The following is a 106,583-nucleotide window of genomic DNA, read 5'->3' as shown; positions in this document are numbered from 1 at the left end:
GCTGCGGCCTATACGCCGGCATCGAGTGCACGGGTCTATCGAGAGTTGACGACGCAGGCCGGCCGCGTGCTCTCACAAGGCTTCACGGTGATCGTCGACGCCGTGTTTGCACGTTCGGATGAACGACAGGCGATCCATGATCTCGCGAACCGGCTGAAGTTGCCCTTTGCCGGTCTCTTCCTCGTCGCAGATTTGCGCAGCCGGCAGGAGCGGATCCACCATCGAGTCGACGATGCATCCGATGCAACGGTTGGAATTGCCGAAGATCAGGAACGCTACGACATCGGCGCCCTGGATTGGCTCCGGGTGGATGCGTCGGGCACGGCCGAGACGACACTGGAACGAAGCCGATCATTGCTCCGGATCGGCACCTGAGTCCGGTGGAATAACGCTGCCTGACCGCCACAAGCGGCGACTACGTGTGCACGTAGTCGCCCGGCGCGTCTCCGAGATCATTTGAACGATCTGCCCCGAGTTGCGGCGGCGCGCCCGGTGCACCCGACTGCTGTCCAAGCCATGCCGTCCACGCCGGCCACCATGACCCCTCCAGTTTTGGCGAGGTGCTCTGCCACTCGTCCGGCCCGAGATATGGCGCGTCGGCTGCCTTGGTCCGCATCTGATGGGAGCGCCCCTGCTCGCCCGGCGGCGCCACGATGCCGGCATTGTGGCCGCCGCTCGCGAGCACGAAAGTGACGTCGGCATCAACTTCGTAGTGGACCTTGTAAGTCGACTTCCAGGGCGCAACGTGATCACGCAGGGTCCCGACCACGAACATCGGCGTGTGGATGTCCGAGAGCGAAACGGGTTTCCCCTCGACCCGATATCGCCCCTCGGCGAGATCGTTGTTCAGGAACAGCTTGCGCAGATACTCGGAGTGCATCCGATACGGCAGCCGCGTCGCATCTGCGTTCCATGCCATCAAGTCGCTCGGATTCGCGCGCTCACCGAGAAGATAGTCGCGCGAGACACGCGACCAGATCAGATCGTTGGAGCGCAGCAATTGAAATGCGCCCGCCATCTGCGTGGTGTCGAGATATCCACGCTCCCACATCATGTCTTCGAGAAAGGCGACCTGGCTTTCATTGATGAAGAGCGTCAGCTCTCCCGCTTCGGTGAAATCGGTCTGGGCCGCAAACAGCGTGATCGTCTTCAGACGCTGGTCACCGTCCCGTGCCATGGCCGCCGCCGTGATCGAAAGAAGCGTTCCGCCGAGACAATAGCCTGCGGCATGAACCGGCGTATTCGGAATGATCGTTCCGATCATCTCCAGGGCCGCCATGACGCCCAGCGAGCGGTAGTCGTCAAACGCAAGATCCCGGTCTTCCGCGCCGGGGTTTCGCCAGGAGATCATGAAAACCGTAAAGCCTTGGTCGGTCAGGTATCGGACCAGCGAATTGTGCGGCGATAGATCCAGGATGTAATATTTCATGATCCAAGCCGGTACGATCAGGACCGGCTCTGGTCGCACCTTCTCGGTCGTCGGCAGGTATTGAATCAGCTCAATCAACTGATTGCGAAGCACAACCTTGCCCGGTGCGGTCGCGACGGTCTTGCCGGCGACGAACTCACCATTGCTCGATATCTTTCCGGGCTGCATTACCTGCATGATATCGGCGAGCCAGTTCTGCCAGCCGAAGATCAGGTTCTCTCCACCGCTTTGAAACGTCTTTTCCAAGACTTCCGGGTTGGTCGCGGCAAAGTTCGATGGTGCGAAGATGTCGAGCAGTTGACGAATTGAAAAGTCGACGACGGCTTCGTTGGCGGGGTCGACACCACGAATGCCGGTCGTCGCCTTGTGCCACCAATCTTCCCCGAGCAGGAACGCCTGGGCGAACAAGTTGAACGGGTACGTCGCCCATTGCGGCGTGGAAAAGCGATGATCGTTCGCCTGCGGTTTGATCAGGTCCCAAGGACCACGATTCGGGTCTGCAAAATGCAGGGACCGTTCAGCGACCTGCTTTGCGCCGTACCAGGCATCTCGAACGATTTCGATCTGGCGCTGAGGTGCTGCGGCCAGATGACAAGCCCAATCCAGATACGCCATTGATAGAGCGGCCGGGGAAATTCCGCCGGTGAGCCGAGCCAGCATCGCGCTGAAGGCCTTGTCCAGCTCGTGATCCTCGCGTCGAAGCTCGCCGGAACTCGCGTCGGCTTCGCGGGAGAGCAACTTTGCGTCGGATGCGGCGAGCGCAGCAGCCGGCTTCAAAGAGGTCCCTGCAGAGACAACGGCACTGCTTCGGTCGTTGTCGGTCGTTCCTTCGCGTTCCCGTTCGGGACGCGACACACCCGCACTCTTCAGTTTCGCCACCGTTGCCCCATAAGATTCACGCTGGCATCAATCAGGCGCTGCCCGTGTTTGAAAAGTCGATCGCAATCACGCCTGACGAAATCAATCTGATGCCGTCCACATTCCTGAACCATCGCCTGGATTCCCGTCACGGAATGCACGCCGGCCAGCTTCGACACGAACTCGGCCAGCAGATGCGTCTCCGTACGCGCGCGATCCAACACTTCGTTGCTGGCAAACAGAATCTCCTCCATGATGATCTGCTGGGAGCCAACGAGCAGCTCAAGTGCGTGCTTGTTGGAGAGAGCGACACGTTCGGACAGTTCGGCCGTTTCGTCGGCCAGGATCTTGGTCCCGGAGAACTCGGACATGGGCACCTCTCCTCTCGCTAGATCAGAAGGCCGTATAGCTGCAATTCAAAGCCAAGACCTTGAGCTGCGTCAATGACGGCGGCGGCACCTGCTTTGACCTGCGTCAATTCAAGACCGTGGCAGCGGGTTACTTTTTCTTAGCTTTTGACATTGGAGTTCGCCATGCGCGCCCATCAGATCATGACCCGCCCCGTCATCACCGTCACCCCTGACACTTCCATCGTGGATGCGGCAAATATCATGCTTCAACGGCACGTCAGCGGCCTTCCAGTGGTCGATCCCGGCGGAAAGCTGGTGGGCGTCGTCTCGGAAGGCGATTTCATCCGCCGAACGGAGATCGGCACCGGGCGAAAGCGCGGCCGCTGGCTGCGATTCATTCTCGGGCCCGGAAAGTCGGCGGCCGACTTCGTCCACGAGCATGGTCGCAAAGTGTCAGAGGTGATGACCAAGTCTCCCTTGACGATCACCGAGGACGCCGCGCTGGCTGAGATCGTGGAACTGATGGAAAAGAACCACGTGAAGCGGTTGCCCGTGGTCAAGGGAGACCGAGTGATCGGCATCGTGTCACGGGCGAACCTGCTGCAAGCGGTCGCCGCGCTCGGGCGGCAGGTTCCGGATCCAACGGCCGACGACGATCACATCCGCAACCGCGTGATCGACGCCCTCGAGAAGAACGACTGGTGCCCGTTCGGATTGTCCGTCATCGTTAAGGACGGCATCGTTCATCTGAGCGGCGTCATTACCGAGGAGCGGTCGCGGCAGGCGGCAATCGTTGCCACCGAGAACATCTCTGGCGTCAAGAAGGTGCATGATCATCTGTGCTGGGTCGACACCATGTCGGGCATGTATCTGAACTCACCGGAAGACGATGAAATGGCCAAAGCCGGCTGATGGCTGCTGAGGACGCTGCCGCTCCTCCGTGTCCGGCAACAGTGACGATGCCCTCAGGCTCCCGGATTATTGCGTCCGAACGTCCCTACCCGACGCAGGGCTTCGATCTCCTGCTCGGTGTACCCAAGCCTGTGGCGCAGGATTGCGGCCGTATGCTCACCGAGCCGCGGCGCCGCCGTCGGCTCGACGGTTGGTGTGAGCTTCATGGTGATTGCAGGCTCGACGTTGGGTATCGAGCCTGCTGTCGGGTGCGGAATACGACAGGTGCGGTCGCGCATCCGGACCTCGGCCGCGTTGAACGCCTGCTCGACCGTTCGAACGCGTCCAACCGGAACTCCAGCCTGGTTCATCCGGGATATCCAGACATCCATCCGTTCCGTGGCAAGGATGTCGGCGATGAGGCCGCGCAGTTGCGCACGGTTGACCCATCTCGCCCTTCGCGTGGCAAAGCGAGGATCGCTCAGGAGATCCGGACGACCAAGCACCTCAGTCGACAGCCGGCGGTAGAGCCGATCGTTGGCACATGCGATGTAGAGCGGGCCATCTGACGCTTCAAAGACGCCGACCGTCGGAGAGTCGTTCGGCGAATTTCCCGTTCGCGTGGGGTTCACGCCATTCATCAAATACGCCATTCCGGAGAAGCCTGTCATCGCCAACGCGATGTCAAACAGCGCCACCTCGACGTGCTGCCCGCGACCGAGCCGCTGCCGGGCGGCAAGTGCCAACAGGATGGCATTGCAGGCGGACATGCCGGTGGCCAGATCAACGATCGGAGGACCGGTCCGCACCGGCGGACCGTCGGCGAAACCGTTGAGGGACATGAACCCGCTTTCGGCCTGGGTGATCGGATCGAACCCTGATCGCCACGCGAATGGACCGGAGCGTCCGTAAGCCGAGATCGAGCAATAGATCAGCCCGGGATTGGTGCTGGACAATGCCTGATAGTCCAGCCCGAACTTCTCCATGACGGACGACGAGAAATTCTCCACGACGATGTCGGCCTTGGCGATCAGCGCACGCGCGACGTCTCTGGCCTGCGGGATCGTGAGATCCAACACCATGCCGCGCTTGTTCCGATTGAGGCTGAGGAACGCAGCGCTCTCTCCGCCGAGCTCGGCGTGCTCGTATGCCCGGGTATCGTCCCCCGTGAGCGGCTGCTCGATCTTGATCACCTCGGCGCCGAAATCGGCCAGCGTCTGTGTGCACGCGGGCCCTGCGACGACACGTGTGAAGTCGATCACCAGCAGACCAGCCAGCGCGGTCGGCGCGTCAGGCGACCGTGGCGCACGCTCTGGCAGGGTGACCTCGGCCGGCATCCCAGAGTCCTTCCCGCGGCTTTGATCGTCTGAAGCGATCTTCCATTCACTGCCGGGCGCGGCTTGCCTCCAACGTCCGACAACGCATGGTTAGCTCAACGGCGGCCGCAAAAAAAGCCTGGGTCGGAGCTGTCGAGCCAGCCTAGTTCTGCTGCAGCGCAATGCAATCTGCATAAGTCGTCGGTCGACAGCTCACCGCCGGATCATCTTGCGCCAATAAAGCGAGTTCCCCCAGGCCCAGGGCCGGCCCGGTTGGAACAACACATATCCGCACCGAATGAAATTGTTCGCGGAAACGATGTTGCAGGTCGTGTCCGAAACGATGCAATCCAGTCCCGAGCGGCGCGCGCGCAGCTCGATCGCACGCATCAGCCGCCGCTGCAGGCCGTAACCACACCGCTCTTGGAGAACACCAACCCTCGAAAGGTAGGCGATGCCTTTGCCGAGGGATGACGGCGTCATTCCGGCGAAGGCAACGGGCCGTCCGAGCTCGGTCGATATCCACCATTGTCCGCTCTCGAAATCAGGCAGAGGCGCGCAATCGAGGAATGTGCGCGCATGGAGCTCCTTCAAGGTGTCGAGAACGTCAGGCTCGCAAGCGTCGACCTCCCTGATGCGGAAGCGGCGGTCTCGCCGTAAGGTCCTGGCTGGCACGGCATTACCTTCCGAGCACGACTTTGATGCCGAGCCAGATCGCGCCGATCAGACCTGTCGCGATGACCGTGATGACGGCCTTGAACGTGTAGCTCTGAGCCTGCTCCACGCTCTTGCGCCAGCGCCGCAGGTGCTGGAAATCGGCTCTCAGCTCGTTGCCGACCCACTGCGCGATCCAGATCGTGAAGGCGTCGGCCGTGGCGCCGGCGCCCCCGATATCCACGAAGGCGCGCAACGGCAGCAGCGGATCCGCCGCCACCCTGCCGATCCGCCCGTCGCGCTTCGCTTGCGCCAGCAGATCGGCGAAATAGGCTCCTTCGAACGCGCGCACGTAGTCGCCCTCCCAAATGTGCTCGTAGCGATCCGGATAGAGCGCAAGGTCGAGCCGCCGCTCTTCCTCCAGCACCGCCGGAAGCCACGGGTTGTCGCGCCAATTCGCCTTGACCACGACCGCCCCATCCGGCTTGCGGCTGCGCAGGAAGTCGTCGACGGCATCCGACTTGCGGCGCGGATTCCAGCTCGCCCACAGCTCCGAGCGCGGCGCGCGGATCGTCGGCCGCAGCAGCGACAGCGAGCGCGCGCTCAGGGTCTGTGCCTCGTCGATCCAGGCGATGCGGAATCCCTCCAGCGACTTGATCGACTCCGCCGTGTGATCCTGCATCCCGCGAAAGATGATGAGCCCATCGCCCGGCGTCGCGATGCGATCGCTGAACGGCCGGAAGCCCTGGCCGAGGCCCAGCGTTGCGATCTTGCCCTCGATCAGCCGCTTCGAGGATTGCGCCAGCGTCCGCTGCGCCTCGCGGATGCAGACCGCGAGCGTACCCCGCTCGGCCTGGCAGGTCTCGACCAGCAGTTCGCCGAAGAAGTGCGACTTGCCTGAGCCGCGCCCGCCGAACGCGCCCTTGTAGCGGGCCGGCGCGAGCAGCGGCTCGAACACTTTCGCGGTGGGAATCTTGAGGGTGGACAATGGAAGGCCTCGCAGCAGTCGGTCTGCAGTTCGGCGCGGTGGATCATCGCGCTCGCGACAGTGCAGGGATCAGATCAAGTTGTCGCCAAGACCCACGCCGCTCAGACAGCATGTTCGGTAAAGGCGCTCCCTAGACAGCCGCGCTCATGTGGCGATGACCATTTTCTTGAGAAGCTCTTTGGGCGATAAGATGCTCGGTGCCCGCGCTCTGTTCCGCAGCAATTGCCATCACTCATCCACCTGCTCCTCATCGTGCTCATCCGGATGCACGATGACCCGCTCGATGCGGTGGATCAGCTCCAGTGCACCGTCCTCGCCGTTCTGTAGCGCTTGAGGCGCTTTGCCCCAGCCGCGATCGAGGATGGCATTGGCGGCCGACACGCGGGCCGCATGGGTCGCCTTGGGCGAGCGCATCACACCGACCAGCGTGTTGATCGCCGTCTTGGTGTGGCTGCGCGCCATCGAGCGGATTTCAGTGATCGTCTTCGACATGGTCGCTTCCGGAATCTTGCAAAGTGGATTTGGAACGTGGTCACGACAGCGCATCGCCGGCGGCGATCGCGACGAGCCCTACCAGGGCGAGCGAAATCAGATAGACGGTCATCGTCCTGTCCCGATCGGTTGAAAACAGAAAGGCGCGGCGGATCGCGGCCAACGCGATCGCTTCGGGCGCGAACCTTATCCCTCACGTGAGGGACCGCTGCGGGCACGACGACGATCATCGTGCCCGCGACCACCCCGTTCGCGCGGGACGGTCAACATCCGGATGACTATGAGAGCACACGCTGCCGAACGGCAAAATGAGGTGATCCGGAAGCAGTCGCGCCAGCATCCCCGAACAGGAGCCCACCGCTGTTGGCGGGCTGCGGCCACCGCAATTTCGGAAATTTCGATGCTGACATTTTGTCAGTGATTTGCCCGACGTGTCAAATTTGATCGAAATGCGGCGATCGGGTTTTCCGATTTCGATAACCACCGCGCGAATTCCTTTCCTGAAACATAAAAAGCCCGCTGCCGACTGATCGGCGCGGGCTCTATGATTTTTTCGACGTTGGCAAAATGCGCCTGATTTGCCCGACGTGTCAAGCGCCCAAATGCGCGCCGATCATCAGTTCATTTCGCAGCTCGTCGGGCTGAGCCGGAAGGAGGTTTCTTGATGTATGTCGTCGCAGTCGTTCTGGCCGCCTTGTCCGCGCTGTTCTACGCGGCCGCGCAGCATCAGCTCGGATCGGTCGGTGCCGACGTCTGCAGCTACGGCAGCCTGTTCTGCGATAAGCCGCACTACATGATGACGGGTGCGCTGCTCGCGGGCCTCTGGGGCAAGTTCGTCAGCATGCGATAGCAGCGTCGACGATCAGTTCTTGATCGCGTAGAGCGGCGTTCGCACGGTCAGCTGATAGACCGGCTTCGGCGCCCATGCGATCTGCGCCGTGATGCCGAACAGGCGATTGTCGTCGTCATCCATGCGATCGAGATCGAGCCTGACCAGTGGCTGCGTGTAGGCCGCGATCGGCGCGAGGGCGAGCAGCTGCGCACCGCCGAACGACTGCAGCCCGACCCGCGCGGAGACCTTCCAGTTGTTGTCCCACTGATAGAAGCCGCCGACATAGCCGGCGGTGGTGTCGCCGATCCGCGCCAGAACGGTGTCGATCTCCGTGTGAGCATATTGGATGCCCGCCAGCCAGCCGCGCATCTCGTCGGGGTCGAGCGCGTATTTCGCCTCGACCACCGTATTGAACGACGTTGTCGCCAACGGCGAGTCCGGCACCGACCGCGTCAGCGTCGACTGCAGCGTCAAGGTCGGAAATGCGCCACCGTTCTGCTGATAGACATCGGCCTGGAAGCCGAGGAACCAACTCGTCACCGCGACGTCAGACCAACCGGACAGGCCGTTGTAGGACGCGCTGCCGGTGAAGCCGCCATAGAGCGAGAGCGCGTCGCCGAGATCCGCCGTGAGCGGAACGTCGACGCCGACGCCCTGGTTGGTCGGAACCGAGAGCTGCGGGCGTCCCGGCAAGGTTGGCCGGTCGAGCAGCTTGCGCAAGGTTGCGAGCTGGGACAGCGTTCCGAACAGCGAGGTGTCGCCGAGGCCCGTCGACAACGCAGCGCCGGGCAGATAGGCGTAGTTCGTGCGGAAATCGATATAGACGTTGGCAAGACCCGCCGGCTCATCCGCCTCATCGTCCTTGGCAAGGGCACTGCCGCTCATGACCAGTGCCGCGCCCGCGACAAGAGCAGATATCCGCCGCTGCGTCCGACCGCCGCGCAGCCGCCATTCCTCGTGTGCCATGAGACTTCCCCCAGCACCGAAAATACGCCGGTCAAGCACGATCCTTCAAGTGCTGATCGCGCGAAGCCGACCGGGGTCAGGGGAAAGCTGCCGCGCGTCTCATGCCGACGGCGCCGGCTTCGCGCCTGCCGCTCGCGTGGCCATGACACGGCGCAGCACGCGCGACAGCTCGTCGACCGAGTAAGGCTTCTGGATCAGGCTGAAACCGTGGCGGTCACCGTCAGCGAGGACATGACTGTAACCGCTGTTGAGCACGATCGGGATCATCGGCAACCGCCGGCGGATTTCCTGGCCGAGCGTCACCCCGTCCATGCCGGGCATCACGACGTCGCTGAGCACGAGATCGAAGCTCTCGGGATTCTCGTCGATCATCCGCAGTGCATCCGTTCCGCTGCGCGCAAGCACCGTCCGGTAGCCGAGGTCCTCGAGCAATTGCGTGGAAAATTCGCCGATCTCCGGGTTGTCCTCGACGACCAGCACGCTCCAGCGCGCAGCGAGCTGTTCGGCATCCTGCTCGCTCCGCTCGCGCGGTCCCAGTGGTTTGTCCGTCAGCGGAAGCAACAATGTCAGCGTCGTGCCCTTGCCGAGCTCGCTGTCGACCAGCACCCGTCCGCCGGACTGATGAACGAAGCCGTACACCTGGGACAGACCGAGGCCGGTACCGCGCCCAACGCCCTTGGTGGTGAAAAACGGCTCGAAGATCCGGTCGATCTGATCTGGAGGAATGCCGGATCCGGTGTCGCTGACCGCAATGGAGACGAACGACGACTGCCCGGACTGACCGCCCTCCCGGACGATCTCGCCGCGAATGCTCAGGACGCCCCGCCCCTCCATCGCATCGCGCGCATTGGCGACGAGGTTCACGAGCGCCGTCTCGAACTGATTGATGTCGACGTCGACCGGAAGCGGGCGCAAAGCGAGATCGAGCTCGATCACAGCCGGTGCGCCGAGCACGGTCTGCAGCATCTCCTCGATCCGCTCGATATGAACAGCGGCATCGAAGACGCGGCGCTCCATCGGCGTCCGCCGCGCGAAGGCGAGCAACTGTCCGGTGAGCTTGGCGGCGCGATCCGCCGTGTCCGAGATCGCATCCACGTAGCGCCGCATGCGCTCCGGGGACAGCTGGCGCCGGCGCAACAGGTCGGCCGACGACCGGATCACGGTCAGCAGATTGTTGAAGTCGTGCGCGACGCCGCCGGTGAGCTGGCCGATCGCCTCCATCTTCTGGGCCTGGCGGAACGCCTCCTCCGCCTTGCGCCGTTCGGTCAGCTCGACCGCCTCGGGCACGATGGCGGCCACCTGTCCGGTCTCATCCCGCACCGGCCGCATCTGGAAGTCGAACCAGCGTGAGCCGCCGACCGGCAGTTCGAGCTGCAACTCCTGGCGGGCCCCGTCGCCGCGAGCGACGGCGTCAACCAGGGATCTGATCACCTCGGGCATGCCGGGCGTACCCGCAAACCACGGCGTCTCCCAGAATGGCAGCCCTGCGACCTCGTGCAGCGGCGCAGCGATCGCTTCGAGCGAGGTCGCATTGGCGTCCAGAAGCGTCCCATCGGACGAGAGCAGCGCTTGGAACGTGTAGCTCGCCTCGAAGATCGTCCGCAGCCGCGCCTCCTTGGCCTGCAGCTCCGCGGTACGCTCGGAGACCTGCGTCTCCAGACGCTCGTTCAGCTCACGCAGCGTAATCTCGGCCTCGTGCCGCACCCGCGACAGATCGATGTTGGCGCGCACCCGCGCCAGCAGCTCGCGCGCGCTGAACGGCTTGGTGAGATAGTCGCTCGCCCCGGCATCAAGTCCCTCCACCTTGGCCTCCTCGCCGGCGCGCGCCGACAGCATGACCACAGGAATGTCGCGAAGCTGCGCATCGCCACGCAGCACTCTCAGCAGGCCGAAGCCGTCGAGCCCCGGCATCATAACGTCGGTCAGCACCAGATCGGGGCGGCGCCGTCGGACGGCCTCGAGGGCCGCGATGCCATCGCTGACCGCCTCCACGTCATAATCCTCGCCGAGCAAACGGCGGACGTAGTCGCGCATATCAGGATTGTCGTCCGCGAGCACCACGCGATCACGGGCCGATGCCGTCGCGGAGCGAACTCCGAGGTCATCGGATGACGACGGGTGAGGAAGCTCGAACCGCCCACCGCCGTTCAGCCATCCGAGCGCCTCCTCGATGTAGGCTTCGGCACGCACGTTGGTAACGGCCAGGACACGGGAAGGTCCGATCTGGCCCGCCGGCAGATGCGCCGAGCCTAGCGGAATTCGCACGGTGAAAACCGAGCCGCGGCCGAGTTCGCTGTCTACGGCGATCTCCCCGCCATGAAGCCTCACCAGTTCCTGAACGAGAGCGAGACCGATGCCGCTGCCCTCGAAGGATCGGCCGCGCGCACCTTCGATGCGACGAAACCGTTCGAACAAATGCGGCAGCTCACTGGGCGGGATGCCGGTGCCGGTGTCGCGAACCTCGAGCTCGGCATGATTGCCGTCAGTGGACAAGCCGATCGACACCGCGATTTCACCTTCGAGGGTGAACTTGAACGCATTCGACACCAGATTGAGAACGATCTTCTCCCACAAGTCGCGGTCGACATACACCGGCTCGGACAGGGGCGTGCGGTCGATGGTGAGACGCAGGCCGGCAGGATCCGTCGCCGAGCGGAAGTTGGACACGAGCTCGGCAGTGAAACCCGCAAGATCGATCGGCTCGAAATGCGCGGTCATGCGGCCGGCCTCGATGCGCGAAAAGTCGAGCAGCGTGTTCACGAGCTTCAGCAGACGAATGCCGTTGCGGTGGATCAGGCTGAGGGCGGATCGCGCCTCGGGGGTGAGTTGGGCCTCGGCGCGGCCGAGCAGCTCTTCCAGCGGGCTCAACATCAGCGTCAGTGGCGTACGAAACTCGTGGCTGATGTTGGAAAAGAACGTCGTCTTGGCGCGGTCGATTTCGGCCAGCGCTTCCGCCCGGCGCCGCTCTGCCTGATAGGCCCCGCCGTTGCTGACGGCCGCTGCAATCTGCCCCGCGACGAGGTTCAGGAAGCGGGCATAGCTCTCGTCGTAGAGGCGGAACGGATTGAGACCTGCGACGAGGAAGCCGCCCCGTCCGGCTTCCCCCGACGCGGGCAGCGGAAGCACGACGGCGTGCTGTGGCGGCTGACGCCATCCGCCGGTCGGAAAGCTGAGACCGAACCGCCGCGGAAGGTCACGAACCAGCACCGCATCCTGCAGCTTCAGCGCTTCGGCCAGAGGCCACATTCCTTCCGGCTGAATTCTCAGCCTCGGCTGAGCAGCGGGATGATCGCGGTCGATGCCGGTCAAGGCCTGCAGTCGCGCCGCCTCGCCGTCCGGGTCGGTCATGTAGATCATCGCGAACGGAAGGTCGCGCGCCTCCCGCGCCAACGCGTCCGCGCAGCTTGCGCAGGCCTGATCGATGCTGCGGGCCCCGGCCCCGGCATTTGCGAGTTCGCGCAGCAACGAGAGCTGGCGCTCGCTGATCACGCGCTGAGTGTCATCGGTGTTGGCGCAGAAGATTCCTCCAGGTGATCCATCGTCGTCCGGAATGGGACTGTAGGAGAACGTGTAGTAGGTCTCCTCGGGAAAGCCGTTGCGCTCCATGATCAGGAGTTGCGCCTCGACATAGGTGCCCTGGTCACCGCCGCCGGCCTTGGCCAGCAACGGACCGATGTCCTCCCAGATCTCGTGCCAGACTGCAGAGATCGGTCGGCCAAGTGCCCACGGATGTTTGCCGCCGATGATGGTCTTGTAAGCATCGTTGTAGAGATAGATCAGCTCCCTTCCCCAACCGATCCAGATCGGCTGTTGGGATGTCAGCATGATCCTGACGGCCGTCTTCAGGCTCTGCGGCCAATGCTCCGGCGGTCCGATTGAGGTGCTCTCCCAATCGAACCGCAACATCAGTCCGGCCAGCTCACTGCCTCCGGAAAAAAGCCTCTCGCGCTCGGCCATGCCGAGCTCCTGATCATGCCCTGTTTGCCGCTCGTCCGGCACGCGCTCCCCCTGGTCGAAATCCGACGTGATCTGGAACGCAGGTACTCTCCTCCGGTTCCGGAGCCGGGAACAAAAAGGGGGCGTGCGACTTCGAGACATACACCGCCGGGGGAGCGCTGCCATGGCCACGACCGTTGCATCTGAACCGAACACACCGAGACGGTCGTCCTGGAGCGTATTCCGGCTGTTGGGTCCAGGTCTCGTGACCGGTGCCGCTGACGACGACCCGTCGGGAATAGCAACGTACTCCCAGGCCGGCGCGCAGTTCGGTTATGGGCTGTTGTGGACGGTCTTTCTGACAGCGCCTTTCATGATCGCGATCCAGCTGGTGAGCGCGCGCATCGGCCGTGTCACCGGCAAAGGGCTGGCGGCCAACATCACCGCGCTTGCGCCACGCGGGATCGTCTTCGGCCTCGTCGCGCTGCTGGTCGGCGCCAACACCTTCAACATCGCAGCCGACATCGCGGCGATGGCGGAGTCGCTGTCGCTGGTGATCGGCGGTCTCAATCATGAGCACGCGCTCATCTTCGCCGCCGGGTCGACGCTGCTCCAGGTATTCCTGCCCTACCGCCGCTACGCACCTTTCATCAAGGTGCTGACCCTCAGCCTTTTCGCCTACGTCGCGACCGCCTTGATGGTCAAAGTGCCCTGGAGCACGGCGCTGCTCGCGGCGGTTTGGCCCAGCCTCTCGACGGAGGCCGACTATCTGCTGACGGTGGTGGCTGTGCTCGGCACCACCATCAGCCCCTACCTGTTCTTCTGGCAGGCCTCGCAGGAGGTCGAGGAGATGAACCAGGGCAAGGTCGACCGTCCCTTGCGCGAGCTGTCGAAGAAGGACCACCCCGACCTCCGCCGGATCAGGATCGACACCACGATCGGCATGATCTTCTCCAACGCGATCGCGTTCTTCATCATCGTGACGACCGCCACGGTGCTGCACGCGCATGGCATCACCAAAATCGACTCGGCGACGCAGGCGGCCGAAGCCCTGCGCCCGCTCGCGGGCGACTTCACCTTCCTGTTGTTCGCGCTCGGCATCATCGGGACCGGCATGCTGGCGATCCCGGTGCTGGCGGGCTCGGCCGCATACGCCGTCGCCGAGATCTTCGGCTGGCACGCGACCCTGGAGGCCAAGCCGGACGAGGCGGTCGGCTTCTACAGCATCATTGCTGCCGCCACGATCATCGGCTTCGGGCTCGGCTTCACCGGCATCGACCCGATCCACATGCTGGTGTGGAGCGCCGTGCTCAACGGCATCGCCGCCGTGCCGATCATGGCGATGATGATGGTGATCGTGTCCAATGCCGGGCTGATGGGCCGCTTCCGCGGACGGTCCTGGCTGATCGCCCTGGGATGGATGGGGACAGGCATCATGGCCATCGCCGTGCTGGCGCTGCTGTGGTCATTCGTCACGGGCCGCGCCTAGCGGCCATCGCATGTCCCTCTGCGTCGGCTGCAACGCAGTTGCACAACGTCATTGGTGCAACGCGGAACGTAAACTGTGTTAACAGTCCGTTCCCGCCATCCCGCCGCGATTGATGCCGATCAACGCCGGGCGCGCGCCGGTATGGCGGTGCTCGAACAAAGGACCTCGGAGACCGCCTTGACCCAGCCGCAACGCATGAGCGCATCGACGCTCCCCCCCTATTCTCCGCGCGGACTCGCGCTGCTGCGCGATCCGCTGCTCAACAAGGGCACCGGCTTCACCGAGCAGGAGCGCGATGCGCTCGGCCTGCGCGGCTTCCTGCCCGCCGGGGTCATGTCGATGCCGGCCCAGGCCGAGCGGATCCTGGTCAATCTTCGCAGCCTGTCCAGCGACCTCGAGAAGTATGTGGCACTGAACGCGCTGCATGACCGCAACGAAGCGCTGTTCTTCCGGGTGGTCTGCGACAATATCGACGAGATCCAGCCGCTGATCTACACGCCGACCGTCGGCCTCGCCTGCCAGAAATACGGTCTGATCTTCCAGCGTCCGCGCGGCCTGTTCATCTCGGCCAACGACCGCGGCCGGATCGCGGAGATCCTCGCCAACTGGCCGTATCGCGCCAGGCTGATCGTCGTCACCGACGGCGAGCGCATCCTGGGTCTCGGCGATCTCGGCGCCAACGGCATGGGCATTCCGGTCGGCAAGCTGTCGCTGTACTCGGCCTGCGCCGGCATCCATCCGGAAGAGTGCCTGCCCGTCATGCTCGATGTCGGCACCAACAACGAAGAGCTTCTGGCCGACCCCTACTACATCGGGCTGCGCCAGAAGCGCCTCACGGGCGAAGCCTATGACGCCTTCGTCGACGAGTTCATGACCGCGGCCCGCGCCGCCTTCCCGGGCGTGCTGATCCAGTTCGAGGATTTCGCCAACCACGCCGCGTTCAAGCTGCTGCACAAATATCGCGACGACGCCTGCGTCTTCAACGACGACATCCAGGGCACCGCGGCGGTGGCGCTCGCCGGCTTGTTTTCGGCGCTGCGCATCACCGGCGGCAAGCTCCGCGATCAGACGGTGCTGTTCCTCGGCGCCGGCGAGGCGGCCACCGGCATCGCGGATCTCGTCGTCTCCGCCATGATGGCCGAGGGCCTGTCCGAAGCAGAGTCGCTGCGGCGCAACTGGCTGACGGACTCGCGCGGCCTCGTCATCAAGGGGCGGGAGAACCTGCACGGCCACAAGCTGCGCTATGCGCACGACCAGGCGCCGATCGCGGACTTCCTGACCGCGATCAGGACGCTGAAGCCGACCGCGATCATCGGCGTGGCGGCCGTCGGCGGCGCCTTCACGCCGGAAGTGCTGCAGGCCATGGCCGAGCTGAACGAGCGCCCCATCATCTTTGCGCTCTCCAACCCGACCTCGAAGGCGGAATGCTCGGCGGAGTCGGCCTATTGCTATACCCAGGGCCGCGCGCTGTTCGCCTGCGGCAGCCCCTACGATCCGGTCAAGCTCGACGGCAAGACCTTCGTGCCGCGTCAGGGCAACAACTCCTACATCTTCCCCGGCGTCGGCCTCGGCGCCATCGCCAGCGGCGCGCGGCTGGTGACCGACGAGATGTTCATGGCCGCCGCGCATACCCTGGCGAACTGCGTCACCGGCGCCGATCTCGAGCAGGGCAGCCTCTACCCGGCGCTGCCGCGCATCCGCGAGGTGTCTGCCCATATCGGCGCCGCGGTGGCCGGCGTTGCCTATCAGAACGGGCTCGCCACGGGCCCCGCGCCGAACGATTTGCTCGGCTTCGTCGAGTCGAAGATGTACGACGCCCGCTACTGAGCCCGAGATCGCGGATGCCTCGGGCTCACCGAGGTCGAGCGAGGAGGCATCCGCTCTATTGATCCGGAACGATCGCATTGGTCGGCGTCGGCCGGTCCGTGATCTGCTGACCGAACAGGCTCGCGATCAGTTCGACCGCGACGCGCGCAGTCTTGCCGCGCTCGTCGAGGAACGGGTTGAGCTCGACGATGTCTACCGAACGGACCAGGCCGGAATCGTGCAGCATCTCCATGATGAGATGCGCCTCGCGATAGGTCGCGCCGCCAGGTACGGTCGTGCCGACGCCGGGGGCCACCTCGGGATCGAGGAAGTCGACATCGAAGCTCACATGCAGGACGCCGTTCCGCGCACGAACCTTGTCGAGGATCCGGCGCATCAGCACGCCGACGCCGAATTCGTCGATGGCGCGCATGTCGGCGATGCTGATACGCCGGAGACGCAGCAGCTCCTTTTCGGCCCTGTCGATCGAGCGGATGCCGAACAGCTCCAGCTGATCCGGGGGGATGGACGCGCGTGCCTCGTCGCCGAGCAGGCCGTCGAGACCCGGCTCGCCGCACAAGAACGCGGCGGACATGCCGTGCATGTTCGCCGTGATCGTGGTGTCCGGCGTGTTGTAGTCGGCATGTGCGTCGAGCCACAGCACGAACAGCTCCCGCCCGATCTCGCGGCAATGGCGCGCGACCCCGTTCACCGACCCCATCGATAGCGAATGGTCGCCGCCGAGAAACACCGGAATGGCGCCGGTCCGGGCCAGGTCATGGCTGCGGCGCGCCAGGACCCGCGACCAGCGCTGGATCTGGCGATAGTGCTTGGCCCTCGCCGGCGGCTCGTCTGCAGACTCCGTCATGTCGACGATGCCGACATCGCCGTAGTCGGTAACGTCGAGCCCTAGGCTTTCAAGCACGTTGATGAGACCTGCGGTGCGCAGCGCAGCCGGCCCCATCAGCGTGCCGCGGACCGACGCGCCGAGATCGATCGGCGCACCAAGGACGGCAATGCGATGTGGCGCTGTAAGGTCTGGAGAAGCCAAGACGGAATCCTTTCATCGACGGCCGGCCGCCCAGCGTAGCGCGATTTTGCACCGCGTGCTTCGCCGGTGATGCGTCTCGGTCCACGGGAACCAATCGCATCAGACGGCATTTTCAGGAACGTCACATCCGCCCTCGGCCGAATCGCGTCGGCACGGGGGGGGCCAATCCGACGAGCCGCGGCAGGAAGGCGACCAAAGTGAGCAGCGAAACGTTCGAAACTCCTCCACAGCCGGGCGTCGCCGAACGCGCGCTCGACACCGCGACCGACATGTCGCGCACACTCGGGGAGATGGTCGGCACCTTGAGTGCGGCCGTCGACCGGCTCAGCGAAGCGGCAAGGGACGCGCGGCGGCCGGGGACCGCTCTGTCGACCGTCAGCGCGATCACCCGCGAGGCGCCGCTCGCGAGCCTGTTCGTCGCCTTCCTGTTCGGGGTCGCGGTCGCGCGCCGGCGCTGAAGGGTGGCGCTCAGAACAGCCGCGGTCCACGCCGGTCGAGCTGCGACTCCCAGGTCAGGAGCGTGGCGACCATGATCATGATCGCGATCCCCGCGACACTGATCAAAATTTGCATCGCGAACCCGCTCGCCACATCGGTCAGCACGACCTGGCCGAGAAAGGCCAGCAGCACACCCACGCAATAGATCGAGAGCGAGCTCTCACCGCACCTGATCATGGCCGTCGTCAGCGGACGGATCGGCCCCTTCCATTGCGGCGGCGCCAGCCGTGACACCACGAAGGCAAGCGCCAGGAAGTGCAACAGCCGCACCGGCGCAAGGTGGCTCTTGTAGATCGGATAGATCAGGCCGCTGATGCCGGACGGGATCAGGCTCTCGAGACTCTTGAACTCCCAGCTGAGCGCCATCAGCAGACTGAAGACGAGATAGCCGATCGCCACGACCAGCAGCATCGGCGAGTCGAGGAGCCGGCGCAGCCGCGTGGTGCCGGCATAGCTGTACCAGGCGCCGATCACGAACAGGAACTGCCAGGCGAACGGATTGAAATACAGCTCGCCGCTCGGCCACGCCGGCACCTGCCAGCTGAACAGCTGAACCATCATGTAGAGCAGGAATGAAAGCACCAGCGTCAGCGTCGCGCTGGTCATCATCAGCCACAGGATGACGGGAAAGCAGAAGTGCAGGATTGCGAACGTCAGCAGGATGTCGGTGTTGACCGGCGCGAATTGCAGCAGCGCCACATGCACCAGCGTGGGCCCGGGCTCGCGGAAGAAGAAGCCGGTGTTGGTCTCGTCGACGAAGCGCGTGCCGCCGCCGATCACCCAGACCAGCGCCGCATAGGCGAGCAGCAGGACCAGGAACGCCGCATAGATCTCCCAGGCACGCCGCAACGCCCGCACCACCGTGGTCGCCCAGCCCTGGTCCCGCAGCGCTCCGCCATAGGCCAGCATGCAGGTGTAGCCGGAGATGAAGACGAACACCTCGGAGGTGTCGCTGAAACCGTAATTGCGCAGCGTCAGCCACGCCAGCGAGTTGTCTGGAACATGATCGATGAAGATGAACCAGAGGGCGAGACCCCGGCACGCGTCGACCCGGAGGTCACGCCGTCCGTTGCCGTTCCCGTTGCCGGCTGCCACGCTATCTGTCTTCGCCAGCTCTTGATCATCGGCAAACAAGATGGACCTCGTCTCGGGATGGCGGACCAACATCGACTCCGGCATGTCGTGCCTTAATATCTCCTGCCGGTCATCGATCGGAACTCGAATCCGAAACACGCGTCGTCCGCCCTTCTGGCAGATTTCGGGCCCTCGAACGCGCCGCCCGTCTGCGTCTTCAGGTTGCCCCGCGCGATTTGCCGATTGTGCACAGCCGATATCCGCACTGGAAAAGTGTGCACGGAAGCCGGGTACCTGCGGAACATTGTCGGCATGGTGGTGTTAACCATCTCACCAACCGCGGAGCTGGCAATTGTTCCAGTCCCGTATTTGCCCGGATTGATTGTAGATTGGTTAGACGTTGACTTTGAGTGGAAGTGTTGACAGGGGGGTTCCGTGATCCACCGAGGTGTCCAATATACGGTCGTGGCGACTGCTGAACCGGACATTTGGGAATGGCGGTACGAGTTTGGCGATCAGATCAAGACCGGACGCACCCAGACCAGACTCGCCGCGCTCGCGGCGCGGCGCGTGAAGTCGAAGATCGATGCGGCCCTCCGTGCGGCCCAGACGGGTTCCGTGTCCACGGTGAACGTCGCCGAACGGATCGACAGGGCGAAGGCTGTATCGCATAGCCTGACCTGACATTCTGTTCCCTGGCAGTCCGGCGAGCGCCGGTCGGCTCATCGTCTGTTGAGACAGATCAAGGCATCGATGCCGGCATTTGTCATATTCAGGCTATGGAAACTCTCGTTTTTCGCTGCTCCCAGACGGGATCGAACGTTCAGATCGGCTTGGCCACACCGGCTCTTGCCGACCAGTTCGACGCCTATGAGGCGGCCGCATGCCCCGCATGTGGCGGTACGCACCTCGTCAACAGGCTGAGCGGAAAGATGCTGAGCGACAGGGAGGGCTCGACATGTCCTACGTTGCGGAAGAGTTGACGATCACCGCCTCGACCGACGTGTCTCGCCCGACCGATATGTCTTGGCTGCGCCGTGCGACCGCGCTCCTGAAGGCGATCGTCAGCCGGATCGACCTGTCCCACTTTCCCAAATCGTGCTGTAATTGACGTCGAGATTCATCGACGCGCCGCGTGCCTGCGCGGCGGAACGGCCAAGATCGCCCTTCTCCAGGGGCGAAACATTCCTTCATGAGCCGCTCGCCGCCACTTGGGCGAGGTGCGCCACCACCCAACAGACAAAGATCAGGAGTTTCTTGATGCACGCCTCGGTGATGAGAGTTATCGCGATCGCGATCGCGGCTGCGGCTTCGACACCGGCCTGGGCCGCCGATCCGGATCACGGCGGAGATCTGGCCCGTCGCTGGTGCGCCTCATGCCATCTCATCGAAGGGACGCAGAAGCAGGCCAGCGCGGACGTTCCCTCCTTCGCCCAGATTGCTAAGAAGACGGATTTCACGCCAGAGAAGATCGCGTTTTTCCTGCTCGACCCGCATCCGAAGATGCCAAGCTTTCCGCTCAACCGGCTGGAGGCAGCCGACATCGCCGCCTATATCGGCAGCCTGCGAAAATAGGGCTGGGCTCCTTCGCCCGTCTGGTCCGCCCGCGCCCATTCGGCGGCAGCGCTGCCGCCGAGCTCCGTCCATGCAGACCGTCGCTCCTGCGACGGCAAGGCTCGCGGTTCAGCTCTTGGGCTCGGTCACCTTGCTCGCGGCGGACATGATGCTCGCCGTGATCGTCTTCATGTGTTCACCGGCGTTGGTGAACTGGCTGCGCAGGAACTCGGACTGGATCCGCATCGCCTCCTCGAGCTCGGTGGCGTGAACGAGCTTTCGCGCGTGCTCGAAAGCCGTCTTGATGTTCTGCTCGGTGAGAGTGAGCGCCTGCTTGGACATGTCCGCGGCAGGGCCCGGAACCGTGCCGATCGATTTGCCGGCTGCGTCGAAGAACATCTCGAACGCCTTTTCCGCCTGCGAGATGGTCTTTTCGGCCAGGTCCCGCAGTTCAGCGGGCACTTCGAGTTTGGTTTGGGTCATCGGTGCGTCCTCCACGACAGATCCAACTACCACATCCGACTCCCTGCGTCGCCGTGCAAATGGATGCGGGAAGAAGCCGGCAAGCGCTGGTCAGAGCGCGGCCAGACGTCGGCGCGCGATCTGCAGCGCGTGCTCGATCGAAGCGAGATGATGATCATAGGTCAGCCGCGCGCGTTCGTCCGAAACGAAACCAGAGAGTTCTCGCGCATGCTGCAGGGCAAGATCGAGGAGGAGGACAGTTCTTCTCACATCTTCCCTGACGCCGAATGCACCGGCTCGCACGTTGTCCGTGTGGACGGCACCGGCCACCACAACCGCGGCCTTCGCTTGCGCCCTTGCAAAGGCGGCGTGAGGCAAGAGTACTCTCGTGCGAAAGGGAACGATGTTGGTCATTGGCCTTTCCCCACTGCTCTGCAGGGGCGGATCTGCATCGAATTTTCAGCGTTTTACCCGTGGCATTTTACGGAAGCCTTAGAGCGATCGCACACTTCATGGCCGCTCTGGCCGCAACGCGAGCGACGGGATTAACTTGAAGGCAAAGGGAGCGGCCTCGACTCCGGCGAAAAGTGTCAGCCGCGGTCGCGGCAAGCGCCGATCAGCCCGAAAAGCGACGCCGATACTCCGACGGCGACACACCGAGATGCCGCAGGAACGCCCGCCGCATGCGCTCGTCGTCGCCAAAGCCAGCCCGTTTGGCGATTTCGACCACGTTTTCGACCTGGCGGCTTTCGAGTAGGAGGCGCGCCGTCTCGACCCTGAGCGCCTCGACTCCCTGTGCCGGTGTCATCCCGGTACGGCTGACATAGGTGCGGGCAAAGGTACGCGGCGTCATGCCGGCTCGCGCGGCCAGCGCCTCGACCCGCAGATCGCTGGCGATGTTCTCGATGATCCAGGCATGCAGCGCACTGAACCGACCCTCGACGTCGGACGCTTGCGCCGCCAGCACGGTCGAAAACTGACTCTGGCCGCCAGGACGTTTCAGAAAGACGACGAGCCGGCGCGCCACGTCGAGTGCGATCGTATGACCGAAATCCTCCTCGATCATCGCCAGCGCGAGATCGATGCCGGCGCTCACGCCTGCGGATGACCAGACCCGGCCGTCCTGCACAAAGATGGCGTCGGGCTCGACCTTCACGTTTGGAAAGCTGTCCTGCAGGCGCGGACAATAGCGCCAATGTGTCGCGGCCCGCCTGCCCTCCAGCGCTCCGACCCAGGCCAGCGCAAAGGCGCCGAGGCAGACGGACGCGATGCGGCGGGCGCCGGGAAGCACCTGGCCGATCCACTGCATCACCGTCTCGTCCTGCCGCAGCTTCCAGATGCCGGGCCCCCCCGGAATCAGCAGCGTATCGACCTCCTCAGGCTTCAGGGATGAGAGTGGCGCAGTGTCGATCATCAGGCCGACATCGGTCGGCACAAGCCCGCCTTCCTTGGACACGTAGCTCAGCACATAGCCCGGCGCCGGCAGCTCGATTTCGCTGAGCTCGGCAAACACCTGTGCCGGGCCGGAGACGTCGAGCAGTGTCACTCCAGGAAAGGCGAAGATCGCCAGCCGCCTTTCGGCACCATCTCGACGCACCGCAGCACGCCGGGGAGAGTTGGCAGAATTCGAGGGCATATTGTCCTTTAAGCCATCGGAGCCCCGCCTGTATAGCTCGACCTTGCAGTGCTGGAGTTCACGCGATGTCGCGCAACCTGGACGGCCGATACAAGACGGTCGCCTCGCCCTGGGACGACTACACCGTCTACAGCTTCTCCGATGCGTCGGAGATCCAGCAGCCTGATCGGCAGCCGATCATGGATGCGATGAATTCGATCATTGCCATTAACTGGAAAGCAATCGAACCCCACTGGACCGCGACCTCGTCGCCATTCGACAGCAAATACAGCCTCGTTCTGGTCTACGATCACATCGGACTGGTCGCGTTCTCGGTCTATCGCGTGATGACGATCGCGCAGCGGCTGGCCATCTACCGCAGTGGGACCGAAGTACTACCCGCACATCAGGGCCGTGGCCTGTATGGGTTCTTTACGTCGCAGATCCTCAAGCATCCTGGGTCGGCCACGCCCGGCGAGGAAATTCTGTACGGATGGCGAACGCGCAACCCGATCGTGTGGGCGGCCAACGCCAAGATTTGCGAGAGAGTCGCGCCGTCGCTGCTCGACGAGTCCGCGGATGCCGAGCTGCAGGCCGCCTGCGTCGAGATGTGTGCGACCATCTATCCGGGCAAGCAGCTCGAGGTGCCCCACATGATCATGCGTGGCGCCTATGGACACATCCAGCACATCAGGCAGGACTATCACGGCAGGGCCTCGCTGGTTGAGACCGCGATGTCGCGGATCATCCCGGATTCCGCCGACGCCCTGTTCTCCGTCGGCTACGCGAGGGTGTGATGGCGGCGCTTGGACAACAGGCGGTCGCGTCCTCTCCGCTCCGGTTCTTCGATCGCGCCTATGTCGCGTGGGGAACGGTCGCGTTCGCCTACGCCATCGCCTTCCTGCAGCGGATGTCGCCGCAGACCGTGGGCCTCGACTTCATGCGGGACTTCGGCACCGACGCCTCCGGCGTCGCGATGCTCGCCTCCAGCTACTTCTGGGGCTACACATTGATGCAAATCCCCGCGGGCGTGCTGGTCGACCGCTACGGTGTGAAGCGCGTCGTGCTGTGCAGCATGACGGCATCCGTGCTCGGCAGCGCCGCCTTCGCCCTGTCGCCCACCCTGCTCGACGTCTTCATCGCGCGGGTGGTCGTGGCCTGCGGCGACGCGCTGGTGTTCACGGCACTGCTGAAGCTCGTCGCGCAGAGCTTTTCCGACCAGCGTTTCGGCCTGATGTCAGGCATCTCCCAGGTGTCGGGCTATGTCGGCGGCGTCCTCGCCACGACTCCGCTCGCTGCTGCGGTCAGCGGCTTCGGCTGGCGTGCCTGTTTTCTCTTCATTGCCTGCGTCGGCGTCGTGAACTTCGCCTGCGCGTCGGCGACCCTGAAATCCGCACCGGCGAACTACACCAGCAGGACGCTGAAGAGCGTCCTGGTCACGAGCTGGCATGCGCTCGGATCGGCCGCGACATGGGGCTGCGCCATGAGCTTCGCCGCGCATTTCGCGGTCGTGACCACGCTCGCCGGCGTATGGGGCATCCCGATGGTCGCGCATTATTTCGGCATCTCGCCCTCGGCGGCCGGCGGCCCCCTGCTCGCCTTCATGGTCGGCAACGCCATCGGATCAATCTTTCTCGGCCATGCCGCGGACCGGATGCAGTCGCTCAATGCAGCTCTGATCTCCATCACCTTCCTGCGCATGCTGCTCGTCGTGATGCTGTTGCCGGCACTGGCGCACAGCTTCGGCTTCTTCTATGTCGGCGCGGTGTTCGCCCTGCTCGGCCTGGTGGCCGGGGGCACCGTGCCGCTGATCCTGAAAAGCACCAAGCATCTCTACACGGCGGAGCGCATCGGCGTCGGCGCATCGATCAATACGACGGCCGCCGGCATTTTTGCCGGACTGGCTCAGCCGGTGATCGCCTTTGCCATGGTGAGTGCGAGCGGCCTCAACCCCGACATCGGATCAAGCCTGCGCAGTGCTGCCAGCGATGCCGGCTACGCAGCCCTGATCGAGATTCTTCTCCTGATGTCGCTTCCTGGACTGCTTGGGCCGCTGATGATGAGGCGCAAATTGATACTTCGTACTTAAGCATAAAAAACAGAGAGGGTCAGTATGTCGCGTTTGTATTTGAGAAGGGACGAAGTCCGATCCGGCCATCAGGCCGGAAGCTGGCAGAGCGTCCTGTTTTCGGAATTCGAGGCTCAGATGAGCAGCGAAGCAAGACCCTTTCCGTGCGTATACGGCGTCGCGGGCTATCGTCACGATCAGCTTCGCTATCTGTTTCTCGACCCCATCGACATCGATGTGCTCGGCCAGCAGCTCGCCTTGTTCGTCTCCGAGAGCCGCTCGCACGGGCCCAACACCTCGCTGGTCCTGTTCACCCGCCCGCGCCCGGTTCAGACCATCGACTCCTACTACAAGAAGTTCTGGAAGATCCTCGATCAGTTGGCCCGCGTCGACAGCCAGCCGTGGCCGGCCGAAATTCCCGAGACCGTCGATCATCCGATGTGGGAGTTCTCGTTTGCCGGAGAGCCGATCTTCGTGGTCTGCAGCACACCCGCGCATGTGATGCGGCAAAGCCGTCGCTCGAGCGCATTCATGCTGACCTTCCAACCGCGCTGGGTGTTCGAACGGATGCTCGGCACCGATGAGGCCGCCGCCAAGGCCTTCGGCGAGGTGCGCAAACGGCTGGTCCCGTTCGACACGACGGCGCCGTCGCCCCAGCTCGGACGCTACGGCAATCCGGAGGGCCGGGAGTTCAAGCAGTATTTCCTCTACGACGACAACCAGCCGCCGCCGGCCTGTCCCTTCCACAAGCTGGCGCAGACCAAGCCATCGTCCATCGCAGACAAGGAGCAGGCCGCATGACCCAGATCATCGCTGGAACGAAGACCAGCTTTGCGATCGATCCCGACATCCTGGCGCTGTTGCCGACGCAGGGCTGCATCGAGCTGCAGCACGATGCGGCCGGCAAGGTTCACGCCTTTCATACCCACCCGGTCGACGAAATCCTCGTCGTGATCCGGGGACGGCTCACGTTTCGTTGGGAAGGCGGCGAGCGCATCTGCACGGCCGGCGACAAGATTCTGCTGCCGGCCGGGACGCTGCACGAATCGGAAGCGCTGGATGATGCAATCTACGCGATCGCGACGCGACCGCCCGCAACCATTGCATGCAATCGGGAGGGATGAGCTCAGGACAGAGGGCGATCGGTCTCCGAAAGGGACTCCGCGGTCAACCGCTCAACCATCTCGATCACCTCGATGCGCTGGCCCGGAGCCAGCTTCAGGAATGCCTTCAGCAGACGAAGGCTTTCCACGGCTTCGCTCGATGGGGCTCCGAGCTTCGTGTGCAGCTCCGCGATGAATGTTGAATTCTTCATCTCGCACCTTTGGCAGGAAACAGTAATGCCAGTCCTTAGCAAACGTGAAGGCCTTGCACGCAAGGTAGATACTGCAGCAATCGAGGCTGAAAGTCTTGGTCTGACGACTGCGACCCTGATCCTCAGGATGGCCCGCCTGGAAATCGACCGTGCGGAACCCGAAGAGGTTGAAAGTATGCCAGCGAACAACTCTTGCAGCAAGCCGAACTGACCGGTTGGTTGATTTCGGCGTCACAATTTGAGCCTTCTGGCAGTTTCTGGCTGACGATACCAGTGGAAACGGTCGTTTACCGAACGAGGCGGGGGGATTACGGAAGCGGTAAGCTTGTCCTCCACATTAGAGGTCTTCTATAGTTTGCTTGGGGGAAGAATGGGTTGCGGATCCTGTCCGGGATCCGTGCCCACTCCCGCGACACAGCGGCTGCAGGAAGACCATGCGCACTTATTATTTCGATATGAAGGATGGCATTCCGACCAGAGACCGGACCGGCCTGGAATTTGCGACGAGTGCAGGGGCGATCGAGCACAGCCGGGATTTGGCCCGGCGCCTCCGGCACGACCCGCGCATCACCGACCGCAGGCTGTCCATCGTCGTCGTCGACGAATCTGGCGCGGAGGTTCACCGCGAGCCGGTTTATCCGGCCGCAGTGAAAGCTAGCCTGTCCTGATTTTTTCATAGGCGTGCCAGCAGTGACTGCGCGCCGACTGCTTTTTCTACTTTTCGTAGAGGATACGAAAAGCCGAACAACTCTTGAGTGTGCACATCGGGCGCGCGATCGGGCCGCTTCGGCATCAAGAGCCCCCTGAGTGCCAGACGCCCCGCCGATCGACTCGACCGGCTCTCCCTTTCCTCGGCCTCCAACGCACGCCGCCGCTGCACCACCGAGGGCCTATTGCTGCTTCTCCCAGAACGAGAGCAGGCCCTGGGAGGCCGAACCGCCGATCACGCACGGGATGCCGACGGCGACCTGCCCCAGCGCGGCCGCCGAGACACAACCGAGCGCAAGGGCGCCGACGCCGAGCTGTCCCCAGAAATCCATGTTGCGCCGGGCATCCGAGCCCTTGGTCTTCAGCTCCTCGACGGCGGCGACGGCATCCTTGCGGACGGCGCCGAGCTGCACCGTATCGGCGGCCTCGACCACCTCCCTGAGCGGCTCCTTGACCGGTCCCGACTGCCGCGCCAGTTCCTCCCGGAGATAGTCGCGCAGGCTGGCATCGCGCACCGAGTAGCTGGCAAGCGTATAGCGCGCCATGCTGCCGATCGTCAGCTTGTCGACCGTGTCTCGGCTCTTCGACCAAGGCAGCATCTGGACGATACGCTGGATCGGTACGCGCGAGCCGGTTGCGAAGTAATAGCCCCAGAGGATGTCGAGCAGATCCTGGTGGGTCGCGTAGCTGAGCCGCGTGTCGAGCTTGCGTTCCTCCTTCTTGAACGGATTCTGCGTCAATGCGCCACGCAGCTTGTCCATCACGCCAGGCTTCGTTTCCTCCAATGGGATGTCCATCAAGGTCGGCTGTGCGCCGCTGAGATAGCCGTCGATCATCACGCGGCGGCCCGGCATCTTCGGCGCCACCCTGCGCATGAGATTGCGCCAGTCAGGCAGACCTGAATAAGCGATGGCTCGCACGACCACCCACTCCTCCTCGGGAGGCACGGGAAAGAAGCTGTTGACGAGTTGTTCGGCCTTGGCGGGATTGGAGCCGATCGCCCCCGCGATGAAGCCGAGATAGATGCCCGCGTTCTCCGGCTCCTTGAACGTCTGTGAATGGAATAGCACCCGGACCGCCGCCGGCACATGGGCGTAGTCGGGTTTGGTGCGATAGTTGTAGATCCAGTTCTGGACGACACCGAGCGACGCGCGTGGGTCGATCTCCGGGACGACCGCAGCAGCAAGAGCTGATTGAACGAAAGTGCAAGCGATGAGGGCCAAGGCGATCGCGCGCATGGTCTGCTCCCGACAAACGTTCGCCGCATCAGCATCTGCTGGCGCGTACGGATGAGGACGATGCTGCACGCCGTTTGAATCGACTCTGCGTCGAATCTGCGGCCGTGCTCGGTTCCCTGCCGGCCACCCTTCGCAGGCGTGATCGCAGGCCGCCAAGTCTCCACGGCCTCGACATGATTTGGCCGTCCACCGGCTCTTGCATCTGGGCATGACGAGCAGGCAGATGCGTGCATGTTGACCGCCCGGAACAGCCGTCACCGCGGAGACAGCAGATCGCGACACGTCGCATTGATCGTTGCGACACTGTCGGTGCTGACGTCTGCGCCGCCGGCCGTAGCGGGCGAAGCCCTTGCAGTACAGGGCAATCGGCGCGTCGATGCCGACACCGTGCGATCCTATTTTCACGCTGACGTCAACGGGCGATACGACGCCGCCGCGCTCGACGCCGGCTTGAAGGCGCTGGTTGGGAGCGGACTGTTCGACGACGTGAAGATCAGCCATGCCGATGGACGGACCGTGGTCCGCGTCTCGGAAGCAAAAGTGCTCGATCGCGTCGCCTTCGAAGGTAACAAGAAGGTGAAGGATGCGGAGCTCACGGGCGCGGTGCTATCAAAGCCGCGAGCCGGCCTCCAGCGCGCAACTGTCCAGGGCGACGTCGCCCGCATCATCCAGGCGTATCATCGTGCGGGACGCGACGACGTCCGCGTGGTCCCGGAGATCATCGATCGCGGCAACGACCGCGTCGATCTCGTCTTCACCATCACCGAAGGCAGGAAGACGCCGGTCAGGGCGATCAGCTTCACCGGCAACCGGGCCTACGGCGCACGGCAATTGCACGCGGTGATCAAGACCTCGGCCACCAACGTGCTGAGCTTCGTGACCGGCGGCAATGTCTACGACGCCGATCGCGTCAACGAGGACCGCGAACTGCTGCGGCAATACTATCGTAACCACGGCTACGCCGATGCCGAGGTCACGAACGTGAGCGTCGACTATGACGCGGCAAATGGCGGCTACAACCTCACCTTTGCGATCGAGGAAGGCGTCCTCTATAGGCTTGCGGTGGTCGACATCTCCTGTAACGTGCAGGGGCTGACGTGCGAGCGCCTGCGTCCGCTGGTGCTGGCGCAGCAGGGCGACACGTTCGACCAGAGCAAGATCGACAAGACCTCCGAGGTCCTGACGGCCGAGCTTGGCAAGCTCGGCCTTCCGTTTGCGCAGGTCGAGCCCAGGATCAATCGCCATGCGCAGGATCGGCTGGCCGACGTCACCTTCCAGATCGAGCAGGGACGCCGCACCTATGTCGAGCGCATCGAGATCCACGGCAACACGCGCACGCATGACGACGTGATACGACGCGAGTTCGACGTCAGCGAGGGCGACGCCTACAACAGGACGTTGATCGACCGCGCCGAACGTCGCCTGCGCAACCTCAACTACTTCAAGACCGTCAAGATCTCGACGCGGCCTGGCTCGGCCAGCGATCGCGTGGTGCTGGACGTCGAGGCCATCGATCAGGCGACCGGCGACTTCAACGTCTCGGGCGGCTATTCGTCCACGGACGGATTGCTCGCCGAGGTCAAGATCGGTGACCGCAACGTGCTCGGCACCGGCAACACTGCGCAGGCCACTTTCACCTACGGCCAGTTCGCGCGAGGCGCCAGCCTGTCGTTCACCTCGCCCTACGCCCTCAGTCGAACGACACCTGGCATGGAGCTGTTCGCGCGACAGAGCATGGTCAGCACGTTCCAATCGTTCGGCAGCAACACCTATGGCGGCGCCCTCACCCTGGGCATGCCGGTCAGCGAGCAGACGGCCATGCTGTGGCGCTATTCGCTCTATGACCAGAGGGTGGTGCTCGCACCGGGGATCTCGCCGGCGGCGGTGTCCCTGCCGGTTCGCCAAGCGGTCGCAGCCGGGCGGCAGACGGTGTCCTCGCTCGGCAATACAGTCACCTACAGCACCCTCGACAACAACAAGGTGCCGACCAGCGGCATTCGCTCACAGTTGACGCAGGATCTCGCCGGCCTCGGCGGCGACGTTCGCTTCTTACGGACCACAGGCGACGTCCGCTATTATCGATCGATCAACAGCGACCTGACCGGCATGGTGCGCGCGCAAGGCGGCTATATCACCGGATGGGGCGGCCAGCAGGCGCCGCTGCTCAACAGCTTCTTCGGCGGTCCTACCATGGTGCGCGGCTTCGCGCCGGGCGGCTTCGGACCGCGTGATCTGACGCCGGGATCGACGATGGACAATGTGGGCGGCAGCCTGTTCTGGGCGACCACGGCGGAGCTGCAGGGCAACATTCCCGGATTGCCGCAAGAATACGGCCTGCGTGCATCGGCCTTCGTCGACGCCGGGACCGTGTTCGGCTATCGCGGCCCGACCCAGAATGTCCAGGTGGTGAACAGGAACGTGCTGCGGTCCTCGGTCGGCGTCGGCATGACCTGGGCATCGCCGTTCGGACCGCTTACCGTCGACTACGCGGTCCCGATCAGCAAGGCGGCGTATGACGTCGTGCAGCCGCTCCGTTTCAGCGCCGGTGGCTTCTGAGCCAACGCCGCAACGTCGACGGAGCGCCGCGTCACCTCAGTACGGATAATAGTAACCGCGCGGGCCGTAATACGGGTGACCGTAATACGGGCGAACATAGTAGGGCCGCGGTGCGTAGTACACCCGCGGCGGCCCGTAATAGCCGGGGCCGGGATAATAGCCGGGCCCATAGTAATAATAGTCGTCGTTCTGATGCGCGGCGATTGCGCCGAAGGTGCCGATCATTGCACCCATGATGGCCAAGCCGGCGGCTGGATTGCCCCTGTAGACGCGGCGGTAGCGCCGGCGAGCGCTGAGATCGGTCAAATCGCCGGCTGTCGCCGTCGCGACCGCCGGCTTGTTGGCCGGACCCGCCACCCGCGCATGGGCCGGCGCCGGCGCGCTTGCCACCACGGCGATGGCCGCGACGGCCGCAATCGCGATTTTTCCACCGGCCGAAGGAGATCGATATTTCCCGCTGAACATGGCATCACCCTTCACTTCACTCATTCCCGAATACAACATGGCCGGGCGTGCAGCTTGACCTGTGTCAACTCAGGACGAACCAGCCGTCCGGCGGCACGTACGCATCCCGCAATCGTGCTTAGACGCGACGTCACGCCTCCTGGTTCAGCCCACCGCCGCATCGATTTCTGCGAACCGATGGCCGCCCGTCGGGAACCAATGGCTGCACACCGACGCCGTCCATCATGCCGTCGGCAACAGGAGTCCTCATGCCTTCCAGACTGACACGCCCATTCTTCAGCGCCGTCGCCACGCTGGCGCTCACCGCTTCGATGGCGAGCGCCGGCGACAGCGCGACCTCGCTGTTCAAGGTGGTGACCGTCAAGGATGAGATCGTCATCGGTCTCAATAGCGAAGAGCTGGCTACGATCGGCGGGAACGATGCCAGCGCCGTTGCGCGCGCATTGGCGCAGAAAGGCGACCTCGCAGCCTGGCAGTACAACGTTCATCGCGGCCCGAACGGCGAGCTGCAGATGGCACCTTCGGCCAAGATTGCTCTGCTGTCGCATGCCTCGCTGCGCGTCGAGCCCTACAGCACCACTTATGTCGTGGCGCCCCATCCCTGAACCAAACGATTGTCCGACCGGCGCTCGTACCGTCGACGACGGAACGAGGCCGGTCGGACCAGCCGTTAGCTCTCGCCCCGATGGCCCGATCGCACGGCCCCATCGCATGTCCTGGGGACCCTGTCGGTGGAAAACCCGTAGACCACGGCCAGCCGGTCCAGGCACTCCTTGAAGCGGCGGGCGAAATAGTCGTTCCAGCGCTGGCTGGCGAGCCCCCGCTTGTGTCCGACCTGCTCCATGGTCAGGCCGTGCACCAGGATGTCATGGGTAATCGCCGCGCCGTCGGCGCCGAGCTCGCGCTCGGCGCGGTTGAGCCGCAGCACCGCCCGCCTCTGGCCTTCGGTGACCGGCTCGCGCCCGCGGGCGCCGTCAACGTGCTCGCGCGAGGGATCGATCGCCTGCGGGCCTCGCTCGGCCCGCTCCCAATCGTTCTGGAACGCCCGTCCGGCCCGGTATTGGGCGTCATCGAGCTGCTTGTGCGCGTGCAGCCGGCCGAGCGGGTCGCTGCGGACCGATCGCAACGCGACGATCTTTTCGCCGGGCTCAAGCGCCAGCGGGTCGTCGATCTCTACGGGAATCACGTCTGCATTTCGCGGCAGGTCGTGAGCTCTGCGGTCGTGGGTCTTGGACATGCGATGGGGCTTGCTGCGTCGGGGGCGCGCCATGTCTCGTCTCCGGAAAATGAATGGGGTCGGTTCGGGTCGGGCTTGCCGCGCTCTACGCGGCCGCGACCAGCCGCAGGATCAAACGGCCGGCGGGACGCGAAGCGGTTTCCTCGGGCGGAAGCCGCGTGAGATGGTAATGCGGCGTGCAGTAGCAGGAGCCGGGCTGGCGCGGATGACCGCAAAAAGTGATGGGATCGTCGTCCCGGTCGCCGCCATAGGGGTAGCGGCAATCGTTGCGCTCGAGCTGGTCGAGGGACAGCAGGCGCGGGCTGATGCCGACGCAACGCAGCTTGACGGCCGCCGCGGGTTTCGCCGCGGATGGCATCGGCCGGGCCGCCGCGTCCGGGCTCCGCCGTCCGGTTCGGGACGCCGCGGACATCGGCCGGGGCGTGGATCGCGCGGCTTTCGGCCCGCCCGGCGCGGCCAGCCCGATCCGCTTGCCGCGGCCAAGCGTCGCGTTCCGGGTATAGGCGGTTCCGAACTGCGCATTGAGCGCGCGCGCGATCTCGGCATAGGACCGCCCCTGGGCATGAAGCTCGCACAGCATCTTGGAATGCTGGTCTGGCCAATCTGTGGATTGCATTCTCGCCTCTTCCTTCTGGGTCGGGGCCGCCGGACCCGCCGGCTCACCCGACGGCCAAATCTTCCGATATTCCGAAGAAAAAGTCAAGCTTGAGTTCTGATTATTCGAAACATATAATGTCTTCCGAGATTCGCAAAAGAGGTCAAAGCCATGTTGGACGTTGCCATGATCGAGCGTGCACTCGAGAAGCCAGGAAAGACGAAAGGAGGGTTGGCCCGCGCCATGGGCGTGCGGCCGGGCGCGGTCTCCGAGATCCTCGGCGGCCAGCGCCTGATCAAGGCGGCCGAGATTCCGCTCATTACGGAGTATCTCGAGCTCAATTCCGTCCCCATCATGGGCCGGGTCGGCGCCGGCTCGGTGATCGAGCCCGATTACGAGCAGGTGCCTGTCGAGGGCCTCGGCGAGGTCGCCCTGCCCTTCCCGATCTCCGAGGAGACCATCGCCTTCGAGGTAACGGGCGATTCGATGCTGCCGAAATACGAGAACGGCGATGTGATCGTGGTCTACCGCGAGCAGCGCCACCCGCTGTCGAGCTTCTACGGCGAGGAGGCGGTGGTGCGCCTCAAGTCCGGCGAGCGTTACCTGAAGACGATCGAACGGGGCAAATCGCCGTCCGTGGTCAATCTGAAGAGCTTCAACGCCAAGCCGATCGTCGGGGTCAAGCTGGACTGGATCGGCGAGATCTTCGTCACCCTGCCGCGCGGCCAGATCTCGCGGATCCGCGCCAAGGCGGCCGCCAAGTCGCGCGCCCGCGCGGCAAACAAGTAAGCCTCGAGGCCGGATGCGGGGGACGCCGAGGCGCTCCCCCTGCATCCCCTCCCTCCAGGGGAGGGTGGGCACCGCGCCTGTGGCGCCGTCGTGATCAACAATTCTGAGCGACATATGGGGATGTGCGTCCATAGCCTCGCGGCGCCCCAGGCGTCCGAGTGATGCATCGATTTCACCCTCTTCAAACGAGAGGGTGCAGGGAAGGCCGGACCTCGACTGAGGCCCGTGGCCCGCCTGCTCAAAAAATGCAGGCGGCAGGTACCACAGGTCCAGCCGGAACGATCCGGCCCTCCCTGCGCGATGGTTTTCACGGCTGCTTCGCGTTCTCCCCGGTGCGCCGGGCTGTCTGGTCACCGTCACCCGCGCCGCGCCATTGGCGCCAGCGCAGGCTTGATACTGGCATCGGAGTATCAGGACCACGCGACTTGACCGTGCGGGCCGATGTTGTTCGTCCGCGCGAATGACCACGCTGCAAACCGGCCCGCCCATCACTCCCCGCCTCCACGTGTCGTGACGACCGCGATACGCCCTCTCCATGAGGCGGGATGCGCCTAGACAATCACGAATTCTGAAAAAGAGAAAGAAGAATTTTTTGGCCCGGCGGGCCGGACCGGGGCAATGCGTTGAAGCCTCGCCCAAAACAAGCGTTTCCGCACACGTCGTCTGCAGGCGATCGAAGGCCATGAAACGGACCATCGTGCGGGCGCATCGCCCCTGATTCGCCCGACGGGCGTGACGCCTTGCCACCAGCCGCGCCTGGCGCCCGGATCAGTCCTCGACCCGCAGCTCCTCGCCATCTCTCGCGGAAGGCAGCCCAATTCGAAAGCGCCTGAACGCTGCAATCCTGGATACGACGCAGAGCGACTGGTGGGACAGGCTGGTCTTGCGCTATCTCGGCTCCAAGCGGTGGCCCGCCCCGACGATACACGCGCCCGACAGCGAGCCGGACCTGCTGCGCCGTCGCGTCATCGCCGATATCCGGCCGAGGTCGACGACGTCGCGCAAGCGGATTGATCCCGATCAAGGACCAGACGCCGCGCCAGAGCAAACTCACCATCAACCTGTGGCTGCACAGGCAGGACATGGGGAAACGCCATCATGGGAAACGCCATGCGGAGATATCTTCTTGCCTTTAGCTTGGTGATCGCCGCACTCGGCTTCACGTCGTCGGCGCGTGCGGGATGCTGGCCGAACGAAAACTTCCACCTCGTGTGCTGGCTGGATACATATGGAACGGCGTGCGAAGCGCATCACGCGCTGACCAGCGTCAGAGCCGTGCTGTATCCGGAGCCGCGCTACTCGTACTATGAATTCGAGGTTTCGCACTGGTGGACGGCCCACAAGACCGTGGCCTGTCCGCCGAATCAAAAGACGACGTTCAGCGGTGTCTGGGACCGGGAAACCGGAAAGGCGGAGGAAACGGCGACCACCGGCATTTCGTCGGTGACGAGGCGAGTCTACTGCAGCAACAATCCCTGGACGGGCCAGGGGCCGCCAACGGTGCCGATCTGCTCATATCCGGCCGATGATCCGAACGTGGGACTGCCCGTCACCTCGGCGATGCTCACGCAAAGCCAGCGAGACGATCTGCTTCGCGTTCAGGAGCCGTTGCATACCCGTTGCCAGCAGATCAAGCCGCTCGAGGACGAGGTGTCGTGGCTGAACGGCCGCCCCATCGTCGAGGTGGTTGCGTCCCACCATGAATATCAGAAGCTCGAATGGCATCTGTGGTTCATGGACTTCGGCGAGTTCGGACCATGGCATGAGGTCGCGGCACCGAAGCCGAAGGGCCCCTTGATCTGGAAGGGCACGACCTATACCGAGCGCCGCATTGCGACATCGAGGCACAGATATTGGCTGAACAAGCCCGGCCGCTGGAAGGTGGTTGCGAAGCCGAAGCCGACCGCGGCGGCGGCGCAGGCGATCCCGATCAGCGTGACCACCGAATGTCCCGGCGCGACGTTCAACGTGCAGTAACGGGCGATGACGCGGTCTTCATGGCGGGCGGGAACATGCTTCCGCACGCCACGCTACATCGCCTGGACTATTTCCGCGGCTGATGCCGGTTTGGTGATCGCCGCGCAGGCTAGGATGGAGTCGGTGAGGCGAGGGTGGACCGAATCAGTCTTGACAAAATTCTGATTTAAAGAAATAATGGAGCATCACAGTCAGCCGAAGGCGAACCGGCGCTCCATGCAGTATTTCGTCGTGATGATCGACTACGGCCGGCGCGGACGCGAGGCCGTGGTCGATCCTGAGATGACCCGGCGCGACGTCGTGGCGCGCATCGCGTCGGGGGAATATTCGAACGTCAGCTTCATCCACGAGATCGTCGACCGATCGGTTGCCGACGTCACCACCGACATCATGTCCGAAGCCGCCCTGCCCGAGATCGATGGGCGGGACGCCGACCTGCAGGCCGTCCGGTTCGATCACCTCCGCGACCTGCGCAAGCACGAGCAGGTTTGACCCGGCTGCGTCAGATCAGACCAGAAAGACGGTCGAGCCGGTCGTCTTGCGTGCCGCGAGATCGGCGTGAGCCCGGGCCGCCTCCTTGAGCGGATAGGTCTGGTTGACCTCGATCTTCACCGCGCCCGATTTGACCACGTCGAACAGCTCGTTGGCCATCGCGACCAGGCTCTCGCGCCTGGCGGCGTAGGTGAACAGCGTCGGCCGGGTCACGAACAGCGATCCCTTCTGGGCGAGCAGCCCGAGATTGAGCGGATCGACCGTGCCGGAGGACTGGCCGAACAGCACGGCGTAGCCGAGCGGCGCGAGGCAATCGAGCGACTTGAGGAACGTGTCCTTGCCGACGGAATCATAGACCACCGGCACCTTCTTGCCGCCGGTGATCTCGCCGACGCGTGCGACGAAGTCCTCCCGCGTATAGATGATGGTGTGCTCGCAGCCGTGGGCCTTGGCGAGTTGCGCCTTGTCGTCGCTGGATACGGTGCCGATGACGTGAACGCCGAGATGCTTGGCCCATTGGCTGAGGATGAGGCCCACGCCGCCGGCCGCGGCATGCAGCAGGATGGTTTCGCCCGCCTTCACGCGGTAGGTCTGCCGGATCAGGTACTGGGCGGTCAGGCCCTTGAGCATCATCGCGGCGGCGGTCTTGTCGTCGATCTCGTCGGGCAGCTTCAACAGCAGCGCGGCCGGCATCAGCCGCGCCTCGGAATAGGCGCCGAGCGGGGACGAGCCGTAGGCGACGCGGTCACCCACCTTCAGGTCCGTCACCCCTTCGCCCAGTTCCTCGATCACACCGGCGCCCTCGCTGCCCAGCCCGCTCGGAAGCTGGACCGGATAGAGCCCGGAGCGATTGTAGATGTCGATGAAGTTGAGCCCGACCGCCGTGTGGCGAATGCGCGCCTCGCCGGGGCCGGGCTTGCCGACCTCGATCTGCTCCCAGGCGAGAACCTCGGGACCGCCGGTCTTGTGGAAACGAATGGCGTTCGTCATGGGTTGTCATCCTCCCTGTTCGGATTGCGCGACGCCGCGCCGCCCGGTCGCGCGCCGGCCCCTTGCGGGCCGTTCGAGCCTGTGCTTCTCCGCGACCGAACCTCGGTCTTCCGTAGCCGCAGTCGGCTGGGTTTGGCAATCGGCTTTGCCAGCCGGCACAGGAACAACGATCACCGTTCCAGCGTTCATCGGCCATAGCGTGGAGTCCGAGCCCATGCCGCCCAAGCGACGCAGCGCAGTAGTCAATCCGGCCATCCTGATCGAGCTGGCCTGCCACACCTTGATGGGCATCGCCATGGGGCTCGGCTTCGCCTTCGGGCTGACCCAACTGGATGCGTTCGGCATCTCGACCCTGATCGCCCACAGTGTCGATCCGCACGTGACGTTCGTGATCTTCGTCGGTGTGTTGACGCTGTCATTTGCCGTCGGCGCGACGATGACGGGCTTCGTGTTCACGATGATGGAGGAGAGATAGAAAGCCGCGCGCCGATGGCTGCATGGGCGCCCGCAATGTCATCAGCGCGTCGCGCAAACCATGCAGATGGAGATCAGGTTCGACCGGCGCGGAGACGACCAGATGGCCGGACTGATCGGTGCAAGCGATCCGCGGCTTCGCGAAGCAGGCTTCAGAGCCGCGGGCGTTGTCGCGCGCCTGGGCGCACGGCCGTCATGAACGGCTGGCTTGCTCTGTTTGCGGCTGGAATGCTCGAGATCATCTGGGCGCTCGGCCTGAAGCATTCCGACGGCCTGACACGCTTCTGGCCCAGCGTCGCGACCGTGACCGCGATCCTGCTCAGCTTCGCGATGATGTCGCTTGCGCTGCGCTCACTGCCGTTTGGCACCGCCTATGCGGTATGGACCGGCATCGGCGCGGCCGGGAGCATCCTCGCCGGCATGGTCCTCTACAGCGAGCCGGCGGATCCGACGCGACTGTTCTGCCTCACGCTGATCATCACCGGCATGATCGGGCTGAAGCTGAACTCGCCGGTCTGACACCGTCGACGGCCTCCGGCAGGATCGTGACAGCTCGACGCTGCCGAATACGATGAGGGCGATCACGAACGGCAGCAGGTGATAGAGCGCACGGAAGATCAGCAGCGCCGCGAGCAGCCGCTCCTGATCAACGCCGCCCAGACCCAGCAGGATCGTTGCATCGAACAGGCCGATGCCGGCCGGGGCATGGCTGGCGAATCCAAGCAAGGTCGCGGCGATGAAGACCGCCATCAGCCGCGCGAGGTCGATGCCGAGCTCGGCCGGCATGAGCACATACATTGCCAGCGCCGCGGTGCTGAGCTCGAACAGCCCGACCGCGATCTGCAGCAGCACGGCAGGCCCGGACGGCAGCCGCACCGGCCATCGTCTGCTTCGCCGCCCCGGCCAGCTCCACACCACGAAGGCGGTGACGGCGCAGAGCAGCGCGGCCGCAACGACCCGGTTGAGCGCCGGCGGCCAATACTCCACCCAGCCGAAGGCGTCCGGATCGATCATCAAGCTCAGGCCGAGGGCGGTGAGATTGCCGAGCCAGAAGGTCAGCCCGGTCAGGAAGCTGATATTGGCGATGTCGATCGCCCTGAGCCGGTACGGCGCGTAGATCCGGTATCGAACCAGCGGCGAGATCAACGCGACCGCGCCGATGCCGTGCGCGATCGGATAGCTCGTGAAGCTGCCAAGCGCGGCCGCACGATAGGGAATGTCGCGGCGGCCGATCGTCCGCAATGCGAACAGGTCGTAGAGCGTGAGGCTGGCGTAGGAGAGGAGGACGAATGCCAGCGCCGCCGCGATCAGATGACGGTCGGTGGCCTCGACGATCGACAGGACATGGGCAAAGTCGAGCTTCTTGACGGCGCGTGTGAGAACGTACACCGCCACAGCCGCGATCGACAGGCTCAAGGCCAGTCCGCCCAGGCTGCGCCACCAGATTCTGCGGTTCGACGGCAGCGGCGGAACGTCGATCAGGTCAGCCATTCAACGTGTTTTCGCTTCAAGCCTGCGCCGGCCGATTCGAGCAGGACGATGGCGCCGTGTGACACACCGATGTGACAGCGGCGTTACCATTGTGCGCTGCCCCCATGCCTTAATTATTTGTTAACGACGGACGATCGTTCACCGCTACCAACACGGCGAGCTGCAATGCAGCACCACATTTGCGATCATTCAAATTTGAATTAATCGCGGACGGGTTCGAGCGTAATGACGTGGACCGTATCAGTACGGATGCATGAAGGTCGCATCTTCGTCACGCGGACTTTCTAAGACGGGTGCGGGACGCCAACATTCGAGGCAGCATGAACGCGGAATTCGAACACGAACTCACGCCGGACCAATGGGAGACGCTGAAGGCGCTTCGCATTCCCGCGCGTGAACGCCGCAGGCTGAACGGCATGATTGTCGACGAGCTCACCGCATTTGGACTCGTCTCTATGGACAATGGCGCGGCGACACTCACGATGGCCGGCCGCAAGGTGCTCGTCAGGGGATCCTCACGCCTGCTCGATGTCGCAGCCTGATGTTTCGGAGCGCGGCCCGCCCTTCGAAGCGCCGCGCGCCGAACTCACCACATGGATTTCCGCGCACGCTCGGGCCACTCGCGATCGTACGCCGCGCCGTCGATGTCGTTGGCCGTCATCGCCGCGAGAATCTGCCCCGGCGTCGGCAGTTGCTGCGGATCGACACGCCTATCCGGGTTCCAGAGATCGGCACGAACGATCGCGCGGGCACATTGGAAGTAGATCTCTTCCACCGTCATGATGAGGACGGAGCGCGGCAGCTTGCCTTCCATCCGGAACGACTCCAACAGATCGGGGGCCGTCGACAGATGACCATGCCCGTTCACACGTAGCGTGTTGCCTGATCCCGGAATCAGGAACAGCAGAGCGATCCGCGGGTCGCGCACGATGTTGCGCAAGGAATCCACGCGATTGTTGCCGCGGCGGTCCGGCATCATCAGCGTCTTGTCGTCGTGGATGCGGATGAAGCCGGGGAGATCGCCGCGCGGCGAGCAATCGAGACCTTCGGGACCACATGTCGCGAGCGCCACGAACGGCGACTGCTCGATCATGATCCGGTAGTGCGGCGTCACGCGATCGGCCACCTTCGCCGTCGAGGCCAGCCCCGTCTCGCCATAGATCGCCTCGAGCTGTTCAATCGTGGTGACGATCGACATGGCCGCTGCCTCCGTTTGATCCGATCGGTTCTGCGTCAATCGGCCGCTTGATGATGTCCGCAAGCCGGTGACCGTGCGGCTCGGGGTCTCCGACATTGACGATCGTGACATCCGCTACGGCGTCTTCGGTCACCGCGCGGTGGAGACGCTCGCCGATGTCGCCGTCACTCGGACGGTGCCGCTTGCCGAGCCGTTCGGCGAGAACATCCGCGGGCGCGGTGATGGCGACGACGATGACGTTGGCATAATCCCGGCGCGCGGCGGGAATGATCGTTCGCGAGACGTTCACGACGACGGTGCGGCCGGCCAGGATGTCATCCTTGATCGCGCGCGGCACGCCGTAGTCATGACCATGGGCCTCCCAATGCAGCGCGAACTCTCCAGCACTGAGCGCCTGACGAAAGGCGGACACGCTCATCTCGAGATTGTCCTCGAAGGCCGAGGCTTCGCGCGTGACGATCCGCCGCGGAAAGACGACCCGGTCATCGCCGGCGCATTCGCGACGCGCCACGTTGAGCAAGGTGTCCTTGCCCGCGCCGCTCGGCCCGACCACCAGGATCAGGCGTCCCGGACCAAGCTTCCCGGATGTCGTCGCTGAGGCAGGCTCGATTCCGCTCATGCCACCCGCAATCCTTCCCGCCAGACGCTGCGCACGACCGACAACTGGCCCGCGACATGAACCCGGATCAGGTCCGCACGCTTGCCCACGGCGATCTCGCCGCGATCATGCAGGCCGACGGCGTCGGCAGGCGCCTTGGTGACGGTGCGGACGGCGGCGGCAAGATCAATGGACGGCACCCGCTGCGGCAATTGCAGCGCGCCCATCAGCAGACTCGACGGCACATAGTCCGACGACAGAATGTCGAGCAGGCCCTCGCGCGCGAGGTCCACGGCTGCGATATTGCCGGAGTGAGACCCGCCACGCACGACGTTCGGCGCGCCCATCAGGATGCTGATGCCCGCCTGGTGAAGGCCCCGCGCGGCCTCCATCGTGGTCGGAAACTCCGCGACCGCGATGCCGTCCTTGATTGCGTCGGCGACGTTCTCCTCCGTCGTGTCATCGTGGCTGGCCAGCGGCACGTCATGGGTCTTTGCCAGCGCAATGATGTCGCGCATGTTCGGCGCCGCGTAGGCCTGCTGATAGGCGAAGCGGCGCGCGAACATCACGTCGAGCTCGGCATCGGTCTTGCCGCCGCTCTTGCCGCGATAGTAGTCGCGCAGCTTGCCTTCGTCGCGAAACTGGCGCTGCCCGGGCGTATGATCCATCAGCGACATCAGCCGCACATCCGGACGCCCCGCCAGTTGCCGCGCCTCCTCGACCACGGTCGGCATCGGCACTTCGCAGCGCAGATGCAGGAAGTGATCGGACCGCAGCAGGCCGCCGTCGCGCGCCGTCGCGATCGCCTCCGCGAGCACATTGGCTTGACCGTCGACGCCCTCGGCGCCTTCCTCGCTCCACACGCGCAGCGAATCCAGCACCGTCGTGATGCCCGCGGTCGCAAGCTGCCCGTCATAGGAAATGACCGCAGCGACGGGGTCCCAATAGACCTTCGGGCGCGGCACGAAATGCGCTTCGAGGTGATCGGTATGCAGTTCGACCAGTCCGGGCATCAGCAGGTCGCCGCCGGCATCCAGGCTGCCGGCCGGCGCAGCCCCTTCGCCCAATTCCGCGATCCGGCCTCCGGCGATCGCCACCCAGCCCTGCTCGACGACGCGGTCGGCGAGGACCAGCCTGGCATTGCCTATCACGATATCGGACATGTTCGCGCTCATCTGCAATGTCTACCTCTATGCCGCCGCGGCGAATGTCGTGACGTCGACCGTGCGATCCGCAATCTGCGCGCGGATCTCGTCATCATGGACGATCGCGAGCATGGCCACTCCATCCTTCTTCTTTGCCGCGATCAGGTCGACCACGACCGCACGGTTGGCCGCGTCGAGCGACGCGGTCGGCTCGTCCAGCAGCAGCACCGGAAGGTCGGAGATGAAGCCGCGGGCGATATTGACCCGCTGCTGCTCGCCGCCCGAGAAGGTCGATGGCGGGAGCGACCACAGCCGCTCGGGAATGTTCAATCGCCGCAGCAGCGCGCCTGCCCGCACCCGAGCGTCCTCGCGCGGCAGGCCGGCCGCGATCAGCGGCTCGGCGACGACATCGAGCGCAGGGACCCGCGGCACCGCCCGCAGGAACTGGCTGACATAGCCGATGGTCTGCCGCCTCGCATTGAGGACCAGGCGCGGCTCGGCGCCGGCGAGATCGGTCATCGCGCCCACGTGCCGGACGCCGATGCGCCCGCCATCGCAGCGGTAATTGCCGAAGATCATCTTCAGGATCGACGACTTGCCCGCGCCGGACGGTCCCGACAACACGATGCATTCGCCGCACCTGACCTGGAACGACACGCCGCGCACCACGGGCAGCGAGATGCCGCCCTGCAGATGCATGGTGAAGGTCTTCTCTGCACTTTCGACATCGATCATCACGGTCATCGCGTTGGACTCTTGCATCATGGCGGCAGGATCGAGGACACCAGGAGCTGTGTGTACGGCTCGCGCGGATCGTCGAGCACCTGGTCGGTGAGGCCGGTCTCGATCACCCGCCCCTCCTTCATGACCATCACGCGGTGCGACAGCAGCCGCGCCACGGCCAGATCGTGGGTCACGACGATGGCGGCGAGGCCGAGTTCGTTGACGAGGCTGCGCATCAGGTCGAGCAGACGCGCCTGCACCGAGACATCGAGGCCCCCGGTCGGCTCATCCATGAACACGAGCCTGGGCTCGGTCACCAGATTGCGTGCGATCTGCAGCCGCTGCCGCATGCCGCCGGAATAGGTCCGCGGCGCATCGTCGATGCGGGCGACATCGATCTCCACGCGATCGAGCCAGGACGAAGCCGTCTGCCTGATCCGGCCATAGTTGTTCCAGCCGACCGCCATCAGCCGCTCACCGACATTGGCGCCGGCGGAGACCGCCATGCGCAGGCCCTGCGCCGGGTCCTGATGGACATAGCCCCAATCGGTTCGGAACAGAAAGCGGCGCTCCGCCTCGCCAAGCCCGGCGAGATCGCGCAGCACGCCGTCGCGCATGCGGTAGGACACGCGGCCCAACGTCGGCGCCATTTGCGCCGACAGCATCTGCAAGAGTGTCGATTTGCCCGAGCCGGACTCGCCGACGATGGCGAGCACCTCGCCGGGATAGAGCACGAAGGAGACATCGCGGCAGGCTGCCAGGCGGCCGTAGCTCTTCGCAAGCCCTTCCGCGACGAGCAGCGGCTGATCGGATGCGCTGATCATCTCAGCCATGGGCGCTCTCCTTGTGCGGGGGGACGCTCTGCGCGCCACGATGTCCGGATGCCTGGCGGCCCTCGCAGTAATCAGTGTCGGAGCAGACGAACATGCGGCTGCCCTTGTCGTCGGTCACGATCTCGTCCAGATAGGACTCCTCCGCGCCGCACAGCGCGCAGGGCGCGTCGAACTTGTAACGCGTGAACGGATGGTCCTCGAAATCCAGCGAGACGACCGACGTATAGGGCGGAATGGCATAGATTCGCTTCTCGCGTCCCGCGCCGAACAATTGCAGCGCCGGGCAATTGTCCATCTTGGGATTGTCGAACTTCGGCGTCGGCGACGGGTCCATCACGTAGCGCGCATTGACCTTGACCGGATAGGCGTAGGAGGTCGCGATGTGACCGAAGCGTGCGATGTCCTCATAGAGCTTGACGTGCATCAGGCCATATTCGGCGAGCGCATGCATGCGGCGGGTCTCGGTCTCGCGCGGCTCGAGAAAGCGCAGCGGCTCGGGGATCGGCACCTGATAGACCAGCACCTGTCCCTCGTGAAGCGGCGCCTCGGGAATGCGATGCCGGGTCTGGATGACGCTCGCCGCTTCCGTCGAGGTCGTGGTCGCGACGCCCGCGGTCTTGGCGAAGAACTTGCGGATCGAGATCGCATTGGTCGTATCGTCCGAGCCCTGGTCGATGACCTTGAGCACGTCGTCGGGACCGAGAATGGCCGCAGTGACCTGCACGCCGCCGGTGCCCCAGCCATAGGGCATCGGCATCTCGCGGCTCGCGAACGGCACCTGATAGCCGGGAATCGCGATCGCCTTCAGGATGGCGCGGCGGATCATCCGCTTGGTCTGCTCGTCGAGATAGGCGAAGTTGTAGGCCGGCGCGTTCATTCCGCAGCTTCCTTCAATTCGGGAGCGGCATTGGCCTCGGCGAACTCCCGGCGCAGCTTGCGCAGCAGGCCGAGCTCGGACTGGAAGTCGACATAATGCGGCAGCTTCAGATGCTCGACGAACCCGGTCGCCTGCACATTGTCGGAGTGCGACATCACGAACTCCTCGTCCTGCGCCGGTGCAACCATGTCCTCGCCGAGCTCGCGCGCGCGCAGGGCACGGTCGACCAGGGCCATCGACATCGTCTTGCGCTCGCTCTGCCCGAAGGCGAGGCCATAACCGCGGGTGAAGCACGGCGGCTCGGTCGCCGACCCCTTGAACTGGTTCACCATCTGACATTCGGTCAGCTCGACCGATCCGAGCGGCACCGCGAAGCCGACCTCCTCGGCCAAGAACTCGACCTCGACTTCGCCGAAGCGGATCTCGCCGGCAAAGGGATGGTTGCGGCCATAGCCGCGCTGGGTCGAGTAGCCGAGCGCGAGCAGGAAACCCTCATCACCGCGTGCGAGATTCTGCAGCCGCAGATCGCGATCGGCGGGAAAGCTCAGGGGATCACGGGTGAGATCGCCGACCGGCGCGCCAACCTCGGCTTGCGGCGACGGCTCGATCAGCCCGTCCTGTCCGAGAATGTCGGTGACGCGCGGCGTCGGCGCATTCGGCGCCTCGGCACGGGCCGGCAACTCCGGCTCGACGCCGGCCGCCAACTGCGGATCGAGCAGCCGATGCGTATAGTCGAAGGTCGGCCCGAGCACCTGGCCGCCGGGAATGTCCTTGAAGGTCGACGAGACGCGCCGCTGCACCCGCATCGCGCCGGTATCGACCGGCTCGCTCGCGCCGAAGCGCGGCAGCGTTGCGCGGAAGGCGCGCACCAGGAAGATCGCCTCGATCAGATCACCGCGCGCCTGCTTGATCGCCAGCGCCGCGAGCTCGCGATCGTACAGCGAGCCTTCGCTCATCACGCGATCGACGGCGAGCCCCAACTGCTCGGAGACCTGCGCCAGCGACAGCTCCGGCACATCGCGATCACCCCGGCGCTCATGCGCCAGCAGCCGGTGCGCGTTCTCGATGGCGCGCTCGCCACCCTTGACGGCAACATACATGCCTCACTCTCCTGCGGAAACGAGCCGGGTCGTTCGCGGGATGGCGACGATGGACGAGCCATCGACCAGCACGACGTCGACACCACGCGGAAACAGCCTCTCATTGATCGACAGCCGCTCGAACAGGTCAGTCGGCGCGACCGTCGCACGGAACGATGTCGTCCCGTCGATGCCCGGACCACGCAGCTCGAACGCCGGACCTCTGGACAAGCTCGGCACCTGCAGGACCAGCGTCGTCGAGCGATCGGGATATTCGGCACTGCCGAGCGCGAATGAAGTCAGATCGGGAAGCGTTTCCGGGTCCGCCGCGACCGCAAAGCAGGCGAGCGCCGCGTCGGCGACGATCGGCGCCCCCGTATGAAACTTGAGCCAGGCGCCGACCTCGGACGTGCCGGCGAGCGGCGCATCAAGCCAGATCGGCGTATCGTGATCGAACAGGGTCAACGCGATCGCGGCGGCACCTGGCATCAACGACGACGGCCGGCCGACATTGCCCTCGACCTGTCGCAGACTTCCCGGACGCGCCATGGCCTCCATGACGATACGGAAGGTGGATTGCGCGGACAGCACATTGTCGGCGAAGCCGGGCTGCAGATCGGAAGCGGCGGCACCCATCAGCCTTCTCCTCGCACCATCGTATAGAAATCGACACGCGTGGCCGCAGCCTGCTCCGCGCGGTGGGCCCGCGATGCACGCATCTGCGCCTGCAGCGGTGCGACCACCTGCGTCTCGATCGATCGCACATGGCTTGATGACTGGATCATCGCGTCACACAGCGCGATCAGGCGCGCCTTGCCGGCGTCGCGTCCCAGCACATAGCCGAACCCGACCTCGCCGCTCTCGAGCCGCACCGCGGCGCGCGACACCGTCGCCTCGCCGACATTGAACGGCGCACCGTCGCCGCCGATCCGTCCCCGCAGCATCACCAGGCCATTCTCCGCCGGACGAAGATCGCGATACTCAGGCACCGCGAGGTCATTCAGCCTGGCGCGGATGTCCGCATGCGAGGCATGCGCCAATACCCGCATCGCCGCCCTGCGCCGGTCCTGAATCGTGGTCTCGCCGTCCATCGTCATCCCGATCTTGCCGTCTCGAAGTTGTCTATGTTAATAGACAACTTCGTAGCGAAGCGCCATGACTGTTTGATGACATGGGCGTGATTTCAGGCCGGACAGCGGAGAGCCGTGGATGAGCATGCAAGGCGCCGACTCGGGCGTGGCGCTGTGGCGGCGGGTGGCCGACGGCATCGAGCGCGACATCGCCGACGGCCGCTTCGCGGCCGGAACGCGCCTGCCCGGCGAGACCGAAATCGCCGAAACCTATCGCGTCAACCGTCATACGGTGCGTCGCGCGCTCGCTACCTTGGCGGAGCGCGGCCTCGTGCGCGCCGAGCGCGGCAGCGGCACCTATGTCGAAGCGCCTCGTCTGTCATATCCTCTGAGATCGCGCACCAGGTTCTCCGAGATCGTGGGGGCCGGCGGGCGCGAGCCGCGTGGACAGCTGATCGCAGCGTCCGAAGAGCCCGCGACGCGCGAGCTCGCGCGCGAGCTGCGATTGAAGACGGGCGCACCATTGGTGCGGATCGAGGCGCTGCGTCTCGCCGACAAGACGCCGATCTGCGTGAGCACATCCTGGCTGTCGGCCGAGCGTTTCCCCGAGGCCGGCCACATCTTCGCGTCGGTGCGCTCGATGACCGCCTTGCTCGCCCATTACGGCATTCGCGACTATCGCCGCGGCGCGACCAGGATCACGGCGGCGATCGCCGACGCGAGCGACGCCGCGCGGCTCGACCTCGCACTGGGCCGTCCGGTGCTGGTGGTCGACAGCACCGATGTCGATGCCGACGGGACGCCGCTCGTCAGCAAGCGCTCGCGTTTCGCCGCGGAGCGCGTGACGTTCGAGGTCGAGAGCTAGACCAGACGTCCGCTACTCCCCCGTGCGCGCTCAGTCGATGAGCGTGCCGTCCTGATTGAAGAACGGATGCGGCCCGTCGAAATCGCCGATCGGCACCTGATGGGTGACGACCGTTCCGAAGCCCGCCCCCGGAAACCAGGCGTGGAGGTGAAAGGCCGGTGGCTCGATCCGGAAGGATGGCGGGCGCAGCTCGGCCAGATCGAGCGCGACGGCATGGTTCGGCGCTGGACAGATCGTGCAGGGAATGCCTGCAAACCGGGTCAGCGTCGCGCGATGAACGTGACCGCATCCGATCAGTTGCACCCGCGGATGGCGCGCGAGGATCGCCGCGAGATCGTCGGCATTGCGCAGGTTCTGCCGGTCCATGTGCCAGATGCCGGTGGTGAATGGCGGGTGGTGCAGGAACAGCAGGGCCGGCCTTTCGCTGGAGGTGGACAGCCTGGCATCGAGCCATTGCAGACTCGCCTCGTCCAATTCGCCATGCGGATGGCCGGGCACGCTGGAATCGAGCAGAAGCAGATCGAGACCGGCCAGTTCCACATGCTGGTTCAGTGGCGCCGACTGCTCATGAGCAGCGCCGGGAAACGCCGCGCGCATCAGTTCGCGGGAATCGTGATTGCCTGGTACGGCGGCGAATGGAATCTCGAGGCCGGCAAGAAGATCTTTCAGATGATCGTACTCGGCCGGCGACGGCGTATCGGCGAGATCGCCCGAGATCACCACCAGATCGAGCTTCGGCGCGAACCGGTTGAGCTCCATGATGCAACGGGCCAGCGCACGCGCCGTATCGACGCGGCGGTAGGCGAGCCGGCCGGGCGCCTTGATGTGCAGGTCGGAGATCTGGGCAATGGTGACGGGGCTCTTGGTCATCGGCTGATCAACCCTTCTCCGGCAGCAGACGAATGGACTCGGGCGCAATCCGCAGGCCGATCCGCTCGCCCGCAGCGACCCTGATCGTATTCGGCGCGTCCACGGTCAGTGCGATCGCGGCGGCATCGCGGACAACGATCCGCTGCCGGTCGCCGGCAAAGCGGACGCTGTCGACGACGCCGGTCAGACTCGATGCCGCGGCGTCGACGATCGCGATCGTTTCCGGCCGAACCATCGCCACCGCCAGGTTGCGTGGACCGGGATCGGCGATCGGCTGCCGGCCTCCCGGCAGAACGAGCTGGCCGCCGTCGAGCGGCGCCTCGATGATGTTGGCCGCGCCGACGAACTCCGCGACGAAACGATCGGCCGGCGCAAAATAGACCTCTTGCGGCGTCCCGATCTGGGCGATCGCGCCCTTGCGCATCACGACGATGCGGTCGCCGAGCTCCATGGCTTCAGCCTGATCATGCGTGACGTAGATCGCCGTGATGCCGAGCGTGCGCAACAGGCCGTTGAGCTCGCCGCGCAGGCGCTCCCGCAAGGCGGCATCGAGTGCGGTGAGCGGCTCGTCGAGCAGCAGCACGCTCGGGCGGATGGCGACTGCGCGCGCCAGCGCGACGCGCTGACGCTGACCGCCCGAGAGCTGATCGATGCGCCGGTCTTCAAGACCGCCCAGATTGGTCAGCGCGACCAGCTCGGCGACGCGCGCGGCGCGCTCCGGCTTGGCCACGCCGCGGATCTTGAGCCCGTAGCCGATATTGTCCGCAACCGTCATGTTGGGGAACAGCGCGTAGGACTGGAACACCATGCCGACATTGCGCTTCTCGATCGGCTGTCGCGTCAGATCCTTGCCGTCGAACAGCACGCGCCCCCCCGCATCGGGCGTTTCGAGCCCGGCCACGATCCGCAGCAGCGTGGTCTTGCCGCAGCCGGACGGCCCCAGCAGCACCAGCGTCTCGCTCTGTGCGATGTCGAGCGTGGCCGGCGCGAGTGCGCACGTCCCGTCGGCAAAGGTCTTGCCGCAATTCTCCACCTTGAGGGCGGCTCCATGCCGGGTCATCGTGCTCACCGCAGGCTTCCTCTCTCGCCGACCCATTGCATGGCCACCAGCAGCGGGATGATCATGACGAAGAAGATCAGCGTGTAGGCGGACGCGACCTCGAGACGCATCGACGCATAGCTGTCGGCGAGGCCGACCGGCAATGTCTTGGTCAGCGGCGTGTGCAACATCCAGGTCAGGTTGAACTCTCCGAGAGATAGCGTCACCACCATCAGGCTGCCCGCCAGGATGCCGGGCGCGGCATTGGGAACGATGACGTCGATGAAGCGTCGCCAGGGCGCGGCACCGACCGATGCGGCGCCCTCGTCGAGCGATGTCACGTCGATCGTCGAGAACACCGCCATGACGGACCGCACCATGAACGGCATCGTGAAGATCACGTGGCCGACGAGGATGAACAGCCACGAGCGACGGAAGCTTCCGGCCCCGCCATAGGTGAGCAACAGCGCCAGCGCGATGGCGAGCCCGGGAATCGCGAGCGGCAAGGTGATGATCTCCTCGACCAGCCGCGCCAGCCGTCCGCCGCGAACGTACAGCGCGTAGGCCGCGGGAACACCGACCACGAGCGTGACCGCCAGCGTGCCCAGCGCGATCAGGATCGACGCCATGATCGTGCCCGCGTAGAGCTCCCAGACCTGGGCCACCCACTGCAAGGTCACGCCGGACTGAATGCCGCGGAAGTAGTTGACGGTCACGCCCGCCACGATCGAAAGGCCGGCCGGCACGGCCAGGAAGGCAGCGACCAGCAATGTGAACAGCAGTTGAAGGATGAAGATGGCTCGGTCGCGCACGTGCCTACCCTGCCGCTGCCACGGAGCTGCCGGCGAAGGAGCGCGCCAGTGCCAGCATCAGCCAGGTCATCAGGCCAAGCCCGACCGAGAGCGCCGCCGAGGTGGCAAGGTTTCCGGCCAGCGTGAACTCCGTGTAGATCAGCATCGGCAACACGTCGATGTTCGTGGCCAAGGTGAATGCCGTTCCGAACGCGCCCATCGCCGTCGCGAACGCGATCGCGCCGGACGCGATCAGCGCCGGCGTCAAGGCCGGCAGGATCACGTCGCGCAGCACGGCCCAGGGGCCGGCGCCGAGCGAGCGCGCGGCCTCCTCCAGGCCCGGATCCAATTTCTGCGCGGCAGCCATGATCGTGAGGATCACCCGCGGAATCGAGAAATAGAGATAGCCGAGGAACAGCCCGTAGATCGAATAGGCGAATACGAGCTTGTCGCCGGTGAGCCGGGACGAGATCTCGCCGATCAGCCCCTGGCGGCCAGCCAAAAGGATGATCATGAAGCCGACCACGACGCCCGGGAACGCGAGCGGAAACGTCAGGATCGCGACCAGGAGCGCGCGGCCCGGAAACCGGTGACGCTGCAGGAACAGGCCGGCGATCGTCGCGATGACCAGGGTCGCGATCGTGGTGGCCGCCGCCAGCGCCAGCGTGTTGAGAAGTGTCGTGCGGTAGCGTGCCTCGATGATGATCGCGAGATATTCGGCCAGACCGTGCGGTCCCTCGGCGCCGGTGACGAGCAGCCTCGCCATCGGAAGCAGGAAGAAGGCCGCGGTGACGGCTGCCAATGGCAGCAGGCAGAGCCGGACGAATGAACTGTGCGACATGTGATCAAGTGCGCCTCCGCCGGATCCTCTCCGGCGGAGGCGCGGTGCTCCTTCAGCGGACTTCGGACAGATAGCGATCGACGAAGCCCTTTTGCGCGGCTTCCATATCGCCCCAGTTCACGCTCTTGGCGCGGGCGTAGTCGCTGTCCGGCAGGAACTTGTTCTTCACCGCGTCCGGCAGCTCGATCGGGCGCGCCGGGCGCAGATAGGCATTGGTCCAGATCGCCTGGCCCTTGTCGGAGAGCAGATAGTCGATCACCTTCTTCGCCTTGTCCTTGTCGGGTGCGTTCTTCACCAGGCCGACGACGTAGGGGAAGACCACCGAGCCTTCGCAGGGAATCACGAACTCGAAATTGCCCTTCTCGGTATATTTCGCGCGGTAGGCGTTGAAATCGTAGTCGAACAGGATCGGGATCTCGCCCGAGACGACACGCGCGTAGGACGTCTGCTTTGGCACGATCGGATCGTTCTTGCGCAGGTCCTTGAAGAACGTGACGGCAGGTTCGAAATTCGCTTGCGAACCGCCGAGCGCGAGATTGACGGCGACGGCGCCGACATAGCCGACGGCAGCCGAGCTCGGGTCGAGATAGCCGACCATGCCCTTGTAGTCCGGCTTGAGCAGATCCTTCCAGCAGGCCGGGACCGGCTTGCCGCCAAGCGCATCCTTGTTCACGAACAGGCCGAGCGTGCCGGAGTGGATCGTGGTCCAGTAGCCATCCGCATCCTTCAAGCCGGCGGGGACCTGATCCCAGTTCGCCGGCTTGTAGGCCTCGAGCGCGTCCTGCGTCTTCGCCTTCATTCCGAAGGTGACTCCGAAATAGCCGATGTCGCCGACTGGGTTGCTCTTCTCGGCAAGGATCTGCGCCAGCGCCTGGCCGGAGTTCTTGTTGTCGTGCGGAATGTCGTAGCCGAGATCGGTCTTGATCGCCTTGAGCATCGAGGCCCAGTCGGCCCATTCCGGCGGGCAGTTGTAGCAGATGACGTCCGCAGCCTTGGCCGGCTGCCACGATGCGGCGACGCACAGCGCGAGCAGCGCGAGAACGAGGCGGGTGAGCTTCATGAGGATAGACTCCGTATTCCTGGCATCACGGCCAGTTCCGGAGCTTCCCCTAAAGGCGGCACATGAAGGATTTGCGACACCGGGTGCAGCACACACAGCGGACGCCGCACCCTGATCGTTCGTAGGCAAACGATCGCAACCTTCGGATGCCACGCCGTTCAAGCGATGGCGCGGCGGCCGATGATCGCAAAGCGCAGCTTGCCCGAGATCCAGTCGATCGCGGCCACCGCCACCAGGATCATCAGGATCAGGAACGACACCTTCTGCCATTCCAGCACGCGGATCTGTTCGGCGAGTTGCAGTCCGATGCCACCGGCGCCGACGATGCCGATGATCGTCGCCGAGCGCGTGTTGGATTCGATGAAGTAGAGCACTTGGCCGGCAATCACGGGAAGAACCTGCGGCAGGAGGCCGAAGCGGATCTCATGCAGCGCGCTGCCGCCGGCTGCACGAACGCCCTCGACCTGGCGCCGGTCGGCCCCCTCGATCGCCTCCGAGAACAGCTTGCCCAACGCGCCGAAGTCGGACACGGCAATCGCGAGCACACCGGCGAATGGACCGAGTCCAACGACGTTGATCCAGACCAGCGCCCAGATCAGCGTATCGACGCCGCGGATGCTGTCGAACAACCGCCGTACCGGAAAGCGGAAGATTGCGGACGGGACGATATTGCGCGCCGCGAGCAGGCTGACGGGCAGCGCGAGCACGGCCGCGAGCATCGTGCCGAGCATGGCAATCGACAGTGTCTCTCCCATCGATTTCAGATAGGTCGGAAGCGATGCACCGGGATCCGGCGGCAGCATCATCAGGGTGATCCAACCGAGTTGACTGATGCCCGCCAACAACCTCGTCGGCGAGAAGCCGAGATCGACGAGCCCGAACACGAAGATCCCCATCGCGGCAACGGCCGCCAGCGGCGTCGCCAGACGGGCGGACGCCGGCCGCTCGAACACGCCTGGGTATCGCGATCGCAGCGCGGCGGTATCGATCTCGTCCAGCTTTCGCATCATGCCCGGCCTTCGCTGCCGAAGAGACGGCTGCGCAGCAGCCCCGTGCCAATGTCGATGACAAACACCGTCAGGATGATCAGAACGAGGATCGCGCTGACGTCGGAATAGTAGAACTTGCGGATCGCGACGACGAGCTCCTGGCCGATGCCACCCGCACCGACGAAGCCCATCACCGACGCCTCGCGGACGTTGATCTCGAACCGCAGCAACGTGTAGCTCGTGTAGCCTGCGACGACCTGTGGCAGGACGGCAAAGCGCATGCAGGACAGCCAGCCGGCACCGGTCGCGCGGACTCCCTCGACCGGCTTCATGTCGACGTTTTCGACGACCTCCGAAAACAGCTTGCCGAGCGCACCGCAGGAGTGGATCGCGATGGCGAATACGCCGGCCATTGGCCCCAATCCGAAGGCCATGACAAAAATCAGAGCGAACACGATGCCCGGCACCGTGCGGGCAAACTCGAGCAGGCGCCGGACCGCGAAGCGCAGCCAGGATGCAGGAGAGGTGTTCTCGGCCGCGAGGAAATTCAATGCAAACGCCAGGACGGCGCCGAGCATGGTTCCGACATAGCTGATCAGGATCGTCTCACCGAGAAGCCGCGTCCATTTGCGCAGGCCCCAGAGCCATTCCGGCAGGTTGGTCCACACGCGGTGTCCGTCGTCGAGCGTGAAGAGCCGGTCGAAATAGCTGAGGAAGTTGCCGAGATAGGTGACGAGCGTTCGGAGGTTGACCTCCGAACCGATGGCTGAAACGAACAGCACGAGGCCGCACGCAACCAGCACGACCACGGCACGCAGACGCTTGCGCGCCACCGCTTTGCGGTAGGCGCGCTGCAAAGGTTCGAGCTGCTGTTCAGGCAGGATGGCGACGGCTGACGACATGTTTGCCGGTGCAAAGCGCAAATAGGCCGGCGGGGCTTCGATGACGCGGTCCCCGCCGGCCCGGTGCAACGCTTACGAGCCCTTCTTGCGCAGAGAGTCGACGAATTTGATCAGCTCGACAGTCTTGTTGTAGTCCTCCGTCGAGATCACCTCCCACGGCTTGTTCTTGCCGTCGGACAGCTTGGCGAAGGCTTCCGGATCCTTCTTCGCCGCGTCGAGGAAGGCCTGCTTGATTGCGGCCTTCATGTCGGTGGGCAGGTCGCTGAGATAGGCGTAGGGCGAGTTGATGATCATGTCCGACTTGCCGATGATGCGGAAATCTTCCTTCTTCAGCGGCGTGCCGTCGGCCGACTTCACCATGTTCTTGGTGAGCATGCGGGTCAGGTTGGAGTCATCTCCGTTGTTCCACCAGTTTGCGGCGACGTCGACGGTTCCCTGCGCCAGGGCAAGCACGGCGTTCTCGTGGCTGCCCGTAAAGATGACCTGGGAGAAATAGGTGTCGGGGTCGATGCCCATCTGGCTCATCTTGAAGCGCGGCATGTTGTTGCCAGAGGTCGAGTTCGGGTCCACCAGGCCGAGATTCTTGCCCTTCAGATCCTCGAGCTTCTGGTACGGGCTCTTGGCGAGCACGTAGAACACTGAATAATAGCCCTTCGAGCCGTCCGAGTTGACGTCGATCACGAAAGCGTCCGTCTTTACGCCCGTCACGCGCGCGCGGGCGAAGGAGGCCGGACCATAATAGCCGATGTGAATGTTGCCGGCGCGCTGGCCCTCGATGACCGCGGCGTAGTCATTGGCGACGCGCAGCGTCACCTTGACGCCGAGCTCCTTGGAAAGATAGTTCACGAACGGCGTGTAACGCTCGACGACACCCGAGCCGTTTTCGGCCGGGATCGCGGCAAAGGTGATCTCCGGATATTTGGTTCGCCAGTCCTCGGCCGAGGCGGACGAAGCGAACGACAGAGTGGCCAAACCGGCCAGAATGAGACGACGATTGATCATGGAACGTCCTTCAAGTTTCAGGGGACGATGTCAGGATTGACACGACAGATGCGCCCGCAGCACGCAGGCAATCAGGCGACGGCAACTTTGCCGACAGCCGGAACGGATTCGGGAGCTTTGGGCATTGCCGGCGGCATCACCTCGTCGGCCTCCAGATCGTACAGCTCGCGCGCGATCTGGCCGGTGAGCGCCGCCGGCAGATCGTCGAACACGACCCGACCATTCGCCATTCCGATCAATCGGTCGCAATAGCTGCGCGCCAGATCGAGCGAGTGCAGATTGCAGATCACGGTGATGCCGAAATGCTTGTTGATGCGCAGCAGCGCGTCCATGACGATCTTGGTGTTGCGCGGATCGAGCGAGGCGATCGGCTCATCGGCCAAGATGATTTCCGGATTCTGGACCAGCGCGCGCGCGATCGCGACGCGCTGCTGCTGCCCGCCCGAAAGCTGATCGGCGCGCTGCGCGGCGAGGGAGGCCATGTCGAACTGCTCGAGCGCGGACAGCGCCATGGCAACATCCGCCGCCGGCCAGAGCTGCGCCAGAGAGCGCCACGACGGGATTTCGGCGAGTCGCCCCATCAGGACGTTCGTGAGCACGTCCAATCGGCCGACCAGATTGAACTGCTGGAAGATCATCGCCGAGCGCGCGCGCCACTGCCGCAGGTCGCGGCCGCGCAGCGCCGTCACATCGAGATCCCTGAAGAAAATGCGGCCGCCGCTCACAGGACTCAGGCGATTGATGGACCGCAGCAGGGTCGACTTGCCCGCGCCGGAACGCCCGATCACGCCGACGAAGCTGCCGGGTGCAACAGAGAAGGACGCATTGTCGACCGCGGCTTTCATGCCAAAACGGCACGTCAGGCCATCCACCACCAGCATTGAATTCTCCAGACGCCTCGCTTTGGCCTATCGCTAACGTCTGGATTCTACAGCTATGTGACAGCAACACTGCGGCGCCACATCCGTCCACATGCCGGTCGGCGGTCATGTAGATGTCACGCCTCTGTCATAGGGGAGACCCAACACCTTCACAGGCGTAGAGACAGGACGCGAGATGGCCGGCAAGCTGCTTTCGATTGAACCTACCGTTGACCCTTCGGCCAAGCTCCAGGACGTGACGCTCGGCGCCTATTGCGAGATCGGCGCCCGCACCATCCTGCAGGAGGTGACGATGGGCGACTACTCCTACGTGGTCAACGATTCCCAGATCACCTACACGACGGTCGGCAAGTTCTGCTCGATCGCGGCGATGACCCGGATCAACCCGGGCAACCACCCGATGCAGCGGGCGACGCAGGCCCATTTCACCTATCGCGCCAGCGCCTATTTTCCAGGCGAGCCCGACGATGCCGAGTTCTTCGCCTGGCGGCGAGAGCATCATGTCCGGATCGGACACGACGTCTGGATCGGCCATGGCGCGATCGTGCTGCCGGGCCGCAACATCGGCACCGGCGCGGTCGTGGCGGCTGGCGCCATCGTCACCAAGGACGTTCCGGCCTATACGATCGTCGCCGGCAATCCGGCGCGCCCGGTCAAGCGCCGGTTTCCGCGCGAGGTCGAGCAGCGGCTGCTCGATCTGGCGTGGTGGGATTGGAAGCACGAGGCGCTGCGCGCGGCGCTGCCCGATTTCCGCAAGCTCGAGATCACCGCGTTCCTGGATAAATACGAGGCCGCTCTCGACGCCCGCGTCCCGGTACGGCAGAGTGCCGCCCCATGACCGATATCTCAATCTCGCGGGGCCGCTGCCTCGTCGACACAGAGCTCGTGGACACCTCCTTGATCATATCCGGCGACGTCATCGCCGGCATCGGGACACCGGGGTGCCGGTCAGGTCTCGAACTCGATGCGGAGGGGCTCACCGTGCTCCCCGGCATCGTCGACATCCACGGCGATGCGTTCGAGCGCCAGATGATGCCGCGCGCCGGGGTCGATTTCCCGACCGACGTCGCGCTGATCGACAGCGACCGCCAGGCCGTCAGCAATGGCATCACCACGGTCTTCCACGCAACGACCTGGTCATGGGAGCCGGGCCTGCGCAGCGCCGACAATGCGCGGCGGCTGCTCGAATCGATCGAAGCGCTGCGCCCGCAGCTCGCGGCCGACACGCGCTTTCATCTGCGCCACGAGACCTTCAATCTCGACGACGAGGAGGAAATCGGCCAGTGGCTCGCCGATCGGCGCGTCGACCTGTTCGCCTTCAACGATCACATGGACTCGACGGTCGCGAGCCTGGACACGCCGCACAAGCGCCAGCGCATGGTCGACCGCACCGGCCTGCCCGGCGCGGAGTTCGACCGGCTGGTCGCGCGCATCGCCTCTCGCGCGGATGCCGTTCCAGCCTCGATCGCGCGGCTGGCCGACATCGCACGCAAGGCTGGCGTCCGCATGCTGTCGCACGACGACGACAGCCCGGCCATGCGCAAGGCGTTTCGCAGCCAGGGCGTGACCATCGCGGAATTTCCGGTCAACGAGGAGACTGCGCGCGAGGCCGCTCAGGGCGGAGACGCGATCGTCTTCGGCGCGCCCAACGTCGTTCGGGGCGGCAGCCATACCGGGTGGACGCGAGCCAGCGACATGATCGCCAAGGGCCTCTGCTCGGTGCTGGCCTCCGACTACTACTATCCAGCGCCGCTGCTGGCGGCGTATCGGCTCGCGGCCGACGGCGTTCTGCCGCTGGCACGCGCCTGGGATCTGATCTCGGGCGGCCCCGCACGCGCGGCCGGACTGGCGGACCGCGGGACGCTGGCCGAAGGCCGCCGCGCCGACGTCATTCTGGTCGATGACCGCGTGCCGTTGCGCCCCCGCGTCGTCGCCGTCATCGCGTCCGGCCGGCTGGTCTATCTGGCCGAGACCCATCGGCTGAACGCAGTGCCCGTGCGCACCATCGCGGCGGAGTAGCAGATCATGGTCGATGCGCCCCGCTACGCGATCTACTACGCCCCGGCGGCGACGACGGGCTTGGCCGGATTCGGCGCGAGCCTGCTGGGTTACGACGCCTGGAGCGGCGACGAGCCGAGCTTTCCGGAAGAAGTCGTTCGCGCGGTTCCCGATTGGGCCGAGCTGAGCGCGGACCCGCGCAAATATGGCTTCCACGCCACTTTGAAGGCGCCGTTCGAACTGGCCGATGCGCAGAGCGAAGCCTCGCTCCGCGACGCCTGTGCGACGTTCGCGGCAAGGCCGCGCGCCATTCCGATCATTCGTCCCATCGTGGACTCGATCAGCGGCTTCGTCGCGATGATCCCTGGCGAGCCCTCGCCGGCGCTGCAACAGCTCGCAGCCGATTGTGTCCGGACGTTCGAGCCGTTTCGCGCGCCGATGACCGCCGAGGACCGTGCACGGCGCAAGCCGGACCTGCTGACACCACGACAGCGCGATCATCTCGATCGCTGGGGCTATCCCTATGTCATGGAGGATTTCCGCTTCCACATGACGCTGACCTGCCGGCTGTCCGACGAACGACGCCGGCCGATCCTGACGATGCTGCAGCAGAGATTTGCGGCGCTGTCGCTGACAGAGCTCCGGATCGACCGGATCGTGTTGTTCCGCCAGCCCAACGCCCGCCAGCGGTTCGGCATCATCGGAGACTGGCCGCTCACGGCCGTCCAGCGCATCTAGGGACGTCAGTTCGGCATGGCCGCATGGTGCGGCCGCGCCTGCCGGTCGAACAGCGCGACCGGCAATCTCGTCGGACCTACACCGCCTTCGTCAGGGCGCCATCGATGATCAGATTGGTTCCCGAAATGCGGCTTGCGAGCGGGCTTGCGAGCATCACGACGCCGTAGGCCACCTCCTGGGCTGTTCCCATGCGCCCCGTCGGATTCAAGCCCATTGCGGTCTTGAACAGGTCAGGCGATCCATTCTCGATGTTCTGCCAGATGCCGCCCTCGAAATAGGTGTTGCCCGGCGACACCGCGTTGACGCGAATGCCTTTGCCGACCAGTTGATGCGCGAGGCCCTTGGCGTAATGGATCAGCGCACCCTTGATCGCGCCATAGGATCCGGCGGCGAAATCGACTTCAAAGCCCGACACGCTGGAGATGATGACGATCGAGGCCGACTTCGACTGCTCCAGGTAAGGAATTGCTGCCGCGATCGCGTTGACCGTATGCATCATGTCGGTGCGAAAGGACTTCTCCCAGGTCTCCGGAGAGTCGCCCACGGCGAGCGCGCTGACGTTGCAGACCACGCAATCGATTCCGCCCAGCTCCCTTGCCGCGCCGTCGACCCAGCCCTTCAGCGCCACGGGATCGGCGACGTCGACGCCCTGCCCCCACGCCTTCACGCCTTTCGACGCAAGTGTCGTCACGACCTTGCCGACTGCGTCGCCGTCGCGCGCACAGATCGCGACACCGGCGCCTTCCTCGGCGAACAATTCCGCGATCGCAAGGCCAATACCCTTGCTGCCGCCCGTCACCAGCACGCTCTTGCCGGCCAATCCCAGATCCATGATCGTCTCCTTTCAATCAGTTTCGGTTTTCAACCGTGATAGCCGGCGAGCAGAGCCTTGTTGACCTTGCAGATGTAGGTGTATTTCGGATTGACGACCTGGGTGCAGCGCGCCTCGGCGACCTGGCCGAGGAGCATGTAGGCCTCCGGCGCCGGAATCCTCCAATCGTCCTCCAGCCAGTTGATCATCTCCTCGAACGCGATCCGCATCGCGTCCTCGAGCGGGCGCGCGCAGCCCAGCGTGCAGATGTGCGTCGGCGTCTCGATTCGCGGATGGTTCAGCCGCGCCGGAGCCTTGTCCAACGACACCTTCACGGTGAGGTTCGCGGCGATCTCGATCGCGCCCATGCCATTGGCTTCGCCGTCGCCCTGGATGGCGTGGCAATCGCCGAGGAAAAGATGCGCGCCGTCCTTGTTGACGCGGAAGAACAGCGAGTTGCCGGAGGTGATCTCCTGAACGTCGAGATTGCCACCATGCGGCCCGTTGTCCACCGTCAGCACCGCGCCATGCACCGGCGCGACCCCGGCAACGCCGATCATCGGCCGGACCGGAAGCTTCACATGCTCGTTCCACAGCACGTGGCCGTCCTCGACCGCGACGACGCGGGTCTGGATGCCGAACTCCTTGCGCCGGACCCAGTCCGGAAACATGCCGATGCCCGGCCACAGCGCGGTGAAGCCGAGCCGGTCGAGCTCCATGTCAATGATGTCGAGCCGCAACATATCGCCAGGCTTGGCGCCGCGCACCTCGATCGGGCCAGTCGCACCGTTGACGTAGGGCAGCGTCACGTCGCTCTCGACCAGTTGCTGGCCGAGCGCGCGGATGGTGCCGTCGTTGACATTGATCGCGCATTCGACGACGAAGATCTCACCGGGATCGACGGTCGCGATGAACTCATTGTCGCCCGACAGCGCGTATTTGATGTTGCCGGCCTTGCCGATGCGCTTTGACATGATCACTCCTGCTATCTCCAACGTCGTTGCATCATCGCGGCTGCCGCCGCCACGGCATCAACAGCCGCTCGATCTTGCCGACCGCAAAAGTCAGCACCAGCGCCAGCGCGATCGTCGCAACCAGCGCGGCGAACACCTTCGGAATGATGTAGAGCGACCCGGCCTTGAAGATGGCGTGCCCCAGCCCTTCGGAGGAGGACATGAACTCGCCGACGATCGCGCCGATCAGGGCAAAGCCGACGGTGAGCTTCAGCCCCGCGAAGATGTCCGTCAGCGACGCCGGCACCACCAGCTTGCGGAAGATCTGGAACTTGGACGCGCCGAGAGTGCGGAACAAATTGATCTGGTCGGGATCGACGCCGGTGGCACCCTTGTACGAGGTCACCAGGGCGACAATCACGACCGACAAAGTCGACATCGCAACCTTCGAGATCAGCCCGGTGCCGAACCAGATGATGATGATCGGCGCCAGCGCGATGATCGGAATCGAGCCGAGCGCGATCACGAACGGCTCGACCACGCGCGAGACGAAGCGCGAATACCACAGCGACAGCCCGATCAATGTGCCGATGCAGTTGCCGACGAAGAAGCCGAGCAGCGTCTCCAGCCCGGTGACGGAGGTGTCGCGCCACAGGCTGCCGTCATAGGCCATCTGCGAGAGAAACTTGAGGATGGCGGACGGCGAGCCGAACATGAAGGCGGCGGCCTTGTTCTGCCCGGTCGCATATTCCCAGAAGCCGAGGAAGGCCGCCAGGACGAGAAGCTGGGTGACGAGCACGGCAAGCGTGGTGCGCAGATGCAGCCATCGCCGCCCACGTGTCGGCGCCCGAACCGCCCGTGCCTCGGAGACCGGTGTCGGTGCCGAGCGGACCGGCGGCGCGTCGATGTCGGCGGTCATTGCAGCACCACGTCCAGATCGGCCCAAATGCTGCGGACGTAGTCACTGAAGCCTGGCGTCTGCCGCACCGAGATCACGTCGCGGCGCTCGCTGCCGAGCCCAATGTCGTAGACCGCCTTGATCTGCGTCGGCCGCTTCGACAGCACGATCACCCGGTCGGCGAGTGACACCGCCTCCTCGATGTCGTGGGTGATCAGCAGCAGCGAACGGCGCCCCTGCCGGACCAGGCCCACCGTGTCGTTCTCGATCAGGAGCTTGCTTTGGAAATCCAGCGCGGCGAACGGCTCGTCGAGCAGCAGCACGTCGGGCTCATTGACCAGCGTGCGCGCGAGCGCCACCCGCTGGCGCATGCCACCGGACAGGGTCGCGGGATAGTGGTCGGCAAAGCCGTGCAGCCCGAGCTGGTCGAGCAAGGCCCGGCAGCGGTCCTCCGCTTCGGCGGCCGGAACGCCATGTATCTCGAGTCCCAGCATGGTGTTGCTGAGCGCGGTCCGCCACGGCAGCAGCAGATCCTTCTGCAACATGTAGCCGACATTCTGCGGTTGGCCGGCGACCTCGCGGCCGTGCCAGCGGATGCGGCCGGCATCCGGCGCCAACAATCCGCACAGCGTGTTCAGGAGCGTCGTCTTCCCGCAACCGGACGGGCCGACGATGCTGACGATCTCCCCCTCTCGCAATGTCAGGCTGAGATCGCCGATCACCGGCACCACGCGGCCGCCGTCAAGCTCGTAGCTCTTGGCAACATGCTCGACGACGAGCGGCGGCGCAGGCGCTGCGATGGCGCCCGGCGCGGCCTGCATCATGCCGGTCACCTCGGTCATTTGAGGCTGGCGATCGCCTTCTCTGCGAAGGAGTTGTCGATGATCTGATCGAACGGCACCGAGCCCTTGGCGTTGCCGAGATAGACCTGCATTTCCATCAGGTTCGCCCACTGGTCCGTCTTGGTGATCACCGACTGCGCCGGAATGAGATATTTCAGCTCGGCGTCGATCGCCTTGTCGACGACCTCGCCGGGCAGGTCCGGGAACTCCTTGCGTGCGACTTCCTTGGAGAAAGCGGGGTCGGCGTAGGTCTTGCGCGAGGCTTCCTCGAACGAGGTCACCAGCGCCTGCACCATCTCGGGATCCTTCTGGATCGTGGTCGGCAGCACCATGATCCCCGTATTGCAGAACGGACCGATGTAGTTCGAGAAGTCGAACACCACCTTGGCGCCCTGCGCCTCCGCCGCGGCGACGCTGGGCTGATAGGCGATCGCGATGTCGGCCTGGCCCGCCAGCATCGCGGCGATTTCGGTGCCGGGGTTGACGGGGACGATGGTCGCATCGACGCCGACCTTCAGTCCCGCTTTCTCCAGAAGGCGCTTCGCCACGCTGTAGTTGGTGTTCGGCTCGGGCGAGGTCACGATCTTGAGGCCCTTGAACGCTTTGGGATCGGTGATCGGCTCGAGTGTCTTGGAGACGCCGAAATAGTGCGCCCTCTGCACCACCGTCCCGACCACCACGCCAGGACCGCCGTTCTCACGCGAGATCTGTGCCATGGTCGCGTCGCCGATGGCAAAATCAGCCGAGCCGCCGAGCACTGCGGCGAAGGTCTGGGTGTCGCCGCCGGCGGCGCTCACCTGCATGTCCAGACCGTTCTTCTTGAAGATCCCGGCGTGCATGCCGACGTAGAGATTGATGTAGCCGAGATTGTGCACGGCCTCGCTGAAGCGCACCGTCTTCAGGCCCGCCGCCGTCGCGCTCCTGGCTCCGAGCAGCGAGGATGCTCCCCATCCTGCCGCGAGCGCGGCTGAGGTCGCCAGAAATCGTCGTCGGTCGATCGACAGGCTCGCGCTTGCATTTGATGCCGAGACAGTTTCGCTCATGGTGATGAACTCCTCCCAGGCCAATGAAAATCTGCGAGGAGACTATGGTCGGGTCGTCGTGCAGCAAGGCGAAATAACAGACGCGATTTGCTGAAAAGCTGACAACACTGTGCGCTGTGCGACACCTTGCGCCGTGCCGCGCCGTGATCTGCCGACGGCTTGTCGCCTTGCTGCCGCTTCAGGAGTCGCCGTGGTCAAACGTGCATCGCAACAAAGGCGATAATGTCAATTTTGCCACTTGGGCCGCACAAAGAAATTGCACGTCGGCCGCCGGCTCGACCGTCAATACGAGGTCGCGCGGCGCCCAGACCAGGCGGGACGTCAACCTCCTGTTGCCGAGACAACGATGCGTGCCCTCCGGCTGCCGCCGCTCAATGTCGGACCACCATGTCGCGAAGCCGACGTTCGAAACCGCCCAAGCGGGCGGCATCTGCAAGCTCCCCGCCGCCATGTCCTCGCATTTGCAGCATGGCGCCGCCGAGTGTCGGTTTTTCGACAATCCCCTGATACTAAAAACGAATGGCATATCGCTTGCAATGCACAATGCGCCTCGCTATTGCAGCGCAATAATTTTCTTGGAGTGCAAAATGCTCGGAATTGGAAGCAAGCTGCCATCGTTTGAAATCGTCGGCGTGAAACCCGGCTTTCATCTGCAGGAGGAGAAGGGCGAGAGCGCCTTCGAGACCCTGACCGAGACCAGCTTCCCTGGAAAGTGGAAGATCATCTTCTTCTATCCGAAGGATTTCACTTTCGTCTGTCCGACCGAGATTGCCGAGTTCGCGCGCCTGGCGAAGGACTTCGCGGACCGCGATGCCGTGGTGCTCGGCGGCTCGACCGACAACGAGTTCTGCAAGCTCGCCTGGCGCCGCGACCACAAGGATCTGCACAAACTGCCGATCTGGCAGTTCGCCGACACCAAGGGCGCATTGGTCGACGGCCTCGGCGTTCGTTCGCCGGATGGCGTCGCCTACCGCTACACCTTCATCGTCGATCCCGACAACACCATCCAGCACGTCTATGCGACCAACCTCAATGTCGGCCGCGCTCCGAAGGATACGCTGCGCGTGCTCGACGCGCTGCAGACCGACGAGCTCTGCCCGTGCAATCGCGAAGTCGGCGGCGAGACCCTGAAGGTCGCCTGATCATGTCGATCGAGCAGTTGAAGGACCAGATCCCGGACTTCGCCAAGGATGTCAGGCTCAATCTGTCATCCATGGCGTCCGACGAGACGCTGTCGCCGCAGGCCAAATATGGCCTGTTCGTCGCCTGCGCGATTGCGACTCGCAATCCGAGCGTCGTTGCGGCCTTCGAATCGGTTGCGGCCACACAGCTGTCGCCCGCCGCTTTGGCGGCGGCGAAATCGGCCGCCGCGATCATGGCCATGAACAACGTCTACTACCGCTTCGTGCACCTTGCCTCGAACAAGGAGTACGCGACGATGCCGGCCCGGCTGCGGATGAACGTCATCGCCAACCCAGGCATCGACAAGGCCGATTTCGAGCTGTGGTCGCTCGCGGTGTCCGCCATCAACGGCTGCGGCACCTGCATCGATTCGCATGAGAAGGTCCTGCAGGATGCGGGCGTGCCCGCGGCCACGATCCAGACCGCCGTCCGCTTTGCCGCCATCATCCAGTCGGTTGCCGTTGCGATCGAAGCCGCTTGTGTGTCCGTCGCGCTGGCGGCGGAGTAAAAATCGATCGGATATGTGAATGCGGCCGGCATTGTCCGGCCGCATTTGTTTTTCCCCACCTCTCGCCTAAGTTGCAGAATTTCCTGGCGCGCCTGCAACTCCTCGGCCCGCTAAGCCCCTGACCTCGCGGCAAAGTCGAGAGGATTGCGGCATCCAGATACTCCACCCGATCTTTCTGCAAAGCGCAGAACTCGCCCCCGGTCTCGCGCATCGCGAGCAATCACCGATGCGGCGCGCCGGGAAATTTCCATCAAATAGCCTTACCTGCTCACCCTTCCCGACAAGAACATTGATCAGCTTAGGGACCAAGCAACATCGATTGTGACCAGGGCGCGCGAAAACAATGGCGTGCATGTCGGAAGGAAACCGGACCTGTCGGTCTCGACGGAAGCGTTGATGCAATGTCCCCGATGTCGCATCATGTGCGCTTCGGTTGGACCGCGCGCGCCCGACGTCCTGAAGCTATCTCCCACGACCCGTTCGTCGGAGACAGGAGGCTAGTGATGAGTGCTCCAGATCAGAACGATCCGGCGAAGCCAGCGCCGCCCTGGGCGAGCGAAGAGCTCCGCAGATATGCGCCGCGCCGCCGCCAGACGGAGGCCGGCCCGACGACGTTCGATCCGCCTGCCGACGGCGTGCCCCTGCCGCATCATCTGGTGTCCCGGCCAAGCTCCCTGCCGGCGCGGCCGGCGGCCCTTGACCTCGACGATGAGGAGGTGCATCGCGCCTGGAGCGCGAAGCTCGATCCCGTCGTGATGCCGCTGCCGCCGGAGGATCCGGACAAATCGTTCCGGCTGGGCAGCATCATCAAGATCGGTGCCGCCGTCGGCATCGCGGCCTCCATCGCCATGATGGTGGTCAACATGGTCTCCTTCGAGAATGGCGGGCCGACACCGGGCAGCAAGAGCCCGATCATGCCGACCGCCGTGCTGGAAAGCCTGGCCCAGATCGATCCCGCGGAAGCCAAGGTTGCCCAGGAAGATCCCCCGCAGACGGTCGCCGCGCTCGCGGCTCCCAGCAGTACAGAACTGGCGATGCGGCCATGGCCCTCGACGCCGACGTCGCCAGCGCCGGCCGCCGCAGCGCCGGCGGTCTCCCCTCCCTCCCCTGCGCTGCCGATGGCCTCGCCCCGCCCGACCGTTCCGCTGCCGCGAGACGAGGTCGACGGGCTGATGAAGCGCGGACGCGACCTGCTCGCCGCGGGCGACGTCGCCAGCGCGCGGCTGATTCTGACGCGGCTTTCCGACGCCGGCATTGCGGACGCTTCCCTCCTGCTCGCGCGCACCTACGACCCGGCCGAACTGACGAAATCACGGTTGCTCGGTGCCGTTCCCGACGCAGCCAAGGCGCGGGCCTGGTATCTCAGGGCTGCGGAGCAAGGATCGCCGGAAGCCAGCCGACGCATCTCGGCTGCACGCTAACGCATCAATCTCGGAGCGCTCGAGACGCGACCCGGACCGCTCCCGGCGAGACGGGCGGCCGCGATCTGCTGCGCTCGAGAACCACATATCGATGGGAGGACTGGTGATGCAGGGCATCCATGCTGCAGCTCGCGCCTGCTTGGCCGCTAGATGGAGCCGACGTCGCAAACCACGGGATGCAACGAACAGCCGCTCTCGAACAGCCGCATGCCTCGTCCTGGCTCTGTCCGCAACATTGGCGCTGGCCGGGCATCGAGCGGTCGCCGCCGACAACGAGATTCGCATCGGCAACACCATGCCCTATAGCGGCCCGGCTCTCGCCTATGGTGTCATCGGCAAGACGATCGCGGCCTACTTCAACAAGATCAATTCCGAGGGCGGCATCAACGGCCGGCGCATCAACTTCATTTCCTACGACGACGGCTATGCGCCGCAGAGGACGGTGGAGATGACGCGCAAGCTCGTCGAGGAGGACAACGTCCTGCTGATGTTTGCGAGCCTGGGCACGGCCCCCAACCTGGCGGTGCGCCCATATCTCAACGCCAACAAAGTCCCGCAATTGTTCGTGGCATCCGGCTCCTCGCAATGGGACCAGCCGCACGACTTTCCGTGGACCATGGGCTTTCAGCCAAGCTACCAGGCCGAGGCGCACGTCTATGCCCAGTACCTGCTGGAGACCCACAGCCGCGGCAAGATCGCGATTCTCTATCAGGACGACGATTTCGGAAGGGACTACGTCAAGGGATTGAAGGACGGCCTGGGCGGCAAGCTTCCGATCGTCGCGGAAGCCGGCTACAAGGTGACGGACGCCAACGTCAATCAGCAGATCGCCACGCTGAAGGCCTCCGGCGCCGACATCTTCTTCGACGTGACCACACCCAAATTTGCCGTGATGGCGATCCGCCGCGCGGCCGAGCTCGGCTGGCATCCGGACCACATCATCTCGACAGTCTCGGAATCGGTCTCCGCCGTGATGCAGCCGGCCGGCCTGCAGAATGCCGAAGGCATCCTGTCCGCGGGCTACTACTACGAGGGCGAGGAGGCCGCGGCGGCGGGCGATCCATCCTACCGCGAATGGTCCGCCTTCATGGACCGCTATCTGCCGGACGTACCGAGAAGCAATGGTCTTGCGACCTTCGGCTACCTCGCGGCAAACGCGATGGTCGCGGTGTTGCGGAGTTGCGGCGACGACCTGTCGCGCGACAACATCATGAAGCAGGCGGCATCCCTGAAGAGCCTCAAATTGCCGATGCTGACGCCCGGCATCACCGTCAACACCAGCCCCCATGATCACGCGCCGCTGGAGCAGATGCAGATGATGCAGTTCACCGGCGGGAAGTGGCAGCGCTTCGGTCCGGTGCGGAGCGGTATCGATCCCGGCAGTGTCAGCGATTCCTTCAAGACCATTTTCCGTTACGGTACGGCGAAGCGCGATCTGGCCAACCAGCTGAATGCCAATACCGTCACGCTGATGACCGGCTCGTTCGGCAGCACCTATGCCAACATGGGTGCGGACCTCGCATCGGCGCTCGACAAGGGGACGGAGCTGCGCATCCTTCCCGTGATCGGCCGCGGCTCGGTGCAATCGGTCGCCGACATCCTGCTGCTGCGCGGCGTCGACGCCGGCATCATCCGCAAGGACACCCTGGCCTTTCTCGAGCGCAAGGACTTCGCCAACAACATCCGCGAGCAACTGGTCTATGTCACCAAGCTGTTCAACGAGGAGATGCACGTGCTGGCGCCGAGATCTATCACCAGCCTGAGCGAGCTTGACGGCAAGACCATCGCCGTCGACCTGCCCGACGGCGGCACCTTCGTCACCTCGATCAACGTGTTCGAGCGCCTCGGGATCAGGCCGCATCTGCTCTATATCGAACCGCGGCTGGCGCTGGATATGCTGCGCAAGGGCGACATCGACGCGATCATCACGGTCGAGGGCAAGCCGGTGCAATGGCTGAGCCAGGTCAACGATCCCAATCTGCACCTGGTGCCCGTCGACTACGACAAGGCTCTGCACGACGACTACCTGCCGGCGCAATTGTCCGCCGAGGACTATCCGAACCTCGTCGGCGCCTCGGCGCCGGTGAACACGATCGCGGCCGAGGCCGTGCTGGCGTCGTTCAACTGGCCGGCCGGCAGCGACCGTCACCGCCGGCTGTCTCTGCTGGTCGAAGCCTTCTTCAGCAACATGCAGGCGCTGCAACGGCCGCCATACCACCCGAAATGGCAGGAGGTGGCGCCGCTGGCGCCGATCGCGGGCTGGACAAGATTCAAGACGGCACAGGACTGGCTCGATCGCAATACGCCGCCTCCCCAGATGCTGGGGGCGAATGCACAGGTCAACGATATGCAGGCGAGCGGCGTTTCAGCCGATCCCCGGTTGTTCCGTGAATTCATGGAATGGCGAGCCAACCGCCAGAAGCGCGCTGCGCCGCGGCACCCACAGTAGCCAGGTCGTGCGGTCAAGCCGCGGCTGAGGTAGGGCTGATCCGCACCTGCACGTCGCAGGGACGTGCGAGGTAGGGCGCCGAGGTGACCAGCACGTCCGCGCCCGCCGCAGCATAGGCGGCGGCGTTCTGCGCATTCACGCCCCCCGCGGCCGCAATGATCGGCCGACGCTGTAGCGCCGCGCTGATGGCGATCCGCTCCGCCAGCGTAGCGATCTGGGCAGGCAGAAATTTCTCGGCCTGGATCACGTCGAAGCCGGCCACGGCGGCGGCGACCGCCTGCTCGACCGTGGTGACCTCGATCACGATCCGCTTCTCCGGCGCGCTCCGCCGCAACCGCTCCGCGACGTCGGCAAGCGACGCATCGCCGAGAAACGCCCGGTGCTCCGGAAAGACCAGCACGGTCTCCGACAGGCCGAGCCGATGCATCACCGCGCCGCCAGCCTTCACCGCGGCGACGGCGAACGGCTTGGTGCCGGGGACGTTCTTACGCGTGCAGGCGACCGCAATGCCCGGCCTGATCGCCCGCGCCGCGCCGACGATCGCAGCCGCCCCGGTCGCGACGCCGGACCAGATCTCGATGAGCGTCTGCGCCACCTTCCAGCTCCGCAACAGGCCTGCCGCCGCGCCGTCTGCACGGAGGATCGGAGCCCCCTCCTCCAGCACCGTTCCGCTGCCGGCGAACAGTTCGACATGGCAGCCCGTGAGCTCGATCAACGCCGCCGCATCCTCGGCCAATGCCAGCACCATGCGGCCGCGCGCAGCGAAGTGCATCAGGCCCGGCTCGGCGCCGATCCCGAGCGTCTCCGTCGTCAGGTCGCCATAGGGGACATCGTCGCGGAGCAGCGCTTCGAGATCATTGTGCTTAGCGATGGTCGGCGCGCGCGACATCTGCTCTTTCTCCACAGGCTGCATCCTCTATATAAACCCTGGTCGCTGCCCGTCTCCGATCGCCAGGCCCCGCATGATCCCGCACGATCTTCCTGCCCCCGTTGAGCTCAATCAGCCCCGTCTCGCCGCGATTCTCTATGGACCGGGCGACGATGCCGATGCCTTGCTGGACGCCTTTGCCCAGGAGCTGCTGCGACGGGGCGTCCGGGTCGGCGGCATCGTTCAGCGCAATACGAGAGACGAGGTCGGCAAGAAAAGCGGAATGGACGTGATCGATCTCGGCAATGGCGACACGATCTCGATCTGCCAGGACCTCGGCGCCGGATCGACGGCCTGCAAGCTCGACACCGCGGGCCTTGCCGAAGCCGGCATGGCCGTTCACCGCGCGATCGCAGCCCATGCCGACCTCATCGTGATCAACAAGTTCTCCAAGCAGGAGGCTGCGGGAAGCGGGTTGCGCGGCGAGCTGGCCGACGCGATCACCTCGGGCATTCCGGTACTGACGGCCGTGCCGCAGAAATGCATCGACGACTGGCGGAGCTTTGCGGGCGACTTCGGCACGCTGCTGCAGCCGTCACGTTCGGCGATGGAAACCTGGTGGCTCGGCCTGCGCGCGCGCCACGCATCGACCGGCTGATCGGCGCAACAATTCGGCGCCATGTTCCTATTTGCCGATCATCACATCCGACGACTTGATGACGGCGGAGACGCTGTCGCCGACGGCAAGCGCGAGCTCCTCCACCGCCTCGTTGGTGATTGCCGAGAAGACCGTGAGTCCCGGGGCGAGCTCCACCTTGACGTGGGCGGTGGTCGCTCCCTTTTCAACCGAGATGATCCGTCCCGGCAAGACGTTTCGTGCGCTCAGCTTCACGTGCTGTTCCTCATCGATTGCAGCTTCGTTGCTGCCCCAGCATGTAAGCAGAACGTGGGCCCGAACTCAATGACCTATATCAAGAACGATATAGGATTGATGATCCGGCACCGGTTTGCGGCGCCTCGTCGACCTGCGCGATCCGACGGGCATCAGCCGAACTTGAACAGCACGCCGTAGCCGCCGCGCGGATAGCTCCACTCGATGTCGCCGCTGGCCTCGCCGATGACCCGGCAGGTGCCGCATTCGATGCAGCCGTCGACCGTGATCTCGACCTGGCCCTTGTCGTTGAGCTCGTAGCAGCGTGCCGGGCAGGCCTTGAGAAGCGCCTTCAACTGCGGCGTCGGCGTCGTATGCGGACGGACCTTGATATGAGCCCGGCCGGGATCGACCTGATAGCGATTGTAGAACAGCTTGTCTTCGACCCTGACTGCGACGTCCGTGCTCATGTCTGATCTCCCTCGCTTAAGCTGTCTCGTTTATTCACCAATCATCGCCACGCCCGGGCAAACCTGAAGGCGTCGCCGAACAGGCCGGTCCATGACCTTGCATTCACGAAGGAGCGCACGGTGCTGCTCTCTTTCTCCTTCTTCGGCGTCCCGTCGACGCGCACGAAGTTCTGCATCGCCTTGGAGACGAGCTGCGGATAGGTCAGGAAGAAGTTCTGCGACTGGTTGTGCAGCAGCGCCGGCATGTCCTTGTATTTCTTCAGATCCTTGATGACGAAGGAGTCCTCCAGCATCTTCTTGTAGAGCGCGAGGTTCTCCTTGGTCATCGGATCACGGCGCGACTTCACCTGGAAGATCGCCTCGGCCGCGATGCGCCCCGAGGTCATCGCGAGATTGGAGCCCTCGCGGTGAACGGCGTTGTTGAGCTGGGCGGCATCGCCGACCACGACCCAGCCATCGCCGCAGAGCTGCGGGATCGCGTTGTAGCCGCCTTCGGGAATGAGATGCGCCGAGTACTCCTTGACTTCCGAGCCCTCGATCAGCGGCGCCACCGACGGATGCTGCTTGAACCGCTCGAGCAGGCCGTAGGGCGTCTCGCCGGTCTTCTGGAAGTCGGAGACGAGGCAGCCGATGCCGAGCGAAATGCACTCCTTGTTGGAGTAGATGAAGCCCATGCCGGTCATGCCGCGGGAAATCGTACCGACGGCCTCGATGACGGCGCCCTCGTCGCCCTTCAGGTTGAAGCGCGCCTCGATCGTTTCGCGCGGCAGGAAGTGCATCTCCTTGACCGCGAGCGCGACGTTCTCCGGCTTCGGTCGCTCGCGCAGGCCGGCGCGGCTCCCGAGCAGGCCGTTGACGCCCTCCGCCAGCACGACGACGTCGGCATGGATCTCACCATCGCGTCGATCGGTCCTGACGCCGATCACCTTGCCATAGGCGTCCTGCGCCAGCTCGGTGACGGTGGTCTCGCACAGCACGGTGGCGCCGGCTTCCTTGACCTTGGACGAGAACCACTTGTCGAACTGGGCACGGATGATGGTGTAGCGGTTCGGCTTCTCCTCGTTGAAGTCGTCCGACTTGTAGTGCAGGCCGACATGCGACTTGTCGTCGAGCATCCAGAAGCGCTGCTCGACCAGATGGCGTTCGAGCGGCGCTTCCTCGCGGAAGTCCGGAATCAGCTTCTCCAGCATGTCGGCGTAGAGGATCGCGCCCTGCACGTTCTTCGAGCCGGAATACTCGCCGCGCTCGAGCTGCAGCACTTTCATGCCGCGCTGAGCCATGGTCAGCGCAGCCGCATTGCCGGCCATGCCGGCACCCACGACGATCGCGTCGAAACGTTCCTCGATCATTGCCCTGCTCCCTCTCTGGTGCCTAGCTTGCGATGCGATCGCGCGAATGCGGCGACAGACGCGCACGGAATGCCTCCGTCAGCGCAGGCAGCAGCCGGATCGCGTCGGTGACGATGCCGACATGCGCGAAGTCGAAGATCGGCGCGTTCTTGTCGGTGTTGATGGCGACGATCAGATCGGCGCCCTCGACACCGACCCGATGCTGAATCGCGCCGGAAATGCCTGCGGCAATATACAGCTTGGGCCGGATGGTCTTGCCGGTCTGGCCGATCTGCCGATCCGAGGACACCCAGCCCTTCTGCACCAGCGGCCGGGAGCAGCCGAATTCGGCGCCGAGCACCGACGCGAGTCCCTTGACGAGCTGGAAATTCTCCGGCGAGCCGAGCCCGAGCCCGCCGGCCACGACGATGTCGGCATAGGCGAGATTGGACTTGGCGGAATCGCGATCCGGAATGAAGGACAGCACCTTGGTGACGATATCTTCCTCGACGAGACCGAGCTTGTGCTCGATGACGCGGCTCGCGGGCCTCTCGACGCGGTCCGGCATCGGCATCACCCGCGGGCGGACGGTCGCCATCTGCGGCCGGTAGTTCAGCGTGTAGATCGTGCAGAGCAGCGAGCCGCCGAAGGTCGGCCGCGTCGCGGCCAGGGAGCCGTCGGCATCGACGTCGAGCTCGGTGCAGTCGGCGGTCAGACCGGTGAGCAGGGTCGTCGCGACGGAGCCCGCGAGGTCGCGGCCGAGCGTGGTGGCGCCGAGCAGCAGGATCTCCGGCTTGAAGGTGTTGACGACGTCGGTCAGTGCCTTGGTATAGGCTTCGTTGCGATAGTCGGTAAGAACGCCGTCCGCGACGATGTAGGCGAGATCGGCGCCATAGCAGAACGACTCCGCGGCAGCGTGCCGCACGGCTTCTCCGGGAGGACCGATCACCACGGCCGCCAGATCGACCTTCAGCTTGTCGGCGAGCTTGCGGCCGGCGCCCATCAGCTCCCAGGACACCGGGTGAACCTGGCCGCGCTCCTGCTCGATGAACACCCAGACGTGCTTGTAGGCCTTGAAATGCTCGGGCAGCTCCTTCTTGGTCGCGGCGCGACCGGCTGCGGCGGGCGGTGCTTTGGTGGGTTCGCTCATGATCGTCGTCCCTTGGTCCGTCAAAAGCCGTCTGGATCAGAAGCCGTGTGCTGACGTCGTCAGCTCGGCTTCGAGCTTCGGCTGCCGCTTGAACAATTCCTCGATCAGCGCGTCGGCCGGCGCGCGGTTCGAGAAGTCGACCATGGTCGCCTTCTCCGCCCGGGCCGACGGCGCGAAGACCCGCTTCACGATGGTCGGCGAGCCCTTCAGGCCGCACTTCGAGATGTCCTCGACGCCGGCGTCCTTGGCGCTCCAGGTCACGATCTGAGCGCGCGCCGCACGGAGCGCATCGGCCATGGCGCCGCGGCGGATCTCGTTGGTCGCCTCCAGCATCGTCACCAGGCACGGCAGCCTGGTCCTCAGCACCTGAACGCCGCCCTCGGAGCGACGCTCGGCTTCGATCGTGCGCGCGACGGGATCGACCTCGTTGATCTTCGCCACATAGGTCAGTTGCAGCAGGCCCAGACGCTTGGCGATGCCCGGGCCGACCTGCGCGGTGTCGCCGTCGATCGTCTGCTTGCCGGTGAACACGATGTCCGGCGCTCCGAAGGTCTCGCTGATCTTGCGAATGGCTGTCGCCAGCGCATAGGTGGTCGCCAGCGTATCGGCGCCGGCAAAGAAGCGATCGGTCAGCAGCACGGCGCGGTCGGCGCCGTAGGTCAGTGCCCGGCGCAGCGAGTCTTCGGCGGACGGCGGCCCCATCGTCAGCACCGTCACCTCGCCGCCGAACTTGTCGCGCAGTTGCAGCGCCGCCTCGAGCGCGAACAGGTCGTAGGGGTTGATGATGGTCGGCACACCCTGGCGCATGATGGTGTTGGTCACCGGATGAACGCGGATCTGCGCGGAGTCCGGAACCTGCTTGATGCAGACGACGATATGCATGCGATCACTCCGGGTGTGTAGGCCTGCGATCAGGACAGCAATTGTCGTACCAGTTTCGGCCGTGATGATTATCGGCACGGATTCAACACCTTGGCGCATGAACCTGAACTGCTTCTGAGAACTCGCCGCCGAGGTCCGACACGTCGCAAGCAACACGCGTCGGGAATGCGACAGGACTTTGAGAGCGCACCGCTCGCCTGAAAGCAGAAGCGCCGCCAGTGGTGCTGGCGGCGCTTCTGGGAGCGATCGTCAGTTCATGCGTTACTTGAGCGTCGTCAGCGACACGAACGGCTTTGGAGCCGGCTTCGGCGGCGCCACCGCCTCCTGGAGCACCTTGAACACCCGCTGATCGAGCGGCGTCGAGACGAGGAAGTCCTGATAGGCCTGCTCGAGGTACGACTTGCAGCGGGCTGCGACATCCTCGCTGGATACGCCGGAGAAGTCCTCGCTGACGAGGTACTGCCCCATCCGGCGGAGAATATGCAGCCGGCAGACATTGAGGATCTTGGGATCGTAGTCGACACCGAGCAGCTTGAAGAATTCCTCGGCAGCAGAGGTCTGCTTCAGTTCGTCCAGAACGTTCGGCGTTGCCACAGTCATTGCTTTGCTCCTTGACTCGAAATCGGATCAACCTCGCACAACGAGGTCGGCGCCGGAGGCGGCGGTCCCTGGCGCACCTTCTGTCTGATGTGAGCGAGCTGCGCTTCGAGAAACTCGATCCGGTCCAGCATCACGGAAAGGGCCTCACCGACCGGATCAGGCATCAGATGATGATCCAGATCGATGCGTCCGACGGTCCGCCGATGGGTGAACTCAGGCCGCACCACCTTGGCAGGGATGCCGACCACGGTGACGTCGGGCGGCGTGCTCTGGATGACGACGGAGTTGGCACCGACGCGGGTCCGCGGGCCGATCGTGATCGGGCCGAGAATCTTGGCGCCGGCGCCGACGACGACACCGCTGTCCAGCGTCGGATGCCGCTTGCCTGGCGACCACGACGTGCCGCCCAGGGTGACGCCGTGATAGAGCGTGACATCATCGCCGATCTCGGCAGTTTCGCCGATCACGACGCAGGCCCCATGATCGATGAAGAAGCGGCGGCCGATCTCGGCGCCCGGATGAATGTCGACATTCGACAGGAAGCGTCCGAGCCACGACAACAAGCGTGCCGGAAAACGCCAGCCGCGAATCCACAGCCGATGCGCCAGGCGGTGCCAGATCAGCGCGTGAATGCCGGGATAGGTCAGCAGGGTCTCGATTTCGCTGCGCGCCGCCGGATCGCGCGAGCGGACACAGCCAATGTCCTCGCGGATCAGGCGGAGCAGCGAGGGCCGGCTCGCCTCGACGACGATCGGCTTTGCAATGGGGGTATCGACGATGTCGCTCATGATCAGGCAAAGCTCGCCAGCGGGTGATCGCAGACTTCGCGCCAGATGGCCGCAACGGCCTCTTTCGGCACCGGCCCCTTGTGAACGACGGCATGCCTGCGCACGCGCGCCAGGATGTGCCGAGCCTGGTCGGCGCTCGCCGGCAGGCGCAGATCCGACAGCAGCGAGGTGATCGCCGACAGCCCGGAATGCTTCCCGATCACGATCCGGTTGGAGCGGCCGAACAGCACCGGATCGAGCGCCTGATAGGTGCGCTGATCCTTCAGCAGGCCATCGACGTGAATGCCGGATTCGTGGGTAAAGACGTGCTCGCCGACGATGGCCTTGTTGAGTGGAATGGCGCGTGCCGCGGCGGCCGCCACGACATTGGCGACGTGATCGAGTTCGGCCAGCACGATGCCGGTCTCGCGCCGGTAGAGCTGCCGCAGCGCGACCGCGACCTCCTCCAGCGGAGCATTGCCGGCGCGCTCGCCGAGGCCGATCACGGTGACCGATGCATGGGTCGCGCCCGCCTTGACCGCCGCCAGCGTGTTGGCGGTGGCAAGACCGAGATCGTCATGGCCGTGAAACTCGATCTCCAGGTCCGTGGTCGCGCGCAAGGCGCCGACCAGAGCTGACGTCGCGTCCGGATCGAGCACGCTCAGCGTATCGGCGACGCGGAAGCGCCGGGCGCCGACCGACTTTGCGGTCGCGATCACCTCGGCGAGAAAGCCGACATCGGCGCGCGAGGAATCCTCACCGCCGACGGCAACGGCCAGTCCGCGGCTCCGCGCATAGCCGACCACGCGCTTGAGCAGTTCCAGCGCGGCACTGCGGCTGCCGCCGAGCTTGGCGGCGATCTGCACGTCGGATGTCGGGATGGAGACATTCACCATCGAGACGCCGGCCGCGATCGCCGCATCGACATCCGCCTCGCGCATCCGGCACCAGCCGATGATGGTCGCGGGCAGACTCGCCTCGACGATCGCCCTGATGGCAGCGATCTCGTCGGCCCCCATTGCCGGCGTGCCGGCCTCGATCTCGGGAACGCCGGCTCGCGCCAGCGCACGGGCGATCGCGACCTTCTCTCCGAGAGCGAAGGCGACGCCCGGCGCCTGCTCGCCGTCGCGGAGCGTGGTATCGTTGAGGATGACCCGGGGCATCGGGCTCCCCGAGACCGCGCTCCCGTTGGCAGAGCCGGCATCTCGGGCATTCCTGGACCCGCGCTGTCCGGAGACGTCTGGCATTCACTCGCTCCGTCGCAACCTGTGTGTGGCCGCCAGAAGCACGACGCTCCGTTGCGGCCTGCCATTCACTCAGCAACGGCCATGCCACCGCCGGACACCACGCCAACCAATTGAATATCCGATTGTTTTTCCAACGTCTCGGATTGTCGGATTCGTGACAGCGTCGGACATCGAACGTCGACGCGGAGAGACATGCCCCGCGCCGCGCCTGGACCGCGCGGCGACCAAGGCTGCCGTCAGGCGTGGCGCCTGCGGCGCAGGTGGATGACGATGTCGATCCGCTCCATGCCGTAGCCCGGCAGCGGCTCGGGCAACTGCTCGAACGCGACCTGTTCGGGCACGTCGACGAGCTCGCCTTCGTCCTCATAGAAGAAGTGCGGATGCACGGTCGTATTGGTGTCGAAGAATGATTTCGAGCCGTCCACGCCGATCTGCCGCAGCAGTCCGAGCTCCACGAACTGGTTGAGGGTGTTGTAGATGGTGGCCTGCGAGATCTTCATGCCCGAAGCAACGGCAGCGGCATAGAGCGCGTCGGCGGTGATGTGGCGGTCGCCGCCGCCGAACAGAATCCGGCTCAGTTGCTGACGCTGCTGGGTAGGACGCAACCCGGCCCGACGCAGCGCGTCCTCGCATCGACGCATCAGGATCTCGCCAGCTTCGCAAGTCTCCGCCTGGGGACAACGTCCGCTGTCGGAGTTGCACGGGAATCCAAGCTGGCTGTCCAACAACATCGTCACGGTCCTCGAACTCACATCGCGGCGCCCGCCGCCTCCTGCAGCGCCACCTCGCGTCGCCGTTCGGCCATCCGGCTCTCGCCGCTCTCCTCGCCAAAACAAACCTCGAAGTCGTTGCACTGGGTACAGACCGGCGTCGTGCACATCACGAAGCCATCGTCCTCGCACAGCATGCGGTAGAAGAAGCGCTTCCAGCGCATGTTTCTGGCGTTGCGGCTCGCCAGCGGCGCGAAGTGGCGCATCAGCAGCCGCGACAGCTCGGACCGCTCGCGCAGGCCCAGGTCTTCCCAGAGATGGTTGGGCTCCATCGCGCGACGCGCCACCATGGCCGCGAGCCAGCGGCCGACCTCGCCGTCCGTGGAGCGCTGCGCGGCGAGCAGATCGCGCACCATCGTGATCTCGTCGTCGTCCGGCGCGGCCACGGCCCCGGTGAACGGCAGCCATGAGGAGTCGATCGAGGCTGCCGGAAACAACTGCGCCAGCAGCGCGATCAGCTCGACTGTCGAAAGCCCGGCGCGCTCCGCCAATACGCCGTGCTCCATCGCCGAGACGGAGAGAATCGACGCGACCACATGACGGTCGAAACCGATGTCGCTGTCGATCAGCGCGTCCTCGGGATCGACGCCGGTCAGCAGGCGGTAGATCTCGCGGCCGTGATGCCGCTTGTCCTCTTCGAACGAGCCGCTGCGCGGCGACTTTTGCAGGCCGGCAGCAACGGATTCCGAGACGCCCACGATTGCGATGGTCATAGCGCGATCCCCTGCCGCCATGTCGACGGGACATGCGATGAGGTACCGGCCTTCCGACGGGAGGAAGGCCGGTACCAAGACTGCTTAAGCCGTTGCGGCGAGATCGGCGGCAGTCTTTCCGATTTGGCTCTCGTCCACGGCCTTCATGATGCCGTGCTCCATCAGCATGTCCTCGAGCTCGTCCATCGTGATCGGCGTCGGGATGATGCCCTTGCCGCCGTTGTTGTGGATCTTCTGAGCCAGCGAGCGGTAGTGGCCGGCCTGGACCGAGTCCGGCGCGTATTCCAGCACGGTCATGCGGCGCAGCTCGGCGTGCTGCACGATGTTGTCGCGCGGCACGAAGTAGATCAGCTGCGTGCCGAGCTTCTTGGCGAGTGCTTCCGCCAGCTCCAGCTCCTTGTCCGTCTGGCGCTCGTTGCAGACCAGGCCGCCCAGGCGCACGCCGCCGGAGTTCGCATACTTCAGAATGCCCTTGGAGATGTTGTTGGCGGCATACATCGCCATCATCTCGCCGGACATCACGATGTAGATCTCCTGCGCCTTGTTCTCGCGGATCGGCATCGCGAAGCCGCCGCAGACCACGTCGCCGAGCACGTCGTAGGACACGTAGTCGATGTCCTCATAGGCGCCGTTCTCTTCCAGGAAGTTGATCGAGGTGATGACGCCGCGGCCGGCGCAGCCGACGCCCGGCTCCGGACCGCCGGACTCGACGCAGCGGATGTCGCGATAGCCGACCTTCATGACCTCCTCGATCTCGAGATCCTCGACGCTGCCGGCGGCGGCGGCCAGGCTGAGAATGGTGTCCTGCGCCTTGGCGTGCAGGATCAGACGGGTCGAATCCGCCTTGGGATCGCAGCCGACGATCAGGATCCGATGACCCATCTCGGCGAGCGCCGCGAGCGTGTTCTGCGACGTCGTCGATTTGCCGATGCCGCCTTTGCCGTAGAATGCGATTTGTCGCAGTGATGACATTCTGCTCTCCATCAACCGATTGCCTATGTCGCGCCCGCGCTGTTCGCGAGGCGTGACCGCGTCCTCTCTGTGTCCGAACCGGCAGACGGGTTGTTGGGAAGGAGAGCATCGCTCGTCCGAAGCGTCGGCGTGCACTCAGCCCTCAACCATTGCCTGGGCCCAGTTTTGCAACGGCTGTGCCAGCACGCGCACGGCGTCAAAAACAGTCATGATTTAAAGGAGATGCGGAGCATTCCGTGCGCGATGGCGGGTTGTTGCAAACCCGACATCGGAATGCTTCGCAAGATGCGACGACGCGCGGTGCTGTCCGAAACGACACAACGGCGGCGACTTTTCAGCCGCGCGGCGCCCGGAACGAGATTTGCTAGGTCCTCTCCGCAGCCCTGCGGCACAGACGCTGACAACGTTGAGGAGGATGCAATGCAGATCGGAGTGGAGACGGCCAAGGCCGTGGACCAGCGGCGCGTGTTCGTGATCGACGACGACGAGATCACGCGCGCGGCCCTGCAGTTCATGTTGCACGACGAGATCGAGACACATGAATTGGCGACTCCCGAGGAGGCGTATGAGAAGGGCGTCGACTGGTTGGCGCCGAACGTGGTGCTGCTCGGGGTGTCCTTCCTGAAGCAACGCGGACCCGAGCTCGTCCGCGAGATCCTGGCGAAGTTCAAGGGCGTGCGGATTCTGATCGTGACCGCGAAGTCGGACGAGGCGATCGCGATCGAGGGTCTCAAGGCCGGCGCGCATGGCGCCGTGGTCAAGCCGCTCACGATCGAGTCGGTGCGCAAGAAGGTCGACACCATTCTCGGCCGCGCCGGCGGCGCGCAGCTCGTCCAGCTCGGCGGCGCCTGACGTGACGACCGTCGTCTTCTACGAGAAGCCGGGCTGCGGCACCAACGCCCGGCAGAAGCTGATGCTGACGCGCGCCGGCCACGATGTCGTCGCCAGGAATCTCTTGACCGAGCCCTGGACCGGCGAGCGGCTGCGCGCGTATTTCGCCGGGACTCCCGTCTGGGCCTGGTTCAATCCAGCCTCGCCGCGCGTGAAATCAGGAGAGATCGAGCCAGAGACGATCGAAGCCGTCGCGGCCATCGACCTGATGCTCGAGGATCCGCTGCTGATCAGCCGGCCATTGATCGAAGCCGGCGGCCAGTGCTGCGCCGGCTTCGATCGTGAACCCGTGATCTCGCTGCTTCGGCAGTACGACGATCTGGACGACGTCCAGGGCTGCACGCGTCCGGAGGCGTCGACACCTTGTCCGGAGCCGCGCTGAGCGGCTCCGGTCAGCACGTCAGCGTTTCAACACCATGACCAGGCGATCGACACGCTTGCCCTGCTTGAAGTGGGATTCGACGATCTCGTCGATATCCTCAGCGGTGGTCGGCCGATACCAGACGCCGTCCGGATAGACCACCATCATCGGTCCGGCGCTGCAGAAGCCGAAGCAGCCGGCAGCGGTGACGCCGATGTCCGTCAACCGCTGCGCCTCGATGGTCTTGGTCAGCCGGTCCCACAGCGGCTGCACGCCGAGCGCGCCGCAGCTGCCGCGCGGATGTCCGGGCGGGCGCTGCGTCAGGCAGACGAAGGCGTGGTGTTTGTAGAGCTGCGGAATCTCGAACGCGTCATCCGCCTCGGCGACATCGGCATCGCTCATGACGCAGGCGCCTTGATGCCCTTGTCGGCGAGCAGTGTCGCGAGCTCGCCGGCCTGGAACATCTCGCGCACGATGTCGCAGCCACCCACGAACTCGCCCTTCACGTAGAGCTGTGGAATGGTCGGCCAGTTGGAGAACTCCTTGATGCCTTCGCGAATGAAGGGATCGGCGAGCACGTTGACGCTCTCGTAGGCCACGTCGAGCTTGGCCAGGATCTGCGCCACCGCGGCGGAGAAGCCGCATTGCGGCGCGGCCGGCACGCCCTTCATGAACAGCACGACATCACTGCCGTCGATCAGCTTCTGAATGCGTTCGGATGTCGACATGGACTGGATCCTTTCCCTGAATGCGACCGATCAGCCGGGCGGCAACGATCACTTCGGCAATGACGTTTCGAGCGCCAGCGCGTGCAGCACGCCGCCCATCTGGCCCTTGAGAGCCGAATAGACCATCTGATGCTGCTGCACCCGGCTCTTCCCAGCGAAGGCCTGTGAGGTGACGCGCGCCGAATAATGGTCGCCATCGCCTGCCAGATCCTCGATCACGACAACGGCATCCGGGAACGCCTCCTTGATCAGACGCTCGATATCCGTTGCTGCCATCGCCATCGCTGCTGCTCCCGCTGGATTGATGACGGCATCATGCAAGCTCCGAACCAGTCATTTGCGCGCCGCAATCGCCGGCTCGCCGGCATCTGACGACGTGTCCACGCCAAATCGCGCAAGCGTCGCGTCGTGTTTGCGACATCGGCCGCGGGGCGGCGAGGAAGCGGCGTTCAAAATCCAACATCGGCCCGTTCTTCCACCTGCCTCGTGCCGGCTTCGACACTGCTGCACCCGCGCGAAAACGGTCCGCGTCTTGCAGTGATTTGATCGAGGTCAATGCAGATGCTCGAACTCGTCAGCGAACCCGACACGATCAACTTCGGCGATCTGCCGCAAGAGATCGATGCCCTGTTGCAACAGGGCGTGGCGGCCTATCGCCGCGACCACGCGCAGGCGGACCGGCTGTTTCGCCAGGCGCTGGCGGCCGCTCCGCAGCAGCTTCCGACCTACTTCTGTCTGTATAAGATTCACACCTATCAGGGCCATCTCGACGAGGCAGAGGCGGTCGCCGAGCTGGGCCTTGCCGAAGCGGCGCGCCAGGCCGGCTGGCCATGTGATTGGCGGCATTGGACGCCGCATGATCCGCTGCCGGACGGCGCCGGCCGCTTCGCGCTCTACACGCTGAAGGCCCTCGCCTTCATCCATCTGCGCAAGACTGATTCCGAGGGTGCAGCCGAAATGCTCGCCGCGCTGCGGCGACTCGATCCCACCGGCGCCGTCGGATGGCCGGTCGTCGCCGCGCTGGCCGAGGGGCTCGGTCCGGAATGAGGCGACGCCATGCACGAGCGAAGCGAAACATGACTCGAATTGCAACGACCATCCCCCGGTGCGAACCAGGATCATGAGAGGAACCAACGCATGATGACCATGCACGCCCCGCCCCCTCCTTCCCCGGCGCAGACCGCCGTAGCGACCGGCTCCCAGAGTGCAGCCGAGAGCGTGATTGCGGCGTTGCGAACGGTCTATGACCCGGAGATTCCGGTGAACGTCTACGATCTCGGGCTGGTCTATCGGATCGCGCACGAGGGCGGCGGCGCCGTCGAGATCGACATGACCCTGACGGCGCCCGGCTGCCCGGTCGCGAGCGAGATCGTTCGCATGGTGGAGGACGCCGTGCAGGCCGTCGACGGCGTCGCATCGGTGAAAGTCACGCTCGTGTTCGAGCCGCCCTGGGACAAGTCGCGCATGTCCGAAGAGACCGCGCTGGAGCTGGGTTTGTTGTAACGCGCGCCAACCGCGCAACGGAAGCAGGAGCATCACATGCCTACCGAGAGCACGATCAAGCTGACCGCCAGCGACGGCCATACCTTTCAGGCGTTTCGTGCCGATCCCACCGACGCGCCGAAGGGGGCGATCGTCGTCCTGCCGGACGGCGCTGACGCTGCCGGCAGGCTACGCAAGATCGCCGATGCCTTCGCGGCCAGCGGATATGTCGTGATTGCGCCGGAGCTGTCACCTCCTGCGGCGATCGAATCGACGGTGGAGGGCGAGCCGGCCAAGTCCGTGCCGGATCCGGCAACGCCGCTGCTCGCCGAAGTCCAGTCGACCGTCGACAGCGTCAAGGACTGCGGCAAGGTGGCGGTAGTCGGCTTCGGCGCCGGCGGCGGTCTGGCCTATGACGCGGCCAACCGCGTCTCCGGCGTGGCCTGCGCGGTGAGCTACTACGCGACAGGTGTCGTCAATGCGGCCGGCGCCAAGCGCAAGATTCCGACCCTGCTCCATTTCGGCGAGGCCGACATCGTCGTGCCGTTCGCGGAGGTGACCATGTTCCGCGCCTATCATCCCGAGGTCAGCGCATTCTCCTATCCGAATGCCGCGCATGCGTTCGACGGCAACGGCGAGACCTATGATGAATCTGCAGCCGCGCTGGCACATGAGCGGACACTGGCGTGGATCTCGCAATACGTCGTCGGCCAGCCGCCGATCACGCTGAAGAATGCCGGCGCCTACGCGCTCGCCAAGACCGACAAGAAAAAGAAGAAGAAGGCCGACGACGACATGGGACCGCCGACCGATTGAGAATCCGATGGAGTGAGAGCGTCGCGATGCTGCCGACCACCATCCTGATCGACGAGCGGCCACGTTGCGTGGTGCGCCCCAACGACACCAAGGATCTCAACCGCTTCATCCGCAACGGCAAGCCTTTTCTGCTCGCCGAGCATCCGGACGGCAAGATCACCCACCGCAACGCCAGCGGCACCGAGCTGGTCCAATGGCAGAACGCGCTGGCGCTGCACCGCGCCTGGGGCGGCGACGACGAGAATTTCTTCGGCGTGCCGTTGTATTAGTTTGGTACTAGTTGTAGTCCGATGGACTACAAGAACCTTCGGATCACCTACAAGCTCGCTGCGCGATACAGCGCCCTCTCCCCTTGTGGGAGAGGGCATGCAGGACAGCGCAGCAGACTCGGTTGGGTGAGGGGTCTCTCTCGCCGGGCGCCACCTCGCAGAGCCCCCCTCACCCGACCAAATATGCGGAGAAGCCGGCGATGCCCTCTCCCACGAGGAGAGAGGGCCCATTCTTGAGCACCGCGGCTTACCTCTCAGCTCACGGTCGCGCGGCCCGCGCGTCGTGCGGATTGCCGGCCTGGTTGCGCATCCAGTCGGCAAGCTTGGTCATCGCGGCGTCGACATCCTGGCGGGCCTCGACGTCGCTGACGGTCTCCTCGAGCGCGCCGCGCATGCAGAGCAGCCAGGCGTCGCGCTCGGCATTGCCGATGGGAAAGCCCATATGGCGCTGACGCAGCCGCGGATGCCCCTTCTCAGGTGAATACAGCTTCGGGCCGCCGAGCCATTCCGAGAGGTATCGCTTCAGGATGTGCTTGATCGGCCCAAGATTGGTGCCGTGCATGTCGCGGATGGCCCTCGCCTCGGGCAGAGTATCCATCCGGTGGTAGAACGACTCGACCAGACGATCGACCACGACGGCGCCGCCAATTCGTTCATAGGGCGTGACGACCGGTCCCGCTTCTGAAGTCCCGGTCTCTGAAGTCCCAGCATCCGCCATCGGTCGTTCCTGTCTCTACTCGTCCAAGCTCGGCTGCAGGATGACCTCAGCCGGCGCCCCCGGGCCCTGCTGGTCCACGAGCTCCAGCGCATCGACACGCGACAAACCGCCGCCACTGTCCATCAGCACGATAGCGTCCTTCGGCATGCTGGCAAGAGCCTCGATCAGCTTGGCGACAGTCACGGTCCCTCCCGCTCACGCAGCGTCGTGCGCGGCCACAGGCGCGCCGGTTTCGTCGAAATTCAGCGTCACCGGATCCTCGTCGAGCATCACGATCTCGGCCCGGCTCAGCGCCCCATTGGCATGGTAGCTGTAGCAGTGCGTGAGCTCGATCTCGCCATAGACGATCTTTTCGAACCCGGTCAGTACGCCTTCGGCATCGAAATAGCCGCGGATGAACGTGTTCCGGTTCGAGAGCTGCTCAGGCGCGATCGCAGTCACCAGCCGCAGCGGCAGCTTGACGCCGGTGTAGGAGACGAAGAATCGACACGCCTGTCCCGCATCCGCGCTCATGCTGCCGCTCGCATCGAAGGTCACACCGCCGCCGTCACGAGACGGCTGCGGTCTTCAGGGCCTCAATCTGGTCACGGTCGACCTTGAACACGCCGCGGCCGCCGGCAAAGGTCTGATAGGCCTTCATGCCGATCGCAGCACTCAACTTGTCGAACCATTGCTGCGGCGTCAGGTCCCCGGGGCGCTCGCTGATCTCGGCGACAGTGCCGTCATTGGCGAAGCGGACATGCAGCGTCAAATTGTCCATGGTATCCTCCTCTTACAGGCCTGAACCGAAGCCGAGCAGCTCGATCTTGACGTTCTCGGTGCCAAGGATGGTCGCCTGGCAGGCGAGGCGCGACTTCGAGCCGACGCCGACGATGGTGTCGAGCTTCTCGTTCTCGAGCTTCGTCACCTTCGACACGCCCTTGCGTCCCTCCTGCAGGAAGATGTGGCAGGAGCCGCACTTTGCCTGGCCCTCGCATTTGTGCTGGATCTCGACCTCAGCGCCGAGCAGCGCTGCCAGAATGGTGGTGCCCTCGCCCACCTCGATCGTCTTGCCGGAGGGCATGACCGTCAGAGTTGCCATTGAATGTCTCCTTTGCTGGGTTGAGTTCAACTGGTGTCAGTAGATCGCGGCGCCCGCCCCGACATTGACCGAGGCGTCCTTCATCGTCGCAACGATGAAGGCGATCTGGTCCGTGGTGAGATGGACGTGGAACGGCAGGGCCACCACACGATCGGCGACCTTCTCCGTCACGAGATAGTCGCCACGGCGATAGCCCATGTCGAAATAGTGTCGCTGCAGATGCAGAGGATTCGAATAGGCCACCGCCTCGACCTGCTCGACCCTGAGATCCTCGACGATCGAGTCCCGGCTCGACTTCGAGAACCGGGTGCCGAGATGGACCTGGTAGAGGAACCAGTTCACCTCGGTGACATCTGGACCGACATAGGGATCCTTGATGCCCTCGAACGACTGCACCTCGCTGTAATAGATCTGCTCGATCAGCTTGCGCCGCTCGAGGATCTCGTCGATCCGCCTCAGTTGCGCCAGCCCGAGCGCGGCGGTCACGTCGCTCATCACGGCCTGATGCGACGCGCTGCTGCTGACCACGACCGATGCGCGCTCGTCGAGCCGGTGCGACCGGTGCCGACGCACGGCCACCGCGATGTCGACGTCGTCGGTGACGACCATGCCGCCCTCGCCGCAGGTCAGCGCGAAGGGCTGCGAGAAGTCGAACACCGCGGCCGTACCGAATGTGCCGACCAGCGCCCCCTTGTATCTCGAGCCGATGGCCTCGGTCGAATCCTCGATGACAGGCAGTTCGTGGGCTTTCGCGATCGCCTGCAGCTCAGACCATTTGGCCGGGTGGCCGTTGGTGTTGCCGGCCAGGATCGCCTTGGTGCGCTCCGTGATGCGCGCTTCGATCTTGCTCGGGGCCAGCGTGCCCGAATAGTAGTCGATATCGGCAAACACCGGCTTGGCGCCGGCGATGGTGATCGCATGCGCGATCTCGCGGAACGAATACGACGACGCGATCACCTCGTCGCCGGGCCCGATCCCCATCGCCTTCAGAATCAGCAGCAGACCGAGCGTTCCGCTCGGGACGGCGATGGCATATTTGCGCCCGAGATAGGCGGCGAACGTTGCCTCGAACTCCTCCACCAGCGGACCGCAGGACAGCCGCGGCGAGCGAAGCGTCGCCTCGACCGCCGCGATCTCCGCCGTCGTGATGTCGGGATCGGACAGCGGGATGAAGTCGGAGCCAACCGGCGTAAGTTCGGTCTCGTCCTGCTCCTGTCGATCCGCATCGTGCACCAGAACGGGATTGATCATGATCAGCTCCGCCGGGCGAGGATCAGGCCGGTGGCCTTCGCCGGATCGTCGGTGACCCCAGCGCAATGTTCGCTGGCGTCGAGCAGATGCAGATCGAACGCCGGATAGCTGCGGAACGGCGCCTCGGTCACGTCGGAGGCATCACACCGCGTCAGCGCCAGCTTGGGAAACCGACGGCGCAGTTCGCCGAACGCCGCGCTGCCGGCATCTGGTCCGGTGAGGACCTGCTCGATCTCATTCAGTTCCTGCTCGGCAAGCGCCATGCCACCCGTCCTCTTTGCTACTGCCAGAATATCCGCTCGGGATCGGCGTTCAGTTCGTCAACTGCCGCGGTCAACCGCCGGTGCACGCTGTGCAGTTCCCAAATCCCCCGACCGTGATCTCTCCAGAACAGCTTCCACATTGCGTTCGCGGCGTCATGACGCAGCAGCGCGACGTCGATCACCCCGCCGTCCTTGTCGATGTTGCGCGAGCAGCACGTACTCTGGACGTGATAGCCCTCAGTCGCCGGCGACACCGTCGGCTCGACGTAGCGATAGCGCTTGCGCGACTTCAGCGCGCGTTCGATCCGCTTGCGATCCAGTTCGTTGGGATGCGCAGGCAGGACGACGCTGGGCTCGAGCGCGGCTGCGATCATGGCAGAACATCTCCCTAGACCGGGACGATCTCCTCTTCGAGACAGCCCACGACGAGCTGCTCGCCGAACTCGACGAGATAGATCGGCATGTTCGCCTCGGTGTGAGTGCCGACCTGGACGATCTCGCCCAAGTCGCCGACACCGACGAGCTTCGCCTCGGCCGGCGCGTTCGGGAACGAACCGTCGTTGACGAGATCGATCAGCGCCTTCACGCGTTGACCCCATTGATATCTAGGCAGACGTGGCTCGATCATGATCTGGTTGCTCCCGGCAGCGGCAGCTCGTCCTCGGCCTCCCCGCGGGGAACGGTGGATTCGAGCTCCTTGCGCTTCATGCCGACGCGGTTTCCGCTCTCGAGAAACTCGACGCCGTAGATGTAGAACTGCTGCAGGAAGGTTCCGATCGAGACGACGTAGCCGACCTCGCCCTTCTTCGCGAGGATCTCGCCGATCTCCTTGCCTGCATAGGTGCCGTCGTTGCGGATCGTACGCTTGGCCTTGACCTTCTCGCCAAACGCGAAATACGGCGGCGCGGACAGCTCCACGACCTCGCTGTCACGAACGATGTTGCTCATGCCGGTTTCTCCATCGCAGCTCCGGAACGATTGTCGAGCCGGCCGCGCGCCATCTCCTGCACCAGCGGATCCTCGTCGCGCGCCAACTCGCCGAGCTCGCTGAGCGCGATCCGGCTCGCAACCTCGTGACGCACCCGCCAATCGGCGTCCTTGCGCATCGCGGTGAGGAGATCAGGCACGAGGCGCTCGGCGATCTCGAGCCGTACCCGTGGATCGGGGTCGCTGATCATGCCGAGCAGCCAGTCGCTCGGGATACGCCGCGCGACGACGCGGCGGACCTCGGCCTCCGGGTCCCCCATCATGCGGCCGAGCACGGACGGCACGATGCGGCGCGCCACGACGAGGCGGACGTAATAGTCGTCGTCCATCATCATCGGCATCAGGTCTTCCGGATCGAGCACGGTCGCGATCCGAATGCGGACCTCGCGATGCGGATCATGGCGCAGCCGCAGCACCAGCCGCTTCGGCAGCCGCCGCGCGGCGTTCCAGCGCACGGTCTCCTCGGGATCGTCGAGCAACGGAGGCAGGAAGAACGGGCTCGCATGCTTCGCCGCGATCGCACGAACCTCGAAGTGCGGATGCTTGACGTAGCCGTTGGCGAGCGCCGGATTCCAATTGAAGAAGCGGTCGATGCGACGGGCGTAGCGGTCGTGCACGCAGGCGTGCCGAAGGCGACATCCGCCGGATGCGTTGAGCGGCGCATGTTCGCAGCCCGCGCAACTGATCTCCTTGCCCTGCCAGTCGATGGCCTCGTCGATGTCGTCATTCATCGTCGAGCTCCACCCGGTCGACCACCTCGAGCAGGACGCGTGCGCCGATCTTGTCGCTGGGATCGAGCTCGAGCAGCTTCTGCACCGCAAGCCGTCCCTCGACGAGATTGCCGAGGCGCATCTGCAAATAGGCGTATCCCTTCAAGGTGAACATGAAGAAGCGCGGCAGCATGTTGTCATAGCTGCCGAACTCGGCATGACCGGCGCGAACGTCGCGCCAGTGCGGCGGCAGGCGGTTCTCGACGGCTGCCTTGGCAAGGCACCGCTTGGCGATCCGCAGCGCGTCAGCGAGCCGTCCCTTGTAGAAATAGAAGCGGTAGAAGCCGATCAGGACCGCCGCATGCCCAGGCGCCAGCGCGTCCGCCTCCTTCAGATGCGTCTCCGCAACCTCGTCGAGATGATAGCTCTGGCCCGCCTGCCACAGATGATACTCGGCTTCCTCCGGCAGGCCGCCGCCGAGCAGCGCGTCGGCGAGCAGCGCGTCCTCGATGGCAGTCTGAGAGCTGGGCCGGGCATCGGTGGGCATGGCGAGCTGTCCTAGTGCTCCAGCGCCTTCAAGGCATGGGTCGAGCACGAGACCTGTTTCGGATCGTGAAACACGAGGCCGGTCTGCGTCGCGGTATCCGCGAAGTCGATGGTGACGCCGTCCAGCAGCAGCCGGCTCTCTGCCGGCAGGAACAGCCTGACGCCGTCTCGCTCGACCACCGCATCGCCGGGCTGGGGTGCGGCGAGGACGCTGATGTCGGCGGCGAGCCCGGAGCAGCCGCCGGGAGAGACGGCGAGCCGGAAGCCGGAACCCGCAGTGCCGTCGGCCCGCAACATCATGCGCATGAATTTCTGCGCGGCCGGCGTGAGCGTGAAGTTCATCTCGGTCTCCCTCAAGCCGGCGGCTGGTAGCGCGGGAACGAATTGTCGATCACGCAGGTGTTGTCGACCGGGCAGACCGCCGCGCATTGCGGCTCGTCGAAATGGCCGATGCACTCGGTGCACTTCTTCGGATCGATCACGAAGGTGCCGTTCTTCTCCGAGATCGCCACGTTCGGACATTCGGGTTCGCAGGCCGAGCAGCTCGTGCACTGCGAGGCAATGATCTTCAAGGTCATCAAAGGCTCCTGTCGAAGGGACCCGGCGGCGGGATCGCGCCGCCGGGGTCTGATGTCACGCCGCCGAGATCAGGGCGCCCTGGCGAATTTCGGCGTCGCCGCGCACGACGTGCTGGATCTCGCCGCTGTTCACCTTGTCGAGATAGCTCTTGAACCAGGCGATCGCGGACTTCTCGATGAACTCGTGCGCGAACTGGTCGACCGGCTCGATGCCCGCCGCCTGCAGGTCGCTCTTCGGGCAGCCGCCGATCTTGGCCACGAACACCGCATGGCAGTCGTTGATGGCGCGGATGACGGTCTCCAGGCTGTCCTCGTCGCCATAGCCGCCCTGGCAGTACAGGTCGACGCGGCGGTGACCAACGAACTTGGCACCGGCCGTGGAGAGCTCGTAGACCTGGAACTCCTTGGCGTGACCGAAATGCTCGTTGATCAGGCCCGAGCCCTTGGTCGCGACCGCGATCAAGAGCTTGATGTCGCTCGACTGGCCGGCGAGCGAGGCGAGCTCTTCCTGCTTCGCCACGACCTTGGCGACGCGCTCGCTCTCGACCGCCTCCTGATAGGCCTTGCGGCTGTCGATGTCGTAATTCACCTCCATCGCCATGATCTTGTCGGTGGTGAACTCGGCCGAGCGATCCTCGCCGAGCAGGCCCACGGCGTCGGCGCGGCACTGGCGGCAATGCCGCATCATGTTCATCTCGCCTTCGCACTCGTCCTGCAGCGCCTTCAGCTCCTGCGCCGTCGGGCCGCGCTGGCCGGTCAGGCCGAACACCGTGCCGTGCTCCGGCGACGAGATCAGCGGCATGATGTTGTGCAGGAACGCGCCGCGCGATTTCACCGCCTTGTTGACCTCGACGAGGTGCTTGTCGTTGACGCCCGGGATCATCACCGAGTTGACCTTGCAGAGGATGCCGCGCTCGGTGAGCATCTCCAGGCCCTGCAGCTGGCGATCGGTGAGCAGCTTGGCCGCCTCGACGCCGGTGTAGCGCTTGTGCTTCCAGAACACCCAGGGATAGATCTTGGCGCCAATTTCAGGGTCGACCATGTTGATCGTGATCGTGACGTGATCGACGTTGAATCCGGCGATGGTGTCGACATGGTCGGGCAGCGCGAGGCCGTTGGTCGACAGGCAGAGCTTGATGTCCGGGGCGGTCCGGGCGATCAGCTCGAAGGTCTTGAACGTCTTCTCCGGATTGGCGAGCGGATCGCCGGGACCGGCGATCCCGAGCACGGTCATCTGCGGAATGGTCGAGGCGACGGCGAGCACCTTCTTGGCGGCCTGCTCCGGCGACAGCTTCTCGCTGACCACGCCCGGACGCGACTCGTTGGCGCAGTCATATTTGCGGTTGCAGTAGTTGCACTGGATGTTGCAGGCGGGCGCGACCGCGACATGCATGCGCGCGTAGTGATGATGCGCCTCCTCGCTGTAGCAGGGATGGTTCTTCACCTTCTCCCAGATCTCCGGCGGAAGGTCGTTCTCGCCTGCGCCCGAGCCGCAGCTCGCCTTGCCGCTGCCGCCCGAGGTGCCGCAACCCTTGTGTTCCGCGATGGTCTGCATCACCGAGCTCAGCTTGTCGCCGTCCGGTATCGTCGCCTGTTCGTGCTGCACTGACGCGTCCATGTCCGCTCCTTACGTTGCTGGCGAGCCGCAAACCGCCTTGACGATGGTTCAGCAACTCGCGTGCCACGCCGCGGAAGCGGTCATTTCGCCGGACTATCAACGTGTTAGTGAGATGATTGCGCCTGTCGTCTTGCCAACATGCGAGAGGCTCGCGATCGCGCGGATGTTAGAAACGTTACAGACTCGGCCAAGGCCTCAAGCCGAACAGCAAGACAGCGCGGCATGCGACCGCGCTGTCCGATCCGATCGATTGGTTGTATTCAGCCGCCGATGATGATCTCGGTGGCGCGGACCAGCGGAATCGCGATCGGCGTCAACCGCTCGGCAATGAAGAACTTCAGCTCGTTCTTCGACAATGAGTCGGGCTCGACCAGGACGTAATGCTCGGCGCCGGAGCGCTTGATCACCTGGCGACCATAGGTGCGCAGCAGCTGGTCGTTGAAGCGGCAGCCGATGAACAGGAAGCTGCGGTCGGTGCGCCGGTCCTTGACCGTGTCGGGTATCGGCGTCTGGATGTCGATGTCGGTCAGCACCTCGACATAGTCGGCATCGGTGATCAGGAAGTTCTTGGCCGGCGTGATCCCGCCATGCGGCTTGTAGAGCAGCGTGGTCCAGCTTGCAGCCTTCTCGCGATCGCTCTCGGCGCCCGCGGCGTCATAGAAGCGATACCAGCGGTCCTCGCCGATGCCGGCACGGGTGATGCCCTGCACCTCGCCCCAGTCAGTACGTCCAGCCAGCGCCGTCCGCATGGCGCCGTCATACCAGCTGTCGACGATCATCGGCAGCGGCAGCGACGCCAGATGCTGCTGCAGCGGTGTCGGCGCGACCGGCGCGGCAAAGGCTTCAGCCATCAGCGCCGTCACCGTCGAGCGGTGGCGCGTGCTCTCGATGTGCTGGGCTGAAGCCCACGCATTGCCCTTGGCGCGGCGCGGCAGCGCCACCTTGGTGCCGAAGAACGCGGCCAGCGCTTCAGGATTCATCGGCACGTCGGCGCCGGACTGCTCCGACACGGCGGGACCGAGGAACGGGACGACCTTGCCGGCCTTCAGTCCGGCGACAACGTCCTTGAGCAGGGCCTCGGCATCGGCCTGCTTGACGATGTCGATATGAGGAAGCGGCGCGTTCATCACTCGTCCCCTTCGCCACCGCGCTTGCGCGCATTGATCGTGATCGGCAGCCGCGTGTCGGCGGCCATCTGCGGCAAATCCAGCACCCAGCCATTGGCGATGCGGATCCAGCCGCCCCACAAGGACTCGTGCTCGGACTCGACGATGGGCTCCTCGAGGTCCTTTTTGGGGACGTAGATCGACAGGCCCGTTTCCGGCGAGCGGCGGATCATGACTTTCATTGCGTGAGCTCCGTGGATCGAAGGGGGTCCGCCGATTGCGGAGGATGATGCTGCAGCCAGGCCGGCGAGGTCTCGCGCAACCTGGCGACGATATCGGGCAGAACCTGCAGCACGCGCTCGATGTCCTCGGTCGACGTGTCGCGCGACAAGGAAAAGCGGACGGCGCCGCGCAGCAGATCGGCCGGAACGTTCATCGCGCGCAGCACATGCGACGGCTCCATCGAGCCGGACGCGCAGGCGGAGCCGAGCGAAGCCGCGATGCCGGCCTGGTTCAGGCGCATCACGATCGGCTCGCCTTCCAGATGCTGGAAGGCGATGTTGGAGGTGTTCGGCAGGCGATGGTCCGGATCGCCGAGCACGGCGCAATGGCCGACGCTCTGGATGATGTCCTGCTCCAGCCGGTCGCGCAGACTGCGCACCCGGCCCTGCTCATCGGCCAGATGTCGGCCAGCGAGCTCGGCCGCCTTGCCGAGCCCGACGATCGCGGGCACGTTCTCGGTGCCGCCACGTCGCCGGCGCTCCTGCGGGCCGCCGCGCAGAAGCGGCACGAACGGCGTGCCCTTTCTGACATACAGCGCACCGATGCCCTTGGGACCGTGCAGCTTGTGGCCCGACAGCGACAACAGGTCGATATCGGCGCTCTTCAGATCGATCGCGATCTTGCCGACCGCCTGCACGGCGTCGGTGTGGAATAGCGCGCCGGCCTCATGCGCGAGCTTGGCCAGCTCGGAAACCGGAAACAGCGTGCCGGTCTCGTTGTTTGCCCACATCACCGAGGCGATCGCCGTGCGCGGCCCGAGCGCGCGCCGATAAGCCTCCAGATCGAGGCGGCCGGCGGCATCGACGCCGATCAGATGCACCGCGACGCCCCGCTTGTCCCTGAGGTATTCGACGAGCGACAGGATCGCGGGATGCTCCACCGCCGTCGTGACGATCTCGTTCCGGCCCTCCTGCGCGTCGAGCGCCGACAGGATCGCGGCATTGTCGGATTCCGTCCCGCCCGAGGTGAAGACGATCTCGTGGTCGAAAGCGGCGCCGAGCAGCGCCTGCAGGCTCTTGCGCGCCTGCCTCACGGCCCCGGCGACCTCGCTGCCGAACGCATGCGAGGACGACGCATTGCCGAACTGGTCCGTGAAGAACGGCAACATCGCGGCGACGACCTCGGGATCCGCGCGGGTCGTCGCGTTGTTGTCGAGATAGACCGGGCGCAAGACCGCTCCTTAATGCCGCGCCTTGGCTGCGCCGGCCACCGGAACGAGGCGAACGAACTCGCCGAGCTTTTCGATCATGCGCGTCTGGATGCCTTCGAGCGTCGCGCTGGCGAGCTTGCAGAAAATACAGGCGCCGGCGAGCTTGACCATGATCTTGTTGCCGTCGATCTCGACGAGTTCGCAATCGCCGCCGTCGCGCTTGAGATTCGGACGGACCTCCTCGATCACGGCCCGGATGATCCGCTCGCGCTCGCTCATCTGCGACGGCGCTTCGACGATGCCCTGGGATTCGACCAGCATGGTTTCACTTCTCGCGTTTTGAATGATCGAGCGAAAGATCAGGCGAACGACTTGCCGCAGCCGCAGCTCGACTTCGCGTTCGGATTCTCGAAGGTGAAGCCGGACCCCTCCAGCGCGATGACGAAATCGATCGTCGTGCCCTCGAGATATTCGAGGCTCTTGTGATCGACGAGCACGCGCACGCCCTCGCGCTCGATCACGGTGTCCTCCGGCTCGCTGCCGCTGACGAGACCCATGTTGTACTTGAGCCCGGCGCAGCCGCCGGCTTCGACCATGATCCTGAGGCCGTCGACCGGCTTGTCGGAGGTCGTGATCGCGTTGCGAACCGCATTGATGGCGCTGTCGGTCAGGTTGATCATCATCGTCTCGCCCTTTCCCATTCGGCTGTTGCGAATGGGATTGGCAAGTCCCGTGCCATGCAACAATCGCCTGAAAGACCTCATGTTTTCATGCCGTCGCTGTGGCGTTTCCGACGCATGTCGGGTTTCCGACACGGATGACCGACGCCGGGCCACGGACCAGCCGAAGGAATGTCGCGGCGGAAACCCGACAATGCCCGGAGGTCGCGGGCGAAAGACCAAGTGAATCAAGGCGCAGCACACATCGGCAGACAATTTGCATTCCAGCCCTTTTCGACCGCGCCGTGCGGCGAACGGCTGACCAGGACATGCGAGAGAATTGCTGATGACGACATTGGAGAAGACGGTTGCAATCGAGACCACCGCGCTCGCGCAGCTCGACAAGGAAGGACGGCTGTTGAACGCCGTACTCAAGGCGCCGACCACCAAGCCGGGGCGGTTCGGCTTCCGCGGCGACATCGCGCTGAAATTCCAGACCCAGGTTGCGGACGAGAAGCGCCCGCCGGACTTCTCGATCGAGCAGGTGCTGACGATCGTCAACGACGGCGAGGCGACGATTCCGGTGCTCGTCGGCTACATCCACTCGCTGGCTTATCTGGAGACCGCGGTCGAGGTGCTCAAGGGCCTGCTGACGCCGGACGGCAGCTACTTCATGTTCTGCAACAACATCGATCTGCTGGCGAAGTACCGCATCAAGATGGGCGACGTCACGTTCTATGTGCTGCCCTGCGACGAATCCACCGTCTGGAAGGAGATGATGGATCTCCTCGGAATCGACAAGAACGACATCAAGAAGCTCGATACCGCCGGCAAGCTCGACTACGTGCTCGATGCCGCCAAGAAGTTCAGCGAGAGCTATGAAGTCATCGCCTATGCAGATGCGCTGGCCAAGATGGAGCCGGTGAAGAACCGTAACGAGAACCGGCCGGTCTGACTCTCGTTCCTTCACGCGCAAGCTGAAGTCCCGGCGCTCGCGCCGGGACTTCGTGTGAGAGCTCAGCCTTCTTCACACTGAAGACCCGTCTCTTCGGCCTCCTCGTCATCCTCGTCATCCTCGACCAGGGTCACGCCGGTCACGCAGATGTCGCCGTCGAGGACACTCAGCGCGACCGGCGTCAGGCTCTCGCCCTTGCACGGGCCGTCGACGCAGAGTCCGGTGCCGATCTCGAACAGCGAGCCGTGCTTGCCGCACAGGATGCGCAGGCCGTTGCCGTCCAGGAACTGGTTGCGTTCCCAGTCGAGATTGACCTTGTCGTGCGGGCACATGTTCAGATAGCCGAACACCTGCTTGCCCCAGCGGATGACGAAGATCGGCCACGGACGATGGCTGCCGTCCTCGGCCACGATCATGAGCTGAAAGCCCATGGCGCGGCGGCTCGGAATGTCGTTGAAGCTGCAGATGGCGTAGGCGACGTCGGTCGTCATGTCAGGCCTCATCGATGTCTGGCGCATGTCCGACATTGCCGCTCTCGGCCCAGCGAGAGCGGCGGTCGGCTCGGTGAAGGACCACGTTGCAAGATTCGCGCAACTCCGCCTGTTCGCCTCGCCTTCTTCGCCGCTGCGGGAGACTGGCACAGAACTTGAAAATTTCTCCTGCAAACGCGGCTTTGTAAGGAGATCGACATGAACGTGGCACTGGAATTCGTCGAGAGCTCGCTCGACGACATCAAGGCGGCGCTGGCTGGCGGCACGCTGACGGTCTACTCGGTGGCACGCCCGATCACTGCAGACAAGGCCGTCGACCGCAGCGGCGTGCTCGCAACCTTCACGTTCGGCTCGCCCGCCTTCGGCCCCGCGGCGGACGGCCTCGAGCAGCCGAACTTCGTTGCGGCATCGGTACCGGCGGCCACCGTCGGCACGCCCGGCTTTGCGCGAGCGCGCAAGGCGGACGGCACCACTGTCGCCGATTTCTCCGCCGGCCCAGGCGAGCGCGAGATCAAGTTCACCGAGATATCATGCTCGCCCGGCGCGCCGGTCACGGTCGCGACCTTCAAGATCATCGCCGAAGGCGGCTGGCCGGAGCGTCCGGAATACTACGACACGCATCCGCGCCCGGGCTATCCGATGCCGAAGACGCTCTGACGCGCCACGTGCAATCATCGGATCGGCATCTCTGTTGGATCAACGACATCGCGAGCGCATCCATGAACACGGACACCTCTGACGCCCTGGTCAGCTCGGAATGGCTGGCACAACATCTGTCCGACCCTGCTATCAAGATCCTCGACTGCACCTGGCACCATCCGAGCACCAACCTGGACGGCCGTACGCAATATCGCGGCCGGCACCTGCCGGGCTCGGTGCATTTCGACATCGACCAGATCGCCGACAAGTCGAGCCCGCTGCCGCACATGCTGCCGTCATCGGAGGATTTTGCCCACAAGGTCGGGCTGCTCGGCATCAGCAATGCCGACCGGGTCATCGTCTATGACCGTCACTATGGCGGCTCGGCCGCGGGCCGTGTGTGGTGGATGTTCCGCGTCTTCGGCCACGACAACGTCGCCCTGCTCGACGGCGGCTTCGGCAAATGGACCAAGGAGAAGAAGCCGGCGGAGATGACGCCTGTGCGCCCCGTGCCGGCGAGCTTCAGCGCGAGCTTCAGGCCGGAGCTTGTGGCAACCTCGGACGCCGTGCAGAGCTTGCTGCACAGTGGCGGCGCGCAGTTGGTCGACGCCCGTGGGCCGGGCAAGTTCGACGGCACCCAGGCGGACGTGTTCACGTTCAAGCGCCAGGGCCACATTCCCGGCGCCGTCAATCTGCCCTGGGCGGATCTGGTCGACCCCGACACCGGCGAACTGCTGGCCCCTGATGCGCTCGGCGCCCGCTTCGCCGCCGCTGGCGTCGATCTGGCGAAGCCGATCGTCACCACCTGCGCCTCGGGCATCACGTCTTGCATGCTGGCGCTGGCGCTCTATCGCCTCGGTGTTCCGAACGCGGCCGTCCACGACGGCGCCTGGGCGGAATGGAGCCAGCTCGACGACACGCCGGCGGCGGCGTGACAAAGCGGACTTGGATGACGGGAGCACGAGCATGGCAAAGACCCTGGTCAAGACGACGCAGGACGGCCGCAAGGTCGAGGTGATCGGGCTGGCAATCTGCCTCGAAGGCGAGCTCGAGGCGTTCGAGCTGGTCGAGGTGAAGCTGCATCCGAACCGGCGCAAGATCTGGGAGGCCGCGCCCGACGCCACCCACATGGCCGGCCGGATCACGCTGACGAAGGACGAGGCCGCGATCGTCGAGAGCGCGTTTGCCGCCGCCCAGGCCGAGATTCTCGCCAACCCCGCCGCAATCAACGAACGCTTCCGCATCGCCGCGATGTGGAAGGCCAGGGAACAGGGAATCGAGTAGGCGCCACATTCGGAGTGGTGCGCATCTCCCTCCGCCGTCATTCCAGGGCGCGCGCAGTGCGAGCCCGGAATCCATAGCAACGACCGGCTATGAGGCGCGAGATGTCCGTGGCGCCTGTGTGTGAAAACAAGAAACATTCGTGGTTATGGATTCCGGGCTCATCGCTGCGCGATGCCCCGGAATGACGCATGGATGAACTGTGCCGCCATGGATGCGGCAGGAAAGACTCGTAGGTGGCAAAGCCGTCGGGCGACGCGAAGCGGCGTCCGATGGTGCGCCCACCATTGTCGTTCCGGATGCGCAGATGGACGGCGGGCTCGGCGCGTGAGACCGAATCCCCTATTGAGAGACCGCCCAGGCGCCTTTGCCCACCCTACGGACCAATGCCCGTCATCGCGAGCGCATCGACGCGATCCAGGGCGGCGCGAGGACTCTGGATTACTTCGTCGCCTGCGGCGGCTCGCAATGGCGCTGTGGCGCGCATCCGTCCCTGCTACTGAAAAATCCGGCCACGGTAGTGATAGCCGCCGCCGTCATCGACGTCGAACAGCTCGCCGATGTCCGGATGCTTGACCGGCTCGCCCGAGACGTCGGCGACCAGGTTCTGTTCGGGCACATAAGCGATGTAGCTGCTGTCGCCGCATTCGGCGAGCAGATAGTAGAACGGCTGCTCCCGATCGAGCCGCGTATCCATCGTGATCGCCCGCCAGCCCTCCTCCTCGGAGAACGACAGATCGACGTCGAACACGACACCGCGCAGGTCGTAGACCCGATGCCGGGTCACCTGGCCGATTGTGAACTTTGCTTCCATCCGCAGCATGACGGCACGCTCGACAGTCTCAGGCCGCCGGCGAATGGGTCTGGCAGTTGGTCGGGCAGACCCGGGCGCAGGCGCCGCAGCCGATGCAGGCGCCGGTGTCGTGCATGACCATGATCTTCTTCTCGACCTCGTCATCCTCGTCGTCGTCGAGCTCGACGAACTCGCCTTCGTCGTTGATGCCCTTCAGGGTCATGACCTCGCGGCCGCAGACCTTGTAGCAGCGCCCGCAGCCGATGCACTTGGCCGCATCGATCGCGACTAGGTAGTCCGGCCGCCAGTCGCGGCCGTCACGGGTTGAATTGGACATGGTGACGGGTCCTTGTACAGGCTCACGCGGCCTCGAGCTTCTTCAGCTCGGCCCGCTTCTTCTCCAGCTCGGCGAACGCCTCGTGCGCCTTCTGCGCCGTCGGCAGGATCTGGTCCCAGTTGATGGGCAGCTCCTCCGACAGATCATGCAGGTTCATCTTGGCATCCATAGCGCGCGCCGACAGCTTCTTGATCTCGGCCTTCAGGGTGTCCAGGTCGCTCATCTCTCATCCTCACAGTTCAGTAATTCGCGACATCCTTGAACTTCTCGATCATCTCGACGCCGGCCTTGACGAACTTGTCGCCCTCGTCGGCCAGCTTGCCGAGATTGTCGAAGCCGAAGCGGTGTACGTCGCGCAGCTGCTTGTTGACCACGATCAGCCGGCCGCCGATCAGCACCATGCGGCCGAAGCCCTCGTGACTCATCTTCAGCATCGGCGAGATCATCACGCCGGTGGCCTTCTCGATCGACAGCGCGACCGCGTTGAAGAACAGCTCGAGCCGCCAGATCGTCTCCGGATCGGGATCGCCGATGATCGGCAAAGCGCGCCGCTTCTCCTTGTCCAGGATGTAGGGCTCGAGCAGATCGACATCCTTCTTGCCCTCCCAAGCCCCATGGGTGTCCTGGGCACGCCAGACCTTGATCAGCTCCTTGACAAAGGGCCGCTGCTCGGCGGGGACGGTTTCGACGGCTACCGCGGTATCGGACATGGTGGTTTCCTCATTCCTCGAAATCGAGCGCGCGTTCCTGGCCCTTCGCCAGCGCCTTGCGCAGCCACGGCGGCGGCGTCCCCTTCAGCACGGTCTGCAGCTTGCCCAGGAGATCGGTGATCTCCTCGGGCTGATTGACCTTCATCGGATGGATGTTGTTGGCGACGACGCGCGCTGCGCCGGAGCCTCCGATCGCGGCGACATAGAGGATGGCGCAATCCTTGATCGCCTCGATCTTCGGCGCCAGCTTGTCCTCGTTGCCGTCCTCCTTGAGATCGCCGTCGAACTCGACGCTCTCGACGAAGCGGTAGCCCTCGGGATCGAGATCGTAGATCGCGATGTTCTTGGCCCAGCCGAAATGGGCATCGACGCGTTTCAGATCCTGGGTAGCGAATGCGACTTTCATGTCGTCGGTCCTTTCTCCTCAAGCGTCAATGCAAAGGCGCCACGACGGCGGATTCGGGCGATGCCTGCTGGAAATCCTTCCAGGGATCGATCCAGGTATCCGGCGTCGGCTGATGATTGTCCTCGCGGTCGGCGATGATCAGGTTGGCCAGCGCAAACACCAGGTCGCGGGTGCCGCGATAGCCGACCGTCAGCAGATGCCCTGCGCCCAGCCGGTCGAACATCGGAAAGCCGATCCGGTAGAACGGGATCTTCAGCCGCGCGGCAGCCTGGCGGCCGTGCGAATGCGTCATCATCAGCCCGCAGTCGCGCTGCTTCGCGAGATTCTCCAGATCCTCGAGATCGCCGATCAGCACCTCCTCGCACGGCATCCGCTCGAGCACCGGCGACTGCGTCGTGGTGATGGCGACCGAGATCTCGGCCCCCATGTCGTGCAGCATGCTGGCGACGTCGAACAGCAGGTCCGGCTCGGCGCCGATCGCGAGCCTGCGGCCGCCGATGTGGAAATGCGCGTCCAGCATCGCGTCGGCGAGCTGGCCACGCTGCCGGCGATACTTCGCTGGCACCGGGCGTCCCGAGATCTCGCTCAGGAACGTCATGAACTCGTCGTTCGGCAGCAGCCCGCAGAGACGTTCGAACAACCGGTATGGAACGCCGGTCCTGGCCTGCATCGCCTCCGCCGCGCGCTTCATCTGGGCCCCGATCGCGATCGTCCAGGACGCGCTGCCCATGACCGCGATCTCCTCCAGCCCGATGCCGCCGATCGTCGTCGGCGTGAACTCGTCGGGGATGTGACCGTCGAGCGAGCCGCCGATATCCGGCAGGAACGACGGCTCCAGCCCGAAATCCTCGATGATGGTGCGCAGCTCCTCGATGTCCCCCGGCGTCAGATGACAGCCCGGCAGCACGTTGACCCGCGCTGGATCGCGCCTTGTCGACGTCGGCTTGTCGACGAGCACCTCGACCATCTTGGCGACGGTCTTGTCCCAGCCATCCTGGAACGCGTCCTTGAAATCCGGCGTGGAGACATAGACCAGCGGATAGTTCGCCAGTTCCGGATGCTTCTCGCGGATCAGCCTGATGTAGCCGTCGACGTCGTCGCCCTTGGTCTCCGTGACCCCGGTGGAACAGATGCCGATGATCTCGGGCTTTTGTCGCTTGTGGATGTTGAGGATCGCCTGCTCGACATTCTCGTAGCCGCCGAGCACGGTGGCGACCTCGCTCATCGCGGTCGTCTGCATCGGCACCGCTTCCTTGAAGTGGCGCACGAACAAGGTCAGGCCGAACGAGGTGCAGCCCTGCGAGCCGTGCAGCAGCGGCATCGCGCCGCGCAGGCCGAGGAAGGCGAACGAGCCGCCGATCGGCTGGCTCATCTTCAGCGGATTGACCGCGCAGGCCTTCTTTCCGATGATGACCTTGGCCATGAGCGCTCCTACTCCGCCGCCTGCAGCAGCTCGGCCGGCGCCTTCTGCGCCGCCAGGATGTCCTCGACCCGACCGGCACAGGCGCCGCAGCCGCCAGAGGCGTTGGTGTGCGTGCGCACACCGGCGACGTCGGTGAGGCCATGCGCCTTGATCGCATCCTCGATGGTGCCGAGGTCGACCGTCTTGCAGTGGCAGATCTTCTTGGCACGCCGCGCGGCTTCAGCTGCGACTGGATCGGCCGCGAGCGCGGCAGCTTCGGCATTGGCCTGAGCGACCGCCCTGGCCTGCCAATTGTTGCTGGCCGTCTCCCAGGGCGCCCGCTTGCGCAGTTGCTCCCACATCGGGTTGTAGATCGCCTTGTCGATCTCGGCGACCAGCTTGACCATGCCGATATAGCCCATATAGGCGTGCGAGCGCTCCTGGTTGATGTCGAGCCAGGGCATCGCCGCCTTCAGCGCCACGAATTGCGACTTGCCGCCCGACAGCATGATGTCGGCCTTGGCGTCCTTGAGCATCTTGTACATCTCGCGCGGCGCCATATCGTCGATCATGTGCGCGTCCTGGCCCATCAGCTCCTTGATGCGCTCCTTGTCCTCCTTGGTGGACTTCTTCACGGAGGTGCCGACCAGCTCCATGCCGGCCTCCTGCAGCGCCGCCACCACCGACCACGATTTCACGCCGCCAGTGATCAGGAGCACCTTCTTGCCGGTGAGCCGTTGCTTGAACGGCTCGATCGCCGCCCAGGCCTTGGCTTCCTCGCGGGCGATCACCGCCTCGGTACGATCCAGCAGATCGGCCGGAGCGCCACGCTCGACCAGGAGACGCGCGATCTCGCGCAGCGAGTCCGATGAGTCCTGGATGCCGTAGAAAGAGCCCTCGAAGAACGGGATGCCGTAGCGCTCCTCCATCTTGCGGGCGACGTTGATCATCGCCTTGGAGCACACCATCATCGCTGCGCGAGCGCGGTGTGACGAGGCGACATCCTTGTAGCGGCCGTCGCCGGAGATGCAGGCGGAGATACGGATGCCGAGCTCGTCGAACAGCGGCTTCACCTGCCAGAGCTCGCCGGAAAGATTGTATTCGCCGATGATGTTGAGGTCGTAGGGGGTGGTCACCTCCGGCTCGACGGTGCCGATGACGTGGTCGAGCAGCGCCTCGCCGGCGAGCTTGTTGCCGAGGTTCTTCGGGCCCACAAAGCCCGGTGCATTGACGGGAATGCACGGCTTGCCGAACTTGGCGGAGGCCGCCTTGCAGACCGCGTTGATGTCGTCACCGGTCATGGCAGGCACGCAGGTCTGGTAGACGAAGACCGCCGGCGGATCGTACTTCTCGATGATTTCCTTGATCGCCTTGTACAGGCGCTTCTCGCCACCGAACACGACGTCGGTCTCGTTGATGTCGGTGGTGAAGCCGGTGCGCCAGATCTGCGCGCCCGACGAGGCCGCACCGCGATTGTCCCAGGAATTCCCCTCGCAGGCGATCGGCCCGTGCACGAGATGCGCGACGTCCGTCAGCGGCTGCAGGGCGACCTTGGCGCCGTCGAAGGCGCAACCACCGGCCGCGCCGCCCGGCTGCAGCTGCTTGGTGCAGCCCTTCTTGCGCTCGGCCTCGGACTTGTTGGCGTTCTTGCCGCAACCCGGCTCGTTGAAGACGTTCTGGATCGTGGCAGACAGCGAGCTCATCGGCTTCTCCTGTTGGCGGACCTTCTGCGCGTCTTGGTGAGACGAGGAGGCTCCGGCCTCTGCGGCCGTCCCCATGAGCCTTGTCGTCCAGATCGAAGCGCGGCGGCCCTTGAGGGACCGCCGCGCGCCGTCACTTAGCGGATGATGTCGAAGCTGTAGTCCGACTTGGCCGGCACGTTGGTGTTGCGGTCGATCTCGTCGAAGATCTTGTCGAGGATCGTGACCAGCACGTTCAGGCCGCCCTGATAGCCCCACACCGGATAGCGGTGCTTGTGGTGGCGATCGAAGATCGGGAAGCCGATGCGGATCAGCGGCGTGCCGGTGTCGCGCTCCAGATACTTGCCGTAGGTGTTGCCGATCAGGAAATCGACCGGCTCGGTGAACAGCAGCGAGCGCATGTGCCAGAGATCCTTGCCGGGATACACGTGGCAGTTCTTGCCGAACGGCGAGCTATCGAACACCGCCTGGACCTTCTCGGCCCAGTCTTTGTTGCCGTTGGTGGCGAGCACATGGGTCGGCTCGGCGCCGAGCTCGAGCAGGAACGCGGCCAAGCCGAGGCATAGGTCCGGATCGCCGTAGATCGCGAACTTCTTGCCGTGGATGTGGGCGCTGGAGTCGGCGATCGCGTCGACCAGGCGCCCACGCTCGAGAGCGAGAGATTCCGGGATCTCCTTGCCGCTGATGCGCGACAGCGCCATCACGAAGGCGTCGGTGCCGGTCACACCGACCGGATGGTTGAAGGAGACGACCTCCTGGCCGTGGTTCTTGATGAACGGCAGGGTCTTCTCGGTGCAGAAGTGCTGCATCGAGATCGTCGCCTTGGCGTGAACGGCGTTGGCCGCGTCCTCCAGGGTCGTGCCGCCGTCGTACATACGGAACTCGCCGTCGGTCGGCGTGTCGAACACGTTCGAATTGTCGCCGAGGATCGTATACTCGATCCCCATCGCCTCGAAGATGTGCTTCACTTCCTTGATGTTGCCAACGGTGTAGCCATCGAAACCGCCGATGAAATTGATCTTCTCGTTGGGAACGCGCTCCAGCTTCGGCGCGGTGCCGGCCTTGCCGTCCCAGAAGTGCTCGAGAATGCCCTTCATCGCGTTGTCGTAGCCGGTGACATGGCTGCCGACAAAGGCAGGCGTATGGGCGAAAGGCACGTCGAATTCGGCCGGAACCGAACCCTTCTCCTTGGAGGTCTTGATGAAGGCGTTGAGGTCGTCGCCGATGACTTCCGCCATGCAGGTGGTGGAGACAGCGATCATCGACGGCTTGTACATGTTGTAGGCGTTGGCGAGACCGTCGATCATGTTGTTCAGCCCGCCGAACACAGCCGCGTCCTCGGTCATCGACGACGACACGCAGGAGCTCGGCTCCTTGAAGTGGCGCGACAGATGGCTGCGATAATAGGCCACGCAACCCTGCGAGCCGTGCACGAACGGCAGCGTCTTTTCGAAGCCGACGGCAACGAACACCGCGCCGAGCGGCTGGCAGGCCTTGGCCGGATTCACGGTCAGCGCCTCACGGGCGAAATTCTTCTCGCGATATTCGGGCGTCTTGGCCCATTCGCGGATGCGCTCGACCTCGGCGGGGTCGCGCGGATTCTCGAACATCTTCTTCTTGTTGGCCAGCATCTGCTGGTATTCGGGACCACGGAAAAGCTCGAAGTGATCGAGCACATGTTCGGCAGACTGCGTCATGGGAAAACCCTCTTTATGTTCCTGTGTCGATCAGGGAGCGCTGGCTCTCCGCCGAAGGAGAGCCAGGCCGTGGGTGGTGGTGGTTACTCGGCCGCCTGGAGCAACGGCTTGGGCGCCTGCTTCCAGGGTGCCTTGGCCATCTTCCAGACCGGCGAGTTGATGGCCATGTCCATGTCGCGGGCGAAGATCGCGAAGCCGTCATAGCCATGGTACGGACCCGAGTAGTCCCAGGAGTGCATCTGGCGGAACGGCACGCCCATCTTCTGGAACACGTACTTTTCCTTGATGCCCGAGCCGACCAGGTCCGGCTGGACCTTCTCGACGAACTTCTCGAACTCGTAGCCGGTGACGTCATCGTAGATCAGCGTGCCGTCCTTGACGTAGTGCTGGGCGGTGCGCTGATAGTCGTCGTTATGGCCGAATTCGTAGCCGGTGCCGACGACCTCCATGCCGAGGTCCTCGTAGGCGCCGATCACGTGGCGCGGACGCAGGCCGCCGACGAACAGCATCACGGTCTTGCCTTCGAGGCGCGGCCGGTACTTGGCGATGACGGCGTCCATCAGGGGCTGGTACTTGGCGATGACACGCTCGGCACCCTCCTTGATCTTGTCGTCGAAATAGCTCGCGATCTTGCGCAGCGATTCGGCGATCTTGCTCGGTCCGAAGAAGTTGTATTCGCACCACGGAATACCGTACTTCTCTTCCATGTGGCGCGAGATGTAGTTCATCGAGCGGTAGCAGTGCAGCACGTTGAGCTTCGCCTTCGGCGTCGCCTCGAGCTCCGCCAGCGAGCCGTCGCCCGACCACTGGGCGATCACGCGCAGACCCATCTCCTCGAGCAGGATGCGGGACGACCAGGCGTCGCCGCCGATGTTGTAGTCGCCGATGATCGCGACGTCGTAGGCCGACGGCTCGAAGCGCGGCGCGGCATCGGCCGGGAGCTTGTCGAACACCCAGTCCCGGATGGCGTCGTTGGCGATATGGTGACCCAGGGACTGAGACACACCGCGGAAGCCTTCGCAGCGCACGGGGACGATGGTCTTGCCGTCATACTCTTTCGACTTGACCTTGGAGACCGCCTCGATGTCGTCGCCGATCAGGCCGATCGGGCATTCCGACTGCACGGTGATGCCGTTGTTCAGCGGGAACAGCTCCTGGATCTCGTCCATGATCTTGGCGAGCTTCTTGTCGCCGCCGAAGACGATGTCCTTCTCCTGGAAGTCGGAGGTGAACTGCATCGTCACGAAGGTGTCGATGCCGGTCGTGCCGATGTAGTAGTTGCGGCGCGCCGCCCAGGAGTACTGGCCGCAGCCGACCGGACCGTGGCTGATGTGGATCATGTCCTTGATAGGTCCCCACACCACGCCCTTCGAGCCGGCGTAGGCGCAACCGCGGATGGTCATGACGCCGGGGATCGACTTGATGTTCGACTTGACGCCGCAATCCGACTTGCCGTTCTCATGCACGTTGAGATGCTTGGCACGGCGCTTGGCGGTCTTTTCCGGATAAACCTTCAGGACCTCGGCGATCAGTTCCTTGTTGCGCGCCTTGATCTCGGCAACGCTTTGTTTCTCGATGACGCTCATCTGGCTTTCCTCGATGATCGGTTGCGGAGGTGCTCCGGCCCTTGGAGACGAAGGGCCGGAGCACCGGTGGCGGTTACGCCGTTGCGGCGAGCTCGGCGGCGGACTTGCCGATCTGGCTCTCGTCCACGGCCTTCATGATGCCGTGCTCCATCAGCATGTCCTCGAGCTCGTCCATCGTGATCGGCGTCGG

The 106,583-nt window shown here is 64.6% G+C and carries 129 protein-coding genes and 2 pseudogenes (1 of these 131 running past the window's edge); 42 read left to right on the top strand and 89 right to left on the bottom strand.

What is annotated here, in order from left to right; all coding sequences use genetic code 11:
* On the top strand, positions 1–375 hold the 3' end of the coding sequence (locus ACQR1X_RS21540; RefSeq protein WP_434899517.1) for an AAA family ATPase. It extends 1,170 nt beyond the left edge of the window; the window shows 375 of its 1,545 coding nt (coding positions 1,171–1,545); its start codon lies off the left edge, out of view; the stop codon is at positions 373–375.
* A gap of 40 nt (positions 376–415) precedes the next feature.
* Here the strand turns inward: ACQR1X_RS21540 and ACQR1X_RS21535 are convergent, their stop codons facing one another.
* Both ACQR1X_RS21535 and ACQR1X_RS21530 read right to left on the bottom strand, forming a co-directional pair.
* Positions 416–2,089 (bottom strand): PHA/PHB synthase family protein, encoded by a 1,674-nt coding sequence (locus ACQR1X_RS21535; RefSeq protein ID WP_434880468.1) that lies wholly within the window; start codon positions 2,087–2,089, stop codon positions 416–418.
* Positions 2,090–2,295: 206 nt separating this feature from the next.
* A complete protein-coding gene (locus ACQR1X_RS21530; protein WP_315803596.1) occupies positions 2,296–2,658 on the bottom strand; it encodes a hypothetical protein in 363 nt (120 codons plus the stop codon).
* Positions 2,659–2,820: 162 nt separating this feature from the next.
* Between ACQR1X_RS21530 and ACQR1X_RS21525 the strand changes: the two genes are divergently transcribed.
* Positions 2,821–3,549 (top strand): CBS domain-containing protein, encoded by a 729-nt coding sequence (locus ACQR1X_RS21525; RefSeq protein WP_315753506.1) that lies wholly within the window; start codon positions 2,821–2,823, stop codon positions 3,547–3,549.
* A 53-nt stretch (positions 3,550–3,602) separates the two neighbouring features.
* Here the strand turns inward: ACQR1X_RS21525 and ACQR1X_RS21520 are convergent, their stop codons facing one another.
* The 5 genes and pseudogenes from ACQR1X_RS21520 to ACQR1X_RS21500 all read right to left on the bottom strand — a co-directional run bounded on the left by ACQR1X_RS21520 (position 3,603) and on the right by ACQR1X_RS21500 (position 7,141).
* A complete protein-coding gene (locus tag ACQR1X_RS21520) occupies positions 3,603–4,865 on the bottom strand; it encodes a CaiB/BaiF CoA transferase family protein (protein ID WP_316180037.1) in 1,263 nt (420 codons plus the stop codon).
* Between the two features lie 192 nt (positions 4,866–5,057).
* Positions 5,058–5,519, bottom strand: a complete 462-nt coding sequence (locus ACQR1X_RS21515; protein ID WP_316180036.1) for a GNAT family N-acetyltransferase — start codon at positions 5,517–5,519, stop codon at positions 5,058–5,060.
* Positions 5,520–5,931: 412 nt separating this feature from the next.
* Positions 5,932–6,456: pseudogene (locus tag ACQR1X_RS21510) on the bottom strand (phage terminase large subunit); the annotation flags it as partial.
* Between the two features lie 258 nt (positions 6,457–6,714).
* Positions 6,715–6,978: a hypothetical protein gene (locus tag ACQR1X_RS21505; protein ID WP_316216954.1), complete on the bottom strand. Its 264-nt coding sequence runs from the start codon at positions 6,976–6,978 to the stop codon at positions 6,715–6,717.
* A 40-nt stretch (positions 6,979–7,018) separates the two neighbouring features.
* Positions 7,019–7,141, bottom strand: a complete 123-nt coding sequence (locus tag ACQR1X_RS21500; RefSeq protein ID WP_316180034.1) for a hypothetical protein — start codon at positions 7,139–7,141, stop codon at positions 7,019–7,021.
* Between the two features lie 501 nt (positions 7,142–7,642).
* On the opposite strand from ACQR1X_RS21500, the gene ACQR1X_RS21495 reads away from it, so the two are divergent.
* Positions 7,643–7,828: a hypothetical protein gene (locus ACQR1X_RS21495; protein WP_315803600.1), complete on the top strand. Its 186-nt coding sequence runs from the start codon at positions 7,643–7,645 to the stop codon at positions 7,826–7,828.
* 12 nt (positions 7,829–7,840) lie between these two features.
* Here the strand turns inward: ACQR1X_RS21495 and ACQR1X_RS21490 are convergent, their stop codons facing one another.
* Both ACQR1X_RS21490 and ACQR1X_RS21485 read right to left on the bottom strand, forming a co-directional pair.
* Positions 7,841–8,776: a hypothetical protein gene (locus tag ACQR1X_RS21490; RefSeq protein WP_434837758.1), complete on the bottom strand. Its 936-nt coding sequence runs from the start codon at positions 8,774–8,776 to the stop codon at positions 7,841–7,843.
* Positions 8,777–8,875: 99 nt separating this feature from the next.
* Positions 8,876–12,733: an ATP-binding protein gene (locus tag ACQR1X_RS21485; RefSeq protein WP_434899516.1), complete on the bottom strand. Its 3,858-nt coding sequence runs from the start codon at positions 12,731–12,733 to the stop codon at positions 8,876–8,878.
* A 163-nt stretch (positions 12,734–12,896) separates the two neighbouring features.
* On the opposite strand from ACQR1X_RS21485, the gene ACQR1X_RS21480 reads away from it, so the two are divergent.
* The gene (locus ACQR1X_RS21480) at positions 12,897–14,201 is read left to right on the top strand and encodes an NRAMP family divalent metal transporter (RefSeq protein WP_434899515.1); all 1,305 of its coding nucleotides are present in this window, start codon (positions 12,897–12,899) and stop codon (positions 14,199–14,201) included.
* A gap of 195 nt (positions 14,202–14,396) precedes the next feature.
* The gene (locus ACQR1X_RS21475; protein ID WP_434899581.1) at positions 14,397–16,028 is read left to right on the top strand and encodes an NAD-dependent malic enzyme; all 1,632 of its coding nucleotides are present in this window, start codon (positions 14,397–14,399) and stop codon (positions 16,026–16,028) included.
* 55 nt (positions 16,029–16,083) lie between these two features.
* Here the strand turns inward: ACQR1X_RS21475 and rocF are convergent, their stop codons facing one another.
* Positions 16,084–17,058, bottom strand: a complete 975-nt coding sequence (gene rocF / locus ACQR1X_RS21470; RefSeq protein ID WP_434899514.1) for an arginase — start codon at positions 17,056–17,058, stop codon at positions 16,084–16,086.
* Positions 17,059–17,255: 197 nt separating this feature from the next.
* Between rocF and ACQR1X_RS21465 the strand changes: the two genes are divergently transcribed.
* Positions 17,256–17,516, top strand: coding sequence for a hypothetical protein (locus tag ACQR1X_RS21465; protein WP_315803605.1), 261 nt, complete (start codon positions 17,256–17,258; stop codon positions 17,514–17,516).
* 10 nt (positions 17,517–17,526) lie between these two features.
* On the opposite strand, the gene ACQR1X_RS21460 is transcribed toward ACQR1X_RS21465, so the two are convergent.
* The gene (locus tag ACQR1X_RS21460; RefSeq protein ID WP_410051950.1) at positions 17,527–18,723 is read right to left on the bottom strand and encodes an OpgC domain-containing protein; all 1,197 of its coding nucleotides are present in this window, start codon (positions 18,721–18,723) and stop codon (positions 17,527–17,529) included.
* Between the two features lie 342 nt (positions 18,724–19,065).
* Here ACQR1X_RS21460 and ACQR1X_RS21455 point away from each other — a divergent pair, with 342 nt between their 5' ends.
* From ACQR1X_RS21455 to ACQR1X_RS21445, 3 genes are all read left to right on the top strand, one after another.
* Positions 19,066–19,314: a hypothetical protein gene (locus ACQR1X_RS21455; RefSeq protein ID WP_315803607.1), complete on the top strand. Its 249-nt coding sequence runs from the start codon at positions 19,066–19,068 to the stop codon at positions 19,312–19,314.
* 274 nt (positions 19,315–19,588) lie between these two features.
* Complete coding sequence (locus tag ACQR1X_RS21450) at positions 19,589–19,741, top strand: hypothetical protein (RefSeq protein WP_316216958.1); 153 nt, start codon at positions 19,589–19,591, stop codon at positions 19,739–19,741.
* Positions 19,742–19,890: 149 nt separating this feature from the next.
* Complete coding sequence (locus tag ACQR1X_RS21445; RefSeq protein WP_316216959.1) at positions 19,891–20,205, top strand: c-type cytochrome; 315 nt, start codon at positions 19,891–19,893, stop codon at positions 20,203–20,205.
* A 108-nt stretch (positions 20,206–20,313) separates the two neighbouring features.
* Here ACQR1X_RS21445 and ACQR1X_RS21440 read toward each other — a convergent pair whose 3' ends face one another.
* The 3 genes from ACQR1X_RS21440 to ACQR1X_RS21430 form a co-directional block, all read right to left on the bottom strand.
* Complete coding sequence (locus ACQR1X_RS21440) at positions 20,314–20,667, bottom strand: phasin (protein WP_316180022.1); 354 nt, start codon at positions 20,665–20,667, stop codon at positions 20,314–20,316.
* A 90-nt stretch (positions 20,668–20,757) separates the two neighbouring features.
* The gene (locus ACQR1X_RS21435) at positions 20,758–21,060 is read right to left on the bottom strand and encodes a hypothetical protein (RefSeq protein WP_434899513.1); all 303 of its coding nucleotides are present in this window, start codon (positions 21,058–21,060) and stop codon (positions 20,758–20,760) included.
* A 202-nt stretch (positions 21,061–21,262) separates the two neighbouring features.
* Complete coding sequence (locus tag ACQR1X_RS21430) at positions 21,263–22,282, bottom strand: GlxA family transcriptional regulator (protein WP_315803611.1); 1,020 nt, start codon at positions 22,280–22,282, stop codon at positions 21,263–21,265.
* A gap of 65 nt (positions 22,283–22,347) precedes the next feature.
* On the opposite strand from ACQR1X_RS21430, the gene ACQR1X_RS21425 reads away from it, so the two are divergent.
* From ACQR1X_RS21425 to ACQR1X_RS21410, 4 genes are all read left to right on the top strand, one after another.
* Complete coding sequence (locus ACQR1X_RS21425; protein WP_315803612.1) at positions 22,348–23,058, top strand: hypothetical protein; 711 nt, start codon at positions 22,348–22,350, stop codon at positions 23,056–23,058.
* A complete protein-coding gene (locus tag ACQR1X_RS21420; RefSeq protein ID WP_434899512.1) occupies positions 23,058–24,350 on the top strand; it encodes an MFS transporter in 1,293 nt (430 codons plus the stop codon). Before ACQR1X_RS21425 ends, ACQR1X_RS21420 begins: the two co-directional genes overlap by 1 nt.
* 117 nt (positions 24,351–24,467) lie before the next feature.
* On the top strand, positions 24,468–25,130 hold the full coding sequence (locus ACQR1X_RS21415; RefSeq protein ID WP_315803614.1) for a YqcI/YcgG family protein: 663 nt from the start codon (positions 24,468–24,470) through the stop codon (positions 25,128–25,130).
* Complete coding sequence (locus ACQR1X_RS21410; protein ID WP_315803615.1) at positions 25,127–25,453, top strand: cupin domain-containing protein; 327 nt, start codon at positions 25,127–25,129, stop codon at positions 25,451–25,453. Before ACQR1X_RS21415 ends, ACQR1X_RS21410 begins: the two co-directional genes overlap by 4 nt.
* A gap of 2 nt (positions 25,454–25,455) precedes the next feature.
* Here ACQR1X_RS21410 and ACQR1X_RS21405 read toward each other — a convergent pair whose 3' ends face one another.
* Positions 25,456–25,644 carry a hypothetical protein gene (locus ACQR1X_RS21405; protein WP_315712988.1) on the bottom strand — a complete coding sequence of 63 codons (189 nt, stop codon included), beginning with the start codon at positions 25,642–25,644 and terminating at the stop codon, positions 25,456–25,458.
* On the opposite strand from ACQR1X_RS21405, the gene ACQR1X_RS21400 reads away from it, so the two are divergent.
* Together ACQR1X_RS21400 and ACQR1X_RS21395 are read left to right on the top strand one after the other, a co-directional pair.
* Positions 25,625–25,855, top strand: coding sequence for a hypothetical protein (locus ACQR1X_RS21400; RefSeq protein WP_315803616.1), 231 nt, complete (start codon positions 25,625–25,627; stop codon positions 25,853–25,855). The two genes, ACQR1X_RS21405 and ACQR1X_RS21400, sit on opposite strands and share 20 nt — an antisense overlap.
* Positions 25,856–26,078: 223 nt before the next feature.
* On the top strand, positions 26,079–26,312 hold the full coding sequence (locus ACQR1X_RS21395; RefSeq protein ID WP_315712992.1) for a DUF6894 family protein: 234 nt from the start codon (positions 26,079–26,081) through the stop codon (positions 26,310–26,312).
* Positions 26,313–26,534: 222 nt separating this feature from the next.
* Here the strand turns inward: ACQR1X_RS21395 and ACQR1X_RS21390 are convergent, their stop codons facing one another.
* The gene (locus ACQR1X_RS21390) at positions 26,535–27,590 is read right to left on the bottom strand and encodes a hypothetical protein (protein ID WP_315803617.1); all 1,056 of its coding nucleotides are present in this window, start codon (positions 27,588–27,590) and stop codon (positions 26,535–26,537) included.
* Between the two features lie 234 nt (positions 27,591–27,824).
* Between ACQR1X_RS21390 and bamA the strand changes: the two genes are divergently transcribed.
* Positions 27,825–30,146 carry an outer membrane protein assembly factor BamA gene (gene bamA / locus ACQR1X_RS21385; RefSeq protein WP_434899580.1) on the top strand — a complete coding sequence of 774 codons (2,322 nt, stop codon included), beginning with the start codon at positions 27,825–27,827 and terminating at the stop codon, positions 30,144–30,146.
* Between the two features lie 36 nt (positions 30,147–30,182).
* Here bamA and ACQR1X_RS21380 read toward each other — a convergent pair whose 3' ends face one another.
* Positions 30,183–30,611, bottom strand: a complete 429-nt coding sequence (locus tag ACQR1X_RS21380; protein WP_315803619.1) for a hypothetical protein — start codon at positions 30,609–30,611, stop codon at positions 30,183–30,185.
* 248 nt (positions 30,612–30,859) lie between these two features.
* On the opposite strand from ACQR1X_RS21380, the gene ACQR1X_RS21375 reads away from it, so the two are divergent.
* A complete protein-coding gene (locus ACQR1X_RS21375) occupies positions 30,860–31,216 on the top strand; it encodes a hypothetical protein (protein WP_316180018.1) in 357 nt (118 codons plus the stop codon).
* Between the two features lie 65 nt (positions 31,217–31,281).
* On the opposite strand, the gene ACQR1X_RS21370 is transcribed toward ACQR1X_RS21375, so the two are convergent.
* Entirely contained in the window at positions 31,282–31,881 is a 600-nt protein-coding gene (locus tag ACQR1X_RS21370; protein WP_316216966.1) for a DUF6456 domain-containing protein, read from the bottom strand.
* 52 nt (positions 31,882–31,933) lie between these two features.
* A complete protein-coding gene (locus tag ACQR1X_RS21365; RefSeq protein ID WP_316216967.1) occupies positions 31,934–32,464 on the bottom strand; it encodes a GcrA family cell cycle regulator in 531 nt (176 codons plus the stop codon).
* Positions 32,465–32,614: 150 nt separating this feature from the next.
* On the opposite strand from ACQR1X_RS21365, the gene ACQR1X_RS21360 reads away from it, so the two are divergent.
* The 3 genes from ACQR1X_RS21360 (at position 32,615) to ACQR1X_RS21350 (ending at position 35,701) form a co-directional block, all read left to right on the top strand.
* Positions 32,615–33,232, top strand: coding sequence for a LexA family transcriptional regulator (locus ACQR1X_RS21360; protein WP_315713004.1), 618 nt, complete (start codon positions 32,615–32,617; stop codon positions 33,230–33,232).
* 1,110 nt (positions 33,233–34,342) lie between these two features.
* Positions 34,343–35,209 carry a hypothetical protein gene (locus ACQR1X_RS21355; protein ID WP_316180016.1) on the top strand — a complete coding sequence of 289 codons (867 nt, stop codon included), beginning with the start codon at positions 34,343–34,345 and terminating at the stop codon, positions 35,207–35,209.
* Between the two features lie 216 nt (positions 35,210–35,425).
* The gene (locus ACQR1X_RS21350; protein WP_434899511.1) at positions 35,426–35,701 is read left to right on the top strand and encodes a hypothetical protein; all 276 of its coding nucleotides are present in this window, start codon (positions 35,426–35,428) and stop codon (positions 35,699–35,701) included.
* 15 nt (positions 35,702–35,716) lie between these two features.
* On the opposite strand, the gene ACQR1X_RS21345 is transcribed toward ACQR1X_RS21350, so the two are convergent.
* Positions 35,717–36,691 (bottom strand): quinone oxidoreductase family protein, encoded by a 975-nt coding sequence (locus tag ACQR1X_RS21345; protein ID WP_315803625.1) that lies wholly within the window; start codon positions 36,689–36,691, stop codon positions 35,717–35,719.
* A gap of 214 nt (positions 36,692–36,905) precedes the next feature.
* Here ACQR1X_RS21345 and ACQR1X_RS21340 point away from each other — a divergent pair, with 214 nt between their 5' ends.
* The 3 genes from ACQR1X_RS21340 to ACQR1X_RS21330 all read left to right on the top strand — a co-directional run bounded on the left by ACQR1X_RS21340 (position 36,906) and on the right by ACQR1X_RS21330 (position 39,198).
* Positions 36,906–37,166, top strand: a complete 261-nt coding sequence (locus ACQR1X_RS21340; protein ID WP_316180014.1) for a hypothetical protein — start codon at positions 36,906–36,908, stop codon at positions 37,164–37,166.
* 194 nt (positions 37,167–37,360) lie between these two features.
* Positions 37,361–37,684 (top strand): DMT family transporter, encoded by a 324-nt coding sequence (locus ACQR1X_RS21335; RefSeq protein WP_316180013.1) that lies wholly within the window; start codon positions 37,361–37,363, stop codon positions 37,682–37,684.
* 1,292 nt (positions 37,685–38,976) lie between these two features.
* Positions 38,977–39,198, top strand: a complete 222-nt coding sequence (locus ACQR1X_RS21330; RefSeq protein WP_316180012.1) for a hypothetical protein — start codon at positions 38,977–38,979, stop codon at positions 39,196–39,198.
* Positions 39,199–39,242: 44 nt separating this feature from the next.
* Here ACQR1X_RS21330 and ACQR1X_RS21325 read toward each other — a convergent pair whose 3' ends face one another.
* The 9 genes from ACQR1X_RS21325 to phnG are packed head-to-tail and all read right to left on the bottom strand — an operon-like array spanning position 39,243 to position 46,200.
* Positions 39,243–39,854: a pyridoxamine 5'-phosphate oxidase family protein gene (locus ACQR1X_RS21325; protein WP_434848511.1), complete on the bottom strand. Its 612-nt coding sequence runs from the start codon at positions 39,852–39,854 to the stop codon at positions 39,243–39,245.
* Positions 39,832–40,473 (bottom strand): phosphonate metabolism protein/1,5-bisphosphokinase (PRPP-forming) PhnN, encoded by a 642-nt coding sequence (phnN, locus tag ACQR1X_RS21320; RefSeq protein ID WP_316216971.1) that lies wholly within the window; start codon positions 40,471–40,473, stop codon positions 39,832–39,834. The genes ACQR1X_RS21325 and phnN overlap by 23 nt, the downstream gene beginning before the upstream one ends.
* Complete coding sequence (locus ACQR1X_RS21315; protein ID WP_316180007.1) at positions 40,470–41,627, bottom strand: alpha-D-ribose 1-methylphosphonate 5-triphosphate diphosphatase; 1,158 nt, start codon at positions 41,625–41,627, stop codon at positions 40,470–40,472. The genes phnN and ACQR1X_RS21315 overlap by 4 nt, the downstream gene beginning before the upstream one ends.
* A 15-nt stretch (positions 41,628–41,642) precedes the next feature.
* Positions 41,643–42,341, bottom strand: coding sequence for a phosphonate C-P lyase system protein PhnL (phnL, locus tag ACQR1X_RS21310; protein ID WP_434899510.1), 699 nt, complete (start codon positions 42,339–42,341; stop codon positions 41,643–41,645).
* 17 nt (positions 42,342–42,358) lie between these two features.
* Positions 42,359–43,153, bottom strand: a complete 795-nt coding sequence (phnK, locus tag ACQR1X_RS21305) for a phosphonate C-P lyase system protein PhnK (RefSeq protein ID WP_316216973.1) — start codon at positions 43,151–43,153, stop codon at positions 42,359–42,361.
* Positions 43,146–44,030, bottom strand: a complete 885-nt coding sequence (locus ACQR1X_RS21300) for an alpha-D-ribose 1-methylphosphonate 5-phosphate C-P-lyase PhnJ (RefSeq protein WP_434880223.1) — start codon at positions 44,028–44,030, stop codon at positions 43,146–43,148. The genes phnK and ACQR1X_RS21300 overlap by 8 nt, the downstream gene beginning before the upstream one ends.
* Positions 44,027–45,130, bottom strand: a complete 1,104-nt coding sequence (locus tag ACQR1X_RS21295; RefSeq protein ID WP_434848508.1) for a carbon-phosphorus lyase complex subunit PhnI — start codon at positions 45,128–45,130, stop codon at positions 44,027–44,029. Before ACQR1X_RS21295 ends, ACQR1X_RS21300 begins: the two co-directional genes overlap by 4 nt.
* A gap of 3 nt (positions 45,131–45,133) precedes the next feature.
* Complete coding sequence (gene phnH, locus ACQR1X_RS21290; RefSeq protein WP_315803634.1) at positions 45,134–45,745, bottom strand: phosphonate C-P lyase system protein PhnH; 612 nt, start codon at positions 45,743–45,745, stop codon at positions 45,134–45,136.
* Entirely contained in the window at positions 45,745–46,200 is a 456-nt protein-coding gene (gene phnG, locus ACQR1X_RS21285) for a phosphonate C-P lyase system protein PhnG (RefSeq protein WP_316217071.1), read from the bottom strand. The genes phnH and phnG overlap by 1 nt, the downstream gene beginning before the upstream one ends.
* A gap of 118 nt (positions 46,201–46,318) precedes the next feature.
* Here phnG and phnF point away from each other — a divergent pair, with 118 nt between their 5' ends.
* Entirely contained in the window at positions 46,319–47,044 is a 726-nt protein-coding gene (phnF, locus tag ACQR1X_RS21280) for a phosphonate metabolism transcriptional regulator PhnF (RefSeq protein ID WP_316179998.1), read from the top strand.
* A gap of 30 nt (positions 47,045–47,074) precedes the next feature.
* Here the strand turns inward: phnF and ACQR1X_RS21275 are convergent, their stop codons facing one another.
* The 9 genes from ACQR1X_RS21275 to phnC all read right to left on the bottom strand — a co-directional run bounded on the left by ACQR1X_RS21275 (position 47,075) and on the right by phnC (position 55,419).
* Positions 47,075–47,914 carry a phosphodiesterase gene (locus ACQR1X_RS21275; protein WP_434899509.1) on the bottom strand — a complete coding sequence of 280 codons (840 nt, stop codon included), beginning with the start codon at positions 47,912–47,914 and terminating at the stop codon, positions 47,075–47,077.
* A gap of 7 nt (positions 47,915–47,921) precedes the next feature.
* Positions 47,922–48,974: an ABC transporter ATP-binding protein gene (locus ACQR1X_RS21270; RefSeq protein WP_434899508.1), complete on the bottom strand. Its 1,053-nt coding sequence runs from the start codon at positions 48,972–48,974 to the stop codon at positions 47,922–47,924.
* A 5-nt stretch (positions 48,975–48,979) separates the two neighbouring features.
* A complete protein-coding gene (locus ACQR1X_RS21265) occupies positions 48,980–49,765 on the bottom strand; it encodes an ABC transporter permease (protein ID WP_316179992.1) in 786 nt (261 codons plus the stop codon).
* Between the two features lie 4 nt (positions 49,766–49,769).
* The gene (locus ACQR1X_RS21260) at positions 49,770–50,585 is read right to left on the bottom strand and encodes an ABC transporter permease (protein WP_434899507.1); all 816 of its coding nucleotides are present in this window, start codon (positions 50,583–50,585) and stop codon (positions 49,770–49,772) included.
* A 52-nt stretch (positions 50,586–50,637) separates the two neighbouring features.
* Positions 50,638–51,645, bottom strand: coding sequence for an ABC transporter substrate-binding protein (locus ACQR1X_RS21255; RefSeq protein WP_315803640.1), 1,008 nt, complete (start codon positions 51,643–51,645; stop codon positions 50,638–50,640).
* A gap of 158 nt (positions 51,646–51,803) precedes the next feature.
* On the bottom strand, positions 51,804–52,652 hold the full coding sequence (phnE, locus tag ACQR1X_RS21250) for a phosphonate ABC transporter, permease protein PhnE (RefSeq protein WP_434847961.1): 849 nt from the start codon (positions 52,650–52,652) through the stop codon (positions 51,804–51,806).
* Entirely contained in the window at positions 52,652–53,536 is an 885-nt protein-coding gene (gene phnE, locus ACQR1X_RS21245) for a phosphonate ABC transporter, permease protein PhnE (protein ID WP_316179989.1), read from the bottom strand. The genes phnE (ACQR1X_RS21250) and phnE (ACQR1X_RS21245) overlap by 1 nt, the downstream gene beginning before the upstream one ends.
* A gap of 72 nt (positions 53,537–53,608) precedes the next feature.
* Positions 53,609–54,538 carry a phosphonate ABC transporter substrate-binding protein gene (gene phnD, locus ACQR1X_RS21240; protein ID WP_434899506.1) on the bottom strand — a complete coding sequence of 310 codons (930 nt, stop codon included), beginning with the start codon at positions 54,536–54,538 and terminating at the stop codon, positions 53,609–53,611.
* A gap of 71 nt (positions 54,539–54,609) precedes the next feature.
* Complete coding sequence (phnC, locus tag ACQR1X_RS21235) at positions 54,610–55,419, bottom strand: phosphonate ABC transporter ATP-binding protein (protein ID WP_434899505.1); 810 nt, start codon at positions 55,417–55,419, stop codon at positions 54,610–54,612.
* A gap of 175 nt (positions 55,420–55,594) precedes the next feature.
* Between phnC and ACQR1X_RS21230 the strand changes: the two genes are divergently transcribed.
* From ACQR1X_RS21230 to ACQR1X_RS21220, 3 genes are read left to right on the top strand one after another with little or no spacing between them, the layout of a single operon-like run.
* Positions 55,595–56,257, top strand: coding sequence for a DapH/DapD/GlmU-related protein (locus ACQR1X_RS21230; RefSeq protein ID WP_315803644.1), 663 nt, complete (start codon positions 55,595–55,597; stop codon positions 56,255–56,257).
* The gene (locus ACQR1X_RS21225; protein ID WP_315803645.1) at positions 56,254–57,438 is read left to right on the top strand and encodes an alpha-D-ribose 1-methylphosphonate 5-triphosphate diphosphatase; all 1,185 of its coding nucleotides are present in this window, start codon (positions 56,254–56,256) and stop codon (positions 57,436–57,438) included. The genes ACQR1X_RS21230 and ACQR1X_RS21225 overlap by 4 nt, the downstream gene beginning before the upstream one ends.
* A 6-nt stretch (positions 57,439–57,444) precedes the next feature.
* The gene (locus ACQR1X_RS21220; protein WP_434899504.1) at positions 57,445–58,155 is read left to right on the top strand and encodes a DUF1045 domain-containing protein; all 711 of its coding nucleotides are present in this window, start codon (positions 57,445–57,447) and stop codon (positions 58,153–58,155) included.
* A 76-nt stretch (positions 58,156–58,231) separates the two neighbouring features.
* Here ACQR1X_RS21220 and ACQR1X_RS21215 read toward each other — a convergent pair whose 3' ends face one another.
* From ACQR1X_RS21215 to ACQR1X_RS21195, 5 genes are read right to left on the bottom strand one after another with little or no spacing between them, the layout of a single operon-like run.
* On the bottom strand, positions 58,232–58,987 hold the full coding sequence (locus ACQR1X_RS21215; protein ID WP_316179981.1) for an SDR family NAD(P)-dependent oxidoreductase: 756 nt from the start codon (positions 58,985–58,987) through the stop codon (positions 58,232–58,234).
* Positions 58,988–59,016: 29 nt separating this feature from the next.
* Positions 59,017–59,940: an acetamidase/formamidase family protein gene (locus ACQR1X_RS21210; RefSeq protein ID WP_434899503.1), complete on the bottom strand. Its 924-nt coding sequence runs from the start codon at positions 59,938–59,940 to the stop codon at positions 59,017–59,019.
* 31 nt (positions 59,941–59,971) lie between these two features.
* Positions 59,972–60,838, bottom strand: coding sequence for an ABC transporter permease (locus tag ACQR1X_RS21205; RefSeq protein ID WP_434899502.1), 867 nt, complete (start codon positions 60,836–60,838; stop codon positions 59,972–59,974).
* A complete protein-coding gene (locus ACQR1X_RS21200; RefSeq protein WP_434899579.1) occupies positions 60,835–61,638 on the bottom strand; it encodes an ABC transporter ATP-binding protein in 804 nt (267 codons plus the stop codon). The genes ACQR1X_RS21205 and ACQR1X_RS21200 overlap by 4 nt, the downstream gene beginning before the upstream one ends.
* Positions 61,639–61,655: 17 nt before the next feature.
* A complete protein-coding gene (locus tag ACQR1X_RS21195; RefSeq protein WP_316238964.1) occupies positions 61,656–62,702 on the bottom strand; it encodes an ABC transporter substrate-binding protein in 1,047 nt (348 codons plus the stop codon).
* Positions 62,703–63,289: 587 nt separating this feature from the next.
* Between ACQR1X_RS21195 and ACQR1X_RS21190 the strand changes: the two genes are divergently transcribed.
* From ACQR1X_RS21190 to ACQR1X_RS21175, 4 genes are all read left to right on the top strand, one after another.
* Complete coding sequence (locus ACQR1X_RS21190; RefSeq protein WP_315713058.1) at positions 63,290–63,844, top strand: peroxiredoxin; 555 nt, start codon at positions 63,290–63,292, stop codon at positions 63,842–63,844.
* A gap of 2 nt (positions 63,845–63,846) precedes the next feature.
* Positions 63,847–64,392: a carboxymuconolactone decarboxylase family protein gene (locus ACQR1X_RS21185; protein ID WP_315803651.1), complete on the top strand. Its 546-nt coding sequence runs from the start codon at positions 63,847–63,849 to the stop codon at positions 64,390–64,392.
* A 503-nt stretch (positions 64,393–64,895) separates the two neighbouring features.
* The gene (locus ACQR1X_RS21180) at positions 64,896–65,813 is read left to right on the top strand and encodes a sel1 repeat family protein (protein WP_315803652.1); all 918 of its coding nucleotides are present in this window, start codon (positions 64,896–64,898) and stop codon (positions 65,811–65,813) included.
* Between the two features lie 106 nt (positions 65,814–65,919).
* Positions 65,920–68,262 (top strand): ABC transporter substrate-binding protein, encoded by a 2,343-nt coding sequence (locus tag ACQR1X_RS21175; protein WP_315803653.1) that lies wholly within the window; start codon positions 65,920–65,922, stop codon positions 68,260–68,262.
* Positions 68,263–68,275: 13 nt separating this feature from the next.
* On the opposite strand, the gene modD is transcribed toward ACQR1X_RS21175, so the two are convergent.
* Positions 68,276–69,151, bottom strand: coding sequence for a ModD protein (modD, locus tag ACQR1X_RS21170; RefSeq protein ID WP_434872635.1), 876 nt, complete (start codon positions 69,149–69,151; stop codon positions 68,276–68,278).
* Positions 69,152–69,224: 73 nt separating this feature from the next.
* On the opposite strand from modD, the gene ACQR1X_RS21165 reads away from it, so the two are divergent.
* Positions 69,225–69,788, top strand: coding sequence for a DUF2478 domain-containing protein (locus ACQR1X_RS21165; protein ID WP_316180160.1), 564 nt, complete (start codon positions 69,225–69,227; stop codon positions 69,786–69,788).
* A gap of 27 nt (positions 69,789–69,815) precedes the next feature.
* Here the strand turns inward: ACQR1X_RS21165 and ACQR1X_RS21160 are convergent, their stop codons facing one another.
* The 11 genes from ACQR1X_RS21160 to nifH (ACQR1X_RS21110) form a co-directional block, all read right to left on the bottom strand.
* Entirely contained in the window at positions 69,816–70,022 is a 207-nt protein-coding gene (locus ACQR1X_RS21160) for a TOBE domain-containing protein (protein ID WP_315803799.1), read from the bottom strand.
* Between the two features lie 152 nt (positions 70,023–70,174).
* Positions 70,175–70,471, bottom strand: coding sequence for a ferredoxin family protein (locus tag ACQR1X_RS21155; protein ID WP_172112536.1), 297 nt, complete (start codon positions 70,469–70,471; stop codon positions 70,175–70,177).
* A gap of 41 nt (positions 70,472–70,512) precedes the next feature.
* Positions 70,513–71,820 carry an FAD-dependent monooxygenase gene (locus ACQR1X_RS21150; protein ID WP_315803656.1) on the bottom strand — a complete coding sequence of 436 codons (1,308 nt, stop codon included), beginning with the start codon at positions 71,818–71,820 and terminating at the stop codon, positions 70,513–70,515.
* Positions 71,821–71,842: 22 nt separating this feature from the next.
* A complete protein-coding gene (locus tag ACQR1X_RS21145; protein WP_434886370.1) occupies positions 71,843–72,949 on the bottom strand; it encodes an electron transfer flavoprotein subunit alpha/FixB family protein in 1,107 nt (368 codons plus the stop codon).
* A gap of 36 nt (positions 72,950–72,985) precedes the next feature.
* Entirely contained in the window at positions 72,986–73,831 is an 846-nt protein-coding gene (locus tag ACQR1X_RS21140; RefSeq protein WP_434899501.1) for an electron transfer flavoprotein subunit beta/FixA family protein, read from the bottom strand.
* 261 nt (positions 73,832–74,092) lie between these two features.
* Positions 74,093–74,431, bottom strand: a complete 339-nt coding sequence (gene nifW / locus ACQR1X_RS21135) for a nitrogenase stabilizing/protective protein NifW (RefSeq protein WP_316238970.1) — start codon at positions 74,429–74,431, stop codon at positions 74,093–74,095.
* Positions 74,428–75,219: a serine O-acetyltransferase gene (gene cysE / locus ACQR1X_RS21130; RefSeq protein ID WP_316216994.1), complete on the bottom strand. Its 792-nt coding sequence runs from the start codon at positions 75,217–75,219 to the stop codon at positions 74,428–74,430. The genes nifW and cysE overlap by 4 nt, the downstream gene beginning before the upstream one ends.
* 2 nt (positions 75,220–75,221) lie before the next feature.
* Positions 75,222–76,361: a homocitrate synthase gene (gene nifV / locus ACQR1X_RS21125; protein WP_315803661.1), complete on the bottom strand. Its 1,140-nt coding sequence runs from the start codon at positions 76,359–76,361 to the stop codon at positions 75,222–75,224.
* A gap of 320 nt (positions 76,362–76,681) precedes the next feature.
* Complete coding sequence (gene irr, locus ACQR1X_RS21120; RefSeq protein WP_315803662.1) at positions 76,682–77,176, bottom strand: Fur family transcriptional regulator Irr; 495 nt, start codon at positions 77,174–77,176, stop codon at positions 76,682–76,684.
* Between the two features lie 17 nt (positions 77,177–77,193).
* Positions 77,194–77,928, bottom strand: a complete 735-nt coding sequence (locus tag ACQR1X_RS21115; RefSeq protein ID WP_434837728.1) for a nitrogen fixation protein NifQ — start codon at positions 77,926–77,928, stop codon at positions 77,194–77,196.
* An 84-nt stretch (positions 77,929–78,012) separates the two neighbouring features.
* Positions 78,013–78,900 (bottom strand): nitrogenase iron protein, encoded by an 888-nt coding sequence (gene nifH, locus ACQR1X_RS21110; protein WP_315803664.1) that lies wholly within the window; start codon positions 78,898–78,900, stop codon positions 78,013–78,015.
* A 420-nt stretch (positions 78,901–79,320) separates the two neighbouring features.
* Here nifH (ACQR1X_RS21110) and ACQR1X_RS21105 point away from each other — a divergent pair, with 420 nt between their 5' ends.
* On the top strand, positions 79,321–79,752 hold the full coding sequence (locus tag ACQR1X_RS21105; RefSeq protein WP_434899500.1) for a response regulator transcription factor: 432 nt from the start codon (positions 79,321–79,323) through the stop codon (positions 79,750–79,752).
* Positions 79,646–80,173 carry an ArsC/Spx/MgsR family protein gene (locus ACQR1X_RS21100; protein ID WP_434899499.1) on the top strand — a complete coding sequence of 176 codons (528 nt, stop codon included), beginning with the start codon at positions 79,646–79,648 and terminating at the stop codon, positions 80,171–80,173. Before ACQR1X_RS21105 ends, ACQR1X_RS21100 begins: the two co-directional genes overlap by 107 nt.
* Positions 80,174–80,191: 18 nt before the next feature.
* Here the strand turns inward: ACQR1X_RS21100 and ACQR1X_RS21095 are convergent, their stop codons facing one another.
* From ACQR1X_RS21095 to ACQR1X_RS21085, 3 genes are read right to left on the bottom strand one after another with little or no spacing between them, the layout of a single operon-like run.
* Positions 80,192–80,554 carry a (2Fe-2S) ferredoxin domain-containing protein gene (locus ACQR1X_RS21095; RefSeq protein ID WP_315803666.1) on the bottom strand — a complete coding sequence of 121 codons (363 nt, stop codon included), beginning with the start codon at positions 80,552–80,554 and terminating at the stop codon, positions 80,192–80,194.
* Positions 80,551–80,880 carry a Grx4 family monothiol glutaredoxin gene (grxD, locus tag ACQR1X_RS21090; protein WP_315803667.1) on the bottom strand — a complete coding sequence of 110 codons (330 nt, stop codon included), beginning with the start codon at positions 80,878–80,880 and terminating at the stop codon, positions 80,551–80,553. Before grxD ends, ACQR1X_RS21095 begins: the two co-directional genes overlap by 4 nt.
* A gap of 48 nt (positions 80,881–80,928) precedes the next feature.
* On the bottom strand, positions 80,929–81,162 hold the full coding sequence (locus ACQR1X_RS21085; protein WP_006609694.1) for a BolA/IbaG family iron-sulfur metabolism protein: 234 nt from the start codon (positions 81,160–81,162) through the stop codon (positions 80,929–80,931).
* Between the two features lie 273 nt (positions 81,163–81,435).
* Between ACQR1X_RS21085 and ACQR1X_RS21080 the strand changes: the two genes are divergently transcribed.
* The 4 genes from ACQR1X_RS21080 to ACQR1X_RS21065 all read left to right on the top strand — a co-directional run bounded on the left by ACQR1X_RS21080 (position 81,436) and on the right by ACQR1X_RS21065 (position 83,447).
* Positions 81,436–81,927, top strand: coding sequence for a tetratricopeptide repeat protein (locus ACQR1X_RS21080; protein WP_434837726.1), 492 nt, complete (start codon positions 81,436–81,438; stop codon positions 81,925–81,927).
* A gap of 93 nt (positions 81,928–82,020) precedes the next feature.
* The gene (locus ACQR1X_RS21075) at positions 82,021–82,383 is read left to right on the top strand and encodes an iron-sulfur cluster assembly protein (RefSeq protein ID WP_315803800.1); all 363 of its coding nucleotides are present in this window, start codon (positions 82,021–82,023) and stop codon (positions 82,381–82,383) included.
* Positions 82,384–82,419: 36 nt separating this feature from the next.
* Positions 82,420–83,178 (top strand): dienelactone hydrolase family protein, encoded by a 759-nt coding sequence (locus ACQR1X_RS21070; RefSeq protein ID WP_315803669.1) that lies wholly within the window; start codon positions 82,420–82,422, stop codon positions 83,176–83,178.
* 26 nt (positions 83,179–83,204) lie between these two features.
* Positions 83,205–83,447: a hypothetical protein gene (locus ACQR1X_RS21065; protein ID WP_315803670.1), complete on the top strand. Its 243-nt coding sequence runs from the start codon at positions 83,205–83,207 to the stop codon at positions 83,445–83,447.
* 259 nt (positions 83,448–83,706) lie between these two features.
* Here ACQR1X_RS21065 and ACQR1X_RS21060 read toward each other — a convergent pair whose 3' ends face one another.
* The 20 genes from ACQR1X_RS21060 to ACQR1X_RS20965 all read right to left on the bottom strand — a co-directional run bounded on the left by ACQR1X_RS21060 (position 83,707) and on the right by ACQR1X_RS20965 (position 94,417).
* Positions 83,707–84,165: a group II truncated hemoglobin gene (locus tag ACQR1X_RS21060; protein ID WP_434837725.1), complete on the bottom strand. Its 459-nt coding sequence runs from the start codon at positions 84,163–84,165 to the stop codon at positions 83,707–83,709.
* Positions 84,166–84,180: 15 nt separating this feature from the next.
* Complete coding sequence (locus ACQR1X_RS21055) at positions 84,181–84,348, bottom strand: hypothetical protein (RefSeq protein ID WP_315803672.1); 168 nt, start codon at positions 84,346–84,348, stop codon at positions 84,181–84,183.
* A 12-nt stretch (positions 84,349–84,360) separates the two neighbouring features.
* Complete coding sequence (locus ACQR1X_RS21050) at positions 84,361–84,678, bottom strand: DUF6156 family protein (RefSeq protein ID WP_316179957.1); 318 nt, start codon at positions 84,676–84,678, stop codon at positions 84,361–84,363.
* 34 nt (positions 84,679–84,712) lie between these two features.
* Positions 84,713–84,925: a hypothetical protein gene (locus ACQR1X_RS21045; RefSeq protein WP_315803674.1), complete on the bottom strand. Its 213-nt coding sequence runs from the start codon at positions 84,923–84,925 to the stop codon at positions 84,713–84,715.
* A gap of 12 nt (positions 84,926–84,937) precedes the next feature.
* Complete coding sequence (locus tag ACQR1X_RS21040) at positions 84,938–85,246, bottom strand: 2Fe-2S iron-sulfur cluster-binding protein (protein ID WP_315713113.1); 309 nt, start codon at positions 85,244–85,246, stop codon at positions 84,938–84,940.
* Positions 85,247–85,282: 36 nt separating this feature from the next.
* Positions 85,283–86,497 (bottom strand): DegT/DnrJ/EryC1/StrS family aminotransferase, encoded by a 1,215-nt coding sequence (locus ACQR1X_RS21035; protein ID WP_434899498.1) that lies wholly within the window; start codon positions 86,495–86,497, stop codon positions 85,283–85,285.
* 2 nt (positions 86,498–86,499) lie between these two features.
* Positions 86,500–86,760, bottom strand: a complete 261-nt coding sequence (locus tag ACQR1X_RS21030; protein WP_315803676.1) for a hypothetical protein — start codon at positions 86,758–86,760, stop codon at positions 86,500–86,502.
* 17 nt (positions 86,761–86,777) lie between these two features.
* Positions 86,778–87,134, bottom strand: a complete 357-nt coding sequence (locus tag ACQR1X_RS21025) for a DUF3024 domain-containing protein (protein WP_434899497.1) — start codon at positions 87,132–87,134, stop codon at positions 86,778–86,780.
* 14 nt (positions 87,135–87,148) lie between these two features.
* On the bottom strand, positions 87,149–87,388 hold the full coding sequence (locus ACQR1X_RS21020) for a nitrogen fixation protein NifZ (RefSeq protein WP_315803678.1): 240 nt from the start codon (positions 87,386–87,388) through the stop codon (positions 87,149–87,151).
* On the bottom strand, positions 87,385–87,708 hold the full coding sequence (locus tag ACQR1X_RS21015) for a nitrogen fixation protein NifZ (RefSeq protein ID WP_315803679.1): 324 nt from the start codon (positions 87,706–87,708) through the stop codon (positions 87,385–87,387). The genes ACQR1X_RS21020 and ACQR1X_RS21015 overlap by 4 nt, the downstream gene beginning before the upstream one ends.
* Complete coding sequence (locus ACQR1X_RS21010) at positions 87,705–88,478, bottom strand: 4Fe4S-binding leucine-rich repeat protein (RefSeq protein WP_434899496.1); 774 nt, start codon at positions 88,476–88,478, stop codon at positions 87,705–87,707. Before ACQR1X_RS21010 ends, ACQR1X_RS21015 begins: the two co-directional genes overlap by 4 nt.
* On the bottom strand, positions 88,471–89,004 hold the full coding sequence (locus ACQR1X_RS21005; RefSeq protein ID WP_315803681.1) for a hypothetical protein: 534 nt from the start codon (positions 89,002–89,004) through the stop codon (positions 88,471–88,473). The genes ACQR1X_RS21010 and ACQR1X_RS21005 overlap by 8 nt, the downstream gene beginning before the upstream one ends.
* Before the next feature lie 11 nt (positions 89,005–89,015).
* Positions 89,016–89,345: a HesB/IscA family protein gene (locus ACQR1X_RS21000; RefSeq protein WP_315803682.1), complete on the bottom strand. Its 330-nt coding sequence runs from the start codon at positions 89,343–89,345 to the stop codon at positions 89,016–89,018.
* A gap of 11 nt (positions 89,346–89,356) precedes the next feature.
* On the bottom strand, positions 89,357–89,581 hold the full coding sequence (locus tag ACQR1X_RS20995) for a YfhL family 4Fe-4S dicluster ferredoxin (protein WP_006609676.1): 225 nt from the start codon (positions 89,579–89,581) through the stop codon (positions 89,357–89,359).
* 55 nt (positions 89,582–89,636) lie between these two features.
* On the bottom strand, positions 89,637–91,199 hold the full coding sequence (nifB, locus tag ACQR1X_RS20990) for a nitrogenase cofactor biosynthesis protein NifB (protein WP_315803683.1): 1,563 nt from the start codon (positions 91,197–91,199) through the stop codon (positions 89,637–89,639).
* Between the two features lie 260 nt (positions 91,200–91,459).
* Complete coding sequence (locus ACQR1X_RS20985) at positions 91,460–92,326, bottom strand: SIR2 family NAD-dependent protein deacylase (protein ID WP_315803684.1); 867 nt, start codon at positions 92,324–92,326, stop codon at positions 91,460–91,462.
* Positions 92,326–92,547: a putative nitrogen fixation protein NifT gene (nifT, locus tag ACQR1X_RS20980; protein ID WP_316218892.1), complete on the bottom strand. Its 222-nt coding sequence runs from the start codon at positions 92,545–92,547 to the stop codon at positions 92,326–92,328. Before nifT ends, ACQR1X_RS20985 begins: the two co-directional genes overlap by 1 nt.
* Complete coding sequence (nifS, locus tag ACQR1X_RS20975) at positions 92,544–93,758, bottom strand: cysteine desulfurase NifS (RefSeq protein WP_434889040.1); 1,215 nt, start codon at positions 93,756–93,758, stop codon at positions 92,544–92,546. The genes nifT and nifS overlap by 4 nt, the downstream gene beginning before the upstream one ends.
* 9 nt (positions 93,759–93,767) lie before the next feature.
* Positions 93,768–94,058, bottom strand: coding sequence for a NifU family protein (locus tag ACQR1X_RS20970; protein WP_434899495.1), 291 nt, complete (start codon positions 94,056–94,058; stop codon positions 93,768–93,770).
* A gap of 38 nt (positions 94,059–94,096) precedes the next feature.
* The gene (locus ACQR1X_RS20965; RefSeq protein ID WP_257170758.1) at positions 94,097–94,417 is read right to left on the bottom strand and encodes a HesB/IscA family protein; all 321 of its coding nucleotides are present in this window, start codon (positions 94,415–94,417) and stop codon (positions 94,097–94,099) included.
* Positions 94,418–94,742: 325 nt separating this feature from the next.
* Here ACQR1X_RS20965 and ACQR1X_RS20960 point away from each other — a divergent pair, with 325 nt between their 5' ends.
* On the top strand, positions 94,743–95,351 hold the full coding sequence (locus tag ACQR1X_RS20960) for a hypothetical protein (protein WP_315803686.1): 609 nt from the start codon (positions 94,743–94,745) through the stop codon (positions 95,349–95,351).
* A 62-nt stretch (positions 95,352–95,413) separates the two neighbouring features.
* On the opposite strand, the gene ACQR1X_RS20955 is transcribed toward ACQR1X_RS20960, so the two are convergent.
* On the bottom strand, positions 95,414–95,842 hold the full coding sequence (locus tag ACQR1X_RS20955) for a Rieske (2Fe-2S) protein (RefSeq protein WP_434894341.1): 429 nt from the start codon (positions 95,840–95,842) through the stop codon (positions 95,414–95,416).
* A gap of 198 nt (positions 95,843–96,040) precedes the next feature.
* Here ACQR1X_RS20955 and ACQR1X_RS20950 point away from each other — a divergent pair, with 198 nt between their 5' ends.
* The 3 genes from ACQR1X_RS20950 (at position 96,041) to ACQR1X_RS20940 (ending at position 97,765) form a co-directional block, all read left to right on the top strand.
* Complete coding sequence (locus tag ACQR1X_RS20950; RefSeq protein WP_315803688.1) at positions 96,041–96,499, top strand: hypothetical protein; 459 nt, start codon at positions 96,041–96,043, stop codon at positions 96,497–96,499.
* Between the two features lie 62 nt (positions 96,500–96,561).
* On the top strand, positions 96,562–97,416 hold the full coding sequence (locus ACQR1X_RS20945) for a sulfurtransferase (RefSeq protein ID WP_434899494.1): 855 nt from the start codon (positions 96,562–96,564) through the stop codon (positions 97,414–97,416).
* Positions 97,417–97,447: 31 nt separating this feature from the next.
* Positions 97,448–97,765, top strand: a complete 318-nt coding sequence (locus ACQR1X_RS20940) for a hypothetical protein (protein WP_315713146.1) — start codon at positions 97,448–97,450, stop codon at positions 97,763–97,765.
* Between the two features lie 493 nt (positions 97,766–98,258).
* Here ACQR1X_RS20940 and hspQ read toward each other — a convergent pair whose 3' ends face one another.
* The 10 genes and pseudogenes from hspQ to nifH (ACQR1X_RS20890) all read right to left on the bottom strand — a co-directional run.
* The gene (hspQ, locus tag ACQR1X_RS20935; RefSeq protein WP_315803690.1) at positions 98,259–98,585 is read right to left on the bottom strand and encodes a heat shock protein HspQ; all 327 of its coding nucleotides are present in this window, start codon (positions 98,583–98,585) and stop codon (positions 98,259–98,261) included.
* A 19-nt stretch (positions 98,586–98,604) separates the two neighbouring features.
* On the bottom strand, positions 98,605–98,892 hold the full coding sequence (fdxB, locus tag ACQR1X_RS20930; RefSeq protein ID WP_008960273.1) for a ferredoxin III, nif-specific: 288 nt from the start codon (positions 98,890–98,892) through the stop codon (positions 98,605–98,607).
* Positions 98,893–98,914: 22 nt separating this feature from the next.
* Positions 98,915–99,115, bottom strand: coding sequence for a CCE_0567 family metalloprotein (locus ACQR1X_RS20925; RefSeq protein WP_006609662.1), 201 nt, complete (start codon positions 99,113–99,115; stop codon positions 98,915–98,917).
* A gap of 16 nt (positions 99,116–99,131) precedes the next feature.
* Entirely contained in the window at positions 99,132–99,602 is a 471-nt protein-coding gene (locus tag ACQR1X_RS20920) for a NifX-associated nitrogen fixation protein (RefSeq protein ID WP_316179939.1), read from the bottom strand.
* A 10-nt stretch (positions 99,603–99,612) separates the two neighbouring features.
* Complete coding sequence (gene nifX / locus ACQR1X_RS20915) at positions 99,613–100,008, bottom strand: nitrogen fixation protein NifX (protein WP_315803692.1); 396 nt, start codon at positions 100,006–100,008, stop codon at positions 99,613–99,615.
* 25 nt (positions 100,009–100,033) lie between these two features.
* Complete coding sequence (nifN, locus tag ACQR1X_RS20910; protein WP_315803693.1) at positions 100,034–101,431, bottom strand: nitrogenase iron-molybdenum cofactor biosynthesis protein NifN; 1,398 nt, start codon at positions 101,429–101,431, stop codon at positions 100,034–100,036.
* Positions 101,432–101,439: 8 nt separating this feature from the next.
* Positions 101,440–103,113 carry a nitrogenase iron-molybdenum cofactor biosynthesis protein NifE gene (nifE, locus tag ACQR1X_RS20905; protein WP_434899493.1) on the bottom strand — a complete coding sequence of 558 codons (1,674 nt, stop codon included), beginning with the start codon at positions 103,111–103,113 and terminating at the stop codon, positions 101,440–101,442.
* Positions 103,114–103,247: 134 nt separating this feature from the next.
* Positions 103,248–104,807 (bottom strand): nitrogenase molybdenum-iron protein subunit beta, encoded by a 1,560-nt coding sequence (nifK, locus tag ACQR1X_RS20900; protein ID WP_316179933.1) that lies wholly within the window; start codon positions 104,805–104,807, stop codon positions 103,248–103,250.
* Positions 104,808–104,890: 83 nt separating this feature from the next.
* Positions 104,891–106,393, bottom strand: a complete 1,503-nt coding sequence (gene nifD / locus ACQR1X_RS20895; protein WP_315803696.1) for a nitrogenase molybdenum-iron protein alpha chain — start codon at positions 106,391–106,393, stop codon at positions 104,891–104,893.
* 73 nt (positions 106,394–106,466) lie between these two features.
* A pseudogene (gene nifH / locus ACQR1X_RS20890) lies at positions 106,467–106,583 on the bottom strand (nitrogenase reductase); the annotation flags it as partial.

Source organism: Bradyrhizobium sp. HKCCYLRH3073 (assembly GCF_051167995.1).
Classification (GTDB): Bacteria; Pseudomonadota; Alphaproteobacteria; order Rhizobiales; family Xanthobacteraceae; genus Bradyrhizobium.
Note: the sequence above shows the minus strand (reverse complement) of the source record. Positions and strands in the feature narration are given on the sequence as shown.

Excerpts from the sequence above, each read along its gene's own strand:
- cysE (WP_316216994.1), bottom strand. The coding sequence starts at position 75,219 with ATGAGCGACATCGTCGATACCCCCATTGCAAAGCCGATCGTCGTCGAG.
- ACQR1X_RS21185 (WP_315803651.1), top strand. The coding sequence starts at position 63,847 with ATGTCGATCGAGCAGTTGAAGGACCAGATCCCGGACTTCGCCAAGGAT.
- ACQR1X_RS21420 (WP_434899512.1), top strand. The coding sequence starts at position 23,058 with ATGGCGGCGCTTGGACAACAGGCGGTCGCGTCCTCTCCGCTCCGGTTC.
- ACQR1X_RS20925 (WP_006609662.1), bottom strand. The coding sequence starts at position 99,115 with ATGAGCGACCTGGACACCCTGAAGGCCGAGATCAAGAAGCTGTCGGCG.
- ACQR1X_RS21225 (WP_315803645.1), top strand. The coding sequence starts at position 56,254 with ATGACCGATATCTCAATCTCGCGGGGCCGCTGCCTCGTCGACACAGAG.
- ACQR1X_RS21480 (WP_434899515.1), top strand. The coding sequence starts at position 12,897 with ATGGCCACGACCGTTGCATCTGAACCGAACACACCGAGACGGTCGTCC.
- ACQR1X_RS21315 (WP_316180007.1), bottom strand. The coding sequence starts at position 41,627 with ATGAGCGCGAACATGTCCGATATCGTGATAGGCAATGCCAGGCTGGTC.
- phnL (WP_434899510.1), bottom strand. The coding sequence starts at position 42,341 with ATGACCGTGATGATCGATGTCGAAAGTGCAGAGAAGACCTTCACCATG.
- ACQR1X_RS20985 (WP_315803684.1), bottom strand. The coding sequence starts at position 92,326 with ATGAACGCGCCGCTTCCTCATATCGACATCGTCAAGCAGGCCGATGCC.
- ACQR1X_RS20920 (WP_316179939.1), bottom strand. The coding sequence starts at position 99,602 with ATGTCCGATACCGCGGTAGCCGTCGAAACCGTCCCCGCCGAGCAGCGG.
- ACQR1X_RS21080 (WP_434837726.1), top strand. The coding sequence starts at position 81,436 with ATGCAGATGCTCGAACTCGTCAGCGAACCCGACACGATCAACTTCGGC.
- ACQR1X_RS21205 (WP_434899502.1), bottom strand. The coding sequence starts at position 60,838 with ATGACCGCCGACATCGACGCGCCGCCGGTCCGCTCGGCACCGACACCG.
- ACQR1X_RS21295 (WP_434848508.1), bottom strand. The coding sequence starts at position 45,130 with ATGTATGTTGCCGTCAAGGGTGGCGAGCGCGCCATCGAGAACGCGCAC.
- ACQR1X_RS21350 (WP_434899511.1), top strand. The coding sequence starts at position 35,426 with ATGCAGTATTTCGTCGTGATGATCGACTACGGCCGGCGCGGACGCGAG.
- ACQR1X_RS21230 (WP_315803644.1), top strand. The coding sequence starts at position 55,595 with ATGGCCGGCAAGCTGCTTTCGATTGAACCTACCGTTGACCCTTCGGCC.
- nifH (WP_315803664.1), bottom strand. The coding sequence starts at position 78,900 with ATGTCATCACTGCGACAAATCGCATTCTACGGCAAAGGCGGCATCGGC.
- ACQR1X_RS21430 (WP_315803611.1), bottom strand. The coding sequence starts at position 22,282 with ATGCCCTCGAATTCTGCCAACTCTCCCCGGCGTGCTGCGGTGCGTCGA.
- phnF (WP_316179998.1), top strand. The coding sequence starts at position 46,319 with ATGAGCATGCAAGGCGCCGACTCGGGCGTGGCGCTGTGGCGGCGGGTG.
- ACQR1X_RS21195 (WP_316238964.1), bottom strand. The coding sequence starts at position 62,702 with ATGAGCGAAACTGTCTCGGCATCAAATGCAAGCGCGAGCCTGTCGATC.
- ACQR1X_RS21300 (WP_434880223.1), bottom strand. The coding sequence starts at position 44,030 with ATGAACGCGCCGGCCTACAACTTCGCCTATCTCGACGAGCAGACCAAG.
- ACQR1X_RS20955 (WP_434894341.1), bottom strand. The coding sequence starts at position 95,842 with ATGACGACCGACGTCGCCTACGCCATCTGCAGCTTCAACGACATTCCG.
- phnN (WP_316216971.1), bottom strand. The coding sequence starts at position 40,473 with ATGAGCGGAATCGAGCCTGCCTCAGCGACGACATCCGGGAAGCTTGGT.
- phnE (WP_316179989.1), bottom strand. The coding sequence starts at position 53,536 with ATGTCGTCAGCCGTCGCCATCCTGCCTGAACAGCAGCTCGAACCTTTG.
- ACQR1X_RS21485 (WP_434899516.1), bottom strand. The coding sequence starts at position 12,733 with ATGGCCGAGCGCGAGAGGCTTTTTTCCGGAGGCAGTGAGCTGGCCGGA.
- ACQR1X_RS21415 (WP_315803614.1), top strand. The coding sequence starts at position 24,468 with ATGAGCAGCGAAGCAAGACCCTTTCCGTGCGTATACGGCGTCGCGGGC.
- ACQR1X_RS21390 (WP_315803617.1), bottom strand. The coding sequence starts at position 27,590 with ATGCGCGCGATCGCCTTGGCCCTCATCGCTTGCACTTTCGTTCAATCA.
- ACQR1X_RS21525 (WP_315753506.1), top strand. The coding sequence starts at position 2,821 with ATGCGCGCCCATCAGATCATGACCCGCCCCGTCATCACCGTCACCCCT.
- nifD (WP_315803696.1), bottom strand. The coding sequence starts at position 106,393 with ATGAGCGTCATCGAGAAACAAAGCGTTGCCGAGATCAAGGCGCGCAAC.
- ACQR1X_RS21050 (WP_316179957.1), bottom strand. The coding sequence starts at position 84,678 with ATGAGCGCGGATGCGGGACAGGCGTGTCGATTCTTCGTCTCCTACACC.
- irr (WP_315803662.1), bottom strand. The coding sequence starts at position 77,176 with ATGTTGTTGGACAGCCAGCTTGGATTCCCGTGCAACTCCGACAGCGGA.
- ACQR1X_RS21175 (WP_315803653.1), top strand. The coding sequence starts at position 65,920 with ATGCAGGGCATCCATGCTGCAGCTCGCGCCTGCTTGGCCGCTAGATGG.
- ACQR1X_RS21210 (WP_434899503.1), bottom strand. The coding sequence starts at position 59,940 with ATGTCAAAGCGCATCGGCAAGGCCGGCAACATCAAATACGCGCTGTCG.
- ACQR1X_RS21095 (WP_315803666.1), bottom strand. The coding sequence starts at position 80,554 with ATGAGCGATGCCGATGTCGCCGAGGCGGATGACGCGTTCGAGATTCCG.
- ACQR1X_RS21490 (WP_434837758.1), bottom strand. The coding sequence starts at position 8,776 with ATGGCACACGAGGAATGGCGGCTGCGCGGCGGTCGGACGCAGCGGCGG.
- ACQR1X_RS21190 (WP_315713058.1), top strand. The coding sequence starts at position 63,290 with ATGCTCGGAATTGGAAGCAAGCTGCCATCGTTTGAAATCGTCGGCGTG.
- modD (WP_434872635.1), bottom strand. The coding sequence starts at position 69,151 with ATGTCGCGCGCGCCGACCATCGCTAAGCACAATGATCTCGAAGCGCTG.
- phnE (WP_434847961.1), bottom strand. The coding sequence starts at position 52,652 with ATGCGAAAGCTGGACGAGATCGATACCGCCGCGCTGCGATCGCGATAC.
- ACQR1X_RS21425 (WP_315803612.1), top strand. The coding sequence starts at position 22,348 with ATGTCGCGCAACCTGGACGGCCGATACAAGACGGTCGCCTCGCCCTGG.
- ACQR1X_RS21075 (WP_315803800.1), top strand. The coding sequence starts at position 82,021 with ATGACCATGCACGCCCCGCCCCCTCCTTCCCCGGCGCAGACCGCCGTA.
- ACQR1X_RS21410 (WP_315803615.1), top strand. The coding sequence starts at position 25,127 with ATGACCCAGATCATCGCTGGAACGAAGACCAGCTTTGCGATCGATCCC.
- ACQR1X_RS21355 (WP_316180016.1), top strand. The coding sequence starts at position 34,343 with ATGCGGAGATATCTTCTTGCCTTTAGCTTGGTGATCGCCGCACTCGGC.
- ACQR1X_RS21220 (WP_434899504.1), top strand. The coding sequence starts at position 57,445 with ATGGTCGATGCGCCCCGCTACGCGATCTACTACGCCCCGGCGGCGACG.
- ACQR1X_RS21140 (WP_434899501.1), bottom strand. The coding sequence starts at position 73,831 with ATGCATATCGTCGTCTGCATCAAGCAGGTTCCGGACTCCGCGCAGATC.
- ACQR1X_RS21030 (WP_315803676.1), bottom strand. The coding sequence starts at position 86,760 with ATGGCGCTTGCCGAGCAGGAACTGAATGAGATCGAGCAGGTCCTCACC.
- ACQR1X_RS21010 (WP_434899496.1), bottom strand. The coding sequence starts at position 88,478 with ATGAATGACGACATCGACGAGGCCATCGACTGGCAGGGCAAGGAGATC.
- ACQR1X_RS21345 (WP_315803625.1), bottom strand. The coding sequence starts at position 36,691 with ATGACGAACGCCATTCGTTTCCACAAGACCGGCGGTCCCGAGGTTCTC.
- ACQR1X_RS21375 (WP_316180018.1), top strand. The coding sequence starts at position 30,860 with ATGCCTTCCAGACTGACACGCCCATTCTTCAGCGCCGTCGCCACGCTG.
- ACQR1X_RS21535 (WP_434880468.1), bottom strand. The coding sequence starts at position 2,089 with ATGCTGGCTCGGCTCACCGGCGGAATTTCCCCGGCCGCTCTATCAATG.
- hspQ (WP_315803690.1), bottom strand. The coding sequence starts at position 98,585 with ATGCTGCGGATGGAAGCAAAGTTCACAATCGGCCAGGTGACCCGGCAT.
- ACQR1X_RS21035 (WP_434899498.1), bottom strand. The coding sequence starts at position 86,497 with ATGATCAATCCCGTTCTGGTGCACGATGCGGATCGACAGGAGCAGGAC.
- ACQR1X_RS21335 (WP_316180013.1), top strand. The coding sequence starts at position 37,361 with ATGAACGGCTGGCTTGCTCTGTTTGCGGCTGGAATGCTCGAGATCATC.
- ACQR1X_RS21060 (WP_434837725.1), bottom strand. The coding sequence starts at position 84,165 with ATGGCGGATGCTGGGACTTCAGAGACCGGGACTTCAGAAGCGGGACCG.
- ACQR1X_RS21005 (WP_315803681.1), bottom strand. The coding sequence starts at position 89,004 with ATGCCCACCGATGCCCGGCCCAGCTCTCAGACTGCCATCGAGGACGCG.
- phnG (WP_316217071.1), bottom strand. The coding sequence starts at position 46,200 with ATGGACGGCGAGACCACGATTCAGGACCGGCGCAGGGCGGCGATGCGG.
- phnK (WP_316216973.1), bottom strand. The coding sequence starts at position 43,153 with ATGGCTGAGATGATCAGCGCATCCGATCAGCCGCTGCTCGTCGCGGAA.
- ACQR1X_RS21270 (WP_434899508.1), bottom strand. The coding sequence starts at position 48,974 with ATGACCCGGCATGGAGCCGCCCTCAAGGTGGAGAATTGCGGCAAGACC.
- ACQR1X_RS21155 (WP_172112536.1), bottom strand. The coding sequence starts at position 70,471 with ATGAGCACGGACGTCGCAGTCAGGGTCGAAGACAAGCTGTTCTACAAT.
- ACQR1X_RS21505 (WP_316216954.1), bottom strand. The coding sequence starts at position 6,978 with ATGTCGAAGACGATCACTGAAATCCGCTCGATGGCGCGCAGCCACACC.
- phnC (WP_434899505.1), bottom strand. The coding sequence starts at position 55,419 with ATGCTGGTGGTGGATGGCCTGACGTGCCGTTTTGGCATGAAAGCCGCG.
- ACQR1X_RS21180 (WP_315803652.1), top strand. The coding sequence starts at position 64,896 with ATGAGTGCTCCAGATCAGAACGATCCGGCGAAGCCAGCGCCGCCCTGG.
- ACQR1X_RS20960 (WP_315803686.1), top strand. The coding sequence starts at position 94,743 with ATGACGACATTGGAGAAGACGGTTGCAATCGAGACCACCGCGCTCGCG.
- ACQR1X_RS21065 (WP_315803670.1), top strand. The coding sequence starts at position 83,205 with ATGCTGCCGACCACCATCCTGATCGACGAGCGGCCACGTTGCGTGGTG.
- ACQR1X_RS21115 (WP_434837728.1), bottom strand. The coding sequence starts at position 77,928 with ATGACCATCGCAATCGTGGGCGTCTCGGAATCCGTTGCTGCCGGCCTG.
- ACQR1X_RS20970 (WP_434899495.1), bottom strand. The coding sequence starts at position 94,058 with ATGCTGGTCGAATCCCAGGGCATCGTCGAAGCGCCGTCGCAGATGAGC.
- nifX (WP_315803692.1), bottom strand. The coding sequence starts at position 100,008 with ATGAAAGTCGCATTCGCTACCCAGGATCTGAAACGCGTCGATGCCCAT.
- ACQR1X_RS21400 (WP_315803616.1), top strand. The coding sequence starts at position 25,625 with ATGAATGTTGAATTCTTCATCTCGCACCTTTGGCAGGAAACAGTAATG.
- ACQR1X_RS21365 (WP_316216967.1), bottom strand. The coding sequence starts at position 32,464 with ATGCAATCCACAGATTGGCCAGACCAGCATTCCAAGATGCTGTGCGAG.
- ACQR1X_RS21440 (WP_316180022.1), bottom strand. The coding sequence starts at position 20,667 with ATGACCCAAACCAAACTCGAAGTGCCCGCTGAACTGCGGGACCTGGCC.
- ACQR1X_RS21495 (WP_315803600.1), top strand. The coding sequence starts at position 7,643 with ATGTATGTCGTCGCAGTCGTTCTGGCCGCCTTGTCCGCGCTGTTCTAC.
- ACQR1X_RS21200 (WP_434899579.1), bottom strand. The coding sequence starts at position 61,638 with ATGCAGGCCGCGCCGGGCGCCATCGCAGCGCCTGCGCCGCCGCTCGTC.
- ACQR1X_RS21215 (WP_316179981.1), bottom strand. The coding sequence starts at position 58,987 with ATGGATCTGGGATTGGCCGGCAAGAGCGTGCTGGTGACGGGCGGCAGC.
- ACQR1X_RS21150 (WP_315803656.1), bottom strand. The coding sequence starts at position 71,820 with ATGATCGAGGAACGTTTCGACGCGATCGTCGTGGGTGCCGGCATGGCC.
- ACQR1X_RS21370 (WP_316216966.1), bottom strand. The coding sequence starts at position 31,881 with ATGGCGCGCCCCCGACGCAGCAAGCCCCATCGCATGTCCAAGACCCAC.
- ACQR1X_RS21450 (WP_316216958.1), top strand. The coding sequence starts at position 19,589 with ATGTCCTACGTTGCGGAAGAGTTGACGATCACCGCCTCGACCGACGTG.
- ACQR1X_RS21015 (WP_315803679.1), bottom strand. The coding sequence starts at position 87,708 with ATGAGCAACATCGTTCGTGACAGCGAGGTCGTGGAGCTGTCCGCGCCG.
- ACQR1X_RS21435 (WP_434899513.1), bottom strand. The coding sequence starts at position 21,060 with ATGACCAACATCGTTCCCTTTCGCACGAGAGTACTCTTGCCTCACGCC.
- ACQR1X_RS20950 (WP_315803688.1), top strand. The coding sequence starts at position 96,041 with ATGAACGTGGCACTGGAATTCGTCGAGAGCTCGCTCGACGACATCAAG.
- ACQR1X_RS21360 (WP_315713004.1), top strand. The coding sequence starts at position 32,615 with ATGTTGGACGTTGCCATGATCGAGCGTGCACTCGAGAAGCCAGGAAAG.
- ACQR1X_RS21445 (WP_316216959.1), top strand. The coding sequence starts at position 19,891 with ATGCACGCCTCGGTGATGAGAGTTATCGCGATCGCGATCGCGGCTGCG.
- ACQR1X_RS21085 (WP_006609694.1), bottom strand. The coding sequence starts at position 81,162 with ATGGCGATGGCAGCAACGGATATCGAGCGTCTGATCAAGGAGGCGTTC.
- phnH (WP_315803634.1), bottom strand. The coding sequence starts at position 45,745 with ATGGGTGCCGCCGCTTCCGATCTGCAGCCCGGCTTCGCCGACAATGTG.
- ACQR1X_RS21255 (WP_315803640.1), bottom strand. The coding sequence starts at position 51,645 with ATGAAGCTCACCCGCCTCGTTCTCGCGCTGCTCGCGCTGTGCGTCGCC.
- nifE (WP_434899493.1), bottom strand. The coding sequence starts at position 103,113 with ATGAGCTCGCTGTCTGCCACGATCCAGAACGTCTTCAACGAGCCGGGT.
- ACQR1X_RS21145 (WP_434886370.1), bottom strand. The coding sequence starts at position 72,949 with ATGAGCGAACCCACCAAAGCACCGCCCGCCGCAGCCGGTCGCGCCGCG.
- ACQR1X_RS20945 (WP_434899494.1), top strand. The coding sequence starts at position 96,562 with ATGAACACGGACACCTCTGACGCCCTGGTCAGCTCGGAATGGCTGGCA.
- grxD (WP_315803667.1), bottom strand. The coding sequence starts at position 80,880 with ATGTCGACATCCGAACGCATTCAGAAGCTGATCGACGGCAGTGATGTC.
- ACQR1X_RS21020 (WP_315803678.1), bottom strand. The coding sequence starts at position 87,388 with ATGATCGAGCCACGTCTGCCTAGATATCAATGGGGTCAACGCGTGAAG.
- phnD (WP_434899506.1), bottom strand. The coding sequence starts at position 54,538 with ATGATCAATCGTCGTCTCATTCTGGCCGGTTTGGCCACTCTGTCGTTC.
- ACQR1X_RS21325 (WP_434848511.1), bottom strand. The coding sequence starts at position 39,854 with ATGTCGATCGTCACCACGATTGAACAGCTCGAGGCGATCTATGGCGAG.
- ACQR1X_RS21380 (WP_315803619.1), bottom strand. The coding sequence starts at position 30,611 with ATGTTCAGCGGGAAATATCGATCTCCTTCGGCCGGTGGAAAAATCGCG.
- ACQR1X_RS20965 (WP_257170758.1), bottom strand. The coding sequence starts at position 94,417 with ATGATCAACCTGACCGACAGCGCCATCAATGCGGTTCGCAACGCGATC.
- ACQR1X_RS21000 (WP_315803682.1), bottom strand. The coding sequence starts at position 89,345 with ATGAACTTCACGCTCACGCCGGCCGCGCAGAAATTCATGCGCATGATG.
- ACQR1X_RS21045 (WP_315803674.1), bottom strand. The coding sequence starts at position 84,925 with ATGGACAATTTGACGCTGCATGTCCGCTTCGCCAATGACGGCACTGTC.
- ACQR1X_RS21340 (WP_316180014.1), top strand. The coding sequence starts at position 36,906 with ATGCCGCCCAAGCGACGCAGCGCAGTAGTCAATCCGGCCATCCTGATC.
- ACQR1X_RS21530 (WP_315803596.1), bottom strand. The coding sequence starts at position 2,658 with ATGTCCGAGTTCTCCGGGACCAAGATCCTGGCCGACGAAACGGCCGAA.
- nifB (WP_315803683.1), bottom strand. The coding sequence starts at position 91,199 with ATGGACGCGTCAGTGCAGCACGAACAGGCGACGATACCGGACGGCGAC.
- ACQR1X_RS21275 (WP_434899509.1), bottom strand. The coding sequence starts at position 47,914 with ATGACCAAGAGCCCCGTCACCATTGCCCAGATCTCCGACCTGCACATC.
- nifN (WP_315803693.1), bottom strand. The coding sequence starts at position 101,431 with ATGGCCAAGGTCATCATCGGAAAGAAGGCCTGCGCGGTCAATCCGCTG.
- ACQR1X_RS21105 (WP_434899500.1), top strand. The coding sequence starts at position 79,321 with ATGCAGATCGGAGTGGAGACGGCCAAGGCCGTGGACCAGCGGCGCGTG.
- ACQR1X_RS21520 (WP_316180037.1), bottom strand. The coding sequence starts at position 4,865 with ATGCCGGCCGAGGTCACCCTGCCAGAGCGTGCGCCACGGTCGCCTGAC.
- ACQR1X_RS21405 (WP_315712988.1), bottom strand. The coding sequence starts at position 25,644 with ATGAAGAATTCAACATTCATCGCGGAGCTGCACACGAAGCTCGGAGCC.
- ACQR1X_RS20940 (WP_315713146.1), top strand. The coding sequence starts at position 97,448 with ATGGCAAAGACCCTGGTCAAGACGACGCAGGACGGCCGCAAGGTCGAG.
- ACQR1X_RS21395 (WP_315712992.1), top strand. The coding sequence starts at position 26,079 with ATGCGCACTTATTATTTCGATATGAAGGATGGCATTCCGACCAGAGAC.
- ACQR1X_RS21460 (WP_410051950.1), bottom strand. The coding sequence starts at position 18,723 with ATGTTGGTCCGCCATCCCGAGACGAGGTCCATCTTGTTTGCCGATGAT.
- nifW (WP_316238970.1), bottom strand. The coding sequence starts at position 74,431 with ATGACTGTGGCAACGCCGAACGTTCTGGACGAACTGAAGCAGACCTCT.
- ACQR1X_RS21070 (WP_315803669.1), top strand. The coding sequence starts at position 82,420 with ATGCCTACCGAGAGCACGATCAAGCTGACCGCCAGCGACGGCCATACC.
- ACQR1X_RS21040 (WP_315713113.1), bottom strand. The coding sequence starts at position 85,246 with ATGGCAACTCTGACGGTCATGCCCTCCGGCAAGACGATCGAGGTGGGC.
- nifT (WP_316218892.1), bottom strand. The coding sequence starts at position 92,547 with ATGAAAGTCATGATCCGCCGCTCGCCGGAAACGGGCCTGTCGATCTAC.
- ACQR1X_RS21475 (WP_434899581.1), top strand. The coding sequence starts at position 14,397 with ATGAGCGCATCGACGCTCCCCCCCTATTCTCCGCGCGGACTCGCGCTG.
- ACQR1X_RS21330 (WP_316180012.1), top strand. The coding sequence starts at position 38,977 with ATGAACGCGGAATTCGAACACGAACTCACGCCGGACCAATGGGAGACG.
- ACQR1X_RS21025 (WP_434899497.1), bottom strand. The coding sequence starts at position 87,134 with ATGATCGCAGCCGCGCTCGAGCCCAGCGTCGTCCTGCCTGCGCATCCC.
- ACQR1X_RS21100 (WP_434899499.1), top strand. The coding sequence starts at position 79,646 with ATGGCGCCGTGGTCAAGCCGCTCACGATCGAGTCGGTGCGCAAGAAGG.
- nifV (WP_315803661.1), bottom strand. The coding sequence starts at position 76,361 with ATGCCCCGGGTCATCCTCAACGATACCACGCTCCGCGACGGCGAGCAG.
- ACQR1X_RS21165 (WP_316180160.1), top strand. The coding sequence starts at position 69,225 with ATGATCCCGCACGATCTTCCTGCCCCCGTTGAGCTCAATCAGCCCCGT.
- fdxB (WP_008960273.1), bottom strand. The coding sequence starts at position 98,892 with ATGTCCAATTCAACCCGTGACGGCCGCGACTGGCGGCCGGACTACCTA.
- nifK (WP_316179933.1), bottom strand. The coding sequence starts at position 104,807 with ATGACGCAGTCTGCCGAACATGTGCTCGATCACTTCGAGCTTTTCCGT.
- ACQR1X_RS20995 (WP_006609676.1), bottom strand. The coding sequence starts at position 89,581 with ATGACCTTGAAGATCATTGCCTCGCAGTGCACGAGCTGCTCGGCCTGC.
- ACQR1X_RS21260 (WP_434899507.1), bottom strand. The coding sequence starts at position 50,585 with ATGTCGCACAGTTCATTCGTCCGGCTCTGCCTGCTGCCATTGGCAGCC.